Here is a 115,343-nt window from a genome sequence, read left to right on the forward strand (position 1 = left end):
AAAGAATCTAAGGAATCAACTAATATGACATCTCCAACTTGCTTTATACTTTCTAAAGGCATCCATTTTGGCAAGCCTGGTAAAAATCGTGTAAGAGGATTATCTCTAAGTCCCAAAGCAACTACTTCTCTTCTATCAATATCAACAACAACTTCTCCAACAACTCCTAAACGTCTCCCAGTATCAGTAGTTATGACCTGTGTTCCCATTAATTCGGACCTTAACCATAACCGTTCGCTGGGGACAGAACTAGAGAGATTCTTATTTGCGGGTGTGTTAGACAAACTCATAAATACCTTTTTAACATTCTGACGTATAAATCTAAAAAAGTATGATTATGCAGCATGTGGTAACCCAACAACTTGAGTATTAGCACCTCTTGCTTGCGCAACACCAATTGTGCGTTCAGACGCACTTATCATAGGTCTTCTATGACTTACAACTATAAATTGAGCGTTTGATGACTGATTAGTTATTAATTTTGACAACCTTTCTACATTGATACCATCTAAAAAACTATCAACTTCATCTAGTGCATAAAAAGGTGATGGTTTATATTTTTGCAAAGCAAACAAAAAGCTCAGAGCAGTTAATGATTTTTCACCACCGGACATAGAGGCTAATCTTCTAACATTCTTTCCCTTAGGATGTGCGACCAGTGTTAATCCTCCCTCCAAAGGTGAATTGGGATCCTCAAGCTGAAGAAAACCATCTCCATCAGATAAATTTGCAAAAATTTCTCTAAAATGTTTATCAACCTCCACAAATGCTTGCATAAAAGCCTCTTGGCGCATAGTAGATACAGTTTCTATTCTCAATAATAATTCAGCTCTTTCATTGGTTAGGATTTCTAATTTTTCTCGTAGACCATTTAATCTTTGAATTAATTCTTCTAATTCATCAAGAGCTAACATATTTACAGGTTCTAAACTTTGAAGTTTTTCACTCAGAATTGAGATTTCTGTTTGCAAACATTCAAGACTCTTCCCTTGATATTCGCCAAACTCCGGAAAAGGGTTAGGTAGATCTTTTTTATAATTTTCTAATTTTATTTTCTCGCTCCTCATCTCTTCCATCAGAGAATGCATATCTCTTTCGAGGTATTCAATTTTTAATAGATAGTTATTATATTCTTGCCTTTTATTTGAAATTGAAGCGTTTAATTCATCTCTTTTCCTTCTTAATACTCCTAAATCCTTTTCTAGAGAATTTTTTTGATTATCGAGAACTAAAAGCTCCTTTTTGAATTTATCTCTTTTATCTATCCAAGTACTATGAGAATTTGCAAGTTCTTTAATAGATTCTTGCAAGTTTTTTTCTTGTAATAATATAATTTTTAACGAATTATTGATACGTTCTTTATTTAAAGCAAATTGATTCTTTTTATCCAGTAATGTATCTCTCTCCTTAGAGAGCAATTCAAGTTTTTTATCAAGATTATTAAAATCGTTATTAAAAGTTATTAATGATGATTTTTTATTTTTTTCATAATTAGCCTTTTGAATTTCTTGCAATTGATCATACTTATTTTGATAAGGCTTCAATTCATTGTTTAAATGATCTAACTCGTTAACTAATAAATTATTTGCAGTTTCAAGTTTATTTAATCTCAAGTTACAATCATCAATTCTTTGTATAACAGCCTTAAGAGAATCTTGATTTACTTCTACTTCTTTGTTTAATGAAGCACAATCCTCGATTATTTGACTGCGGTTAGAATTTAATTCACTAAGTCTATTATTTTTTATGATCAAATCATTATTTGACTCTTTTAAAGCTTCTTTTATAACTAATAATCTTTCTTTTATAGGACTAGAATCATCAATATCATTATTAATTCCAAACCTATAAGCCAGATCTTTATTTAACTTACTGCCCCCTGTAATAGCACCACTTGCTTCTAACAATTCGCCATCTAAGGTAACCACCCTAATTTTTTGTTTAGATAACCTCGCTGAGGCTAAATCTGAAAAAACTAAAGTATCTCCAAAAACATATCGAAAAACATCTGAATAGACTTCATCAAAAGTAATTAGATTGATAGCTTTATCAATAAATCCAATATCTCTATTATTTTCAAATCTTGAAATTGCATAATTGCTCTTTTGACTTTTAATTCTATTTAAAGGTAAAAAAGTTAATCTTCCAGCTTTCTTCTTTTTAAGAATTTCGATTGCTTTAGCAGCAATATGATCATTTTCAACAACAATTTGACCAAGTCTATTTCCAGCAGCAATTTCTAATGCATATCTATTCTTCTCACTGACCTCTCCAAGTTGAGCTACATAACCATGTATTCCATCTAACCCTGCTTCTAAAAGAATTCTAAGAGCATATGAACCTCTAGATTCATTTAAAGCTTCCTTTCTGCTTTCTAATCTAGATAAATCCTTTTCAAGCTTTAATTGCTCGTTGTTTAGCCTTGATTTAGTTTTAATTAATATATCAATTTCATCTTTTAAAGAATGAATTTCTGAACTATTACTTTCTAACCTTTTATTCTTTGTATCAGATGTCTCTTTTTTTGTTTGATTTCCCTCAAAAAGTTTCTGCTTTTCTAACTCTAAGGCGTCGATCTGAGAGAATATTTCATCTTTTTGAATATTATTTTGAATGGATTCTTCTTCAACTTTCCTTTTTTTTATTTCCAAAGGATGAATTTGATTTTTTATACTTTCAAGCTCAGAATTTAATTTAATACTTTGTTTTGAGAATTCTCCAGATTCTCCAGCCGCATCAGAAAGTTTTTTTCTGGATAATTTATGTTTTAAAGTCAGTTCATCAATTTGCAAGTTCAATTGATTTAAAAAATTATCGTCAAAATTTTCTTGTCTCATCTTTTCTGACTCGATATTCCTCTTAGAAGTTGCAATTTCATCTCTCTGCTTTTGTAATTTAATACCCTCTTCTTTATTCAGACTTGATATGCGATCAAGTTCTCTCAAACTAGAGTTTATACTCCCAATATCAGAATTCACTTTTATCAATTTATCCTCTCCTTTCTCCTTAAGCTCATCAACCAGTATTTTCAAAGCATCTTCTAATACTGATATTTCTTTATTAATAGATTCTTTTTGTTTATTAAATAATATTTTATTTTTTTGAATTTCACTTTCTTTTTTTTCTATTGATTCAACATGCTTAACTTGTTTATCAAAAATAAGCACTTTCTCTAATTCCTTTATTTGAAGTAGTTTTGTCTTTAACTCTTTATATAGCTGTGCTTTTTCACATTCTTTTTCAAGCTTATTTTTACTAGACTGCAATTCATTTTCTAAAATTTCACATCTTTCTTGTCTTTCAAATACGTCATTCAATTTCGCATTAGTTTGTTCTATTCTCGTATCAAAAAGTGCAACTCCTGCAAGTTCATCAATAAGATTTCTCCTCTCCTTATTATTCATTGATACTATTCTTGTTACATCACCCTGCATAACAACATTGCTACCCTCAGGATCAACACTAATATCTCTTAATATTCTCTGTATTTGTTGCAAAGTACATGGTTTTCCATCAGAAGTATAAGTAGAGGAATAAGAACCACCTGGCATAAGCCTTAATTTTCTAGAAACTACCCATTCTTTTTGCCCTGTATTAAGAGTAATTGCTTCTTCTTCTAGTTCCAAAGGGGGAAGTTCCTCTCTTGGAGACCAATCTTTAATATTAAATTTTACTGATACAGATGTTTCGGATGACTTACCCTCTTTAACTTTAGAGTTATTTATTAGATCAGGTAATCTTTCTGCCCTCATCCCTCTGCTATTAGCTAGACCTAAACAGAATAAAATTCCATCTAAAATATTACTTTTTCCAGAACCGTTAGGGCCCGTAACCACTGTAAAGCCTTCTTCAAGAGGAATTTTTACACTTCCCCCAAAAGATTTAAAATTTTCAAATTCGACCTGATTGATATGTACCAATCTCAAGTCTCAATAGCTAAATAACAATAACTAATTTGCAAAAATTCTCAATAGAAATATTACGTTTATTTATAAATGCATATTAAAAATTTTTACTCAATCTACAAGAATTTCCCGAAATCTCAAACAAACCATAAAGAAGTTCTCCATCCAAAATGAATTGAAAATGGTCAGAGTCCAACTTATCAGTAACCTTTTTAAATATTCCATGGTCAATTCTTTTTACAAAACCTCTATTGCCAGAAAGTTCATGCTCTATCCTAGATAGCCATACAAGTCTATGATTTGGCTGCTTAAAAATTTCTATATTAGCTTGATTTAATAAAGGTAGTTTTAAGAATTTCCAAGTAAGGCAATCTATTCCATTTTCAACAAGAAAATCATAATGAATATCTGAAGAGTTAGCAGAATAAACTTTATGTTCAAGCAAAACCCATTTATTCATTATCTGGTTGATAAATAAATCTAATCTTTTTCAAAACAAAGTTGTGATAAAGATATATTTTCTAAAAGATGATTCCTGCTATTTAATTACCTGCATCAGGGACAAATCTCAAAGCAATGAATAGCAAACTTCCAGCTCCAGCAATAGCTGCAGCTACTAATCCAAAATCAGTAGGAATTGTGCGAGATGCAAAAATTAATGATGCAAATGTAATATCCATGATAAAATTTAAACTCATTTGATAAATTCAGTAATAGCTTAACAAAACCTTCTTACAGAACAGAGTAGAAAAATAAAATGTAAATAAACTTTTATATGTTTTTATTCTATATAAATCGCACAATTCTTTAGATAAGGGTTCCATATTGAGAAAATAGGGTCTAATCTTAAAATAAATAAGTTTAAATAATGGAGACTTACCATCCTCCCAAAGAAGTAGAAGAAGAAAAGAATAACTCTGAACTTCCTGAACACGAAGTTAACTCGGAAAAATGGTTACTGGAAAAGATTGATAGTCTAATACCTTTAATAAAAGAAAAATGGCCTACCATTGCACAACAAACCCTTGAAGCCACAAAAGGGAGTATTGATGATTTAGTTGAAGTAATAGCTAGCCATAGTGGAACCTCAGCAATTGGGATAAAACGCCAACTATTTGAGATCATTGATTCAATAAGTGCAAACAATTGGGAGATATCAGACAAAATTGAACCTATCGAAAGTCAATTAGAAGAGTTACTAGAAGAACTTAACAATACTCTGAGACCAAAAATAGAAAGTCCAATAAGAAAAAAACCACTATTAGCTATTGCTATTGCAGCTAGTATTGGTTTATTAATAGGTACTCTCCTAAACAATGGCAGAAAATAATATGGAAAAACCAAAAAATAAAAACTTTGCAAATACCGCTTCAAGAATTTCAGCTATCGCGAGTTCAGTGATGGATTTGCATGTAAGAATAGCTCTTCAAGAAGTAGACAGAGAAAAAAGAAGATTAATTAGTGGTGGAATATTTTTAGCAATTGGAAGCACATTACTATTATTGGTACTAATTTGTATCCATATTATTTTTTATCTTTTGCTAACAAAATATAATAACTGGAATATTGAATATAATTTATTGCTCATAATATTTATCGATTTATTTATTGCAGGCTTAAGTTTGAAGCTTGGAGGAAAGTTATCCAAAGGACCTTATCTTCCCCAAACATTAGAAGGTTTAGGCAAGACAACAAAGGCTGTTTTAGGCAAAAAATAAATTACCGTATTAAATATTTTATCCATCTGCAATCTATCCCACCATTGCTAACGGGAATTTTCAAAGAAGATTTCATTTTCAAATATTTTGTTAGTTTTGGATTTCCACTCAGCAGCCAAAATTCCCAACCTGTAAAGTTATTCTTCAGGAAGATGCCAATTTGTTCATATAGACAAATCAGTTCATTTTCATCTCCCAATTTTTTACCGTATGGAGGATTACATATGATTATCCCAGGTGTGCATTTTAATTGGAATTCCAAAAAATCATTATTTATAATTTCAATATAGTTTTCGAGTCGCGCCAATGATATATTTAATTTCGCCTGTTCAAAAACCTTTTTATTAATTTCATAGCCTATTATTTTTGGTAATTTTTCGTAATTTATGATTTTGTTTTTTGCCTTATTTTTTTCTTTAAGATAAATATCTTTCCTAAAGTCCAACCAATTCTCAAAAAGATATACTTGATCGATATTTATTGGAACTTCAAGAAATTGATTTACTGCCTCAATTAAAAAAGTTCCTGAACCGCACATAAAATCAATTAAGGGGACTTTGCCATTCCATTGAGTCATATTTATTAATCCAGAAGCTAAATTTTCTTTTAATGGAGCATTTCCCACAGCAGGTCTATAGCCTCGTTTATGTAAGCTTTCTAGACTACTTTGAAGACTGATAATGGCTTGATTATTATTCAAATGAAGATGAATTATGAAATCAGGCTTATCTAAAGAAATATTTGATCTCTTATTCCAAACTGCCTTCTGCAAATCAGTTATAGAATTTTTTACTTCAAGAGCAGTGAAATGTGTGTGACTTAAAGAAGATGTTCTACCAGTTACCTGAACATTAAAAGTTTTTTCATAGTGCAACCAATCTAACCAATCAAATGAATCTCTTACTCCCTCATATAAAGATTGTTTGTCATAACAATTAAAACTTGCAATTTCTCTATAAAAACGGAACGCTATCCTGGAATAAAAATGCACTCTGTAAAAAGTATCAAAATCACATTCAAAATTAATAAATCTTTTATGAGTATTAATATTAAACCCACCTAAATTTGAAATTTCCTCAGCTAAATATTTCTCAAGTCCCTCTGGAGCTGATGCAACTACATTCATATACGATAAAAACTTAATAAAAAAACTATTCAATACTCATTTTGCCTGTCAGAATATAAATGTCCAATTGGACTAGGTGATCTCAACCGATGTTTCGGACAGCGGTTCGATTCCGCTCAACTCCACTTTTTGGGGTTGTAATGGTTTCGACGGGGCATAAGGAAGGTGACTGAAGCCGGCTCGGCTAGAGCAAAAACACAAATGCTAACAAAATCGTTAGTTTCTCCCGTCAAACAGCACCAGTTGCTGCTTGATCTTTAAGGAGATGGGGTCATATCAGCCTTATCAACCAAATGATGCGAGGAGTCTGGAAGGACTCCACTTTTTGAAATTTCCAATAAGTAGTAGTAAATAGTTTATTAGTGTGTAAATATTGTTGCAATCACTTGTATTAAAAAGATTTTTTTTAACTTTATAAGTATAAATACTGAGAAGATTAGGTTTAAATTAATTTATCTTATTAAAAACTCGAATCTTGTAAAATGGAAACTAATAAAAAACTAAATGACTTGTTAATTAATCTCAAACCGAAAGTTATAAGATTCACTGGTGAAAAATTTCCTACTGAACTATGGGATAGTAGTTGTAAAATCAAAAAAAATAAAAAAATTAATAACTAAGAATTTCATTAAATACTTGAAAAAGGATTTTTAGGCATTTTTTTTAAACAATTTCTTGAAACTTCCTGAAGCATATTAAATTCATTTTTATTTAAATTCCACTTAAAGACATTTGATACATCGATTACTTGAGATTTTTTTCGCATTCCAACAAGTGGAATAGTTCCTTGATAGCAGCACCAATTAATTGCTACTTGAGCTTGGGAAACTGATCTTTGATTCGCAATTTTTTTGAGACAACTCCGTAATTCATATGTTGGTTTTTTATAGTTTTCAAATAAAGCACTACGAATAAAACTGTTTTCTTTTTTTTCCTCTCCATTTGGATCAATACAAAGAATTCCAAAGGATAAAGGACTATATGCGAAGAAATCAATATTATTTTCTACACAAATTTTTCTTACCTGATATTGTTTTTTTAAATCGGGAGCAAGCAAAGAAAACTGTATCTGAACGCTTTGTAGCCTCTGATCTCTTTTTGCCAAGAAATTAATTAATTTTTTTAATCTTTGAGGTCCTATATTTGATAAGCCGATTTGGAAATCAAAGCCCTGATCTTTTAAATCGCAAAGGTTTTTCAAAAGCCCTAATTCCTGCCAAGGATTATATCTTGCAGTTGACCAATGTAATTGCACTATATCTAATTTTTTATTAAGCCTTTCCAAACTTTTCAAAAAAGGTTTGTTTAAACCTCTTTCGCCAATTCTCCAGGGATAAGGGGCGAGTTTAGTTGCCACTTGAATTCTTTTTTTCTTTGCAGAAGGAGTATCTAATAAAAATTTACCTAACAATGATTCACTTCTACCCTGCAGATTCCCAGTACCGTAAGAGTCGGCAGTATCAATTAGGTCAAATCCTCTTCGTAATGCTTCATTATATGTCTCACGTAAATCATTATCATTTGAAGATTTATAATTCCAAAAAAACTTGTTCCCCCAAGACCAAGTACCTAGTCCAATTCTTTTCTTCACTAGCCTATTTAAATAAAGCACTTTATAAGGTTATCTAAAAATATTAACCTCTCTAAAAATATTTCAAAAAATAAGTTTTAAAGCATTAATAAATCAATTTCTCTTGACATTCAGAAATTCTTCTCCAAAGTAAGAGAAATAAAAATAAAAAATTGTTTATTACCGTTTGCGGACAAAAAGGAGGAGTGGCGAAAACCTGCACAAGTATTCACCTTGCTAGTGTTTGGCATTCTGAAGGTAAAAAAGTTTGCATAGTAGATGCCGACAAGAATAGATCTGCATTAGCTTACGCATCAAGAGGCAATCTTCCATTTCCGGTTTTTCCTGTCAGCTCAGCTGCTAAAGCATCAAGATCGTCAGAATTCGTAATAACTGATGGACAAGCTAGCAGTGATCAAGAAGAACTTAAACACTTAGCGTATGGTTCAGATTTAGTTATCCTACCTACCACTGCAAAAGCAAGATCCGTAGAATTAACTGTTGAACTAGCTAAACTATTAAGCGACTTAAAAGTTAATCATGCAGTCGTCATAGTAAAAGTTGATTTTAGACAGCAAAAAGCAGCGCTACAAGCGAAAACAGCTCTAGAAAATTTTGGTTTATATGTATTTGATACATTTATACCCTTACTTTCAGCTTTCGATAAAGCAGAGGCCTTGGGGAGTGCTGTATTAGATGCCGTAGACGATTTAGGTAGATCAGATCCTCGTCGAATGACGGGCTGGTCTGCTTATTGTTCTATTGCATCACAAATTCCATGCCTGATTTCGAAGCCCTCATCCGACACCAACAAGATCAACAACCAAAAACCAATAAGCGCTTAAAAGTAGTAGATAAAACAGATTTTGATAACGCAAAAAGCGAAGATCTTACAACAACTAAATCTGGGTTATTAGTTAATTTTATTGGAGGTTTTATAGGTTCTATAATTGGAACTTTAACAATACTATTTCTTTATATAAATGAATATCTACCAATAGATTTACTAAAACTTAAGTAGTATATTCACTATTTATTTCAACATACTTTTTAGAAAGATCGCACCCCCAAGCTGTGCCTTGGGATTCGCCAGAATTTAGATTAATCATAATTTTTACAATATCACCCACTAAATATCTACCTTTCATTCTGGTCATAATATAGTCTTTGACTTTTCCTGGATCATAATTATTTAACTTGCCTTTTTCCAAAATTTGAGCATTACCTATAAACAAATCAACGTCATTTAGATTAAAATTAACTCCAGAATTACCTGCAGCAGAAATGATTCGTCCCCAATTCGGATCACAACCATGAATCGCAGTTTTTACCAAGGCAGAATTACAAATAGATTTTGCGAGCATAATTGCATCATCAGTATTTTTTGCTCCTTGAACCAAAACTTCTAATAAACAATTTGCTCCCTCTCCATCCCTTGCAATATTTTTTGCCAAGTTTTGACATACAATATCAATCCCTTTTTGAATAATTGGGAAAAACCTTTTTTCAATTTTCTCGCCTGCATTTATTCCAACAAAAGAATCATTTGTACTTGTCTCTCCATCAACTGATATTGCATTAAAAGATTTTTTAACTGCAATTGCAATCATTTTATCCCATTCTTCTTTTTCAATCCCCGCATCGCAGGTTAGAAAAGCAAGCATTGTAGCCATGTTAGGGTAAATCATTCCTGAACCTTTTGCAAATCCTGCTATTTTTATTTTTCTACCTTGAATAATCGTCTCTATTAAGACTTTTTTCAGAGTCAAATCGGTAGTTAAAATTGCTTCTGCTGCATTTTGAAAATTATTAGCCTTTAAATCATTAACTAAATTCGGTAAATTTTTTACTAAATCATTTATTTGTATTGGAACCCCAATTACACCAGTTGAGCACATTAAAACTTCTTCTTCTTTTATTCCTAAAAGTTCCGCAATCTTTCCTGTAGCAATTTGAAAATGTTGAATTCCAAGATTTCCTGTACATGCATTTGCTTGACCAGAATTAATTAGTATTGCTCGTGCAAAACCTGAAGTTGTTTTAATCCTTTCCTCACAAATATCAACACAAGAAGCGCGAACTATTGATTGAGTAAACATCCCACTAAAAATACTTCCTTCTGGAGCAAGTATTAGTGCTAAATCTTTTTTATTAGAAGCTTTTAATCCAGCAGATATCCCAGCAAAAAGAAAACCCTTGGGTGTTACCTTACTGTCATCAACTAACGTCCAATTGGAATCTAACTGGCTCAAACTTTTTGGTATTTTAATTTATATTAACTACTCTTTAGTACTAAAGAAACAGGTAACTAGATTATTATTAATTATATGGATATTCTTCAAAAATTGAAAAACAACCAAAGAAGAATTGGTTTAACAGGAGGTATTGCCAGTGGGAAGACAACCATAACTAATTACATTAGAAAACATAAACACATTCCAATATTAGATGCAGATAATTTATCAAGAGAATTAATCAAACCAAACACATATGGATATAAGAAAATTTTAAATTATTTTGGAAATAAAATTATTGATAGTAAGAACAATTCAGAAAGGGCAATAAACAGAAAACTTTTAAGGAACATTATTTTTAAACATTCAGAAAGTAAAGAATGGATTGAAAAACTACTTCATCCATTAATTAAAGAAAAAATGATAGAAGAATGCAGTAAATACCAAAATAATCAAACTATAGTATTGGTTATTCCATTATTATTTGAAGCAAAATTTGAAGATATTTGCACCGAAATATGGTTAGTCAAATGTTCTAAAGAACTACAAAAAAAAAGACTTATCGCAAGAGATAAAATTAGCGAAAAAGAAGCATCTGAATCCATAAACCTTCAATTAAGTTTTGAAGAAAAAAGAAAATCTTCAGACATTATTTTAGATAACTCAGATAATCAAAATAAATGGATCAAGACCATAAGAGAGCTTCTTTGAAGCTTTAACTATTCAATTTTTCTGCAAGCAGTTTATTTGCAAGTTTAGGATCAGCTTTACCTTTTGTTCTTTTCATTAGTTGACCAACAAAAAAACCAAGCAATTTAGTTTTACCATTTCTAAATGCTTGAACCTCTTTCGGATGTTCAGTTATGAGTTCATCAATTATTGGTAAAATACTTGAAGAATCTGATATCATCGATAACCCTTTTTCTTTAACTAATTTTTCAGGAGAAATATTTTTTTGAATTAATTCAGGTAAAATATCCTTTGCAATTTTTCCACTGATAGTATTATTTGAAATCATACTAATCATTTCAGCGAGATTTGCAGGACTAAGTTTTAAGTCACTAAAACTAAGTTTATTTGCTTTTAAATAACCCACAATATCACTTGTTACCCAATTTGAAGCTAGTTTGGCGTCAGCACCATTAGCTACTGTATCTTCAAAAAATTTTGCCATATTAATTTCATCAGAAATTACCCTTGCATCATATGCAGATAACCCAAACTCAATAACGTATTTATTTCTTTTCTTTGAAGGTAATTCTGGAAGTTCTTTTAACCATATTTCTTTTTGGGCTTTTGTTATTTCAATTGGTCCTAAGTCAGGATCAGGAAAATATCTATAGTCACTACTACCTTCTTTCATCCTCATACTTTTTGTTAATTGCTTAGCTTCATCCCATAACCTTGTTTCTTGGAATATTTTTCCTCCATTTTCATAAACTTCTATTTGTCTTGCTATTTCATAATCACAAGCCTTTTGAATTGCAGAAAATGAATTCATATTCTTTATTTCCACTTTGGTGCCAAAAGGAGCGTTAGATCCTTTTCTGACTGAAATATTGACATCACAGCGCAAAGAACCTTCTTGCATATTTCCGTCTGATACTCCTAGATATCTCACTGTTCTTCTAATCTCTGAAGCATATTCAGATGCCTCTTTACCTGATCTAATATCTGGTTTACTTACAATCTCACAAAGTGCTATTCCTGCACGATTGTAATCAACTAAAGAATACTTAGAACCAGCTAATCTATCACTACCTGAATGGACTAATTTTCCGGCGTCTTCTTCCATATGTAGCCTTTCTATGCCAATTTTTTTGATATAAGGTTCTTTGCCCTTTTCAATTATTTCAACCTCTAACCAGCCATTTTCAGCTAGTGGCTCATCAAATTGAGAAATTTGATAATTTTTAGGTAGATCAGGATAAAAATATTGCTTTCTATCGAATTTACAATGTTCTGCAACATTTAAGTTTAATGCTAAAGAAGTTTTTACAGCATACTCCAGAACAGTCTCATTCAAAACTGGAAGAGTTCCTGGTAACCCACAAACTACAGGATCTATATGTGTATTAGGTGCATCACCAAAAGCTGTTGACGCAGATGTGAATATTTTACTTTTCGTATTAAGCTGTACATGAGTTTCCAAACCAATCACAGCTTCCCAAGATTCCAAATTGTTCATTATAAAAAGTCTCTTTATTAATATTATTGGATATAAAGGAAAAGAGGACCAAAACACAAATAAAAATATTAATTATTAAATGACAAAAGAAACAAAAAATTCAATATTAATCATTGGCGGCGGACTTGTAGGTTTATCTATAGCTTATGAATTTTCTAGAAATAACTTCAAAGTTTTAGTTTTAAGCAAAAACAGAAATGAATCAGCTGGATTTGTTGCTGCAGGAATGTTAGCTACTCATGCCGAAGGGCTCGAAGATGAATTACTAAAATTTGGCCAAGAAAGTCAACTTCTAATTCCAAAGTGGATAAAAAGTATTGAACAAGATAGTAATGTTAAATGCGGTTTAAAAAAATGTGGCATAGTAGTTCCTTTTAAAAATAAAAAAGATCTTGAAGATTTTCCCACTTTTGAATATGGAAAATATTTAAATCAAAAAGATCTTCAAAATGAAATTAATGGAATAAATTCTATTTGGAAACATGGTTTACTCTTTGAACAAGATGGTCAAATAGATAACCGAAGAAGACTGATGCGTGCTCTTGAACGAGCATGCTCCTTGCATGGAGTCGAATTTCAAGAAGGATCAGAAGTAAAGGATTTGATATTGGAAAAAAACAAAATTACTGGTGCAACAGTTTTATGTGCCACTGGGGAACTAACAAAAATTAACTGCGAAAAAGCAATTATATGTAGTGGTGCTTGGAGTAAAAATATTTTTAATAAGATTCCAGTCTTTCCTGTAAAGGGACAAATGTTATCAATACAAGGTCCAACAAATTTTCTAAAAAGAGTTATTTTTGGTCCAAAAACTTATCTAGTTCCACGTGATGATGGACTTATTATCGTTGGAGCGACTGTTGAAAAAAATTCAAAATTTAATCAAGGTAATACTCCTTATGGAATAAAACAACTACAAGAAGGGATCTGTTCTTTATTACCAGAGGCCATCAATTGGCCACAAATGGAACATTGGTGGGGATTTAGGCCCTGCACTCCAGATCTTAAACCAATAATTGGAAAATCAAAAATTAAAAACCTCTTTATAGCGACGGGACATTTCAGAAATGGAGTTTTATTTTCTGCAATTACAAGTCATCTTCTTTTGAAAATAGTTCAAAATAGAGGTCTCAAAGAAATAGAAAAAAACTTTTTAGAAAAATTTAGTTTAAATAGATTTGAGAGTTAAATTTTAATTTTCAGATCGCCATTTGGAATCAGAAGTTTCCCACTCACATAATTCCTCTTCGTCAAACCATAGATCAATTTCAAATTTTGCTGTATCTTCTCCATCAGAACCATGAATAATATTTCTACCAATATCAATAGCTAAATCACCTCTAATTGTTCCCGGCTCTGCTTCAAGAGGTTTTGTTGCACCTATTAGTTTTCTAGCACTTAAAATAACTCCTGCGCCTTCCCACACCATTGCTACAACAGGACCACTTGAAATAAAGTCTACTAAATCACCAAAAAAGGGTCTTTCTCTATGTACTCCATAGTGATTTTGAGCAAGATCTTTTGAGGGGATTAATTGCTTTAATCCTACCAATTTAAATCCTTTTTTTTCAAATCTGCCAATAATCTCAGCAACATATCCTCTTTGAACTCCATCTGGTTTAATTGCAATAAAGGTTCTCTCTTTGGTCATTTAGTTAATAATCACTCTATTGTATATTCAACTTTTGGGTGGTAACTTGGCAAGTAATCAGTAAAATAAAAGATATTGTTTTGAGTTATTTTAAAAACATTTATTAATCACTAAGAAATAAATTGACCAATTTTGAGCCAAAAAAATTTAAGAATACTTGGACTATTGAAGATAGTATTTCGACTTACAACATTGATAAATGGGGGGATAAATATTTTTCTATAAATTCCAAAGGAAATATATCAGTAACTAAAGATATAAAATCTGAAAATAAAATTGATCTTTTCAAGCTTGTCAAAGAACTTAAGAGTAGAGAAATAAATCCTCCATTAATCATAAGATTTAACGATATCTTGAAAGATCGAATAAACGCACTACATGATGCTTTTTTAAAAGCAATAAGAACCTACAAATATGAGAATATTTATCAAGGAGTATTTCCTGTCAAATGTAATCAACAAAAAAATGTTTTAGAAAAAATAATAGAGTTTGGTAGTCAATGGAATTTTGGTTTAGAAGTAGGAAGTAAATCAGAACTATTAATCGGCCTCGCACTTCTTGAAAACCAAAATTCGTTATTAATATGCAACGGATATAAAGATAAAAAATATATTGAGATTGCTACTTTGGCCAGAAAACTCGGCAAAAATCCAATAATAGTTATTGAACAACGAGATGAGGTAAAAAGAATTATTCAAACAGTTCAAGAACTTAAAGCGACTCCATTGATAGGAATTAGAGCAAAGTTATCAAGTAAAAGTAGTGGTAGGTGGGGCAAATCTATTGGAGATAATTCCAAATTTGGATTATCAATCCCAGAAATTATGTCGACAATAAAAGAACTTAAAGAAGCAAATCTTATAAACGAAATGAAATTGCTCCATTTTCATATAGGAAGTCAAATAAGTGATATTGCTGTAATCAAAGACGCCTTACAAGAAGCTAGTCAAATATATGTAGAACTATGTAAACTAGGAGCCCCAATGCAATATATCGACGTAGGAGGAGGATTAGGGATAGATTTCGATGGAACTAAAACCTCCTCCAGCACCTCTACTAATTATTCTCTTCAAAATTATGCTAACGATGTAATTGCAACCATTAAAGATTCATGTGAAATAAATAATATCAAACATCCAACTATAATCTCAGAAAGTGGAAGAGCAATAATTAGTCATTGTTCGGTTTTAATTTTTAATGTCTTAGGAACAAGCAATGTAAGCTCCAAACTAAAAATAAACAACGAAAAGAATAAATCATTAATCATTTCAAATTTACTTGAAACTTTCTGTGAATTAAAAAAACTTAAAAATAAAAAAATAAATTTATCTCAAATAATTGAACTATGGAACGATGCAAAAAAGTTTAAAGAAGATTGCTTAGTCGCTTTTAGATTAGGATTTTTAACTTTGGAAGATAGGGCTTACGCCGAAGAACTAACCTGGGCTTGCGCAAAAGAAATTTCTAATAACCTGAATAATGAAGAAATCAATCACCCTGATTTATCTGAAATTACAGAAACTCTTGCATCAACTTATTATGCAAATTTATCTATCTTTAAATCTATTCCCGATACCTGGGCAATCAATCAGATTTTTCCAATATTACCAATACATAGACACTTAGAAGAGCCTTTCTGCAAAGGCAACTTTGCAGATTTAACTTGTGATTCAGATGGCAAACTAAATAATTTTATTGATGATGGAAAAATTAAATCATTACTAAATTTACATAAGCCAGAACAGGGTAAAGATTATTTAATTGGAATTTTTATGACTGGAGCTTATCAAGAAGCATTGGGAAACTTGCATAATTTATTTGGCAATACAAACGTCGTTCATATAGATATAAATCAAAATAATTCATATAAGGTCAAAAATATTATTAAGGAGGACAGTAAATCTGAAATTTTACAATTATTAGATTACAGTTCGACTTCTTTGGTTGAATCTATAAGAATTAATACTGAATCAGCAATTGATCAAGAAAAATTAACTATAGAAGAAGCAAGGAAATTAATTGATCAAATCGAAATTAGCCTCAGAAAAAGTAGTTATTTATCAGAATAATTTTCTAGTCTTTTTTGCAAATGATTTTTAGCATAATCTAAAGCTTCACTTAACTTATCAATATCTTTAGCACCTGCTTGAGCAAAGTTAGGTTTCCCTCCTCCACCTCCCGAACAAATTCTTGCAATCTCATTAATTAATTTACCTGCATGCAATCCTATTTTTACAGCATCATCACCTAAAGAAACTACGAATAACAACTTTCTATTGTCTGGACATGGAATTCCCCCAAGAATCACTATTGCTTTATTTCCTAAATGAGAAGTTAAATTAAGTGCTGCAGATTGCAAAGAATTTCCATCTAAACCATCAATCTGACTTACTAGAATTGAAAAAGAATTTATTTTTTTTGCAGATGATTTTAAAGAAGAGTATTTAAAAAATGCAATTTCATCTTTCATTTTTTGTATCTCTTTATTCTTATTAATAAGCTCTGCTTGGAGCTTATTAACCCTTTCAAAAAGTTGATTAGGATTTGCTTTTAACAAATCACTTAGTTGATTGACTAAAGCATTTCGATCACTAAAAAAGTCGAGTGCTGATTGGCCAGATAATGCTTCAATTCTTCTTACACCGGCTGAGATTCCTTCCTCACTAATTATTTTAAAAGAACCCAATTCTGATGTAGTTTTAACATGTGTGCCACCACAAAGTTCCATTGAAACTCCTGGCACATTCACAACTCGTACTTCATCATCATATTTTTCTCCAAACATAGCCACTGCACCCTTTTCAAGAGCCTCACTCTTAGACATATTTTTTATCTCTAGGATATGATTTTCCAGAATCCAAGAGTTAACTAGACGCTCAATCTTAGAAATTTGATCTTTAGAAATAGGCTTAGAAGAATTAAAATCAAATCTTAATTTATTAAAAGCTACTAATGAACCTTTTTGTCCAACACTTCCATCAACAATTGATTTGAGAGCAGATTGCAATAAATGTGTCGCTGTATGATTTGCAGCAGCCCTAACTCTATTAGAGGATTTAACATTAGTCTTAACTTTTTGTCCAAGAGTTAATGTTCCTTTTTTGATCGTTCCATGATGTAAGAAAACATTTTTCTTTCGAATAACATTACCAACTACAACCTCTACATCTTTTGAAAATATCGTTCCAATATCACCAACTTGACCACCAGATTCCCCATAAAAAGTTGTCTGATCAAGAACAATTAAAACTTTCTGGCCTTCACTTGCTTGCTTAACTAATTTTGAATCCAAGAATATACCCTTTATTTCAGCTTCCGAAAGAAGCAACTCATAACCATTAAAAACAGTTTTTTTAAAAAGATCTATTTCTCGCTCTAATGATCCCTCTAATGTCAAATCAATATTAGTTGAAGCAGCTTTAGCTCTCTCTTTTTGAGCATGCATTTCTTCTTCAAAACCCTTTATATCAACACTGATATTATTTTCTTCAGCAATTTCTACAGTAAGTTCTAAAGGAAATCCATATGTATCATAAAGTTCAAAAGCTTTAAAGCCAGAAATTAATTTATTCCCTGAAGAAATTAACTCATCGAGTAATTTCTCTCCCCGTTCAAGAGTTTCCCTAAACCGTAATTCTTCAACTTTTATCTCATTCAAAATTAAATCATTATTATTATTTAAATCAGGATAATTATTTTGCATTAAATTGATCCCGACAGTAGCAATCTGCTGTAAAAATTCATTTGTTATGCCTAATAATCTCCCATGTCTGACCATTCTTCTAATAAGCCTTCTTAATATATAACCCCTGCCAAGATTACTTGCTGCTACTCCATCAGAAATTAAATGAATAACAGCTCTTGTATGATCTCCAATAATTTTTAAAGAAATTTTGTTTTTATCATTTGAAGAATGATAATCAATATTTGCAATCTCACAAGTTTTTTGAATGATAGGAAAAATTAAATCTGTCTCATAATTATTTTTCTTTTTTTGCAATATTTGGGCCATCCTTTCAAGACCCATTCCTGTATCAATATTTTTAAATTTTAAATCTGTCAATTTCCCATTAGGATCGCGATTATATTGCATAAAAACAAGATTATAGAATTCAATAAAACGATCCCCATCTTCTAAATCAATATTCTGCAAACCTTTTTCAGGATGAAAATCATAATAAAGTTCTGAACAAGGTCCACATGGACCTGTCTTTCCAGAAGACCAAAAATTATCTTTCTCACCTAGTTTCACTATCCTATCTGGATGAATACCAATTTCATCTCTCCAAATATTTGCAGACTCTCCGTCTTCGTGAAAGACACTCACAATTATATTTTCAGCAGAAATTTGATAAATATTAGTAACTAATTCCCAAGCCCACTGAATAGCCTCTCTTTTAAAATAATCTCCAAAAGAGAAATTACCAAGCATTTCGAAAAAAGTATGGTGTCTAGCTGTAACTCCAACGTTTTCTATATCGTTTGTTCTTATGCACTTTTGGCTAGATGTAGCCCTTTTTGATGGTCTTTCTTTTAAACCTAAAAAAACTGGCTTAAAAGGTAACATTCCAGCAATTGTGAGCATAACCGTAGGATCATCTGGAATTAAGGACGCACTTGGTATAATTTTATGTAATTTTTCACTATAAAATTTTAAAAAAGCATTTCTTATCTCATCTCCAGTAACTATTTTTTTAATTAGTTGAGATGTCATTTATTCAGAATAAAAAGAAGAAGAATATAAGAAAAGCGTAATTTCGGTTATTTCGCAAAAATAATCACGCAGATTTATATTCTATATGACTAGAGTTATTCTATAACGCGATTTGTCCTATGCTAGCCTCTGCCCAGACAAGTGATTCTAAATTGGCACAAATAAATAACAAGTTGACAGTTCAATCTCAAAACTTCACTGATGATTCATGTGCAATAAGGTCTTTGGATTGGGATCGCAGTAGATTTGATATTGAATTTGGATTAAGAAATGGAACTACTTACAATAGTTTTATTATTAAAGGGGAAAAAATAGCAATTATTGATACAAGTCATGCAAAGTTCGAAAAATTATGGTTTGAAGAATTACTGAAAAAGGTCAATCCACAAGAAGTAGATTATCTAATTACAAGCCATACAGAACCTGATCATTCTGGTTTAATAGGAAATCTCCTTGAATTAAATCAAAATATCACAGTAGTAGGATCAAAATTAGCCCTTAAATTTATTGAAGACCAAATACATATCCCCTTTAAACGCCTAGAGGTTAAGAGTGGAGAATTTTTAAATCTCGGAACTAATCCTAATAGCGGTTTAGAACATAATATTGAATTTATAAGTGCACCAAATTTACATTGGCCAGATACAATTTTTTCATATGACCACAGCACTCATGTTCTCTACACATGCGATGCATTTGGACTCCATTATTGTTCTGATGAATTTTATGACACAGATCAAAAAGAAATATATGATGATTTTCGTTTTTATTACGATTGCCTAATGGGACCAAACGCAAGAAGCGTTCTTCAGGCAATTAAAAGAATAGATAAGCTACCTGAATTAAAGACAATAGCGGTAGGTCACGGGCCTTTGCTTCATAATCAAGTCAATTTTTGGAAAGGAAAATATCTAGAATGGAGTAGCAATAAAAGCAAAGGTAATGATTTTGTGTCAGTCTGCTATATAAGCGACTATGGATATTGTGATCGACTTAGTCAAGCGATATCTCATGGAATAAGTAAAGCAGATGCACAGGTTCAATTAATTGATTTAAGATCTTCTGACCCCCAAGAATTAACAAGTTTAATTTCGGAATCAAAAGCAGTGGTCATACCAACATGGCCAGTAGATTCAGATAATGAATTAAAAGAATCTCTTGGTACTTTATTTGCAGCACTAAAATCAAAACAATTTACAGCTGTCTATGATGCATTTGGTGGAAATGATGAACCGATAGATTCTTTAGCAAATAAGTTAAGAGAGCTTGGTCAAAAAGAAGCTTTCTCTCCTTTAAGAGTTAAAAAGATTCCAGATCCCATCGTTTATCAACAATTCGAAGAAGCTGGAACGGATTTGGGTCAATTGATAAATAAAAAGAAAAATATTGCTTCTATGAAGAGCCTTGACTCAAATTTAGATAAAGCTTTAGGTAGGTTAAGTGGAGGATTATATGTAGTAACAGCGAGCCAAGGAGAGGGTTCGACATTTAGACAAAGTGCAATGGTAGCAAGTTGGGTTAGTCAAGCAAGTTTTTCTCCACCAGGTATTACAGTTGCAGTAGCAAAAGATAGAGCTATTGAATCATATATGCAAGTTGGTAAAGGTTTTGTTGTGAATATCTTGAGAGAAGATAACTATCAAAAAATGTTCAGACATTTTTTAAAAAGATTTGCTCCTGGCGCTGATAGATTTGCAGATGTAGATGTAATTAGCAACATCGCAGAAGGAGGACCAGTTCTCTCGGATTCACTCGCCTTTTTAGATTGTAAAGTTAGTTCTAGATTGGAGACTCCAGACCATTGGATAATTTACGGAATTGTTGAGAATGGTAATGTGTCTGACTTATCATGCAAGACAGCAGTTCATCACAGAAAAGTTGCTAATCACTATTAATAGATAACTCTTTAAAATGTCAGAAATTAATATAAACTTACTTTCAGAAAATCAAAACTTTTCAAAATTCGAAATTGGTGAAAATTTTACTTGTATTAGATTTATTGATCATAATAAAGAAAGATTTGAACTTGAGTTTAATCTCGAAAAAGGAACTTCTTTCAACACTTTTTTAATAAGAAATAATGAAGAACTTTTTATTATTCATCCACCTGAAAAGCAATATTTAAGCTCATTTAATGAGATACTATCTAACTTTTTTAATCAATATAAATTAAAAAAGATTAACGTTATATCTGGACATATCAATCCCCAAATCATAGACACCATAAAAAACGTTAGTAAGAAATTTCAAAACTTAACTATAACTTGCTCAAATCCTGGCTTTAAACTTATTAGTGAACTTTGGAATCAAAGAAATCCTAACTTAAAAGAATTCGTTGAAATTCAATTACCCAAAATAAACATAGTCAAAAAGGAACTGAATTTAGAATTAGGCAATATTTCACTTGAGTTAATCCCTATTCCAACTGCACGTTGGCCTGGAGGCCTAATAATTTATGAACGTAATCAAGAAATACTTCTAAGTGAAAAAATTTTCTCTGCACACATTGCATCTGAATATTGGTCTGAGACAAATCGGGTAAGTACAGATATTGATAGAAAACATTTTTATGATTGTTTGATGGCACCAATGTCTAATCAAGTAGTATCGATAACTGAAAAAATTGCTGATTATGAGATTAGAACTATTGCACCATTGCATGGACCAGCTATCGAATATAGCTTAAAAAGCTTTTTAAATGATTACATTCGATGGGGTGACAATCTCTCAATAAATAATCCTAAAATCGCTCTTATTTATGCAAGTGCTTATGGAAATACAGCATCCATAGGTGATGCTTTGGCCAAAGGGATCAATAGAACTTCTGTTGAAGTGGAAAGTATTAATTGTGAATTTACATCAAATGATGTACTTATAAAATCCATCCAAAATGCAGATGGATATTTAATAGGATCTCCCACACTTGGGGGACATGCCCCAACACCTATAGTAAGCGCACTAGGGACATTACTAGCGGAAGGCAATAGAGACAAACCAGTTGGAATTTTTGGTAGTTTTGGCTGGAGCGGCGAGGCGATAGATTTACTTGAATCAAAATTAAAAGACGGTGGTTTTCAGTTTAGTTTTAATCCCATAAGGATTAAATTCAGTCCAAATAAACCAAAAATCAAAGAGCTAGAAGAAATAGGAACTCATTTTGGAAGAAAAATTATAAAAAAAGCTAATAAAAAACCTAGAAAATCAGATACTGGAATGATTACGAGCAAAACGGATCCAAAGTTACAAGCTCTTGGAAGAGTAATTGGCTCACTTTGTATTCTAACTGCCTCTAAAGGAAAAGATGAGAATAATATCAGAGGAGCTATGCTTGCATCTTGGGTTAGTCAAGCAAGTTTTTCTCCTCCGGGATTAAGTATTGCAGTAGCAAAAGATAGATCAGTGGAGTCTCTACTTCAGATTGGAGATATGTTTGCTTTAAATATTTTAAGTGAAAAAGATTTTAAAGAACCTTTGAAAAGATTCACAAAACCTTTTTCACCAGGTGAAGATAGATTCGAAGGTTTAAATATTGAATTAACACCTAATGAACAGATAATAATTCCTAACTCTTTAGCATGGTTGGATGCTTCTGTAAAAGAAAGAATGGAATGTGGGGATCATTGGGTAATATACGCTGAAGTACAACACGGTAATATACTAAAGTCCGATTGTCTAACAGCCGTTCATCACCGTAAAACTGGTGCTAACTATTAAATTTATTTATCTTATTTATGACTGAATCAAAGGATCTAATAATTATTTCAGCTAGTTGTGGGAAAAATCTAGAACTTTCTGAAAAATTCCTTGAAAAAAGTAATGAACTTAAAATAAACTCTGAGATATTAGATCTTACAACTCTTGATATTCCATTATTTAATCCACGAATACATACTAAAAACAATATACCAGTTGAAATAAAAGAAATTAAAAAAAAGCTTTTCTCAATAGAAAAGTGGGTTATTTGTGCTCCTGAATATAATGGATCAATACCTCCCATTCTCTCAAACTTCATAGCATGGCTTTCTATTTCAGGGGATGATTTCAGAAATTTATTTAATGGTCAACCAATCGCAATAGCAACATTTTCTGGTGGTATTGGATTAGAACTTCTTACTTCATTACGCATTCAATTAGTACATTTAGGAAGTCAAGTATTAGGTAGACAGCTTTTATCCTCATATAGTAAACCCGTCGACACTAAAACTGTTGAAGATATTATTCAAAGACTCGTACAAATGAAAAAATTAAAAACATAAATTTTTTGCAGGTAAAAAATAATTTCATTTTTTAATCCAAACTTTCAAAATCTCTCTAGCCATAGGAAGTGCATGTACTGAGCCCCCTCCGGGAGTGTTTTGTGCAAAAGCAACTACCAACAACTCACTCTTTTCAGTAGGTGTAAAGCAAACAAACCAAGCATGATCTGAACCACCTTCACCGTCTTCAGCAGTTCCAGTTTTACCTGCAACGGGAGGTAAATTTGAAACTCCATAATTGATTGATACGCCCGTGCCAGATTCAACAACTTTCGCGAGACCACTTCTAATCAACTGAATATTTTTTGGATCAATGTCAATTTTTATTCTTCTTTTATCTGAAAGATAGTCACCATCTTTTTTTACCAAATGAGGAGTGACTAAATAACCACCATTTGCAATTGCGGCATATGCTCTAGCTAATTGAATAGGTGTAACTTGAACGACAAATTGACCAATCGACATGCTCGCAATATCTTCTGGAAGCCAAGGTGTTGTACCGGGCTTCCCCCATCCTCTTCCATCCTTAGCCCATTGACTACTAGCGACTAATCCTCCACTTTCTTGTTCTGCAATTTCAATACCAGATAAAGAGTTAAAACCAAGCTTTTCTGAAATCTTATAAATTTCATCAACGCCTACACCATCTCCAATCTGATAAAAGAAAGTATTACTTGAAACTCTTAAAGCATCTTCATAACCTATTACTCCAAAGCCTAAATCGTTATGCTCTCTAAAACATTGACCTCCATAAGTAATACAAGGTTTTGTTTCTAAACGAGTATCAACAGGAAATTTACCACTTTCTAAGCCAGCTAAAGCCGTTACTATTTTCCAAACACTGCCTGGATCATAGGGATTTAATGCTCTATTAAAAAGTGGTTTTTTATCGGAATTAAACAAAGCATTATATTCTCTTTCAGGTTTAAAATCCTTTGAGAAAAAATTCAAATCAAATGTAGGTTTACTTGCCATTGCCCTTATTGCACCATCTCTTGGATCCATCACAATTATCGCTCCTGCATTTTTATCTTTAAGTACTTTTTCCGCAACCAATTGTAATTTCATATCAATAGTTAATTTGATGTCATTACCTTGACTTGGAGGTTTAATACCCAATGACCTTTGAAAATTTCCTGAAGAATTTACTTCAATCATCTCTCCGCCCCATTCACCCCGTATAAAATCTTCATAAGCATATTCAATGCCAGTTCGCCCTATTAAATCATTTAATTTATAACCCTTCTTAGATAAAAATTTATATTCTGAATCAGTAATTGGCTGCGTATAACCAATAACATGAGCGGCAAGTGATTGATATGGATAGTTTCTTATTAATCTTGTAGCTATTTCAAAGCTAGATAAAATATCTTCATTTTCCTTAAATTTTATTAATTTATCAACACCTAAATCATCAATAATATTTACAGAAAGATTCTGATTTTTGATACCGTTAAGGAATTTTTTTTGTATATAATTTTTATCTAGACCTAACAAATTTGAAATAATTAATTTTTGTTTTTCCCAAGAGCTTTTATTTATAGATTGAGGCTTTATTATTAGAGAATATTTAACTCTACTATCTGCTAAAACAAAGCCATTTTTATCGAGAATTCTTCCACGTATGGGTTGAGAAGCGATTAGCCTAATCCTATTCTCATCTGACATTTTCTTAAAAGAGTCATAATTTAATACTTGTAAAAAAATTAACCTTAAAAAAATTAATAAGAAAGAAACAGAAGAAAAAATAAGTAAGACTAAAGGTTGTCTTTTGAGGGAAGAGTTTTTATTAGAACTATTATTTTTCAAGAATGTAAAAATTATCTAAATATTGTCTTTTTCAAAACAGCAATGGTAGATCTTATCTCTTTGAGTCTAGTTATAAGATTTTCATAATCACTTTCTTCAGTATTAAAGTCAAGCTCATCATTTTCAATATCATTTGAAGAAATTTTTTCACTCATAAATTATAGTTATTTTAATGATTTTTTATTTACTATTATTTTAATTAAAAATCTGTTTTTTTCAAACTAATAACTAAAAATACTACTGAAAAAATTAATCTAATTGATCTGTATTTTGTTCAAAATAAGGATTACAACTATTTTGGGATATTCCTAATGACCAGCCAACAAATGATGCAATAAATAACGTAACTATTAATGGGAAAATAGCTTGTTGTGTATTATCAAGACTAAACCATTCTCTCCAACTATTAATAAACCTTTCTCTTTGAAATTTTCTTTTTTCAATTTCTAATAATCTTGCTTTTTTGGCGAAAGCTTTTGTAACCCACTTTTCAAAAGGAACCTTTTTTATGATAGATAATTTCCTTTCAACCTCTAAGAGCTGTCCAGGACTAAGATAAGGATGAAATGTACTAATCAATTCAAGAGTTTTTAAAAACATCTCAACAGTGGCATCTTTTATGAGCTTTTGCTCATGACTTAAATCAGACCACTCTATTTCCGGATAAAAACGGTTCCTATTAGGTCGAATTTGATCCTCGGACATTTGACCAGGTTCACGAAGCCATCTATTTGTATTTTGGTCAAACCTTCGCCAATACAAAAAAGGATTAATAAAAACCTTTTTGCCAGATACTTTTACCACATCTTGTTGAAGATGATTAGTTATCTTTCTTTCGGAATTATTCAATTGTATCAATAACCTAATTCAAGATTATCTTTTATTTAAAATTTTTCCAGGGATAAAAAATTTTATGATTATTAAGTTTTTGATAATTCCCAACGCTTCTTTAGATAATTACAGTATTCACAGTTCAATGAAGGTTTTGGAAAAGAATCTGAACGTAATAGATTTACAGTCTCAATGATCTTGGGTTCGACCCAATTTGTGGAGCACTCTATTCTAATTAAATGTACATCAAAATTTAATTGATTATTAAAGAACTCTTCATTTTTCTTTCCATTAAAATATAAAAGATAAGCTTCTTTTGCGACTTTAAAGCCGTTTTTCCTAAAAAGCCACTGATACATTTCCAATTGTCTCTTGTAAGCTTTTGCATATTCGTATTTATTAAAAGTCTCTCTCCAATTAAAGTTATTTCTTGACGTTGCTTTTACATCAACAATAATAAGATCCCCGTTTTTTTTCTGCCAGACATCATCTATGGCACCCCCAAAATCATAATTATGTTCGATTGACTTGTATCTTATTCCTTGAAAATTACTTCTCCAAATTTCTAAATCATCATGTTTGAAAGGAACAGCATCAATATCATTTTTTATAAATAAAGGATGTGGATCTTGAACTCCTCTATAGTAATCAAATTCATTTTTACATAAATTATCTACAGCTATATTCAGGGTAAATGGCAACGAGGGAGGTTTAATTTTATATTTTTTATCAAGAACACAACATCTTGGACAAGTAAGATATTTTTCGACAGTAGATCGACTTAGTTTAATAATCTGACTCATTAAATTTTAAATCTCATTTAAAAATTTCTTTCGTAGTAGGCTCTGATTTTTAAAAACTTGCATATGGTTTGCTTGAGAGGGTTAAAAAATTGGGAACTAGGGATTTACTTCATTTTAGCTATTAATCTTTGATAATTCTAATCTTTTTTTGCATAGATTTAATCTTTAACTTTATCATTATCTTTTTATCTCAACTCTCTTCTTTCCATTATTTGTGAACTGAAAACAACAATCTGTTTTTTTATTTTGTATCAGATATTGAGTTACTATTAATAAAAGATTAATAATTGTTTGTCAAAATGAAAGGTTTTGGAAATCATTACAAACCTAAAAAGAAAAGCAATAGAAAAAATGATATTTCTCTAGAACATAAAATAAATCAGGCAATTAATTTCCACATAAAAGGAAACATAAAAGAAGCAATAAAATATTATCAACACTTAATCAGTCAAGGATGTATTAATGACAGAGTTTTTTCTAATTATGGAATGATATTGAGAGATCAAGGCAAATTAAAAGATGCTGAACTTTATACTCGCAAAGCAATTGAAATTAGTCCTAACTTCGCAAATGCTCATTCTAATTATGGAATGATATTGAGAGATCAAGGCAAATTAAAAGATGCTGAATTGTCATACCGTAAAGCAATTGAAATTAATCCTAACTTTTCAAAAGCATATTATAATCTTGGAGTCATATTGAAAAATATTGATAATTTAAAAGATGCTGAATTGTCATACCGAAAATCAATTGAAATTAATCCTAACTATGCAAATGCTCATTACAATCTTGGAAATATATTAAAAGATATTGGGAACTTAAAAGATGCTGAATTGTCATACCGCAAAGCAATTGAAATTAATCCTAATATGCCAGAAGCACATTCAAATCTGGGTAATATTTTCAGAGATATTGGGAACTTAAAAGATGCTGAATTGTCATACCGCAAAGCAATTGAAATTAATCCTAATTTCGCATATGCCTATTTCAATCTATTCCACCACTATGAACAAATAAATAATTTAGATAAATTAAAAGAGTCATTAGAAGAATTCAAAAAAATAGATGGTATTAAAAATGAACAAATCCTCTTTCGCGCTAGATTAAAGTTTAGAAACAAGGAGCATGACACTGCTAAAGAGTTAATAGATAAAATCTCTTCTGAATGGATAGAGAAAATTAATAATAGTCAAAAAGCAATATTTTGGAATTTTAAAGCATTCATAAACGATAAAGTCGGAAATTATGATCATGCTTACGCATGTTTTGAAAAAAGTCAAAAAGTCCAATCATTCAAGAGTTTAAGTAAAGATTTATACCTTAACTATATAAGTACTTATAAAGAAAACATCAAAAATAAAAAAATAATTTTTTATAAATTTAATGATGAAATTGAAGATTCTAATCTTGCTTTCCTAATAGGATTTCCAAGATCTGGCACTACTCTGTTAGATACCATACTTAGAAGTCATAGAGATATTGAAGTTATAGAAGAAAAACCTCTAATTTCTAGTATTGAATGTTTAATTAGAGAAAAATTTAATATAGAGCTCAATAATCTATGCAATATTTCTGAGGAAAATCTAATTTTACTTAGAAAAAAGTACTTTGAATTACTTAGACAATACAAGACCAAAAATGCAAATTTATTTATAGATAAATTGCCGTTAAATACAGTTTCTCTTCCTCTAATAAATCTTATTTTTCCTAAAGCCAAAATAATTTTTACGCATAGACATCCCTATGACACAGTTCTTTCCTGCTTCCAACAATCTTTCAAGCCAAATTTAGCAATGGCTAACTTAGTAAGTCTTCAATCAGGATCGAGAATGTATGATCAAGTGATGAATGCGTGGGATATATATAAGACAAATCTTCATCTAGATTTTATAACATCTAAGTACGAGGATCTTATTGAGAGCTTTGATTCGCATACTCTAAAAATATTAGACTTTTTAGGCAATGAATGGGATGAAAATGTAAAAAAATATAGAGAAACAGCAATAGAAAGAGGCAAAATAAATACACCTTCTTCTTCTCAAGTGGTTCAGCCTCTATATAAATCATCGATAAAAAAATGGAAGAACTATGAAAGATACTTTGAAAATTGTCACCAATATTTAGAGAAATGGGTTTCTTATTTTGATTATGAATAAAATCTCAATTAAAGTATTGAAATAAAAGCTTGAACGTTAAAGGGATAAAAAAATTTTCTAAAAAAGTTTTCTTGTATTATTTTGTACACAAAATTATTTATTAAATGAACTAAATTTTAAAAGACAAGAATACAGGCTATTGCATTTGATATAATAATCTGAAATATTTCCATCTAGTGAATCGCTTATTTGTCGCTAACGAAAAAAACAATATCGAAATAAAATATTGTTGGGAAGAAGTTAATTTAGGCCATCAAAAAATATTTTCAATTTGCATAAAATTTTTTAATAAATTTTAAAAATGAATATAAAAAAAAGTAAAAACAAAATTTTTAGGAAAGTTTTTTTTAATACGAAATATTTAGAAATAGAAGGTGGTGAATTACTTGAAGGAAAAGTTAAAATAAGTGGCGCAAAAAACTCTGCTTTAGTTTTAATGGCAGCTTCAATTCTATCTGAGGGTCAAATTAATCTTTTTAATGTTCCTGAAATTGCAGATGTTCTAATTATGTCTAAAATTTTAACTGCAATGGGTATTAATGTTAAATCACATGCTAATCAATTAAACATAAATACTAAAGAAATTAGCCCACCAAAACAGGATTTATTTTTGAATTTATTTCATGCTCTTAGAGGTAGTTTCTTTTGCATAGGACCGATCCTTGCTAGATTTGGAGAAGCTAACATACCTTTACCAGGAGGATGCTTAATAGGATCTAGACCAATAGATGAACATATTAATTCACTCAAAAAATTAGGAGTTACCTTTAAATTCAACAAAAGACACCTAAGTGCTAAAGTAATTACCCCTAATAAGAGATTGGTTGGATCATCGATCAATTTTGAGTGCAAAAGTGTAGGTGCCACAGAGACATTATTAATGGCGGCATCCTTAGCAGAGGGAATAACTACATTAAACAACGCAGCACAGGAACCAGAAATTATAGATTTAGCAAACATGTTAAATCTAATGGGTGCAAAAATAAAAGGTGCAGGATCAGAATGCATAACAATTGAAGGAGTTGAATCCTTGAAAGGATGTGATTACACCGTCATTCCTGACAGAATTGAAGCAGGGACTTTTTTAATTGCCGCTGCAGTAACAAGATCTACTTTAAGTCTTTTCCCATGCGACACATATCATTTAAAAGCCATAATTGAAAAACTAGAACTTTGTGGATGTAGTTTTAATTATTCAAAACAAGTTTTAACAATAATTCCAGATAAAATTTTAAATTCTGTTGATATTACCACTAATCCATTCCCAGGATTTCCAACTGATCTACAAGCTCCTTTTATGGCTTTAATGGCGACAGCAAATGGAACTTCAAAAATCAAAGAAACAGTATTTGAAAATAGGATGCATCATGTTAAGGAACTAAATCTTATGGGAGCTAATATTACTGTCAAAGATAATATTGCAACTATTGTTGGGGTCAAAAAGTTACAAGGGAGAGTAGTTATGGGATATGATTTAAGAGGTACAGCAGCATTGGCCCTTGCAGGTCTATCTGCAAATGGCATAACAATAGTGCGAGGACTAAATCATTTAGAAAGAGGATATGAAGAATTTTCTAAAAAATTTCAAGAAATTGGAGCAAACATAGTTAAAAGAAAAGTAAACCTTATGATTAAAATGAATAATTTCTCTATACATAACAGTCTTGAAATTCACTTGAAGAATTACAAATCAGCACTGCAATATTCATTTTTGATTGGATTATTTATTGGTTCTGTACCTTTTATTTTTAAATCTATCGAAAGCTTCAGGATTCAAAAATTGATTCAAAAAGAAAGAAAAATACAAATTCAAAACAAAGAAAAAATATGCAAAGGAGACAATAGTAATTATAAAAAGTTTATGAGTCTTGGATTTCCAAAAACAGCTATTGATAAATTTAATATTTGCATGAAAGAACAATGAAAATCAATAACAAATTTATTTACATTTTTATGATCTTCTTTTTGGTTAGCGGATGCAAAGCACCAGAAAAACAAGTTAAAGAAAGCGAAAATAGCATTGAAATTATTATTTCGTGTGACGAAGATAGTAATCTCTCACAATACATCAATGATGGGTGGAAAATTAAACAAGAATATTCAGAAGAGAAGATTTGTTCATGGAAAACAATCGCTGCTTCAAAAGATTGCGATTTAGAAAAAGATAAAGGATGTAAAATAATCCGGCCCGACAAAATAGGGGAAGAAAAAATTTATTTATTAGAAAAATAACAAATAATTTTGTCTCAAACTAATTATTCTATTATTAAATCTTTATAACTAAAAGTTAATCTAATTATTATTTAATTTCTAATTGAACTTGTTCCTAAATCAACTGTGTCGACAATTTTTCTAAGTTTTCTAAAATCATCAAGTATTTCTCCACAACCATTGACTACGCATAATAAAGGTTCGTCTGCTATGTGCGTAAAAATGCCGGTCTCTTGAGTAATTAAATCATTAATTCCTCTTATTAAAGCTCCTCCTCCTGCCAGCATAATACCTCTTTCAACGATATCTGCAGCCAATTCAGGGGGGGTTCTCTCTAAAGTTCTTTTAATAGCTTCAACAATTTTGTTAAGTGGATCTGCCATTGCTTCTCTAACTTCTTCAGCAGTTAAAGTTATAGATCTTGGCAACCCAGAGGATAAATGCAAACCACGAACTTCAAAAGTTGTATTATCAAAATTATTATCAGGGAAAGCAGAGCCTATTTTAATTTTGATCTTTTCTGAAGTTCTCTCACCCACAGCCATACTATGCTTCTTTTTAAGGTAGCTGGTAATTGATTCATTTATTTCATCACCCGCTATTCGGAGAGACTCACTGACAACAGTTCCACCAAGACTTAATACTGCAACTTCTGTAGTACCTCCACCAATATCAACAATCATTGTTCCAACCGGTTCAGTTACAGGTAAGGAAGCACCAATTGCGGCAGCTACAGGTTCATCAATTAGATAAACCTCTCTAGCCCCAGCTAATCCAGCCTCTCTGACTGCTCGTCGTTCAACGCTGGTAATTCCACTTGGAATGCCAATAACTATTCTTGGAGCTAAAATCCCTTTACCTTCATTGCACTTTTGAATAAATGTTTGTATCATTTTTTCTGCAGCATCAAAATCAGCAATAACTCCATCCCTCAAAGGTCTAACTGCTTTTATGTTGCCGGGAGTTCTTCCTAACATTAGTTTTGCTTCTTCACCAACTGCCAAGGGAACTCCTTCTTCTAGATCCATCGCAACCACTGAAGGCTCTTCAAGAATCACTCCCTTACCAGAGACATGAATGAGTGTATTAGCAGTCCCTAAATCTATACCTATATCTTTAGAAAATTGAAACTTATTCCAAAACTTTTTTAAAAAATTCACTTACTAAAAAAAAACTTCAACTAATAGTATCATAACCGTACACACATGCGATATAACTTTAATTTTCAAGATAAAGAGATTAAAAATTATATTCTTTATAGAAAGAATACTTTTATTCTAAAAAAAGCAAAATAAAATCGATTAAATCCTTTCTTTATACATTTCTCTTGAGAGAGCGGAACGGTGCTATGTAAAACTAAAAGAAAACCACAGAAGATTTTTTCGCCCAAAAAGACTGCTATAACTTAACCACTATTTTGCATATATCTCACTGAAAACCGATTAATTTAAGCTATGACTGAGTCCCTATAATCTATTTATTCCCACTCAATAGAACTACTTGACTTTGAACATTGTAACCTTTTGGTACCATTGACTTCTTCAAAAGGGTAATTCTCGTGACAAACTCGTGACAAACCGAAAAATTCCATTCTTTATATTTTTCTTTGTAATTATTATGAACTAATTGTAGAGAAACAATTTAGTCAGAAACTATACAAGTTCCCATTGTAGGCATACTTTCTTTACTCCCTTCAGTAATTGATAAATATCTTTCATACAGAGTCCCTTTTTGCTTATCTAATATGGTAATAAAAACATCAGGATAATCATAAGTTTCTGCTAAAACAATAAATTTACTTGTTTCTTTTAATATTGAAAATTTGAATTTTCCATTTTTAGAAGTCTGCACAAAATAATTTCCAATTCTTTGATATTTTCCTAATTCAACCTCTCCTGGTCTACCCAAAGCAGAAAGTTCTGAAGAGCAAATATACTCTTCACTCTTTACATTTCCAGTAAAAAAAATAATTGAAGCAAATGATAATAATGCTCCAATAAAAGCAGTTCGTCTTTTCATATCAAAAATACTTTTAATTAATATACCAACTGTAGAGAAAATGAACTTTTTGCTATTTCTCTTAAGAGATGAGCAATTAGGTCTATGACAAATCCGTGACAAACCGCAAGAATCAGGATATAAGTAAACTTTTACGCTATAACTTATTCCTACTCAATAGTTCCAAGTGTTTTTGATGTTTCAAAAGCATTGGTATGAATGACTTAAGTGATAGCACCATTATCACGTCAACCCCACGTAAAACCGATTACTTCCATTATGTATACTTTGCGTTATGAGTATATGAACTAATTTTAAAGAATACTTTTTATTTTCAACATTGATTTTCATACCACTTTTGTGAATCTTGATCTCCAAATTTAGATGCTTGTCTCCAATCTAAACAAGCATCTTTTAAATCCCCTATTTTCTCTTTAGCAATTCCACGATTCCTATAAGCAAGTCCATCCTTACTATCTAATTTTATTGCCTTATTACAATCAGAAATTGCTCCATAATTATCTCCCAAATTAGTTTTTGCTCCACATAAATTAGTGAATGCTGTTTGCTTGTCAACGTAAATAGAATTATCTAAAGTATTTATTGCTATTCCTTTTTCACAATCTTCAACTGCTCCTTGATTAATCTGAAGGTTTAATTTTGCCCCGCATCTTGCAATATAAGCATTAGCGAAATCTGAATCTATTTCTATTGCCTTATTAAAATTAGAAACAGCACCATAAAAATCACCGTTATTAAAATCTTTCCTTCCGAGTTTATAGTAACTTCTTGCAGTGTCTGCATTTACTTTTTGAGAACTAAGAATAGTTATTCCTGAAGTGGATAAAAATATTCCTGTCTTAATTAATAATGGTTGCCCTAATGGAATTAAAGATAATATTGCACCAATAAAAGCGGTTCGTTTTTTCATATCAAAATTTACTTTTAATCAATATACCAACTGTAGAGAAAACAGACTTTATAAGATTTCTCTTTAGAATCGATCAATTAGGTCAAAGTAAAACCCACGTAAAACTGCACTAGAGTTTATCGCTCAAGGGCAAAACTATGACTTAACCATTATTTTGCATATATCTAACGTAAAGCCGATAATTTTAAGTTATAACTGGGTTCTTAAAATCCGTTTATTCCCACTCAATAGAACCATCGTAAAAGACCCCTCAACTTCTATTGGTATGATTGACATGTGTAAAATCATAAGTTTCGCAACAAACCAGCAACAAAGTTAAACCAATAATTCTTTATACTTTTGAACGATATTTATTTAAGTATGTAGAAAGTCAATAATAAAAAATCTACTTTTGAAAGCATGTTCCGTAATGAAGAGAAAAAGAATACCCACGATTATCTTGCATATGATTTGCGGTAGAAATTTTCATTGAATTTAAATCTAGTGTCATAGTTGTTGAAGCAAGACCACCATTTAATGTTTCCATTTCCTCTTTCCTAAAAGCAACTATCTTATTATTTTTATCATTCATAATATTAAAATAATAAATTAGATCATAATTTTTCCCTTCAAAAAAAAGGGTCTCTCTTTTAACTACTATCTTATTTATTTGATTAACTTCCAAATCCCAATTCATATTTTTAATATTTTCCCAAACCTCTCCTTCCCATCTTTGAATATGTGTTTTAACATCACAGTTTAATTTAATAGTTTGAGCATTTAATTTTTCAGAAAACATAAAAAGAAAAAGTGGATTTATTAAAAAACTTATCGGTATTAAAAATTTACAAAAATATTTTCTGAATTGAATAGACAAAACCTTAAGAACAAAAATTACTCTTAAAAGAAATTTAATAATAATTGATTTCTACATGAAGAGAAAAAAATATTTTGCAATAAACTTGCAACAAATATAAGTATTAATATCTTAGTTATATTCAAATTTTATCTTTAAAGATTTAGTAAAACAAACTCCCAACAAACCGCAAGAATGGCGATATGACTACACTTTAACCCTATGGTTTATTCCCACTCAATAATACCTCCAAAAAGGTGAATAAAAAGGACAGTTATATCAAGGGGTTTGAGCTAATTATAACACAAATTTTTCTACGGGAAACCCTCGGGAAACCTATAGTTTGAGGCGCAATATTTGTCATATTGACAGGATAATTAAAATTAATATAAAAAATCATTTTGAAAAAACTATTTCTTCTATTATTAATATTTGGTTTTAATACCCCTGCTAATACAGAACAATATAAAAGGCACAAATATACCTGCCCAGAATCGCAAGGTGAATGTACTGAAGGCGAAAGAGCAGCAATTAAATTAGTTAATAACAACTATTGGAAAATGCTTACAAAAAGGATTGAACGTAATACTCATTACAAATATCCTTGGTATTGGATTTATAAAAGGGGAGAATGCAAATATGCAGTCGGAGCAAAAGAGGATATGTCTACTCATACAGTCACTATGGAATGGATAGATGTTGATATTTGCGAGAAGACCACTAAGTTAATAGATCTTAGTCGTCGTAGGTAATGAAACTCTTACTCCTTTTGCCACTTTTATTAGGTTTTATTCCTTCAGTTAAAGCAGATTCATTTTGCACTCTCATAAGTGAATCAGAACCAAATGTCTCGCTTAAAATGCATAAACCATATGGAGGTTGGGGTGTTGGAACTTTAAGTTATAAAAATGACCCAGAATATCTCTTAAAAATTGGAATCTCAAATGGTTATGGAGGTCAATATTATCACTTGAAAAATTATTTACCCAATTCAATATCTTATGATCCGAAACTTAAATATCACTACCTAAAACATGAAAAACTAGAAACAATAGGTTATGGACCCTTCGTTAATTTTGTTGGAAACCAGTTAGCAAGATCAACCCCGGAAGCACATAGAAAATCAGGAAAACTTAAAGCATTTATGCCAAATTTAGCGTCTCTTTATTACTATTCTCTCTCAGGTAATACAAAAAAAGGAGAATATGGGAGATTTAATCTTTCAACAAAGATGGAATCAATCTTGAATGCATCGGAAGGATTTTTTATTGACTCTGGTGGATGTAGAAAATATTTTGCTTATGGATGGGATTAGTGAATAAATTTAGTTTATTGTCCTTGTTTTTTTTAACTTTCTTATCTCCAATAAAATCCGAAATGCAGGAAAATAAAGAATATTCGAAGTATTCTTTTTATTCACAATGTTTAGACAAATCAGAACTAAAAATGAATAACGGATTAGTTATTGGATGTTCTTTGCAAGCACAAGAAAAACTTGATGCTCTCATCAAAATAAGAATCAATTCAAAAGGAAAATGTTATGGGATATATGCATCTCATGCTTGCACATTAAAAAAAAGTCAAGAGGCATTTGAGAAATATGTTAATGCTACATGTAAAGAAAATAGATATGGTGGGCATTACGAATATTGCGAAATGATGCTCAAAAAAGATAGGTTAAAATGGTTAGATAAGACCTTAGGCACTTAATAAAGCATATTTTGAAAGATTTTGGCAACCTTTAATGAATTTTTGCTTCCTTAGATCCATTGGAAATAGGTTTATAAAATTTCCACGGGAAAGCCAGGGAAACCATGTTTTTGAATCTATAACTGGGTTTATACCCTACGCTTCACTCCCACTCAATAGTTCCAGGAGGCTTGCTTGTAATATCATAAACAACTCTATTCACTGAATTTACTTCATTAACGATTCTATTTGAAATTCTCTCTAAAATTTGAAAAGGTATTTTTGACCAGTCTGCAGTCATCCCATCTTCACTAGATACGCAACGTAAAACTATTGGCCAAGCATATGTTCTTTTATCCCCCATAACTCCTACAGTTTTTACGGGTAATAATACTGCAAAAGCCTGCCATATATCATCATAAAGACCTGACTTCTTAATTTCATCTCTAACTATCCAATCTGCATCTCTCAAACATTCAAGTTTTTCGTTGGTAACCTCTCCCAGAATTCTTATAGCCAACCCTGGTCCTGGGAAAGGATGTCTTTTTATGATTTGATCAGGCAAACCCAAAGCAGTACCTAATTTTCTGACTTCATCCTTAAAAAGCGTTCTCAATGGCTCGACTAATTTAAATTGTAAATCTTTGGGTAATCCGCCCACATTATGATGACTCTTTATTTTTACAGCTATTCTCTCACCTGTATTTGGATCAATATTAGTACCAGCACTTTCGATAACATCGGGATATAGAGTACCTTGTGCAAGGTACTGAAAAGGGCCTAGTCTATTACTTTCTTCTTCAAATACTCTAATAAATTCTTCACCAATAATTTTCCTTTTTTGTTCTGGATCAGTAATCCCCTTTAATTTTGCAATAAACCTTTCCCTTGCATTGATATATTCAACCTTAATATGAAATTTCTTATCAAAAAAATCCATTAAAAATTCAGGTTCACCTTTTCTCATAAAACCTTGATCTATAAACATACAAGTCAGATTATTTCCAATCGCTTTATTGAGAAGAAAAGCAAGAGTTGAAGAGTCAACTCCTCCTGACAATGCGAGTAAAACTTTCTTATTGCAAACTTGCTCTCTTATGGTCGGAATAGTTTCCTCTAAAAAAGTCTCAGTTGTCCAATCCGCTGAACAACTAGATATTTTGTAAACGAAATTTTTAATTACTGCCATTCCATACTCTGAATGAATGACTTCAGGATGAAATTGAACACCATATAATTTCCTTCTATCATTTGCAATTGCCGCATGAATTGTGTTCTCAGTATGCGCAATTTTATTAAATCCATCAGGCAAAGAATTTATTGAATCGCCATGACTCATCCACATTATGGATTTATCCATTACATCAGAGAGAAGGTCGCATTCTAAATCTATATTTAATGGTGCTCTGCCGTACTCAGCTTTTTTATTTGCAGAAATTACAGTTCCTCCAAGTTCTTTGACCATTAATTGCATTCCATAGCATATACCAAAAATAGGAATGCCTAAATCAAAAATTTTTTCATCACACTTGGGAGCATTTTGTTCATAAACAGAATTCGGTCCCCCACTTAAAATGATCCCTTGTGGATTAATATTATTAATATCTTGGATTGAAATACGATTACTAACAACAAGAGAATAAACATTAATTTCTCTAATTCTTCTAGCAATCAACTCAGAATATTGAGATCCGAAATCTAAAATTAATATTGAGGGATCTCTTTCTTTTTTTAAAGATTTTTGACTCATGTATAAAAGTTAGCTCAATTTATTTGCAAAAGCATAATCAATAAAAAATTAATCGTATCGAAATTTTGAAATATAGTCCTTACCATTAACTCCGGACCACCTTATTTTTCTTTTTCTATCAAAAATAATTGCGGCAATTTTCATATCGGTTTTTGTATATCTCTTAACATATTCCAAAGAACGACTTTCAATGGTATTTGATAAATTTTTAAATAATCTATCAGCTACTGATTTATTAAAACCTTCGAGAAATAGTAAAGCATCCTCAAGTGTATTTGATTTAGATAGATTGACTATTACTTCAAATGGAATTTTTTCTTTCACTGCTAAATAAACAAGAATCTCTATCCTCCCATCAGCCAAATGATTATGAGTATGAAAAATTCCTCCTGCTAATTTAATTAATTTTCCATGATAACCAAAAAGGATAACAGTTCTGAAATTTTTTACTGCAGCATCAACTAGTAATGGTCCTATCCAGTTACCAACTTTTATAATTGGCAATTTAACATTAGACATTTTGGCCAAATTAAAACCATTTTCCCCGATAACAAAAACAACTTGTCCATTAAAATCATTTTTAATTAAATTTGCTAGCTCATTTTTAGCTTTTTCTAATTGATCAGGTGAAGCACTTGAATAAGTTTCAGCAGATGTACCAATAATTGATAATCCATCAACGATACCAAATGACTTATTACTAGTTCTTTCAGCCAAGAACTCTCCATTTGGAAAAATGATTTCTAAATTCAAATTAAAACCTGCTGGAATTGTATCCATTAAATTTTCATTTAAAACCTCTTTTGCAAAATCAGAAATACATATTTCTGACGTCTTCTCATTAACACCGACACCAGATCCAGCAATAATATTTATTTTATTTGTATTAACAAAGCTTTTTAATGAAGTTTTTTCTAAAGAAACTATTGTCCAAATTTCTAAATTTTGAGTAATATCAAGATCTAATCCAGAGTTAGCAAAAGAAATTCCTAATACATGAGACTTTTCTTTAAGAAAGCCAACAGAATGTACCTCTATTTTTATTTGTTTTTTTTCATTAGGAATTTTAATTAGTTCATAATTCTCAAATGAAAATCCTACCAATTTTTTTAAAGCAGCTTTAGAAGCGCCAGCAACCCACAAAGGTAAAGAAAATCCTTTTTTCAAATCAAGTAATTGAAAAATATTTAATGACAACTAATCTAAGAATGACCTATTTAATAAAAAGTGGCCATACAACAAAAATTATCATTGATGATTCCAGGACCCACACCAGTTCCAGAAAAAGTTTTACAAGCATTAAGTAAGCATCCCATTGGCCATCGAAGTAAAGAGTTTCAAGAGCTTGTAGAAAGCACTACAAGAAATTTACAATGGCTCCATCAAACTAAAAATGACGTATTAACAATTACTGGTAGTGGAACTGCCGCAATGGAAGCAGGAATAATAAATACGTTAAGTAAAGGAGATAAGGTAATTTGTGGAGAAAATGGAAAATTTGGTGAAAGATGGGTAAAAGTTGCTACTGAATATGGATTAGATGTAATAAAGATTACTTCTGAATGGGGTAATCCCCTTAACCCTGAGGAATTCAAAAAAGTATTAAGAGAAGATATCCAAAAGGAAATAAAGGCTGTTATTTTAACTCATTCTGAAACTTCAACAGGTGTAATTAATGATCTAAAAACTATTAGCTCATATATTCATGAACACAAAGAAGCATTATCTATCGTTGACTGCGTAACAAGTCTCGGGGCCTGTAATGTTCCAATAGATGAATGGAAATTAGATATCGTTGCTTCAGGATCACAAAAGGGATATATGATTCCTCCAGGCCTTAGTTTTGTAGCAGTAAGCCAAAAAGCATGGAACGCTGCAGAAAAAGCAAACTTACCAAAATTCTATTTAAATTTAAAATCCTACAAAAAAAGTCTTTTAAATAACAGTAATCCATTCACTCCCGCAGTAAATTTAGTTTTTGCTTTAGATGAAGCTCTAAAAATGATGAAAGAAGAAGGTTTAGACAATATTTTTCTTAGACACAGTAAACATAAACTAGCAATAAGCAAGGCTGTAAAAGCTTTAAATCTAAAATTATTTGCTGATGAAAAATATTTAAGTCCTTCAATTACTGCTATAGAAACTGGAGAACTGGATGCTGAAGTATTTAGAAAAATAATAAAAAACAAATACGATATTTTACTTGCTGGCGGTCAAGATCACCTGAAAGGGAAAATATTTAGAGTTGGGCACTTAGGATATGTAAACGATAGAGATATAATTACTGTCATTTCTGCGATTAGTAATACACTTCTTGAATTAGGTAAAATAACAGCTGAGGAAGTTGGTGCAGCATTAGTAACTGTATCTAAACATCTTGAATCAAATTAAGTTAAGTACCTGGCTCTTCTACATTTCCTCCTAATTCAACAATCTTTTTTCTAAGAATGATTGATCTTTTTTCATCTCCTTTAGTTTGAGCAATTGCGAGAGCAAATTCTAATTTTTCAAGCTGGTGACCACCCTCAAAAAAAGATAGTTTTTTCTTTATGCGGCTTTTATTAGCTGTGTATGAAATTTGTGAAGACATAAAATTCATGCTTTAAGTATTATTATGCCAATAAAAGGGGACATTACGAGAGGAAAACAAAATATAGTTAGACCATAAACCCAAGAAAAATAAATTTCTTCTAATATTATGTCCAAACATCCCTAAAATTTATGCCAAACATAAATCTAATTTATTACCTAATTGCTGGTGGAATTTTTGGCGCTTTAGCTCTAAAAACGGGCATCCCTGCCGCTCCTCTTGCGGGGGCTTTAATTGGCGCGAGTATAGTCAGTATTAGTGGCAAAGTTGATGTAGCAAATTGGCCAGTTGGCACTAGAACAATATTGGAAATCGGAATTGGGACCGTTATTGGTACATCATTAACTAAAGATTCTTTATTAGATCTTCAAAGCTTATGGAAACCTGCAATATTAATAACTTTTACTTTAGTTACTACGGGATTAGCAATTGGATTATGGACAAGTCGATTACTAAATATAGATGTTATAACAACAATTCTAGGAGCTGCACCAGGAGGTATTAGTGGAATGAGTCTTGCTGGATCAGAATATGGAGTGGGAGCTGCAGTCGCAACTCTTCACGCAGTAAGATTAATTACTGTGCTTTTAATTATTCCTTTAGTCGTGAAATGCTTAAATCTATTTGGAATAATTAAATCTTAAATTTCTATAGACATATTTCCAATAAAAGATATTTTTAAATAGATGAAATAAATCTAATGCAAAGATTTAAACAACAAAAAATAATATTATTAACTTTGGGAATATTTACTCCTCTAGCTTTTACGACATCAAAAGTAAATGCAAGCTCATTCGGTGCAGAAATTTTTTGTACCATGCGAGAGGGTGGAAATGATCATGAAAGCAGTTGGGAAGCAGCATATTCATATATAAAAAAACAAAAAGGAGGAATTTTTAAAGTCTCACCTAAGCAAGCCGCATCTCAAATTACTGAGACAGTTATAAGAGAAAGTGAAAAATTTAGATATTGCATTGAATACTTAGATAATCTTCATCCAAATAGAAAATTAATAAGAGATTTAGAAAAAGAAAAAGAAAGAAAAGAGAAAGAATTACAAGATAGAGAAACCAAAAGAAAAAAATTAGAAAAAGAATTAGAAGAAACTAATGAGGAATTTTCTGAAGAAACTATTGATAGATATAGTTACTAGAAAAGAACTTTAAACAAGAAATCAAATTTTTAAATAAAATATTAAATAAATTATATTTTGTATCTTTCAACACCAAAATATATTTTTATACACAATTTTCGAAATAATTATGAAAAATTAATATTGACTTTTGATATTTTCAAGCCATTATTTATTTAATTAAAAAGTCTGAATGCATATTAATGATGCTGTGTTTTTAGAGGATTTATGTCCGAAATTCAGATTAAGACAATGGCGAAAGTCAATTCATAGATTTACAGGAAAAAGTTGTATATATTGCGGTAAACCGTCTGAATCCATTGACCATGTCTTACCACAGAGTCAGGGTGGCTTAAGTACAACAGAAAATTGTGTACCTGCATGTCTTGCATGTAATGGAGATAAATCAGATGAGAATGCTTTGTATTGGTATAGAAGGCAAAAATTTTACGATCCTAGAAGAGCAATGGCAATCAGAGCTTGGCTAGATGGAGATTTAAGACTAGCAATAAGGCTATTACAATGGGCGAATCCTAATTTTAAAGTTAATAAAAACAATAGCGAAAAAGATGAACCAAAATTTAAAGTAGCCTAATTACCAAACATTACACATTTTTATAGAGTTATAACTCTGACATATATTCTCTAAATCTTTTGGAGATTCAGTGAATATTAAAATTGCAGACAATGAAATGAGAACAACAAATAATTTTTGATAGAATTTATAACCTACAGAAGTTAATTCTTTTTCTCCAAGAAAAGAATAACTTTTACTAATGCAAAAAGTTTTTGATTTCAAATCAGACTTAACAACTAAACTCATCATTAATAATACATATGTACTATATTAATACCTTATGAATAATCTCGCAAGTTTCTCAAATAAAAAAATTAAATTTTTAATCTTCGGATGTGGTTATACTGGTAGCTTCTTTGCAAAAACCATCAGAAAACTTGGTTATACCGCATTAACAAGTACAAGATCTGAGAAGATAGATCCATCTAGTTTTATTTTTGATAGTGAAAAAAATATAATCCCAAACGAAAACATTTTTGATGGTGTGACACATATTCTAAGTTGCATACCTCCTGATAAAAATGGGGAAGATCCAGTATTAAAATGTCTAAAAAGTAAGCTAGAAAGTTTATCACTTAAATGGATTGGATATTTATCGACCACAGGAGTGTATGGAAATACTAGGGGTGATTGGGTATCTGAGATAGACCAACCTAATCCTTCTCAAAAAAGAAGTCAAAAAAGATTAAATTGCGAACAAGAATGGATTAAATCGGCTTTACCCGTGCAAATTTTTAGGTTGCCTGGTATTTATGGACCAGGAAGATCCACTTTTGAAGCGATCAAAAATAAAAAAATTCGAGTTATCGTCAAAAAAGATCAAGTATTTTCGAGAATTCATGTTGCTGATATTACAAATGCAATCATCTATCTTTTAAAGAATAAAGATTCTTTAAATTTTCACCAAATCATCAATATTGCAGACGATGAACCCTGTTCTCAAATAGAAGTAACTCAATATTGCTATGATTTACTTGATTTAAAAATGCCAGAACCGAAATTTTTTGAGGATACAAAAAACGAGTTATCTCAAATAGCTCAATCTTTTTGGATGGAGAATAGAAGAGTTTCTAACAAATTATTATGCAAAACACTTGGATACAAACTAATTTATAAAAACTACAAATTAGGTCTAAAAGATTGTTTATTGAATATTTAAAAAACAATAAATTAAAAATCTGATTATGACCTTTCAAAATTCAAACAATAGATTAAAAGTTGTAATAACTCTAGGCGATGAATCTGGTGTAGGACCAGAAATCATTTTAAAAGCGTTATTTTCTAAAGAAATACCTGATAATGTTGACTATATATTAGTTGGTTCAAAAAGAAATCTACAAAATACATACGTAAACCTTAGATCATTAGGTTTAAAAAACATTGCAAATCCAAATAATTTACAAATTTACGATCTCGAAATCTCTTCATCTAATGATGTGTCTAAATCAAGTTATGGAAATTCAAGTTTCAAATACCTAACGAAAGCAATTGAAATTGTACAACAATATCCCAATTCAGCGCTAGTAACTGCCCCAATTTGCAAGAAATCATGGTCATTAGCAGGTCATAATTTCTCTGGCCAGACGGAGGTACTAGCAAAATTATGCGGAATAAAAAAAGTTGGAATGCTATTCACAGCTAAATCACCAATTACAGGTTGGAGATTTAATACTTTACTTGCCACAACTCACATAGCTCTTCGCGATGTGCCAAAGGTATTAACTGTAGAATTAATTCATTCTAAATTAGATCTTTTGAGAGATTATTGTGGTACTTATATTGAACAACCCACTTTAAAGGTCGCTGGTTTAAATCCTCATGCTGGCGAAGAAGGTATTTTAGGTAATGAAGAAAAAGATTGGCTAAATGATGCATTGATTACTTGGAATGAAAAAAATAGAAATATTAAATTACTAGGTCCCGTATCACCTGATAGTTGTTGGAATTCTTCTGCAAAAGCTTGGAGACAAAAAGATGTTGAAACTCATAATGGCATTCTTGCTATGTATCATGATCAAGGTTTAATACCAATGAAAGTTATTGCTCTTAATTACTCAGTCAATACTACAATAGGTTTACCTTTTATAAGAACATCTCCAGATCATGGAACAGCGTTTGATATTGCTGGCAAAGGTAAATCTCAATGTCAAAGTATGATTGAGGCAATAAAAACTGCAGTTGAATTTACCAAAAATTCAAGACTGTTTAACTCGCATTAGTACTTGACCAAATTCAACCGGCGTTCCATTTTCAACAAGAATTTCTACTATCTCAGCATTAAATTCAGATTCAATTTCGTTCATCAATTTCATTGCTTCCAAAATACAGATAGTTTGACCAACCTTAATAATATTTCCAATTTCTACGAATGGCTCCTCTCCGGGCGCTGCTGCCCTATAAAAAGTCCCAACCATAGGAGATGTAATTTCAATAAGATCTGAGCGCCCAGGAGGGGGTATCTGAGCAGAATCCGGCTCATTAGCAATTGGAGTGTTAGTAATTGGAGCATTATCACTTATAGATTTTTGATTCGCATTTGTTTGCTTATCAAATAAATTATTGGAAACTAAATTATGAGTGGATTGACTCTGATCAAACAAGTTTCGCTTTATTTCAAGTTTAAAGTCTTCTCCTTCTAGGGAGAATTCTTGAATATCGCTTTTTGAGATTTTCTCTATTAAACGATTTAAGTCTTCATGATCTAATTTCATGGCCATTAATTTTCACGTCCAAGATAACTATCGTTACGAGTATCAACCTTAATCATTTCTCCAACAGAGATGAATAAAGGAACCATAACTTGAGCACCTGTCTCTAGAATAGCTGGTTTAGTGCCCCCACTAGCAGTATCGCCTTTAACACCAGGATCAGTTTCTGTAACTTTTAAGGTAATTGATATAGGAAGTTCAACTTCTAAAACCTTGCCATTGTGAAAAATAACATTAACCTCCATCCCCTCTTTCAAGTACTTTGAGCCTTTACCAATTTGTTCAGCAGAAAGTCTTGTTTCTTCAAAACTTGTCATATCCATAAAAACATAATCTCCTGACTCCACATAAGTGTGTTGCAGGTTAGACTTCTCTAGGATAGCCTGCTGTACCGATTCTCCGGCTCGAAAAGTTTTTTCAACAACGTTGCCGCTTTGAACTGATTTTAATTTTGTTCGCACGAAAGCAGAACCCTTACCAGGCTTGACATGTAGAAACTCTACAACACGCCAAACTTGTCCATCCAATTCAATGGTGGTACCTGTGCGAAAATCGTTACTGGAAATCATTCCTGTATTACATCCCCAAGGATCATAAACCTGCAAGAGTGCTATGCAAAAATTCTTATCAAATCAGAACAAACTTTTCTTAATTCTATCAATCACTATTTTTCAGGTTTTTCTCTTTCAACCAGTTGAAGTTCTAGCTGATTTGCCTACTGGAAATGCCGTAAAAGACCCGAATGCAATCCTTCGAAACGCACTCCCCATAAAGCAATTTGAGTTACAAGAAATACAACATAAATTGGAAGACACAAGTGACCTTGTAAGGGGAGGAAGATGGCCCGCCCTAACAAAAACTGTTACAAAATGTCAATCTTTACTAAAAAAATACCAAAATCAAATTATTCAAGAATTACCAAACGATAAAAAGAAAATTGCTGAAAAAACGTTTTTAGAGCTCAAAGAAAATTTTGATACACTCCAAGATCTTTCTAAATCAAAAGATAAGTACTTATTTGTTTCGACTAGAAAAGAGGCTTTAGATAAAATAGGTGGTTTAGAAGAATTTTTTCTTCCAAAGGAATTTCCTTACGATATTCCGGACGAATTTGATAATTTACCAAGATTATTAGGTAGAGCAAAAGTAAATATAAAGACCTCCAAAGGAGACATGAAAGCTTTAATAGATGGATTTAACGCTCCACTTACAGCAGGAGCATTTGTAGATTTATCTTCAAAAAATTTCTATAAAGATTTACCTATTAATAGAGCAGAAGAATTTTTTGTTTTACAAACAGGTGATCCAATTGGCGAAGCAATTGGTTATGTCGATCCCGAAACGAATGAAGAACGTCATGTTCCTCTTGAAATAAGAATTCCTGATGAAAAGGATACTTTTTATAATCAAACTTTTGAAGACTTGGGTTTTTACACTGAGACACCAACATTACCTTTCGCTACACTTGGAACTCTTGGATGGTCCCACTCAAATACAGCAGTTGATGATGGTTCATCTCAATTTTTCTTCTTTTTATATGAAGCAGAACTCAATCCAGCAGGTCGTAATTTAATTGATGGAAGAAATGCTGCATTTGGATATGTTGTAGAAGGTTTTGATGTATTAGAAGAACTAACCAAAGACGACACAATTATCTCAATTGATGTTTTAGAAGGAATTGAAAACCTAAAATTAAATGCGTAAAGAATTATTAGAAGATATTGGAGAAAAAGAATTAATAAATAGGCTTGGAAAATTTATGCCTAAAAATCAAGCTTCTGATGATTGCGCTTTAATCAAAACTAAAAATGAAAAATTACTTGTTAATACTGATTCTTTGGTAGAAAATGTTCATTTCAATGACATCACTATTTGCCCTCAAGATCTTGGTTGGAAAGCGGTTGTCAGTAATATCTCTGACTTATTATCCAGTGGTAGCAAAAAAACCATAGGAATTATGATAAGTCTTACTTTACCCGCTAAAACTGAGTGGGTTTGGGTCGAAGAATTATATAAAGGAATAAAAAAAGCTTTAAAAGTATATGGTGGAATAATACTTGGAGGTGATTGCTCAAAAGGAAATCAAAAGATTATATCAATTACAGCACTTGGCATTCAGGGAGAACTTAAATTACGAAGAAATGCATGTAGCCCAGGTGAAATCATCCTAACCACAGGTGTTCATGGTCTTAGCAAACTAGGCTTTTTAATGCAAAATAAAAATAACTTCGATAATGATGTTGTTCTCAATAAAAGGTTAATCAAACAGTCCATTGAACATTTCTGTCGCCCTAAAGTTTACCCACATTTCCTAACAAATCTCCTTAAAACTCGCTCAAATAAAAAAATAACGAGAATAGGTTGTACTGATAGCAGTGATGGACTATTTCAAGCAATTCAAGATTTAACAATTGCAAGCAACTGTAAAGCAATAATGAACTATGAAAAAATACCAAAGGATAAAGATTGGCCAAAAGGAGATGAATGGGATGAGTATTATTTTTTTGGAGGTGAAGACTACGAATTAGTTTTTTCATTGCCTAAAAAATGGGCAAAGAAATTATCCAACCTCGACAGAAATATTACCGAAATTGGGTTTTTTGTCGAAGGAAAACCTTCAATAGAATTTAGTAATAATACAAAAAATAAATTATTGAACAATACACCTTTCAAACACTTTTAATTACTCCCAATTTTCAGCAACAATCTCTGCTAAATCTACCACTCTCTGACTATACCCCCACTCGTTGTCGTACCATGCAAGTACCTTAACAAGGTTGTCTCCGATACACATAGTAAGATCACTATCTACGATTGATGATTCATTAGTCCCAGCATAATCGCTGGACACTAATGGTTCATCACCGTACTTAATAATTCCCTTCATTGAACCTAAGGAAGCTTCTTTGAGAGCATTATTAACTTCCTCGCTTGTGACATTTTTAGAAGACTCAAAAACAAAATCCACCGCTGAAACGTTAGGTGTAGGAACTCTCATTGCAATACCTGTAAGTTTACCTTTCATTCCTGGATAGACGAGTGCTACAGCTTTAGCAGCACCTGTAGAAGTGGGAACTATATTTGTGGCAGCTGCTCTAGCCCTTCTTAAATCTCTATGACTATTATCTAGAATTCTCTGATCACCAGTATAACTATGAATTGTAGTCATCAATCCTTTGTTGATTCCAAAAGTTTGATCTAAAACTTTAACTACAGGGGCTAAGCAGTTTGTAGTACAACTAGCATTACTCAAGATATCATAATCTTTGTGGTTGTATGTATCAGCATTAACTCCAACTACATAAGTACCAACCCCAGCACCTTTACCTGGTGCCGTTAAGATAACTTTTTTTGCTCCTACCTCTAAGTGCTTGCTTGCCCCAACATCTGTATTAAAAACTCCAGTTGATTCAATAACTAAGTCTACCCCCCAATCCTTCCAGGGAAGATTCATTGGATTTCTGTCAGAGAAACACTTTATCGTTTTGTTATTAATTACAAAAGTATCATCAGTATATTTAATATCAACACCATCCAGCTGACCAAGAACTGAATCGTATTTTAATAAATGAGCATTAGTCTTTGGATCTGAGGTTACATTAATACCAACTACTTCGATATTGGTGTAAGCACCTCTACTAAGCCAACAACGCATAAAGTTTCGACCAATTCTGCCAAACCCGTTAATTGCAACACGCAAAGTCATAACTAATAATTTCTAAATGATTAACCTAAGTTGCTGATCATACTGAATTTTGTGCAATAAAGTAAGGTTTTTTTAATTTATTAAGCAAATAAGTCTAGTTTTGTATTAATTCCCAAAGAAAAAATACCAAAATTTTACTTTAAAGTTATTTTAATTTAAGTAAAAGATAAACATTGAATAAAAAGCTAATACCTAAAAATCATTTTCATTTTATTGGAGTGGGAGGTATTGGAATGTCAGCAATTGCAATGGGTTTACTAAAAAAAGGTTATTCAATTTCGGGATCTGATTTAGTTAAAAACAATGAAACTAAAAAGCTAGAAAAACTTGGTGCAATCATCTTTAATTCTCAAATTAGACAAAATATTGAATTTGTAACTTCAAAATTTAACAACAAATTGATTAATTTTGTTGTAAGCACAGCTATCAAGCCAGACAATGATGAATTGAGATACTGTAGAGAAAAAAATTTACCAGTAAAACATCGCTCAGAGATTCTTGCACTGTTAATGCAGTCTTATACTTCATTAGCGGTAGCAGGTAGCCATGGCAAAACATCAACAAGTACATTTCTTTCCACGCTGCTTGAATTATGTACGCATAATTCTTCTTCTATAACTGGGGGGATAATTCCTATTTACAATTCTAATTGTCATTTGGAAAATACAAAATTCTTAGTTGCTGAAGTTGATGAGTCTGATGGAACAATAAATAAATACAAATCTGATATTGGAATAATCAACAACATTGATTTTGATCATTGCGATCATTTCTCTGATTTAGAGGAAGTTTTATCCACTTTTAAAGAATTTGCTTCTAATTCTAATAAATTATTAATTAATTATGATTGTGCTATCACGCGGAAAAATTTTTATTCTGAATACAAATGGTCAAACACTACACCAATCAACGTTGCTTATGCCTTAATCCCAACTGAAGTAAATAAAAATCAAACAATTGGAAAATATTATGAAAATGAAAATTTCATAGGTAGTATAAATATTCCAATTCCAGGATTACACAATTTATCTAATGTCACTGCTGCAATAGCAGCTTCAAGGATGATAGGTGTAGATTTTTTAAAAATTAAAAAAAATATAAAATACCTTAAACTTCCAAAAAAAAGATTTGAATTCAGAGGTCAAATAGATGAAAGACTTTTATTTGATGATTATGCACATCACCCTAATGAAATAAAAGAGACGATTAAATTAGCAAGATTATTTGTTAGGCAAACAAATAAAAATGAATTTCATAAAAGTAGATTAATAGCTATATTTCAACCTCATAGATACTCTCGAGTAAAGCAATTTAGCAAAGAATTCGCTGAAGAATTATCAAAAGCAGATGTTATTTTTGTGACTAGTATTTATGGAGCAGGAGAAGAAAACGTAGAAAAAATTACTTCAAAAATTATTACTGATCTGGTTTATAAAAAAAACAAAAATGTAAGTTATATAAATAATTATCATGAAATTATAAAGCATTTTCAAGAATTAACTAAAAAAGGGGATTTAATTTTGAATATGGGAGCTGGTGATTGTCATAATTTCTGGTCAATTTTAAATGAAAAAAAAATTAAAAAGCTTAACTAATTTATGAATAAAATGATTTTTTCTGAGAACTGTAATCTAAGTAGTTATACAACTATCAGAGTGGGCGGAGTGGCTGAATATTTTGCTGAGCCAAAAAATTTAGACGAATTTTTAAATCTAATAAAGTGGGCTAATTTAAACAAACAAAGATGCCAAATAATCGGTGCAGGTTCAAATCTTTTAATCAATAATATTTTTATAAAAGGTTTAGTTATATGTACAAAAAAAATGAAGTCATTAAGAATAGACCCTTATTCAGGGATTGTTGAAGCTGAAACAGGTGTAATGCTTCCAAAATTATCTAATTCTCTCGCCAAAAATGGATTACAAGGAGGTGAATGGGCTGTCGGAATTCCAGGAACATTAGGGGGAGCAATTTATATGAATGCTGGAATCGGTAATATATCACTAGCAAAAAATCTCATATCGGTAAAAGTCATAAACAATAAAACTAAAGAAAAACTTGAAATTCAAAAAAAAGATATCAAGTTTGAATATAGATTTAGCTCTTTTCAAAAAAATGATTTAACAATTATTAGTGCAAAACTATTGTTTGAGCCTAATGGCAATATCGAACAATTAATTCAAACAACCAAAAATAACCTTAAATTAAAAACAGAAACACAGCCATATCATGAACCAAGTTTTGGCAGTGTTTTTAAAAATCCTGAAAATAATTATGCAGCAAAATTGATTGATGATTTGGGCTTAAAGGGATATAAAATTGGCGGTGCAGAAATTTCTACTATGCATTCAAACTTCATAATTAATAATTCCTCAGCAAGTCCAAAAGATATTTATAAACTAATAACTGTAATTCAACAAAAAGTACTACAAAAAAAAGGGATTTATCTACAACCTGAAGTAAGAATGATTGGTTTTGACTATCCTAATTAAAGAAACTTTTTTACAAAATGGCGGGTTTTGGACTTCCTAACTTTGGACAACTTACAGAAGCTTTTAAAAAAGCTAAACAAATTCAGCAAGATGCTCAAAAATTACAAGATGAACTTGAAAATATGGAGATTGAGGGAAAAAGTGATGATGAAATGATAAAAGTCTGGATAAGCGGCAACCAAATTCCTTTAAAGGTAGAAGTGCAAGGCAATATCATAAATTCAGATAAAGCAAAAATAGAGCAGAACATTTTACAAGCTATGCAAAAAGCCCATGAATTATCAACCTCAACTATGAAAGAAAGGATGAATGATTTGACTGGCGGATTAAATCTTAATCTTCCTGGTTTTGATAATAGTGATTCTTAGAAGACTCGATCATCTCTTTATAAAAAAGATATCTTTCGAAGGATTTATTTAAATTACAGCCTTCGTCATTGATGTGTAAGCAGTTACGAAATTTACACTTAATTCCTTCATCGATTACTTGTTTATATATTTCTGAATAAAGATTTGGTAACAAGCTAATATCAACCTCAAGAGGTTGCATATTAAAACCAGGGGTGTCCACGATATAACTTTGATTTGATAAGGAAAATAACTCTACATTTCGAGTAGTGTTTTTACCTCTCTTTATTTTGTTGGAAACTGGTGCAGTACTATTTTGAAGACCTGGAATAATCATATTCAGCAAAGTAGTTTTACCAACACCAGAAGGACCCATAAAAATTGAACACTTATTTTGCTTTAACTCAGCTAATAAATTTTTAAAGCAATCAGATTTCTGGAAATTTAGAGTTATTGCTTGATAACCCCATGTCCGAAATTTATCAAGTAAAAATTTTCTTCTCTTAGCTGAAATTAAATCACACTTTGTCAAAACTAAAGAAACTTCAACTCCCATCGATTCTGCTGATATCAAAAATCTATTAACTTGAGACAAATTTAACTCTGGCTCTTCAACGGAAAAAGTAATGTATATGTTAGAAATGTTTGCAACGGATGGTCTAGATAATAAATTTTTTCTTTTTTTTAAACTTCTTATTACTGCGCGTTTGCTATTTAAATCAATATTTTCAATTACTACTTCGTCTCCAACAAAAATCAATTGATCTTTAAAATTTATGGACTTTCTTACCTTACATAAAAATTTCTCACTATTTTCAAAATTTTCTTGATTTATTAAGTCAACTAAATAAAAGTCACTAAATTTTTTCGTAACTAAACCTAAGTTTTCACAATTATTTTTCATTCAATATTTTTATTTTTATAAATTGTTCATTTCCTTTGATTTGTTTAAACAAACATCCCATCTCTCTTAAATTGGTTAATACCATTTCTTCTGGTTCACCTTTATCTAGTTCAACTATAAGTTGTTCATTTTTGGATAACTTCTCTAAAGCCAATTTAATTTTGACTACATTTAAAGGACATGGAACAGATTTAAGATCCAAACGCTTTAAAGTGGTCATTAGGATTCTTTACCAAATAATTTACTAAAAAGTCCAGTACTAGAATTGATATTTTTATCCGAGTATTGAGAAGCTAAACCCTCTAAAAGCTTTCGTTCTTCGTCATTTATACGAGTTGGTAATTTTACTTTTACGAGAACTTCATGATTTCCTCTCGCTACTGGATTACCAAGTCTAGGTACACCCTTATTCTCAAGTGAAAGAGTAGTATTCGGTTGAGTACCACTTGGAATTTTTAAATTAACATTTCCATCAACTGTAGTAATTTCAACAGTGTCACCTAAAATAGCCTGTAAATAACTCACAGCTATTTCTGAGTAAATAGTTATTCCATCTCTTTTAAGTTTTGAATCATCCTTAACCTTAATAAAAACATAAAGATCTCCAGGTGGACCCCCTTTTAAACCAACATTTCCCTCTCCGGAAACTCTTAATTTAGTACCAGTATCAACTCCAGCAGGGATATTAATTCTTAGTTTTTTTCTGACTTGCTTTACTCCGTTACCGCCACAACTTAAACATGGATCCGCAATTATCTGACCAGCTCCATTACATGAAGGGCATTCTGCTACTTGTGTGAAATTACCAAAAGGTGTTCTAGTAGCTCTTCTAACTTGTCCACTACCTCCACATGTTGAGCAAGTTTTTGGACCGGTTCCTGGTTTGGCACCTGTCCCCTTACAGACTTCACATGTCTCAAGGTGAGGAATTTTAATTTCTCTTTGTTGTCCAAATATTGCATCTTTAAAATCAACATTAAGGTCATACCTTAAATCATCTCCTTGTTGAGGGCCTCTTCTTTGAGTTCTTCCTCCCTGTGGATTTTGTCCACCAAAGCCATTAAAAAAGGTTTCAAATAAATCTGCAAATCCCCCCATATCACCCATATCAGGCATTCCAGCCGCACCTCCTAAGCCTGCCTCTCCAAACTGATCATATCTAGCTCTCTTTTCAGGATCAGCTAATGCTTCATAAGCCCTACCAATTTCTTTAAATTTGTCTTCAGCACCTGGTTCTTTATTTACATCAGGATGATATTGCCTTGCTAATTTTCTATAAGCCCTTTTTAAGGTATCCGCATCAGCATCTCTTGAAACTCCTAGTATCTGGTAAAAATCAGCCATCAGATAATACTCAAGTAAAAATTTGGAATTTATACATCTTCAGAAGTATTCTCCTCTGAATGAATATCCTCTTCAACTGTATCCTTTTCTTCTTCCTGTTGTGAATTTTGTTTACCAGGTCCCATAGAAACTTTAACCAAAGCATGTCTCAAAACCTTACCTTCCAGGTGATATCCTCGTTGCAGTTCTTCTACAATAAAATCTTCATTAAACTCTTCACTGGGCTCTCTTAAGACAGCTTCATGTAAATTAGGATCAAATTGCTGACCAACAACTCTCATTGGTGCAACTCCTTGTTGTTTTAAAACCTCTACTAATTGTTTATATAATCCTTGATAACTTCTATGAAGAGCTTGAGCTTCTTCACTTTCTGGTTTAAGTTGTTGTCTTGCTCTTTCAAAATTATCAACAATAGGAAGTATGGCCGTTAGAGTTTTAGATACAAGTTGAATTTTTAAATCATCCTGATCTCTAGACTGCCTTTTTCTAAAATTATCAAAATCAGCTGAAATTCTTACATATTGATTTTTTAATGTTTCATGCTCCTTTTCTAACTGTTCTAACCTTGCATCATTATTAGAAATAGTATTTTTTAATTCTTCAGTATTTATTTCTTCTGTTTTTTGAGGAGATGATTCATCATTTTTATTTACTAGATCTTCTGTTGATGATGCATCTTCAGAACAATTTTCCTGTTCAGAAATATCATTATCTTTATTATCAATATTGTCTGATTGATTTTCAATCATTTTTTTAGAAATTTAATAAGACTATTTTCCATTAAAATGATGCACAAAACAAGTTGCGGAAGCCCGCACAAAAATTTAAGAAGGAACAAACCTTAATGCTAAACCGTTATTACAGTATCTTTTACCTGTAGGAGCTGGGCCATCATTAAAAACATGGCCTTGATGACCCCCACATCTAGAACAATGATATTCAGTTCTTGGAACAATTAACTTGAAGTCAACCTTTGTTTCAATCGAACCTTGAATCGAGTCCCAAAAGCTTGGCCAACCTGTGCCACTATCGTACTTTTTATCTGAAAGGAAAAGCGGTAAATCACAACCAGCACAGTGAAAAATCCCACTTCTTTTCTCGTTATTTAATTGACTGCTGAAAGCTCTTTCAGTTCCTTCCTCCCTCAAAATATAATAGGATTCTGGGCTAAGCCTAGTTTTCCATTCATTATTAGATAAATTCCACTCCTCTTTTGAAGCAAGTGAAGAGGCTAATACTTTCATTGGCTTAAAAATTTTTTTTAAAATTGACATAGTAGGAATTAAAATAAAAGTTCTTCTAGATAGCAATTGATTCATATACTTAAATCACATAAAAAATAATGAATTTCATTAAAACCAATTCTATTAAAAATATTCATAAATTAAGTATTGCTCCAATGATGGATTGTACTGATAAACACTTCAGAATGATAATGAGAAAAATAAGTAGTGAAGCTCTCCTATATACAGAAATGATTGTGGCCCAAAGTTTAGTTTATACCAATAAAAAAGAAAAACTTTTGGATTTTAATTATGAAGAACACCCTATATCAATTCAATTTGGTGGAGATAATCCTGAAATGCTTAAAGAAGCTGCACGAATGGCTGAAGATTGGGGTTATGACGAAATAAATTTTAATGTTGGTTGTCCAAGTCCAAGAGTCTGTTCTGGGAATTTTGGCGCTTCACTAATGAAAGATCCCCCAAAAGTAGCAAAATGCATAGAATCATTAAAAAACAGCTGTAACTTACCGATTACAATTAAACACAGAATAGGTGTAGACGATGATGATAGTTTCAAAAATTTGAATAATTTTGTGAGGGAAATAGCAAATGCTGGTGCAGACAGATTTACAGTTCATGCTAGAAAAGCCATTTTAAAAGGTCTAAATCCAAAACAAAACAGAACTATACCTCCCCTTAAGTATGATGTAGTAAAAGAATTAAAAAAATCAAATCCAGAATTATTGATAGAAATCAATGGAGGTTTCACAAATATCGATGAATCACTAAACGCCTTAATTGATTTTGATGGTGTAATGGTTGGAAGATCAGTATATAAACACCCCTTGAGGTGGTCCGAAATTGATCAAAAGGTTTACGGTATCAATAAAAAACCAATTTCTGCTTCAAATATTATTTTCTCCTTAGTTCCATACTTAGAAGATCATTTAAGTAATGGAGGAAAATCATGGGATATTTGTAAACATCTTATAAATCTTGTAGAAGGTATTCCAACAGCAAAAATTTGGAGGAATCAAATTTCAAAAAAATCTATAACAAAAGAATTGGATATCAAATACCTTATTGAATTAACTTCCAAACTTGAAGAAATGGGTTACTAATTATCTTCGTTTGAAGAATTCCCTTCAGTAGAAACTCCTCTTTTTCTTCTAATTCGACCACTTTCATATTCTGAGTTTTCAGAAGTATTTCCATAACTTCTATCTTCCCAACCTTCTGCACCAGAAGATTTATTAGTATAAGAAGTATTAGGTTCAGAATTACCGCCACCGCCGTAACCGCCACCGCCATTGTTACCGCCACCGCCGTAACCGCCACCGCCATAACCGCCATTGTTACCGCCACCGCCGTAACCGCCACCGCCATAACCGCCATTGTTACCGCCACCGCCGTAACCGCCACCGCCATAACCGCCATTGTTACCGCCACCGCCGTAACCACCTCTACCTCCTCTGCGAGATCCTCCAGATCCTCTTGGTTCTGCTTTATTAATTCTTAGTGGTCTTCCCATAAGTTCTGTGCCTTGTAAGGCATCAATAGCTTTTGACTCAATAGTTTCATCAGACATCTCAACAAATGCGAAACCTCTCTTTCTGCCAGTATCTCTTTCAAGGGGGAGAGAGCAATTTAAAACTTCCCCAAAAGGAGCAAACAACTGTAAAACATCTTCGCGCTCTGCACGGAAAGGCAAATTGCCAACAAAAATACTCACTTTAAACTCAACAAATAAAAATTACCTAATTAAAAAAACTATCCTAGGGTAGTTTTAAAACATTACTTCTTTATTCTACTTCAAAGGTTACCCTTGTTGTAGAAAAAAACTTGAGATTCAAAGTATCAATTTTTTCTGCCAACTAATTACTTGCTTTTCTACTTGAGTAAAACTTGTTCCACCTTCACTAGTTCTTGACTGAACGACATTAAAAGGTTCAAGATCCACGAAAAGATCCTCATCAAAATCAGGATGAAATTTTTTAAATTCATCAATCTTAAGATTTTTAAATAACATTTTTCTCTCCAAGCAATATTTAACAATTTCTCCAACAACTTGATAAGCCGTTCTGAAGGGAACCTGCTTGGCTACTAAGTAATCTGCCAAATCTGTAGCATTAGAAAAATCATTTTCTACCGACGCAGTTAAGTTTTTAATATTAAATTCTATTCCCTCATTAATCAAAATAGTCATTGCTTTTATGCAAGAAGATAAAGTCTCTGCAGTATCAAATATTGGCTCTTTATCCTCTTGAAAATCTTTATTGTAGGCAAGTGGTACCCCTTTGACCATAGTTAACAATGCTTGAAGGTGTCCATATACTCTTCCTGTTTTACCTCTTATCAATTCGGGAACATCTGGATTTTTTTTCTGCGGCATTAAGCTACTGCCAGTTGCGCATTTGTCTGTTAATTTTGCAAAAGAAAATTCATCAGTTACCCATAAAATTATTTCCTCTGAAATCTTACTCAAATGGGACATTGCTAAAGCCGATGCAGAAACAAACTCTATAGAAAAATCTCTATCACTTACGGCATCAATACTATTTTTATAAATCTTCTCAAAACCCAATTCCGAAGCCGTAAAGTTCCTGTCAATTTTTATTTTTGTACCAGCTAACGCTGCAGCTCCTAAGGGGGAAGTATTGACTCTTGATCTTACTTCTTTAAACCTATCGCGATCTCTCTGAAACATTTCTAAATAAGCCAACAAATGATGAGCCAAAGACAGCGGTTGTGCTCTTTGCATATGAGTGTATCCAGGAATCAAAGTATAAATATTAGATTTTGCAAGATTTAAAAAAGACTTTTGCATTTCAGTTATTAAAATATCAAGATTATCAATCTCCTTTCTTAGCCACAATCTTATATCTGTACCAACTTGATCATTTCTGCTTCTACCTGTATGTAATTTTTTTCCAGTTTCACCTATTAAACTAATTAGTTTTTCCTCGATACAATAATGAATATCTTCAGAAGGGAGACTTGGCAAAAATTTACCCTCCAAAAACTCAACTTTTATTGATTCAAGACCATTAATAATCTTTAGACTTTCAGTATTAGATAAAACTTGCGTTTTGCCAAGCATTTTTGCATGGGCTATGGAACAATCTAAATCTTCTAATATAAGTTTTTTGTCAAAACCAATTGAAGCATTAAATTCTTCAATAAAAGGGTTAAGTGTATTATCAAATCTTTTACTCCAAACTTTTGCCATATGAATTAGTAACTTTTTATATCTCTAATAAAGCATTTTTTTTTATAGGTGACAAAAATACTTATTTCAATTGAAATACAACCATAGATGCATCATCTTCAAGATGTCTATTTTGTCCTGTAAAATCATCCAATTTTTTAAATAGTTTATTCAAAATTTCTTGGGAAGTATAAGATTGCTTACATAATTTTGTAAGGGTTTTTATTAACCTTTCCTCTTCAAATCTTTCACCTAAAGAATTAGAAGTATCTATCACTCCATCAGTGTAATAAAGCAATAGATCATTTTCTTTAAGTTTGATTTCACCACAACAATATTCGGCTTCTTTCTGCAATCCAAGAACAAAACCTTCTGCATCCAATTTTATAATTTCCTGATTTGAGTTTTTCCACAGCAAAGGCGGATTATGTGCTGCATTGGCAAATCTCAATTTTCTAGTTCTAGGGTCATAATCAGAATAAAATAATGTCACAAATCTATGTGATTGGTCTAAATCGTTTATGGCTAGTTGATTCAGATCATGCAAAATTCGATCTGGAGGTAACCCAGTCAGAACCTCGGCGCGTAACATTCCTCTTAACATAGTCATTAGAAGACCCGCTGGAATCCCTTTACCCATAACATCACCTATTACTAAAGCCCATCTAGCTTTCTCTTTTCTTTTTTCAGAGATATTTGTCTTTAAACACATAAAATCATAGTAATCTCCGCCTAACTGAAGTGCTGGTCTACAATGTGCCGCAACATCAACACCGTAAATAATTGGACAATATTCTGGAAGTAATTGAGATTGTATTTCGGCTCCAGTAGAAATTTCTCTATCTACATTTTCATGCTTTTTCTTTGTTTTAATTAAACAATAATTTTCTAATCCAACAGCAAGACAATTTTGAATAAAAGTAAAGTTACTATCATCAGTAATAGATTTCCCTGATGAGTTATTACTAAAAATATAAATAAATCCTCTACATTTTCCTCTAGATATAATTTTTTCTGTTTCGATTTTATAATCTCTAAAATTATTTTTTAAATTATTTTCAAAAATTTGAATTTCCTTTATTTTAAAATTTTTGGAAAAATTAAATTGATTAAAAAAACAATTAATTTCTTCTTGTATTTTTATAAATTCAGTACTGGCAGAAATTTTTATATTTTCATGCCATATATCACCCTCGGAATTTAAGGGGATAATTAATATTATTTTTTCATTAAAAACATGTTTCAATATTAGGCAAACATAATCCAATAATTTATTTATGTTGGAAAAAGATTTTAAATAATATGCTAGCGAGGATGCAATTTCAGAAAATTTATTAATTTTTTTTGGAGATAGCGAAGATTCTTTATCTAAAAATTGTTGGATAAATTTGTTTGAAAAAATTTTTTCTTTATGATTATTTTTCACAACAAATTAAATAGATAAATATGTTTTAACATTAAATTTAAATATTTAAAAAAATTTAATTAAATATTTATTTATCTGCAAGCATAGCCTCCACAAATTCATAACTATTAAAAGGTCTCAAGTCTTTAATTCCCTCTCCGGCTCCAATAAATCTTATAGGTAAATTAACTTCTTCAGATACAGCTAAAGAAACACCACCTCTTGAAGTACCATCTAATTTTGTAATAATTGCTCCACTTAAATTTGCTGATTTAGCAAAACTTTTAGCTTGTTTTAAGCCATTTTGACCTTGACTCGCATCTAATACAAGTAATGATTCAACAATAGCATCTGGAACCTTCTTATCAATTATTTTTTTTATTTTTGTTAGTTCATCCATCAAATTATTTTTTGTTTGCAGTCTACCTGCTGTATCAACTAACAATAAATCAACGTTTCTTGTTTTTGCAGAATTAATTGCATCAAAGACTACGGCAGCCGGATCAGCATTTTTTGATTGATTAGATATAACATCAACATTACTTCTCTCACCCCATATTTTTAGTTGCTCTACTGCAGCAGCTCTAAAAGTATCTGCGGCAGCTATCAAAGTTTTATAGTTACTTCTTGATGACAAATATGCTAATTTTCCTAATGTAGTAGTTTTACCAACTCCATTAACTCCTACCAATAACCACACATTTAACTTACCTTTTTGAGGAACTAAAAGATCAGTACCTGAATTTTTTATTGGTTTATCAATAATTAATTTTAATTCTTTCTTTAAAAATTTTATTCCTGCTTCCCCACCTACAACTTCTTCGTTTAATTTTTTTCTAAGAGAACCAATAACTTTATCAGTTGAATCAATACCAACATCTGCTCTTATTAATAAGGTCTCCAAATCATCAAGAGATTCAGCAGTAAGAGGATCATCTCCCAATTTATCCAACAATTCAGTGACAAATCCTTTTCGTGTTTCTTCTAAACCTTTCCTTAATTTAGTTAACCAATCAATTTCATCTATGGTAATTTGATTTACTTTTTTTCCTTGAGCCGCTAATACCATTGCTGACCAAGTGAAATTATCATCAAATTCTCCCAATTGAGCTTGATTAATGGTTTCAGGTGATCTAGTAATTTTTTCTGTACTAGAACTATCAATTGATTCTTGCTTCTGTAATTCTTGTTTTTTTTCTTCTTGCTTCTGTAATTCTTGTTTTTTTTCTTCTTGCTTCTGTAATTCTTGTTTTTTTTCTTCTTGCTTCTGTAATTCTTGTTTTTTTTCTTCTTGCTTCTGTAATTCTTGTTTTTTTTCTTCTTGTCGTTTTTTTAAAAGTGCATAGGCTTGCTCGGCCCACTCTTTAGAATTATTTGAATCAGCATTAGTCATTGATATTTTTAATACGTATTTATTAATTTTAAAATATTATTTATTTATATCAAATAATCATTGCGATTTAACTGTTTGTAATCTCCTTAGAACTCCATTAATAAATTTTCTTCCTTGCATATCACTATATTTATTAGCTAAATTTACAGCCTCGTCACAAGCAACAGAAACAGGTGTACTGAGAAAATTAATATCCACGTATGCTAAACGCAGAATATCTCGATCAATTCTTGGTAATCTTTTTAATCTCCACCCATCCATTGCTTTATCAATATCAGAATCAATGATTGTGAGATTATTGATAATATTAATTATTCTTTGATTCACATCCTCTCTAATATCAATTCGTCCACTAGAAACTATTAATTTTGGAAAATCTAATGTTACTGAAAGCGTATTCATAACAGTTTCAATTTTTTTTAAAGACTTTTTTAACTCATCTCTAACATTTGAAAAAGAGGAATCGATTCCTTCATGCAATTCACTTTCTAATATTTTTTGCGATGCGTTTTCTAACTCTGATTCACAATTATCTAATTCATCTCTGCAATGATGTATTAAGGAATCTAAAGCAGATTCAAAAATTTCATCTATTTGAAATTTATTTAATTTAAAATCGCCTTTATCTTTTATTAGACCTAGAGAAATTAAAGATAATTCTCTAGACAAAGATTTATTATTATGCATCAATTAAGAAGAAGTATTAGTGGACGCACGTAATTGAGAAAATAATTTTGAAAATGTAGGATTAGTAGTATTATTTTTCTCATCTGGATTAACTATTCCTGCAGAAATTATTGTTCTAAAAGCATCTTCAACAGAAATATCCAAATCCCTTACGGAAGACTCTGGAACTAATGTATACCAGCCTGTAGTTGGATTAGGTGCAGTAGGAATAAAAATACTTAGCAATTTTTCTTCCAAATCTGGTTGCAAAGAGGGGCCTACATCACCAGTGACAAAACCAACGCTATATAGTCCCTCTCGAGGATATTCAACTAAAACAACTCTTCTAAATCGATTAGATTTATTACTTAAGAATGTTTCAAGCAATTGTTTAAGAGTTTTATAAACTGCCCCTGCAACTGGAATTTTTGATAATGTGCCTTCACCAAATTCTAACAACCATCTTCCTACAAAATTTCTAGCCATTAATCCTATAAGCAAGATAGCTAATAAGGGGACAGTTAGACCCAAAGTAAGATTAATTAAATCTTGTAATAATGGATTTAAAGTAATGAAAGGATTTAACTGCTTAGGAACAGAAGTAACTAACGTTAAAACAAATTTACTAACTAATGATGACAACCAGATAGTTGTTGCTAAAGGTATTACAACCAATAATCCAGCTATAAGGTCATTTTTTAGATCCTGTTGAAGCCTAGATCCTAGGTTCGAATCTTGATTTTGATTAGATTCAACCAAAATAACGTTTTTATCTAAACTAATTTTACTAACAATTTAACTGTTTTTACTTAGTTAGGATATATTTTTCTTTAATAATTTAAATTATTTATTAGTTTCTCTCGAAAAAATAAACTTTCAACAAAATAATATACATAATAAGGAAATGATCAATACTCTTAAAAACAAAAAAGAAATAAGTAAAAAATTAAAAGAAAAAGCAATTAATGAAGGTTTTACAATATCTAGAATTGCATCTATACCAGGAAGTTCGCGATTAAAATTAAGAACTAATGCATTAGACAGATGGTTATCAAATAACTACCATGGTGAAATGAAATGGATGGAAACAGAAAAAAGGAAAGATGTTGGCTTACTGCTTGATGGAGCAAAGAGTGTTCTATGTGTTGGATTTACATATATTAATTCACAAAACAATAACAAAGACACAACATTCAAAGTAGGCAAGTTTGGTCAAGGCGAAGATTACCATAAAGTAATTTCCAAAAAATTAAAAAATATTGGTAAATGGATTAGTATTGCAATTCCTAATTGCAAATGGAAAATATGTGTTGATACATCTCCGCTACTTGAAAAAGCATGGGCTGAAGAATCAGGTCTTGGGTGGATAGGTAAAAATAGCAATTTAATAAGCAAAAAATATGGCTCTTGGCTTTCTTTAGGTTTTATGATCCTTACAGAAGATTTAATACCAGATAAACCTCATCAATCACTTTGCGGAAAATGTGATAAGTGTATCGAACATTGTCCGACAAAAGCAATAGTAGAACCATTCGTAATACAATCAAACCTATGCATTGCGTATCACACTATAGAGAATAGAGAAAAAGCTTTTCCAAAGAAAATAGAAAAAAATTTAAATGGATGGGTTGCAGGATGTGATATCTGTCAAGATGTTTGCCCTTGGAATAAATCAGTGCCCTATAACAATACTTTTGAAACTGCTCCAAAAGAATGGATTAAAAATCTTACAAGAGATTCTGTAAATTGGGATGATAAAACGTGGAAAGAAAATCTTAAAGGAACCACACTAAAAAGAATCAAACCATGGATGTGGAGAAGAAATATAAAAGCAAATTTAGGAAATCAATAAAACTATGTATTTCAATAATTTTTTAAAAAAGATAATATGCATTTCTCTAATCGGTTTTTACTTTTTTAAGGTAAATCAAGTGCAATCAGTAGTCCCGTATTATTACTTACCAACAATAAAAAATTTAGAAAAGGATAGCTTGTCTATTGGTACAAATGCATATCAACTTTTATATCTTGGACAAATTGAACAGAGTCTTGGTTTGGCAAGATTAGCAGTGCAAATTAATAAAAAAGATGAAAAACTATGGTTAATTTTATCTGAAGCAGAAGTGGCTAATAAACTATATAAGAACGCATTATTATCTCTAAATAAAGCGCAAGAACTAAATTCAAAAAATAGCGAAATATACTTTGCAATAAGTAATATTTATCTCAAAATTACACATTTACAAAAAGCTAAAACTGCTTTAGAAAAGGGATTAAAACTTGAACCAAATAACCAAAATGCTATTTTTCAATTAGGAAATATCTTATTGATGGAAAAAAATTACTCAGAAGCGATCAAGGTATTTGATAAAGCCATAAAAATTAAACCTGATTTCTGGCAAGCAATGAATAATAAAGCCTTAGCTTATTTTGAGAAAAACAATATTAATTTATCCATAAAATTTTTTGAACAAGCAATCTCAATTGAAGAAAATGCTGAACCATTACTAGGACTTGCTTCTTGTTTAAAAACTGAAGATATTACAAAGGCACTTGAACTAGCAAAAAAAGCTTTATCTAAAAATCATAATTACGTTAACTATGATTATAGAAAAGAACAATTATGGGGAGAAAAATTACAAAAAGCTACAGAAATCCTACTTGAAAATGATCAGCTTCAAGTAGATAAAATGTTGGCAAAATCTAAAATAAATGCTTCTTCTTAATTTTCAATACTGGTAAATATTTGTTTACCTATTAGTCTTAATTTAGTTAATCAATACATGTCTAATTTTACGCTCTGATGGATAAGAAAAATTTTACTTCTATCTCTCTCCATAAAGAAATGAAACGTTCTTATCTGGAGTATGCAATGAGTGTAATAGTTGGTCGTGCCCTTCCTGATGCAAGAGACGGCCTTAAACCTGTCCAGAGAAGAATACTATTCGCGATGTACGAATTAGGCTTGACACCTGATAAACCCTTTAGGAAGTGTGCAAGAGTTGTCGGTGATGTACTTGGAAAATACCATCCTCATGGAGATCAAGCAGTATATGATGCATTAGTTAGGTTAGTGCAAGATTTTTCGACCAAATATCCTACTCTTGACGGCCATGGCAATTTTGGATCTGTAGATAATGATCCACCGGCAGCAATGAGATATACGGAAACCAGATTGGCACCGATAGCTCACACAGGATTCCTTGAAGAAATAGGATCAGACACTGTTAGTTTCTCAAATAACTTTGATGGTTCTCAAAAAGAGCCAGATGTTCTTCCCGCCCAACTTCCATTCTTATTATTGAACGGATCGTCAGGAATTGCAGTAGGAATGGCAACAAATATACCACCACACAATTTGGGGGAAGTAGTTGATGGTTTAATTGCGCTCACAAAAAATAAAGAGATAAGTAATAAAAAACTTTCTAATATTATTAAAGGACCTGATTTTCCTACCGGTGGAGAATTATTATATAGTCGAGCTATTGAAGAACTTTATGAAACAGGAAAGGGTTCAATAACAATAAGAGGAGTTATTAATACAGAAGAAATAAACTTAGGTAAAGGTAAACATAAAAAGAATGCCTTAATTATTACTGAACTGCCATATCAAATTAGCAAAGCAGGATGGATTGAAAAACTAGCAGAACTTGTTAATACTAATAAAATCAATGGAATTTCTGATATTCGAGATGAAAGCGATAGAGAAGGAATGAGAATTGTAATAGAGTTAAAAAAAGATTCGAATGCTGAACTCGTTATCTCTAATTTATATAAAAAAACAACTCTTCAAACAAATTTTGGCGCGATATTTTTGACCTTAATTGAAGGGAAGCCAGTCCAACTAAGCCTAAAAGAATATTTAAACTATTTTCTTAAATTTAGAGAAGAAACGATTAGAAAAAGGACTAATTATATTCTAAAAAATACTATTGAAAGACTTGAGATTTTGGAGGGATTATCTAAAGCAACAAAAGATATAAAAAAAGTTATTGAAATTATTGAAAATTCAGAAAACACTTCAGAAGCTAAATCAAAGTTAATTGATTATTTTTTCTTAAGTGAAAAACAAGCAAACTCAGTTTTAGATATGCCTCTAAAAAAATTAACAACTCTGGAAAAAAATCAAATAGATAATGATATTAAAAAATTAAAGGATGAAAGGAATTATTTTCAAAAATTACTAGACGAGAGAGAATTGTTACTCAAATTACTAATAGAAGAATTATTAATATTAAAGAAAAAATATAATGTTAAAAGAAAAACAAAACTTCTTAAGAATATAGATCAAAATGAAGAATTAGAAACAATTAATAATCAAATATTAAAAGACTTTATCACTAAAAAAACAAAATTATACATTGATAATAGACTTTATTTAAGAAAGATGATTTTGAGTAACTATAAGAAATCTTTTGAAGATGTAAATAAAATTATAGATAATAAAAATATTCAAAAATTTGTTTGTAATATAGATAAAAATTTAAAAATAATTGGAATAACTTCTACTGGAAAAGTTTTTCATATTGATTGGGAATCTAATATTAACAATGACTTTAAATTAGATAACAAAGCCTTTGGAAATATTAATCCAAATCAAATAATTAACTTTCATTTAATTAAAAAAGGAATTAAAAACTATATTTGTATTTTAAATTCAGACGGAAGATTTAAAAAAGTTTTATTTGATGAAGATATGAGTAAAAGTAATAGATCTTTTGCAATAACAAAATTAAAAAATAATTTAAAAACAATTGATTCATTTATATATGATGATGAGAAAAAAAATTTAGTAATTTTAACCTCAATTGGTAGAATTTTTAATTTTAATTTATCTAATAAATTTATAAATCCAACTACAAAACAATCTCAAGGATTAATGCTTGTTAAACTTTTGCCATCAGAAAAGATTGTATCTTGTTGTACATATCAAAATGGAGAAAATATTTATTTAGTCTCTAGGCTAGGAGGAATTTTTTGTATAAATAGTGATGAAATTTATTTTGCAAGTGAATATAGTTTGGGTTATTTAAATGAAAGAACACATCTTAAAAACGACTACTTTCTAAAAATCATGCCGAGCAAGCATTACCTTGATATTGAAACAAATAAAGATAGATCTGTTAGGTTGGAATTGGATAAATTAAATTTCAAGTCTAATAAAACAAGTTTTTTAATTGACTATTTAAAGTTAGACAAAGGCGAATATCTTGAGAATTGTTTTCGACTAGAAAGCTTACTTGACTAAGATTTATATTCGTTTTCAACCCAATTTAAGTACTCTTGATTTACTGTTCCTGTTATATAAGAACCAGTAAAGCAACTCATCTCCAAATCTTCAATACTAGAATTACTTATTATAGATTTCCGTAAATTTTCAACACTTTGATAAACAAGGTTATCAATATTAAGTTGACTAGCAATTTCGGTTATTGTCCTATCATGAGCTATTAATTCATCTCTATTGGGCATATTAATTCCATAAACATGGGGAAAACGTACAGGAGGAGCGGCGGATGTAAAAAAGACTTTATTCGCTCCTGCGTCTTTAGCCATCTGAACAATTTCTTTTGAAGTTGTACCTCTGACTATCGAGTCATCAACAATTAATACATTTTTATTTTTAAATTCTGCACTCATAGCATTTAATTTTTGTCTTACAGATTTCTTACGTTGCTGCTGACCAGGCATTATAAACGTTCTACCAACATATCTATTTTTAAAAAATCCTTCTCTATATTCTATACCTAACTGTCGTGCAACTTGCATAGCCGCAGGTCGAGAAGAATCAGGAATAGGCATTACAACATCAACATCTCCAGCATTTATTGTATGCTTTATAGTTTCAGACAAATAATCACCCATTTTTAAACGAGCTTTATAAACAGAAACTCCATTCATAATTGAATCTGGCCTAGCTAAGTAAACATATTCAAAAGCACAAGGACATAAAATTGGATTATCTGAACATTGCTTAGAAAAAAACTCGCCATTGAAGTTTATAAAAATAGCTTCTCCAGGATCTACATCTCTTACTACTTGATAATCATTATTCTCAAGAACTAAAGATTCACTAGCAACCATCCACTCTTCTTTATTTGACATAGATGATAGTCTTTTGCCAATTACTAAAGGTCTTATACCAAATGGATCCCTGAAGGCTAATAAACCATGTCCTGAAATAAGTGCGATTGAAGCATATGATCCCTGAATTCTTTTATGTAAAGATTTAACAGCATCAAAAATAATATCAGGCTCTAATTCCTGATTATGAATTTGTTCCTGCAATTCTGTCGCGAACACATTTAATAGCATCTCAGTATCACTTGAAGAATTTGTATGCCTTTTATCGATATTAAATAATTGTTTTTCTAAATCTCTAGTATTAGTCAGGTTGCCATTATGTACCAAAACAATTCCATAAGGAGCATTAACGTAAAAAGGCTGAGCTTCCTCTACACTTTCTGCTGATCCTTTTGTTGCATACCTAACATGGCCCAGTCCAATTTTTCCGATTAAGTTCCTCATATCTCTAGTTCTATAAGCAGAATTAACTTGACCTTTAGCCTTATGTATATGGAAAATAGTATCTTCCATTGTTGCTATACCTGTGGAGTCCTGACCTCTGTGCTGTAGGAGCAAAAGACTATCGTAAATTTGTTGATTTACGTCATCAGAAGAAACGATTCCAACTATTCCACACATAACTTAATTACTAAAGGATTTTAATAATTGAAAAATATTTTTCATTTTTTAAAGAAACTTGAAATACCATTATTAAATTTTTCGGCTAATTCCTCAACCCCAATATTGCATATATTTTTATTTTGAATTTTTATATTAAGTGTTTCACCAGAAACATACCCTATTTTTTTAACAAATACGCTTGATTGAGAATTTACTTGATTTCTTTTTAGATAATTAAGCCATTCTTTTTCTTTCATTTTATCTATTGAAAAGATAATTCTTGAACCGCCTTCTGCGAACAACAATTTATCATTTCTATTAAAATCCTCGTCTAATTCTACAGTTACGCCTTTTGATGACATGATAGAACACTCCGCTAAAGCTATTGCTAAACCCCCATCACTAATATCATGCGAAGAAACTACAAAACTTTTAAAAATCGCCTCTCTTAAAAAACTCTGGCAAAACTTTTCATCACACAAATCTATTTTGGGAGGCCGACCTGTGATTTCTCCATGAATATATTCCAAATAAGAACTGGCTGAAATTGTTGTCTCTGATTTGTAAGAACCAATTAACCAGATTTGGTCATTAATATTTTTCCATTCACTACTTATTGCTTTTTCAACATTATCAATTTTTCCAACCATTCCAATGACTGGAGTAGGACTAATAGGAGTAACTTCATTATCTTTATTTTTTGATTCATTATATAAAGAAACATTTCCTCCAGTTACAGGAGTTTCTAAAGCTTTACAAGCTTCAGTAATCGCATTACATGAAGAATAAAGTTGCCAATATCCTATTTCATTTTCAGGAGAAGAAAAATTCAAGTTATTTGTAATTGCTACTGGTTGGGCCCCAACACAACTAACGTTTCTTGAAGATTCAGCAACTGCAGCAATAGCTCCTCTGAAAGGATCAAGAGAAACCCATCTGCTGTTACAGTCAACTGAAGCTGCAACCCCAGAAAATACTTTATTTTTGTTTTTTTCATTTTGTTCTCTTAGTCTTATTACAGCTGCATCTGCTTTTCCAGGTTTAAAAACTGTATTTGACTGCACTTGAGAATCATATTGTTCATAAATCCATCGTTTAGATGCTATTGATGGATTAGCAAGAAGTTTTAAGATAATTTCTGAATAAGAAAAACTTTTATTATCCTTTAATGAAAATATTCTTTGCTCTTTAATTTCTGGTAAATTATTTTCTTTCCATTCCCATTTCTTTAATAAATACTCAGGCGGGGTGCTAATAACATTATGAAAATTAACAGGAGTATCATCTGATAAAGCAGAAGTAGGAATTTGAGCAACAATTTTACTTTTATGCGAGATAATTACCTCATTAGTTTCAATCACTTCACCAATTACTTTGGCATATAATCCCCATTTATTAAATTTTTCAATAAGGTTATCTACTTTTTCTTCTTTTACGACAAATAACATTCTCTCCTGTGATTCCGATAATAAATATTGATATGAAGACATGTTATCTTCCCTGGAGGGAACCAAATCTAAATCAATAGAAATACCTAAGTCACCATTTGAAGCCATTTCTGCACTACTGCAAGTTAAACCTGCTGCACCCATATCTTGAGCTGCAATGACATCTCCTGTCTTAAAAGCATCTAGACAAGCTTCAATAAGACTTTTCTCAAGAAATGGATCACCCACTTGAACAGCAGGTCTATCATCTAATGAAGAAGTAGTTAATTCTGAACTTGCGAAACTAGCGCCGCCAACTCCATCTCTACCAGTAGTATTTCCAACATATAGTACTGGTGATCCAACATGTTTAGCTCCAGAACAAACAATTTCCTCAGTCTCTAGAAGCCCTAAAGCCATAACATTAACTAGAGGATTTCCAGAATAACTATCATCAAACTCAATTTCACCTCCAACAGTTGGCACGCCTACACAATTACCATAATGCGCGATACCTGATACGACTCCTCGAAGCAAATCAACATTTGATGATTTATTAAGATTTCCAAATCTTAACGAATTCAAGACAGCAATTGGACGAGCTCCCATTGTAAAAATATCTCTTAATATTCCTCCTACACCTGTTGCCGCCCCTTGAAAAGGTTCAATTGCTGAAGGATGATTATGACTTTCTATTTTAAAAACTAGTTTTTGATTATTCCCAACATCGATAACTCCTGCATTTTCTCCTGGACCAACTAAAACATTTTTTCCTTGAGTAGGAAACTTAGATAGTAAAGGTTTTGAATTTCTATAGCAACAGTGTTCAGACCACATAACTCCAAACATTCCTAGTTCAGTTCTATTGGGTTTTCTCTTTAATCTCTTACAAATTTCTTCGTAATCGTTAATTGTTAAATTTTCAATCTTGAGTGCTTTATTAAGATCATAAAGATCATTATTGTCTAGATTTATCATTCTTTAGATCCAAGGGTCATCATCTTTTTTGTCACCTAGAGATCTTGATGATTTGTCACTATTATAAAAACTTTTTTGTTTAAAATCTAAGTTTTGGTTTAAATCTTCATTTTCTTCAAGCCATTCTTCTAATCTATTTGAAGCTAAATTTTTCATATCATCAAATTTATTAATTATTTTTTTTCCTTTTTGAAAGAATTCATTTTTAATACTTGATTTTATCAAAGATAAATCATTTAAAGAATTATTTTCACAAAATACTAAACCTGGTTGCTGATCGGTAATATTTTCAATATTTAGTTGCCATCTACTAGAGCCAGGTATTTTAGGATTTGATCGAGAAACTAAATAATATTTAATTTTACCCGTTTTCAATTCAAATAAAAAATCTGCAATAACTCCTATTTTTGAGCCATTGATATTTATTAAATTTGCTTCAATTAAAGTCGGAAATCTATTTAATGTTGCTAAATCAGAAATAGCAGGATCACCTTTCACATAAATTTCGTTATCAATTATTTGACTAATTTGATTTAATCTCCAAACATTTCGTTTTAAATCAAAATTTGAAGGCCGAGAGTACCATCCTAAAATACGATGAACTGGAGGATGCATCCAAGCATTTTCACCATTTCCGTAATTAAGGATATTGTTACCCTTAACGAAATAATTAAGTAATTCACTCAATAAAATTTCTTTAGGTAGTTTCAACTTAGGAACGAACCTGAACAGGCATGACTAAATAAGTAAAAGAATTCAGATTATCTTCTGGAACAAGTACAGCAGGAGTAGTTGCTAGATTACACTTCAAAAGAACGCTTTCAGAATTAATAACTTTTAAACCCTCTAAAAGATATCTGACATTAAATGCAATTTCAAAATCTTCTCCAGAATAATCAACAGGTATTGACTCATTTGCATTTCCAATATCTTGTGCATCTGCACTTATTGAAGCTAGTTCTGTATTATCCAATTTAATTTTTACAACACTACTTTGCTGATCAGCTAAAACAGCAGTTCTCTCTAAAGCATCAATTAATTTTTTTGTATTAAAATTAAAAGTTTTAGAAAAAGTATCTGGAATTAATTGTGAATAATTCGGATAAGTACCCTCTAGTGTTCTTGTTGTAATAATTTGATTTGAAGAAATAAATACTACTTGACCCTTATCGTAAAAAAGCTTTATTGAACTTTCTGAGCTTTTTAAAGTTACTAGTTTTTCAATTTCCCTTAATGATCTAGTAGGAATAGTTACTGATAAATCATCTTCGTGTGAATTTAAGTTGTCTTTACTTTGAATATTTTCTTCTTTTCCAATTAATGAAACAGCTAATCTATGACCATCTGTAGAAGCAGATTCTAAATAATTTTGTTTAAAGGTAAAATTGACTCCAGTAAGCAACTGCTTTGAATCATCGCTACTACTTGCAAAAATTGTAGATTTCAAAGCTTTTAAAAAAGAACTAGGGTCAATATTTAATGAAGTACCACTTTCAACAAATGGTAAATTGGGATAATCGTCTGAAGGTATGCCTTTAAGATTAAAAGAACCTCTATCACTTTTTATTAGAATATTATCTGAATTCTCATCTACATCTAAAGATACAGGTGTTTCGTTTGGTAACTTATTAACTATTTCAGATAAAAGTTTTGAAGGTATTGTAATAGCACCACTATTTTTTACAGTCCCATCAAAAGAAGTTTGAATTCCTAAATTAAGGTCAAAACCTGTCAAACTAATTTTATTTGTTCCTTGATCTGCTGTTAAAAGTATATTTGCAAGAATTGGATGAGTTGGTCTAGATGCAACTGCTTTACTTACTAACTGAATAGCATTATTTAACTCATTTTGATTACAAATAATCTCCATTGTATTTTGGATTTCCTTTACACACTAAATATACTTTTTTAGTTAATTAAATTCAATAAAGTAATTTTTTTCTTTCTTTCTAATATAAAAAATTAATATTAAAAAAAATTTAGTAGTAGTAGTTGCTGTTAAATCTGTGGAAATTTTTAAATTTAAATTTGTATCACTTGCTTTTTGAAGATTTAAAAATGTGAAAAAAATTTTTTATTTGTTGAATAATTTTTAAAGTTTACAAAAAATTTTTCTTTATTTAACAAATAGAATTACTTTTAAAGTTTTTTTCAACAGGAAAGATTAGTTTTTAATTTATTTCCACAGACACTAAATATTTTGGTTTTTAATATCCTAAGATTTTTGTTATATCTTTTAACGAAGGTTCAATATTTTTTCTAAAAATAGCATCGTTGTTTTTAATAGCGCAATCAGGGTCTTTTAATCCATTTCCTGTAAGTACACAAACAATTGTTGACTCTTTTTGAATTCTATTTTTATTTTTAATTAGTCCAGCAACTGATGCAGCACTTGCTGGTTCACAAAAAACCCCCTCTTTCGCCAAAACTTTATAAGCATTAATGATCTCTTCATCTGTTACTGACTGAAAATCTCCGTTACTTTCTTTTTTTACCTCTTTCGCTTTTTCTCTATTTACAGGATTCCCAATTCTTATAGCAGTTGCTATTGTTTCTGGATTCTTAACTATTATATTTTTTACTAACGGGGCAGACCCTTCAGATTGAAAACCCATCATCAATGGTAATTTTAAATTTCTTTTTATTTTTGAATATTCTTTAAATCCTAACCAATATGCAGTTATGTTTCCTGCATTACCCATTGGAATACAAAGCCAGTCAGGCATAAAACCCAAGTCATCTACAATTTCAAAAGCGGCTGTTTTTTGGCCTTGAATACGATAAGGATTTACAGAATTAACAAGTTCTATTGGATGTTCAGAAGATAAATCCCTTACAATTTCTAGAGCTTTATCAAAGTTACCATTAATAGATATTATCTCAGCTCCATACATTAAAGCTTGCGCAAGCTTTCCTTGAGCAACGAACCCTTCAGGGATTAAAACATATGGTTTTAATCTTCCTCTTGAGGCATATGCAGCAGCAGCAGCAGAAGTATTTCCAGTACTTGCACAAATAACTGCTTCTCGACCATCTTCTTTTGCTTTGCTAATCGCCATTGTCATACCACGATCTTTAAAAGATCCTGTAGGATTTAAACCATCATATTTTAAAAAGACCTTTGTTCCATTACCTATTAATTTGCTAATTGATTCGCTGAGAATTAGAGGAGTGTTTCCTTCATTTAGGGAAATAATTGGCGTTTTATTTGTAACTGGAAGATATTGTTTGTAAGCTTCGATTAAACCTGGCCATCTTTTTTTTCTGTAATTTATATGTAGTTTATTTTTAATCTTATTTAAAAAACCCATAGCTGTTTAGTTTGTTTTAATTTTATCTAAAGGTGAATTTGAAAAAAAATCTAGCAATTCCGATATTGATTCTACTTTATTCATAACTTTGCTTAAAGCGTTGACATTTAAAATAACAGTTTTGGTTGGATAACCTTCAAAAAAATTTATTAGATTAATTTTCCCATCTCCTATCTTAATACCTTGAATTACACTTGATCTTAGGGCTAACATGCCTGTTTTTTTATCAACTGCTTTCGTAGGATGAATTATTGAAGAAAGTCTTGTTAAAAAAACATCTCCTATTTCAGAATATACTAATTTGCTTGCAATAGTAATAGGGACCTCAAAATCTTTGTTTAATACTGATCTAATTTCTTGGTCAGAGGAACCTGTTGTTTTTAAAATTCTTTTTAATTTTTTAGTTGAGTAACCCTCTTCAGCAAATGTTTTTAATGAATCAACTTTTACCGTTCTAGAAAAAATGTTATATATGATTTTAATCTCTTCGGCAGCTTTGACTTTTGAAATATTAAAAATTAATTGACTACTTAAAAAAATAAAAAATACTTTAAGTATCGAAAATTTTCTTAACTTCATTCTAGATATTCGCACCAGCTGCAATTTTTACGATTCTCACCACTCCTTTTTCTGTAACTTTTTTTGCAATTTTTATGCCCATTTCCTTTGTATAAGGTTCGTTTATGAGTCGAGGAACTCTTTTTAGAAAAATATTAATCGAATAACCTGGTATTTTTTCTAAAATTGCCAAAAAGTTTCTTAAGGGTTCAATATACATTATAAGATCATTCAAATTGTTATTTTCATTTGTCACATTTAATTTGATCGAGTTTGGGAGGTACTTATTCAAATTTTTTAGTATTTTTAAACTTAATGAATCAATTTGATTTGTTAAGCTTTCAATTATTTCATTCCTAAGAAAACCACCTTTTTGGGAAAAAAGAAGATTAATTACTTCATCTAAAAGCTTTTCCAAGTCGAGGTTTGTCTGTTTTGCAGCGTTAGAAAGTAGGTCTTCCAAACGGTCCCATTTGAATTTTTTATCATCAAAAAGCATTTCTTTCAAGCTTTCTCTTAGTTGTGGATCAGAATCTTCCATCAATCGCCTGGCAAAATATGGATAAGCTGCGCCTAATATTTTAAAGTTTGGGTCTACACTTAGTGCAATTCCCTCTAGTGTCAGTAGTGATCTAATTATGAGAGCATAATATGGAGGCAATCTAAATGGAAATTTATACATTACTCCTGACATGTCATCTGTGACACTTTTGAAATCCATTTTTGAAACTCCTTGTTCAACAGCATTAATAAAAACTTCTTGAAACGCTGGAACAATAGGTTCAAGGTTAACCTCTTCGGATAAGAATCCTAGTTTTACAAAATCTTGAGACAACTTATCGAAATTTTTATTTACTAAATGTACTACTGCTTGTATTAAACCTGATCTAGAGTCTCTTGACACTTCACTCATCATTCCAAAATCTAAATAACATAACCTGCCATCTTTTAAGGCTAATAAATTACCTGGATGTGGATCAGCATGAAAAAAACCATGCTCTAAAAGTTGTTCTAAACTGCACTGCACTCCTATATCAATCATTTTATCTGGGTCAATGCCTAATTTTTTTACATCTTCTAAATTTGTCAATTTTGTCCCTTCGATCCATTCCATTGTTAAAACTCTTCTAGATGTTATTTTTTTGTAAATCTTTGGTACAGCGATCATTTGATTATGTTTATGCATATTTCTAAACTTTTCTGCATTTTCAGCTTCGTTTAAATAATCCATTTCTTCAAAGACTCTTTTGCCTAATTCATCAATTAATGCCACCAAATCGCTCCTTATTAATCCAATATTATTTTTTAACCAATAAGCAATATTTCTTACTATGTACAGATCTAAAGTTATTTGTTCTCTTAAGCCTGGTCTTTGGACTTTAACTGCAACAACCTCTCCATTTTTTAATTTAGCTTTGTGCACTTGTCCTAAAGAAGCAGCCGAAATTGGCTCTTTGTCAATTTCTAAATAAATTTCATCTACTTTGGAACCTAAATCTTCTTCTATTAATTCCATAGCCTTATCTCCATCAAATCCTGGCAATTGATCTTGTAATTCAGATAATTCCTCCAGAAGAATTCCTGGAATAATATCTGGTCTTGTAGATAAAGCTTGACCTGCTTTAACAAATGCAGGTCCAAGTTCTACTAATAATTTTGTCAATTCTTTAGCTCTATATCTTGCTTGTTTTTTATTCTTTAATCTTCCTGTTAATTTATCCCATCCAATAGAAAAAATATATGCAAAAATTGGAATAAGTGTTTGCCAGAGTCTTTTCAGCAGTCTATTTGGATTTTTTTTATAAATCTTAGAAATTGCTTCTGGATCATAATCAAGTAGTCCAGATATTTCTATAAAATCGGTAAAATCTTCATTCATAACTTTATATATTAAAAACCTTTATTTTTTTAAAAAAGAAGTTAATTTCTTTATATGGAAGATTTATCATGTTAATACAATTAAAGATAGAAAATATTGCCTTAATTGAAATTATAGAAATTAATTTCGAAAAAGGTTTGAATATCATCACTGGTGATTCAGGTTCTGGTAAATCACTAATCTTAGATTCATTAAACGTTTTGTTTGGTGGAACTAATATACCTCTTAAACATTTAATACGTCCAGGAAAAGATAATTGTGTTATTGAGGCAAAATTTTCTTCTTCTTTGCAAATTAATTCATGGTTAATAAGTAATGGATTTGAAGGAGTTTTCTCAGAATTAAAGATTAAAAGGAAATCTTATAAAAAAAATAATAAAATCTTATCCAAATATACTCTTAACAATTTATCGATTAATAAACAATCTCTAGAAGAACTAGGGCGCTTGTTGATAGATTTTGCTGGACAATCAGATACTTTTATTTTCAATTCTCAAGACAAGAGAAGATTAATTATTGATGATTTATGTTCGCAAGAATTGAGAGATACTAATCTTAAGATTCTAAATACATGGGCGGAATGTGAAAATCTAAAAGGATTATTGAATGAAAAAAGAGAAGCTTCTAGGAAACAAGAAGAAAATAATTTAGCAATTGCAGAAATGTTAAATATTTTAGAGCAAGCTAATTTAAACGCTAAAAATGAAATTTTAGAATTAGAGTCAATACAAAATAAACTCGTCAATAATCTCGAAATTAGTAATTCAATTCAATCTTCTTTAGACAACTTAAATAATTTTAGTCATGATCAACCATCAATAGCCTTTTTGATAAATCAATCGATTAAAAGTTTAAATAAAACTGCGGATTTTGATCTAAAGATTCAAACTTTTAGGGAAAAGTTATTAAGTATTCAATCTGATGTTGAAAATTTAATTTTTGATTTAAACTCATATATCCAAGATGTAGAGAATCATGAATCTAATCTTCCAGAAATACAAAAAAGATTATTTTTTTTAAAAAATCTTGAAAGAACTTTTTCCTTAGATCTACCTCAATTAATTGAAAAGCGAGATCAATTTAGGACATTTTTGAATAAAAATGATCATGATATTGAGATTCTTAAGGTAGAAGATCAAATTAAAAAATTACAAAGTAGTTTAGATTCTTTCTTTGATATTCAGTCCTCTGAAAGAAAAATAATTGCTAATCAGCTTCAAAATTCAGTAATGTCTATTTTGCGAAATTTAGGATTAGAGAATGCTAATTTTTCTATTCAATTTTCTGAATGTAATCCTTCTTGTTATGGAATTGATAATATAAATTTCTTATTTTCTGCCAATCCTGATCAGGATCTTGCGCCTTTATCAACAGTTATTTCTGGTGGAGAAATGTCGAGATTCTTATTAGCAATTAAATCTAGTATTTCTAAAAAACCAAACACTTTCTTTTTAGATGAAATAGATAATGGTTTGAGCGGTAAATCTCTGTTTGCCTTGGTGGAGCTTATAAAGGAAATAGCAAAAAATCAACAGGTTTTATGTATTACACATCAACCTTTCCTTGCTGCCGGAGGATCTGCACATTTTAAAGTGCAAAAAAATGTAATCGAGGGAATAACTTATACTTCAATATCAAAATTAAATTCAAAAATACAAAGAAAACAAGAATTAATAGAACTTATTGGAGGTCGTTCTGGCGAGGCAAATGATTACGCTTCTAGACTTCTTGATAGGGAAGCTGCATAAAATAAAAAAAATTCCACTATAATAACCTTTTTAAATCATAAACTAGATTTAAACATGGTTAATAAAATTGATAATAGTTTTGAAGAAGATAATGCAATTAATATCCGAGGAGCTCGTCAGCATAATTTAAAAAATATTGATCTTTCTTTACCAAGAAATAAATTTATAGTTTTTACAGGCGTTAGTGGAAGCGGCAAGAGTTCTTTAGCATTCGATACAATTTTTGCTGAAGGTCAAAGAAGATATGTTGAAAGTCTTTCGGCATATGCAAGGCAATTTTTGGGTCAAGTAGATAAGCCAGATGTTGACAACATTGAGGGTTTATCACCTGCTATTTCAATAGATCAAAAATCAACAAGTCATAATCCTCGATCAACAGTTGGTACAGTAACAGAGATACAAGACTATTTAAGGTTATTGTTTGGTCGGGCTGGTGAGCCACATTGCCATCATTGTGGTATTCCAATAGCACCTCAAACTATTGATGAAATGGTTGATCAAATTCTTTTACTACCTGAAGGTACAAGATATCAATTGTTGGCTCCTGTTGTCAGAGGTAAAAAAGGAACTCATGTAAAATTAATCAGTGGATTAGCTGCGGAGGGTTTCGCGAGAGTAAGAATTAATGGCGAGGTTAGAGAACTTGCCGATAGTATTGAATTAGATAAAAATCAAATTCATAATATTGAGGTTGTTGTTGATCGATTAATTGCAAGAGATGGAATACAAGAAAGGTTGAATGATTCTTTACAAACTTGTCTCAAAAGAGGTGATGGTCTAGCAATAGTAGAAGTTGTTCCAAAAAAGGGAGAAAAATTACCTTCTACTCTAGAGAGAGAAAAACTATACTCAGAAAATTATGCATGTCCTGAACATGGTTCTATTGTTGAGGAACTTTCTCCAAGATTATTTTCCTTTAATAGCCCATATGGTGCATGTCCAGATTGTCATGGGATTGGTTTTTTAAAAAAATTTACTGCCGATAGAGTCATACCAGATAAAACATTACCTGTTTATGCTGCTATAGCGCCTTGGAGCGAAAAAGATAATACTTATTATTTTTCTTTACTGTACTCTGTAGGGCAAGCTTATGGTTTTGAATTAAAAACTCCCTGGAAAGATTTAACTGATTTGCAAAAAAAAGTTTTACTTCTCGGTTCAGATAAACCAATACTAATTCAAGCTGATAGCCGTTTTAAAACTTCTAGTGGTTTTGAAAGACCTTTTGAGGGAATTTTGCCAATATTAGAAAGACAATTGAATGAAGCTAATGGAGAATCAGTTAAGCAAAAATTAGAAAAGTATTTAGAGTTAGTTCCTTGTAAGACGTGCAATGGAAAAAGATTAAGACCTGAGGCTCTTGCAGTTAAAATTGGGCCATATAACATAACTGACTTAACTTCTATAAGCGTTTCTGAAACCTTAACTCATGTAGAGCGCATTATGGGTATAAGCAAGACTAAGAAGGAAAATATATCGTTGTCAGAAAAACAAAAGCAGATAGGTGAATTAGTTTTAAAAGAGATTCGTTTACGTTTGAAATTTTTAATTAATGTTGGTTTAGATTATCTAACTTTAGATAGACCCGCCATGACTTTATCTGGCGGAGAGGCTCAGCGTATTAGGTTAGCTACTCAAATAGGTGCAGGCCTGACTGGTGTTTTATATGTATTAGATGAACCAAGTATTGGTTTACATCAGAGAGATAATGACAGATTATTAGAAACTTTAAAAAGTTTAAGAGACTTGGGAAATACTCTAGTTGTTGTTGAACATGATGAAGATACTATGAAATCCGCAGATTATTTAGTAGATATTGGTCCAGGGGCGGGTGTTTATGGTGGTGAAATTATTGCTAAAGGATCATATCAAGATGTCTTGCAATCTGAGAAGTCATTAACTGGGGCTTATCTCAGTGGCAGGAGGTCTATTCCTACCCCTAAAGAACGCAGATCATCTGTTAAAAAGAGTTTAATTTTAAATAATTGTTCAAAAAATAATTTAAAGGATATATCTGTAGAGTTTCCTTTAGGAAGACTAATTTCTGTAACTGGTGTTAGTGGTAGTGGGAAAAGTACCTTGATAAATGAGTTGCTTCACCCTGCATTGTGTCATTCTTTAGGTTTAAAAGTTCCTTTTCCCCAAGGTGTAAAGGAGTTAAAGGGTATAAAGGCAATTGATAAAGTTATCGTTATTGATCAATCTCCAATAGGACGAACACCAAGATCAAATCCTGCTACCTACACAGGTGCTTTTGATCCTATAAGGCAGATATTTACTGCCACAGTGGAAGCCAAAGCAAGAGGTTATCAGGCTGGTCAGTTTAGCTTTAATGTGAAAGGTGGAAGATGTGAAGCGTGTAAAGGTCAGGGAGTTAATGTTATCGAAATGAATTTTTTACCTGATGTATATGTTCAATGTGAAGTTTGCAAAGGAGCTCGCTTTAATAGGGAAACTCTTCAAGTTAAATATAAAGGTTTTAATATATCTGACGTTTTAGAAATGACTGTTGAACAAGCGGCAGAAACTTTTTCTGCTATACCTGCAGCTGCTGATAGATTATCTACATTAGTAGATGTGGGCTTAGGATATGTCAAATTAGGTCAACCTGCTCCTACATTATCTGGCGGAGAGGCCCAAAGAGTTAAGTTAGCTACAGAATTATCGAAAAGGGCGACTGGCAAAACTTTATATTTGATTGATGAACCAACTACAGGTCTAAGTTTTTATGACGTCCATAAATTAATGGATGTAATACAACGTTTGGTAGATAAAGGTAATTCTGTAATTGTTATCGAACATAACTTAGATGTAATTAGATGCTCTGATTGGATTATTGACCTAGGGCCTGATGGAGGAGATAAAGGTGGCGAGATTATTGTCGAAGGTATTCCTGAAGACGTAGCTAAACATCCCGCTAGTCATACCGCTAAATATCTTAAAAAAGTTCTTTAATAAAAATTTTTTTGTTGTATTTCTTTGTAATTTTAATTATCCTCTAAAAATAAGAGTTCTCTTTAAATGAGTACTATATCAGTCTGTACCTGCTTTTTAAAAAACTTTTGGATTAAAAACATTTAAAATCATAATCCTTTCTTAATATTTCCTTAGAAAATTCAGCTTATTTGTATTAAAGGCGTTGATCTGAGGATTTGCTGAATGAGGTTTAAATTTTTACATTTACATTTACATGGTCTTATACGCTCTAAAAATCTTGAATTAGGTAAAGATGCAGATACAGGAGGGCAAACACAATACGTTTTAGAGTTAGTTAAAAGTTTGGCTAATACTTCAGATGTTGATCAAGTAGATTTAGTTACTCGCTTAATCAACGACCCTAAAGTAGACGATGAATATTCACAAGAAGAGGAGTTTGTAGAGCCTGGAGTGAAAATTTTAAGATTTAAATTTGGACCTAATAAATATATAAGAAAGGAATTGCTTTGGCCGTATTTAGATTTTTTATCTGAAAGTCTTATCTCTTACTATAAAAAAAATGAAAAGCCTAATTTTATTCATGCACATTATGCAGATGCTGGATATGTCGGAGTTAAACTGAGTAAATCTTTAAAAGTACCACTTATTTTTACGGGGCATTCTTTAGGAAGAGAAAAAAAGAGGAAATTGCTTGATACTGGCCTAAAAACTAATCAAATAGAAAAGCTTTATTTCATAAGTCAAAGAATTGAGGCAGAAGAAAAAGCGTTAAAGTCCGCAGATATTGTTGTTACCAGCACTAAACAAGAGTCAATTTATCAATATTCCCAATATTCTTCTTTTTCACCACATAAAGCTAAAGTAATTCCTCCTGGAGTAGATCATAAAAAGTTTCATCATATTCACTCAACAACAGAGACAGCTGAAATAGACAATATGATGAAACCTTTCCTAATGGATTCTTCAAAACCTCCATTATTGGCAATTTCTAGAGCCGTAAGAAGAAAAAATATTCCTTCTTTAATCGAGGCATACGGAAAATCTGAAAAATTAAAACGAAAAACTAATTTAATTTTGATTTTGGGTTGTCGAGATAATACTTCAAAACTTGACCTTCAACAAAAAGATGTCTTCCATAATATTTTTGAAATGATTGATAAATATAATTTATACGGAAAGGTAGCCTATCCAAAAAAACATCTTCCAAGTCAGATTCCTTCTATTTATCGGTGGGCTGCCAGCAGAGGTGGTGTATTTGTAAATCCAGCTTTAACAGAGCCTTTTGGTTTAACTCTTCTTGAGGCTTCTTCATGTGGATTGCCAATAATATCAACAAATGATGGAGGACCAAAAGAAATTCGCTCGAAATGTGAAAATGGACTTTTAGTAGACGTTACTGACATTAATAAGTTGAAAGTTATTCTTGAACAGGGAATTTCAAATAATGATCAGTGGAAATTATGGAGTAGAAATGGAATTGAGGGTGTCAATAGACATTTTAGTTGGAACACTCACGTAAGCAGTTATTTATCAATACTTAAAGAAAAGTTCTCAAACTCAAATAGTTATTCTTCGTCAGATATTAAACAGAGTTGCTTAAAAGGAAGTTCTTCACTAATAAAACCCCATTGATCAAATACTTTAGGGTCATGGTGCAGAATAAGCTGGTTGTTATGTTTTTTCTTAAGCTTGAAGCCTTTTTGAGATAGTTTTTTCATTAAGTTAGCGGTTTCTTCAAATCTTGATGCCATTGCATCTAGACTTGAGCAATCACTTGTTAGTCCATTATCTTTCCATGTAAAAAAACTCATGGCAAATTTTTAAAGATTGATTTTTAAAACTATACCTAAAATTATAAGTAAAATGTTGATTTTCCAAAAATTTTCAACTATCTTTTCTTCTTTTACTCCCTTAAGTTCAAAATGGTGATGTAGTGGTGTCATCAAAAATATACGTTTACCTTTGAGAAATAATTTTTTTGTAATTTTAAAAAATCCCACTTGAATCATTACTGATAAAGATTCAATAATAAAGATTCCTGAGAAAATAGATAAGCTAAAAATGCTATTAGTTATTAACGCTATAGAAGCTAGAATTGCGCCAATACTTAATGATCCGGTGTCACCCATAAATATTTTTGCAGGGTAACTATTGTATTTGAGAAATCCTAAGCATATGCCAGACATTGAATAGCATAAGATACTAAAAACAATAAGTTCCTGTTGCTCTTTCAATAAAATTTCTGTCCCTAATCCAAAAAAGATAATCCCACTGCATCCAGCCGCTAAACCATCTAGTCCATCAGTCAAATTCACTGAATTACTTATTCCAACAAGCACTAGAAAAGAAATGGGCAATATGAAAATATTCATATTTATTCCCCATGAGTCTGATATTAAAATTAGTGGATTTATTAAATTCTTTTCATAGGCTAAAAATATAAAAATTATTGAAATAATGCTTTGTAAGATAAATTTTTCTTTTGTTTTTAACCCCGTGTTCTCTTTGTTTTTAAAGCTTAAAAAATCATCCCAAAAACCTATCATAAAGTAACCTAAAGTAGCTAGAAATAGGAGGAATAAATTAAGGGAATTTAAATTTATAGTTAATATTAATAGAAAAATTAAAAAAGGAACTATCATTAAGATTCCTCCCATTGTAGGGGTGTCACGCTTTTTAAAGTGATTAGAAGGGCCTTCAGTCCTAATATTTTGAAGTAAATTTAGTTTTTTGATTATTTTTAAACCATTCTTTGTTGTATATAAAGAAATAAAAAAAAATAAAGTATAAACTCCAAAAAAAATAAAATTTTTGAAAAAATAGGATGTTACTATTAAAGCAAAAGTATTTATTATTAATAACGATTTATAGTTAAATTCTTTAATCTTCCCAATCATCTTCTGAAGGGTCTTCTTCAGTTTTGTAGTCTTCTTTTTCTCCCATAAGTGCGGAAAGTTCTTCCTCTTCTATTGTACTAATTTCTTGAGAATCTCCTGCATTTTCAGCAATAAGCCTTCCTGTATTTTCAAGCCAAGATAATAGATCTGGTTCGTCTCTTAATGGCAAAACTGGAGCCGGATCATCTCTGTGGTAACAAGTTAATGCGGGATTAACTTCAGAAATATCGTCTAATCTAATTTTTAGTTTATTTGAATCCATTAAAGTAAGTGTCCTACATATAAGATAATACATAATGATGCACTCGAAAAACTTTGTTTTATAAAGGAAATTTAGAATTCTTATTTATTTGGTCAATTTCATTATTTTTGTCTGGATTATTTAAGATTATTGGATATTTAAATCCCAATATTTTGTTAATTAATAACTTTCTTATATTATTTCTAGTTTTTGGTCCAGCTCTTTTAGTTACAATAATATTAGTTTTTAATAAGCTTTCAAATTCTTAATTACGTCAAAAATTTAAATTTATGGAGCAAATTTAAATGCAGCAGGTAAAAAAAGTTGTACTAGCATATTCTGGGGGCGTTGATACGAGCGTTTGTATTCCATATCTAAAGAATGAGTATGGCATCTCAGAAGTAGTAACTTTTGTTGCAGATCTTGGACAAGGCGAGAATTTGGATCTTATTAGGCAAAAAGCTTTAGATTCGGGTGCATCTCAATCAATCGTTGGTAATTTAGTTAATAGTTTTGTTGAAAGATTCGCTTTCCCAGCTATTAGAGCAAATGCATTATATTTAGATAAATATCCTTTATCTACAGCTCTTGCTAGGCCTTTAATTGCTGAAAATTTAGTAGATATTGCCCGACAGATTAATGCTGATGCAGTAGCTCATGGTTGTACTGGTAAAGGCAATGATCAAGTTCGATTTGATTTGGCAATTAATGCTTTAGGGCCTGATTTGAAAATAATTACTCCTGCAAGGGAGTGGAATATGAGTAGGGAAGAGGCCATAGTTTATGGAGAAAAATTTGGTATTCCTGCACCAGTATCTAAAAAATCACCATATTCAATAGATGTCAACTTGCTTGGTAGAAGCATTGAGGCGGGGATTTTAGAAGATCCAATGCAAGAAGTGCCTGAAGATATATTTGCTATGACATCATCAATTGATAATTCACCTGATTCCCCTCAAGATATCGAGATTCGCTTTAAAAATGGTTTTCCAGTTGGAATTAATGATGAATTTTTAACTCCAGTAGAGATTATTCAAAAAGCAAACGATCTTGCAGGTGCTCATGGTTTTGGAAGAATAGATATGATTGAAGATCGAGTAGTAGGTATTAAAAGTAGAGAGATTTACGAAACACCAGGTCTTTTACTTTTAATCAAAGCTCACAAAGAATTAGAGAGTATTACATTAAATCCAGATGTCGTTGATTTTAAAGGAATAGTAGAAAAGAAATGGGGTCAATTAGTCTATCAAGGTTTTTGGTTTGGACCCCTTAAGGATAGTTTAGACGCCTTTATTTCATCGACTCAAACTTCAGTTAATGGAAAAGTGAAGATTAGACTTTATAAAGGGAACGCAATAGTAATTGGTAGAATGTCGGAAAATAATTCACTTTACAGGGAAGATTTGGCAACTTATAGCAAAGACGATGTTTTTAATCATTCTCTAGCTGAAGGTTTTATCTATATGTGGGGTATGTCTAATAAAATTTGGGCTGAGTTAAATTCAAAAACGAAAAATTAATATTTAAGATTCTGCATTCTCTTTGGTTTCAGTCTCATCTTTTACCGAAGTTGAAGTATTTGCGCTTACTACTGTTTCTTTTTCCTTAGATTCAATTTTCGATTCTGGATTCTCTTTATTATCTGCTTGAGCTGAATTCTTTGTAGAAGATCTTGGAGTTGGCAAAGGACCTTCTTGTTTTACGGTCATATATCTAATGACATCTTCACTAAGTCTCATAGCTTTTTCGATTTTGAAAATATGTTGTCCATCACCTTGATGACTGAGTTGGACGTAAATACCTTCTCTATGTTTTGATATTTGATAGGCTAATCTTCTTTTCCCCCTCATTTGACTGTCGAGAATTGTTCCGCCGAATTCTTCTAAAAGCTTATTGTACTTATCAATGTGGTTAGTTACTTCATCTTCCGCAATATCAGGGCGGAGGATGTACATGGTTTCGTAATAAGATTGCTGTTCGTTCATTGTTTCAGACAAGGTCTTTGGCTCATAAATTGATGTGATGAGCGTCTGTTCATATTTAACGATACATCATGATGTGCAATTCCTTGAAAATTACAATCAAATATACTTTTTAAGTGCGTCATTCATAATATGAAAAGGTACTTCTAAGCCATTTGTCCAAAATGATAATGATTTCATTCCTTGAGCAACGAGCATTTGCAAACCATCGATAGTCATGCATCCTTTGTTGGCACTAAATTTCAATAGATGAGTTGGAGCTGGGTTGTAAATTAAATCATAAACAATTGTTTTTGAGTTAAGAGATCTCCAAAAAGACTCCCCATACGGCATTACATTTATTTCATGATTAGCTGTTTTCATGCCTACTGGTGTTGTATTGACAAGTAAATCTGCTTCTTCAATCAATTTTTGAGCTTGATTATCATTATTTAACAAACCCTGAATTTTAATTTGATTTTCAAAATTTTTTATTAATTCATTTAGTGATGATTTGTTCCTTGATACTACTGAAATTCCAGAAAGTTTTAAATTTATTAATCCTTGAATAACAGATCGTGCTGCACCACCTGAGCCAAGGACAATCGCTTGTTTTTTGTTTAAGTTTAAATTCTTTAATGGATAAATAAATCCTTCTACATCTGTATTTGTTCCGCTCCATTCTTTTTCAGAGTTCAATTTAAGAGTATTAATTGCTTTCAGCTTGCTTGCAATAGGTGAAATTTCACTACAGAGGTTAAATACTTTTTCTTTATGAGGAATTGTAATATTTAAACCTTTGCAGTTAATTTTTTTTAAAGAATTCAGAACCAATTCTAGATCTTCATCTTTGCAAGGTATAGCAATATAAATTAAATCTAAGCCTAAATGTTGAAGGGCAGCATTTTGCATAATTGGTGACAGGGAATGCCTTACTGGATTGCCGATTAATGCAATAAAAGATGTCTTACTTGAAATCATGTTTAGAATTTTTTCTTAAAAAATAACAATCTGTTCGGGAACCACACCCCGTCTTTGAGTAACAATAATGACGCTGATGACCGATTATGGAGAATATCAAATATGAGAATTTACCCATGGGTAAGGTTGTAGGAATCGATTTAGGAACAACTAACAGTTGTGTCGCAGTAATGGAAGGTGGTAAACCTACTGTAATAGCAAATGCTGAAGGTTTCAGAACTACTCCATCAGTTGTTGCATATACAAAAAACCAAGATCAGCTTGTTGGACAAATCGCAAAAAGACAAGCTGTCATGAACCCTGAAAACACTTTTTATTCCGCAAAGCGTTTTGTTGGTAGAAGAGTTGATGAGGTAAATGAAGAATCTAAGGAAGTCAGTTATTCAGTAGAAAAATCTGGTTCTAGTGTCAAATTAAAGTGTCCTATTTTGGACAAGCAGTTTTCACCTGAAGAGGTAAGTTCTCAAGTTTTAAGAAAGTTAGCAGATGATGCAGGTAAATACCTCGGTGAAAAAGTTACACAGGCTGTAATTACTGTTCCAGCTTATTTTAATGACTCTCAAAGACAGGCTACAAAAGATGCAGGAAAGATTGCAGGTTTAGAAGTTCTAAGAATTGTTAATGAGCCAACGGCTGCAGCCCTTGCATATGGTTTGGATAAAGAAAATGAAAAAATTCTTGTTTTTGATTTAGGAGGAGGAACTTTTGACGTTTCAGTTATTGAAGCTGGTGATGGAGTAACTGAAGTTCTATCTACATCTGGAGATACACATTTAGGTGGTGATGATTTTGATAGATGTATCGTAGATCATTTAGCAAGTACTTTTAAATCAAACGAAGGAATTGATCTTAGACAAGATAAGCAGGCTTTACAACGACTTACTGAAGCGGCAGAAAAAGCAAAAATTGAGCTTTCAAATGCCACTCAAAGCGAAATAAATTTACCGTTTATCACGGCTACCCCTGAAGGTCCAAAACATTTAGATTTGAACCTAACTAGAGCAAAATTTGAGGAATTAGCAGCTTCTTTAATAGATAGGTGTAAAACACCAGTTGAGAGAGCTATTAGTGATGCAAAAATCTCTACTAGTGAAATTGATGAAGTTGTTATGGTCGGAGGTTCATCCAGGATACCTGCTGTTTTAGACTTAGTAAAAAAAATAATAGGTAAGGAACCAAATCAAACTGTTAATCCTGATGAAGTAGTTGCTGTTGGAGCAGCTATTCAAGGTGGTGTTTTAGCAGGTGAAGTTAAAGATATATTATTGCTTGATGTCACTCCACTTTCTTTAGGGGTAGAAACTTTAGGTGGGGTTATGACAAAAATGATAAATAGAAATACTACAGTTCCTACAAAGAAATCAGAGACATATTCAACTGCTGTAGACGGTCAAACCAACGTTGAAATACATGTATTACAGGGTGAAAGAGAAATGGCATCTGATAACAAAAGCTTAGGAACTTTTAGATTAGATGGTATACCATCAGCACCAAGAGGTGTCCCCCAAATTGAAGTGACATTTGATATAGATGCTAACGGTATCCTTAGTGTTACAGCTAAAGATAAAGGAAGTGGTAAAGAGCAAAGCATTTCTATTACTGGTGCTTCTACTTTGTCTGATAATGAGGTAGAAAAAATGGTTAAAGATGCAGAATCAAATGCATCGGCAGATAAAGAAAAAAGAGAAAAAATTGATTTAAAGAACCAATCTGAGACACTTGTTTATCAGACAGAAAAGCAACTTGGTGAATTGGGAGATAAAATTGATGCTGCAGCAAAATCTAAAGTTGAAGAAAAAAGTAATGCTCTAAAAGAAGCAACCTCAAAAGAGGACTATGAATCAATGAAAAAACTTCTTGAAGAACTTCAACAAGAACTATATGCCGTTGGCTCATCCGTTTATCAGCAACCAGGTAACCAGCCTCCAACACCTGGTTCCGCAAGCGGCCCTGATCAGACTGATTCAAGTGATAAAGGTGGTGATGATGTAATTGATGCAGACTTTACTGAATCAAAAGATTAGGAAAAGTAATTTTTAATTTCATTAGCAACCCATTTAGAACAAGCTGGCGCAAGTAAAATCCCATTTTTATAGAAACCTGTACAAATAATTAGCCCCTTTCCTAAATTTTTCATTATTGGTGAAGGCTCACCTTCAGGTCTAGACCTTACTCCAAACCATGTTTTTGTGACTTGACCATTGATAAGCCAAGTTGGCTTTTTATCTAGACAATTTGTAAGTTTCTCAAAAATATTTTTTTCTGGCTTTGTATTATATTCGTCCGTTGAACCAATAATAAGTTTGTTTTTTGATATCGGAATAATATTTTTGCCATTTATATTGAATTGTTTTGGAAGTGTTAATAAATCAACTTCTGAATCATTTATGGCAAATTCCATAGCTTGACCTAGAACAGGTTTTAATTTTATGTTGTGGGAGAGGTTATTTATTAAATCAACAGCTTTTATAGAATTACACAAAATAACTATGTCAGATTTGATGTCTTTATTGGTTTTTGTTGTTGAAATCCATTGATTGTTTGATTTTCTGATTCTTATTATTTCTTCATTTACAAAATTTATTTTTTTATTTTTTAGATATTTGCCTAAAGTTTTTAGTAGAGATACAGCATTTATTCTTCCATCGTTGAAAGATATCATTCCTTTTAAATTTTTTGTTTGAAATATTTTATTTATATTTTGGATAATTATTGAGTCACTTTCTAAAATTCGTAAATTCGGATCATTATTTTCATAAATAAATTTTTCTAATTTTTTAAACTTTTCTTCATTTGTAGTTAGTTGTATTAATGGTTTTGCGATGTTTAATTCATAATTAAATTTTTGCAGAAATTTAATCCATTTTGGCCATAATTCAATGCTTTGTTCCCTGAGATCCCAGCTTCTACCCTTCCTTTTTTGGTACATATTACCCATTAGTAGGCCTAAAGCCGCATTGCTACTATTTTCTTGTTCAGCAGGATCTATTATTGTTATCTGGAAGCCTAATTCTGACAATTCTAAGGCATTAAATTTTCCTATAATCCCGGATCCAATAATAACTATGTGTGCCTTTTGAAAATTCTTTTTTAAGCTTTTCATTGATATATTAGATATACTTGTTTACTTGAATAAATACTTAAAGATTTTTGGAACATCCTTCAATTATATTCAAAATTGTTTGTCCCGATCGTCCTGGGCTTGTAAGTATACTTACAAGTTGGATTTCTAATTATGGAGGCAACATAAAACATTCTGATCATCATACAGATCAAGATGCGGGTTTGTTTCTTAGTCGCATTGAATGGAATAGTAAAAATGCATTTTTTAATAGAGAGGAAATTTATAACGAATTTGAAAAAATTGCAGCTGAAGTAAATGGAAAATTTAATGTAAATTATTCTGATGAGATTCCAAATGTTGCTATTTTTGTTAGCAAACAAAATCATTGCTTGCTTGATTTACTTTGGCGAGTGAGAAATGGTGAACTAAAAATGAAAGTGCCTTTAATAATTTCAAATCATTCTGATCTTGAAAATATTGCAAACGACTTTAATGCAAAATTTGTTCATATTGATACTTCTACTATTGATAAATCTGATGCTGAAGATCAATTTTTAAATTTACTAAAAGAATATGAAATTGATCTTGTTGTATTAGCCAAATATATGCAAATTTTGAGTGATTCTTTTTTAAAACAGTTTTCTTCAATAATAAATATTCATCATTCTTTTTTACCTGCATTTAAAGGTGCGCAACCATATCATCGAGCATGGAAGAGGGGCGTCAAATTAATTGGTGCTACTGCCCATTATGTTACTGAAGATCTTGATGAAGGTCCGATAATAGAGCAATGTACAGTTACTGTGAGTCATAGGGACGAAGTTGATGATTTGATTAGAAAAGGAAGAGATATTGAGAGAATCGCACTTGCAAGAGCAGTTAGATTACATCTAAATCATCAAGTATTTGTTTACAATAGCAAAACTGCTGTTTTTGATTAGAAATAATTTTTTAGTCTTCTAATTCTATTTGTATTTGCCTTTCATAAATTGATTCTTCATTAAAAGCTCTTGCTATTAAGAAACTAGCAATGCAGCTTATTAATACAGGTTTCATTATTAATAAATTTTTTGTTAAGGCAAAAGCTAAAAACATTGCTGTTATGGGAGTTCGTGAACATCCTGCTACAAAGGCCCCCATGCCGGCAAAAATATATGTACTTGGTGCGTGTCCTGTGGCAATTTCTACCCAGCTCCCCATTATTAGTCCGATTGATCCTCCTAAAGTAAGCATTGGGTAGAACAATCCTCCAGGAGCTCCAGATGCTGCAGCTAAACCCGTCGTGATAAACAATACTAAAACTGCTAACAAAGCAATCCCAATGCTTGTATTTTGCTCAGCTATTACTTTCTGTAATTCATCTAGATTATGAAAGGTACTTGGTAAAAAAGAATAGATACTTCCTAAAATGAGTCCACAGATACTCATTTTTAAAACAAATTTATTTTTATACCACTTTTTCCCAAGATTTTGCATTAATAAAACATATCTGCTGTACATTTCTGCACAGATCCCAATAATTATTCCTAGTAACACTAGGTAAATAAAATCTATAGGTAAGAAAAAAACAGATGGGTCATATTCTTTTTGTATTAAAAATCCTATGTTAAAATCAAATCCTCCTGCTTTAGGATCCAAACCCAAGGCTTGAATAATGTCAGCAGATGAATCTGCGATGAAAGTTGTAATTACCACTAATAGCAAAATTACTGGTCTAGCAGAATTTAATAGCTCTTCTATTGCATAAATAAATCCTCCTAATGGAGCGCTAAAAACTGCAGCTATTCCTGCGCCACCTCCTGCTGCTACTATTACTCTTCTGAACGCTGTAGGAGCTTTGAGCCATTTGGCCATTTGCCAAGCAACAGAACCTCCCATTTGAACTGATGGACCTTCTGGACCCAACGGGAATCCACTACCAATAGCAATAATTCCTGATACGAGCTTTACTAATCCTACTTTTATATTCATTGGCACTTTTTTATGCCTTAAAAAACCCATGATTTGACTCACACCTGAACCTTTTGCAGCAGGTGCAAAATTTTTGATCAAATATCCTGCAATGGCTCCTCCTACAGCTCCAAAGATTGGTAACACTGCAATAGATGGTAATTGGTCTAGTAGTGCTAATCTCCAATTGTTAATAAAGTAGATTCCAGTTTTAAAAAATATACTTGTAATTGAAGCTCCTAAGCCTGTCAGTAAGAGCGACAATGCAACAACAAGAGATTTTTGTCTTAATAATTTTTTGATGCTACTAGGAGAATTATTACTTGTTCCTTGAGTACTTTCTTTTATAAGGTTTGGCATAATCCATGATTACTTTGATAAGCTGAAATCGTGCATTTCATCAAATTGAAGATAACGATAAAGTTTATCTGAATATGGATTAATTTTATTTTTAGTAATATCCTGATATTCTTCTACTTCAGGTATTTTTCCAAGCAGAGCGCAAACTGCTGCTAATTCAGCGCTCCCTAAAAATACTTGCGCATTTTTTCCAAGTCTATTGTCAAAATTTCTAGTACTAGTAGAAAATACTACAGATCCTTCATCTACTCTGGCTTGATTTCCCATACATAAAGAACAGCCTGGTAACTCTAATCTTGCACCACAATTTTCAAATATTTTATAATATCCTTCAGACTTCAGAGTATCTTCATCCATTTTTGTAGGTGGACAAATCCATAATTTAGCTTTTAAATTTCGTTCACCTTCAAGAACTTTTGCGGCTGCTCTGTAATGACCAATATTTGTCATACAAGAACCTATAAAAACCTCATCTATATTTGTATTTGCAACATCTTTGATCTCCTTGACGTTATCTGGATCATTAGGGCAGGCAACTATAGGTTGTGTTACTTTTGCTAAATCAATGTCTATGATTTCTTCATATTGAGCGTTTTTATCTGGCTGAATTAATGCGGGTTTCTTTAACCAATTTTTCATATCATTTATTCTTCTTGAAATCGATTTTGAGTCTTCATAATTGCCCTCAATCATTTTTTCTAGCAGGCAAATATTGCTCCTTAAGTATTCTTCAACAGTTTCTTGGGATAAAAGGATTGTACTACCAGCGCACGAGCGTTCTGCAGTAGCATCAGTTAGTTCAAAAGCTTGTTCTAGTTTTAGGTTTGGTAATCCCTCAATCTCCATAATTTTCCCGTTAAATATATTTTTCTTATTTGCTTTCTCAACAGTTAAAAGTCCTTTTTTTATTGCGAAGAGAGGGATTGCATTTACTAAATCTCTAAGAGTAATTCCTGGTAATAATTCTCCTTTAAATTTAACCAGAACAGATTCCGGCATATTTAATGGCATTGATCCGATTGCAGCAGCAAAAGCAACAATGCCCGAGCCTCCAGGAAATGAAATGCCAAGAGGAAATCTTGTATGACTATCGCCACCTGTGCCTACAGTATCAGGGAGAAGCATTCTGTTAAGCCAGCTATGAATTATGCCGTCTCCAGGCTTAAGAGCTACTCCACCTCTTTGAGATATAAAATCAGGTAATTCTTTATGTGTAACTAGATCAACTGGTTTAGGATATGCAGCTGTATGACAAAAACTTTGCATCACTAAATCTGCAGTGAATCCTAAACAAGCTAGTTCTTTTAGTTCATCTCTAGTCATTGGTCCAGTAGTATCTTGACTTCCAACAGTGGTCATAATAGGCTCACAGGTCATTCCTGGCCTAACCCCATCCAGACCGCATGCTTTGCCTACTATTTTTTGAGCTTGAGTAAAGCCAGAATTACTCTTTGTAGGATTTTGTGGTCGGATAAATATTTCACTTGGTTGATAATCTAACTTGTGTCTGATTTTGTCCGTAAGAGATCTTCCAATCATTAGATTTATTCTTCCGCCAGCTTGAATTTCATCAGTAAGAGTTGATGGATACAAGTCGAATTTGCTTATTAATTCTTCAGTATTCGAATCTTTTTCAATTTTTTTTATAATCCCTTCGTAAGGATAAATTTTAATAACATCTCCTGTTTTCATAAGAGATACGTCAGCTTCTATAGGTAAAGCTCCCGAATCTTGGGCAGTATTAAAAAAAATAGGTGCTATTTTGCTACCAATTATTATTCCGCCTGTTTTTTTGTTTGGAACAAATGGGATATCTTCGCCTATATGCCAAATGAGTGAATTAATAGCAGATTTTCTAGAACTACCTGTTCCAACAACATCACCAACGTAAGCTATTGGTAAATTTTGTTTTTTTAAATTATCGAGAATCTTTAGTCCATCTTGTTTTTTAAATTCCAGCATAGCCAATGCATGCATGGGTATATCAGGGCGAGTTGTTGCATGGACAGCTGGAGATAAGTCATCTGTATTTGTCTCCCCTTCAACTTTAAATACTAAACAAGTAATTTCTTTTTCTAGAACTTTTTTATTTTTGAACCATTCCGCATTTGCCCAACTATTTACAACCTCTTTTGCATAAATATTATCTTGAGATAATTCATATATTTCATTAGCAGAGTCATAAACAAGAATAATATTTTTTAAAACTTCTGCAGCTTTTTTACTGAGTAAACTATTTTTCCCTCTCAGTATTTCAACGAGAGAATTTACATTATATCCACCTATCATTGTTCCTAGTATTTCGATTGCTTTTTGGGGATTGATTGATTTGCAATATTTTTCAGAATTAACAAGTGCAGTTAGCCAACTTGCTTTCACGTAAGCAGCTTCATCAACCCCTGGTGGTACTCTATTGATAAGTAAATCAAGTAAATAAGATGTATCGTCATGACTATCTTGTTCCAATAATTGTGTAACACAATTTGTTTGATCAGCATTTAAAGGTAAAGGAGGTATACCTTTGGCAGATCTTTCAGCAACGTGATCTGCATAATCTTTTAGCAATGTTTCCAAATTCTTCATTAGTAAGGTTTAATGCCTAATCTATTGTTATTTTTAATATTGAAAAGGAGAGTATTCATAAATGCTTTTTTAAATATTCAAACTTCTTAACTTATCAATGACGACATCACCAAATAATCCAGCTTTAGAAAAGACATCAGATTTACATGTTGTTGAAACTCGTCCATTAGTACCTCCAAGCAGATTACATAATGATATACCTTTAGATCATGCCTCTGCTAATACAGTATCTAAAACAAGAAGATCGATACAAAATATTTTGCATCATAATGGTCAGAAGCTTTTAGTCATTGTTGGTCCATGTTCAATTCATGATATTGAGGCGGCAAAGGAATATTCAAATTATATTCAAAACTTTCGAGAAATTTATAAAGATAAATTAGAAATAATCATGAGAGTATATTTTGAAAAACCAAGAACAACTATTGGCTGGAAGGGATTGATAAATGATCCTCATTTAGACGATTCTTATGACATTAATACTGGTTTAAGAAGGGCAAGAAGTTTGCTTTCTTACTTAGCAACTCGTGGAATACCCTCTGCCACAGAATTACTAGATCCAATTGTTCCTCAATATATTGCCGATTTAATAAGTTGGACAGCTATAGGTGCGAGGACTACTGAAAGTCAAACTCATAGGGAAATGGCATCAGGATTATCAATGCCTATAGGTTTCAAAAATGGAACAGATGGTTCTTTTACTACTGCAATTAATGCAATGCAGTCAGCTTCAAAATCCCATCATTTTTTAGGTGTAAATGAAAATGGAATGGCTTCTATCGTTAATACTACAGGTAATCCAGATGGACATATAGTTTTAAGAGGAGGCTCAAAAGGTCCAAATTTCGAAAATCAACATGTACAAAGAATTTCAGCTGAATTAAAGCAATGTAATCTTCCTCATAAAGTGATGATTGATTGTAGTCATGGCAATTCCAATAAAGACTACAGAAAACAGTCCGAAGTACTAAAAAATATAGCTTCACAAATTAGTAACGGAGAAAAAAATATTTTAGGAGTCATGCTTGAAAGTCATTTGAAGGAAGGTAATCAAAAACTTTCAAAAAAAGAGGACCTTGAGTTTGGCAGAAGTATTACAGATGCATGCATAGATATAGAAACAACAAAAGAACTGCTAGCTATTTTGTACAACTCAGTTAATTAGTAATAAAAAAATTAAAAAATAATGCTGATGAGATAGGAACAATGAAGTTGTCTACTCCTAAAATACTAAATTGTTCAAGAACAGTGGCCAAAAAAGCTATTGCAAAATAATTTACATTTACATTTTTTTGTTGGGCGTATCCTAGTGAGCAAACTACTATTAGGCTTGCTAAAAACATTGTCAAAGTGCCTAACAACGATTTTTTTTGTTTAAAAATAATCCAATTTTTTGAATTAAAACTTTTGCCTATTAAGCCAGCTAATCCATCGCCAAAAGTCATTATCAAAAATCCAGCAAATAAAGCATATGGATCTTTATCCCAGAAAAGCCAAATTAGAATAAATAAACTAAGACAATATAAGATTGTTCCATAACTTTTTCTTTTAACATCTTCGATTGTTGGAAATAATTTATAGCTGTAATTGATTACAACCATTAAAGAAACAATTCCTGTGAAAATTAGAGCAGAATTTTGATCAATTTGAAGAAATTGAGCAATTGGTATTAAAGGCCCCATCCCAATATGTATTATTTTTCTGATAATTTCTTTACTATTTTCATTAAATTTTTTAAATATTATTGATACAAAAAAAATTGAAAATAAATATAATAAAACTACTACAAATTTTATCAATTTAATTAAGCTGCTTTATCATAATTTGACATCATCCTGAGTCTTTTCAGTGCTTTTGCTTCTAATTGCCTCACTCTTTCTCTAGAAACACCAATATCTTTACCTATTGCTGCAAGCGTTGATTCTTCAGTTCCATCTAGGCCAAATCTTTTTTTCATAATTTCTTGCTCTCTTTCATTAAGTTGAGCAAGCCAACTGCTTAAATGTTCTGTGAGGATAGATCGGTCCATTCCTTCCATAGGATCTTCACTATTAGGGTCAGGAATAAGTTCCCCAAGAGTGCTTCTATCTTCTTCTCCTCTTGCATGTGCATCAAGAGATGCACATGGAGCACTTTGTGAAATCAAGTCTTCTAAATCTTTTTGTTCAATGCCCATTGCATTTGCCATTTCTAGTCTGCTTGGCTGTCTACCTAGTTTATGAGACAAATCTCTTGAAACTCTTCTCATCTTTGATAGTTTTTCACTTATGTGGATGGGCAGTCTTATCGTTCTCGCACTATTATCTATCGCTCGAGTCATTCCTTGTCTAATCCACCAATAGGCGTAGGTGGAAAATTTATAGCCCATTTTAGGGTCAAACTTGTCAACTGCCCTCTCAAGACCAATTGTTCCTTCTTGTATTAAATCTAATAATTCTAAGCCTTGATTTTGATATTTCTTTGCTACTGATACAACTAGTCTTAGATTAGCCTCCATCATTTTGTCTCTGGCTCTTAAACCTCTTTTCAATTGTTTCCATTCATCCTGTTTATTGCAATTTTTAAAATATCTTTCGATGCATAAAATTAATTTTGCAAAATTATTTTTTGATTGACTATCGATTTTACTAAAGTTTTCTTTGCCGGCATAAATACTTTCTTCCAAATCATCTTTAAAGGATTTTTCGGGATTAGTATTTTGTTCTGTATTTTGAGTAATTACATTTTCTTTAAAATTAAAATCACTTTTAATAGCTAATGCTTCAGAGAGTTCATTGTTTTCAGTTACTGATTTAATAAGGTTTTTTAAGGTTTGAACCTTTTTTGCTAAATCAATTTCATCTTCTCCAGTTAACAATGGAACTCTTCCAATACTAGATAAGTAATGACCAATAGAATCAGTTACGAATCGTGTTGATCTTTTTTGGTTTTGCTTTGAATTTGTTCGGGATTTTACATTTCTCGATTCATTCCCAGTATTAGGTAACTTAAGCACCCCTGGGTTCTTCTTCGAAGAACTCTTGGACGATTTTGTTAAATCTGGTTTTGCTTTGCGAGAATTACCCGCGGTGTTTGGTAATCTAGGCTCATCAACATTAACTGAAGAGCTCTTTGCAGATTCCAGAGGGATCCCCATCACCCTGGCCTCCTTAATAATGGATTTTTTAAAAAACTAGCACTGAAATTGAAATAAAAACTACTTTTACGTTGAAACTTTAAAGACAAAAAAAGATTTTTTTTTCAAAATTTCTTGAGATTAATTGACACGACAAGGATTTGTAAAAATATAAAATTTTCTAAAATATTAAGTATTTTTTTTAAATGTTATAAAAATCAATATTTTATTACTGATTTATGAGGTCAATTTGTGATCGACTAATAGTTGAATTAATTACATATTTTTTGTATGAGCCATACTCATCCATTATCCAAGAAAAATGATCATCCTTAATGTATGTTTGCAATAGTGAGTATATTTGTGATTTCAATTGCGAATTTTCTATTGGGGTAACAGCCTCTATCCTTCTATCAAGATTTCTTTTCATCCAATCTGCACTTCCAATAAATACTTCATGATTTTCATTATTGCAAAACCAAAAAATTCTTGAGTGTTCAAGAAAATGTCCAATAATGCTTATAACTTTAATATTTTCACTTAAATTTTTTCTTTGCGGATATAAACAACAAATACCTCTTATGATGAGATCGATTTTTACTCCTTCTTGGGACGCTAAATAAAGTAATTGAATTATTTCTGGATCTACTAAAGAATTCATTTTTGCGATTATCTTAGCTTTTTTACCCTCTTGAGCATATTTAATTTCTCTCCTTATTAGAAATATAAATCTTTCTCTTAGGCATGAGGGAGATACTAATAATTTTTGGTAAGATTTTTGTTTAGAAAAACCTGATAAGTAATTAAATAATTCAAGTAGATCTGACGAAATATCAGGATCCGTTGAAAGTAATCCTAAATCTGTATAAAACCTTGAAGTATTTGAATTGTAATTACCTGTTCCAATATGAAAATAATTTCTTAGGCTTCCTTTTTCTTTTCTAACGATTAAAGCTATTTTTGTATGTGTTTTAAATCCTATAATTCCATAGACAACATGAATTCCAGCTTGTTCAAGTTGTTTTGCCCATTGAATATTATTATCTTCATCAAATCTTGCTTTGAGTTCAACAAGAGTCATTACTTCTTTTCCATTTTCTGCGGCTCTCATTAGAGCCGTAATAATAGGTGAATCTTTTGATACTCGATATAAAGTAATTTTAATAGCCATAACAAGTGGATCATCAGCTGCACTATTTATAAATTCTTCAACTGAAGTTTTAAACAAGTCATATGGATGATGAAGTAGGATGTCCTCTTTTCTAAGTATCTTGAAAATATTATTAATAGTATTGTTAGAGGGTAAATCTAAATTTTTTAATTGCGGGTGAGTTTTTCCAATTAGTAGATTCTCTTTTAAATCATCTCTATTAATTTTTGTTAGTTGATTTAAATCATCAAGACCCAATAAACTTTTGCAAAAATATATATACTCTTTTTGTATTGAGATACTTTTAATGAGTAATTTTAAAATGTTTTCTGGCATATCGGAATCGACTTCTAATCTAACTACGTCTCCACCTAATCTTCTTTTTTGCAAACTTTGTTCAACGGCTAAGAGGAGATCATCAGCTTCAAGTTCTTTTAATTCTAAATCTGCATCTCTTGTCACTCTAAAAAAAGAATAATTTATACACTCCATTCCGTTAAATAGAGCATTTATATTATTTCCAATTAAATCTTCAACACTTATGAAAACGTGGGAATTTATATCATCACTTTCAATTATTTCATTCGGAATTTGTATAAATCTATTGATATTTTTTGTTGGTATTTTTATTCTGACAAATTGATTTTTAGAATTCTCCCCATCCTTTATTAAAGCTGCTAAGTTTAGGCTTAAATTACTTATAAATGGAAATGGATGTGCAGGATCAACGACTAATGGTGTTAATAAAGGAAATATAGATGAAGTAAAGTAGTTATTACACCAATTTTTTTGATTTTCGCTTAGATCACTATATTTTTTTATCACTACACCTTGTTTTTTGAGTTCATTATGTAATTCATTATTTATATAGTTCTCTTGAAGAGTAGTTAAATTTTTTACTTCTTTATTGATTTTTTTTAATTGCTCTTTTGGGGTAAGTCCATCAATACTTTTTTTGATAATACCTGCTTCGACTTGAGCCTTTAGAGAAGCTACTCTTACCATGAAAAATTCGTCAAGATTGTTGCTAAAAATTGAGCAAAATTTTACCTTGTCTAATGTTTTGTACTCTTTTTCCATACCAGTTAGGAGTACTCTTTTATTGAATTCAATCCAACTTAACTCTCTATTAATATAAATATCAGCCTTGTTTTCCATTAAGAAACTTTCGATTTTTGATTATAAATAAAATTATTATTTTTACCCTCTGCAATAAGGTATATCATGAAAATTAAGATAATGGAACCAGCAATAAATGGTGATTTAGGTCCAAAGCCATCATAAACTCGTCCAGCCATTGCTATACCTAAAACTCCTCCAAGACTTTGCAGACCCTGGAGATTACTTAATATTGATCCTTGTTTATCCACGTCTAATTTCTTTGATATAAGTGCTCTTAAGGTTGGTGTAATTAAACCGGCCCCAATGGCTAAAAATGAAACAGCTGTATAAATATTAACTATTGCCTTTTCTTTGGGAGCAGTTATTAAAAGCGAACACGCTAAAAGAATGAAGCCTGATCCTATAAGTGTTAATTTCATTTCTCCTAATTGCTTTACCAAAGGTCCAATAAGTAGTCCTTGAACAATAATTGCAATAATTCCAACAACTACAAGAGTTCCACTTGATGCTTTGGTTGACCAGCCTAATGACTCTTGAAGGAAAAATATTAGGATATTAGTCAATCCAGTAAAAGCAATAAAGTAAATAAAAAATGCTAAGGATAATTTTCTAATTTTTACTTCTTTGAATACAGTAAATAGTTGTTTGAAAGGGTTTTTAAAAATTGTTTTTAATTTATTTGAGGCATTTTTCGGTTTTGTTTCTGGTAGGTAGAAGAATACTAAAAGAAAGTTTATTATTGGAATGATTGAAGCTATCAAAACTGGAATAATAAAATTATTGTTTGTATTTTTTGCAAATATTACAACGAAAATATTTCCTAAGAAAAAACTTAAACCAAAAGCTACGCCAATTAGTCCAAATGTTTTTGCTCTTTTTTCAGGACTTGAAATGTCTGCAAGAATTGTTGTAGCTGTGGCTGCTGTGCCACCACTTAAACCGTCAATCAGTCTTGCTAAAAATAATAAAAATAAAGGGATAGCAGCTATAGAATTTGACCAATTAAAAAGAACAGTAAAGGATAATATTGAAATTCCTATTATTGAGCCAGTAATACAAAAAAGAGTAACAGGTCTTCTGCCGAATCTATCACTCATAATTCCTATAAAAGGAGAAGCTACAAATTGAGATAATTGGTAAGTACAAGATAATAATCCATATGTACTTGCTTTAGAGTCAAAAAGTAAAACAAAAGAAGGTAAAATAGGTAGAAGGATACTTTCACTTAATCGATCATTTAGAAGAGTGATAAAAGCACTAAGGAGTGTAAACTTTTTATTTGGTTCCAATAAATCTTCTTTCACAATATTTGCCTTCAATCCTATTAACTTCTACTACCATACTTGTTAATGGAGATTAATGTGCCTGGTATTGTTTATTTAGTTGGAGCAGGTCCTGGTGATCCTGAACTTTTAACTCTAAAAGCTTTACGCCTAATAAAAAATTGTGATGCATTAGTACATGATGCTTTAATCCCTGATGAAATAACAAAAGAGGCAGGAAAAAATACAGAGATTTTCCATGTAGGTAAAAGAGCTGGGAAGTGTTCTGTACCTCAGGCTGAAACTAATGCCCTTATTTTGAAATTGGCAAAAGAAGGTAAAAATGTTGTGAGGCTCAAAGGGGGAGATCCGTTTGTTTTTTCAAGGGGTGGTGAAGAAGTATCTTTTTTAGAAAAAAATGGCGTATCAGTTGAAATAGTTCCTGGTATAACTTCTGGTATAGCTGCTCCTACTTACTTTGGTATTCCACTTACTCATAGAGATGCTGCGAGTTCTGTAACTTTTGTGACTGGGCATGAAAATATAGCTAAAGAAAAAAAGAGCGTAAATTGGAGAAATTTAGCTAAATCTTCAGATAGTTTAGTAATTTTTATGGGTATAAAAAATATTCAATTTATTGTAGAGGAATTAATTTTAGGAGGCTTATGTAAGGATACAAAATGCGCTGTAATCCAGGAAGCTACTTTGAAAAATCAAAAATGTTTTATAGAGAAATTAGATAATCTTCCAAATAAAATTAAAGATAAAGAATTTTTAGCTCCATCTATTATCATTATTGGAAAAATTGTTGAATTTAAGGTTAATAACAATATAACTAAAGTGTCTGATGTCTATTTACCAGATATTAATAAAGTTCAATTATATAATAAATCCCAAAAGTAAATTGGATTGAATTTAGGTTTAAGCTTTAAATCATTGACTTGATTAATTTGTCTGCAAGATAAGCTATTAATTGCAACTATTATGTCATCATTTTGAAATTCTGGAGGAATTAATTCTTCTTTTACAATTTTCAATTTTAAAGCTTTAGAAACCATAATCCCCTCTAAACAGCCGCTCTCTTTTCTAGGAGTTATCCATTGATTATTTCTTTTAATTACCAGATTAAATGTACTGCCACAACAAAGTTCACCTGACGTATTCAATAGGATAGAGTCATTAAATGATTTTTTATTAGCTTCTGTCAAAACTTGTATTGCCTGATTATATGAAAATGTTTTGCATTTACTTATTAGACTAAATTCATTTATTTTTTCTGTTTGACTAATAAAAACGCTTATCGGATTAAAATTCGGTTTGATTTTATAGAACTCAAGCCATAAATTATCTAAATCTTTTGTCTCTAAAGTGCTATCAATTGTTAGTGTTCGACCTTCATTAGTTCCTCGACTATAGTTTATTCTTACTGAAGCAAATTGATCAGTCTTAAGCGATAACTTTTTAATTCCATCATGAATAATTTGTCTCAAAGTTAATTTATTTATTTTGAGATTAATATTTAAAATTTTGCTACTTTTTTCTAACCTTTTAAAGTGTTCATCAAAAAGAACAGGTTTGTTTTCCTTTATCAAAATAGTTTCAAATATACCATCAGCAAATTTTAATCCTCTATTATTAGCAGCAATAAATATTCTATCAATATCTAGCCATTGATCCCTGTACCAGCCTAATGTTTCAATCATTTTAGTGAATCAATTAATGGTAAAAGTTTCCACTTTAGTTCATTAGTTTCCTCTTCAGGGTTTGAGTCAATAACTATTCCGCAACCAGCATATATATTGATTTTTTTGTCTTTAATTAAAAATGATCTTATTAGTATATTGCTGTCAAACTCTCCATTCCAGTCAAGCTTCAAAAATGAGCCACAGTATGGCCCGCGTTCACATTCTTCTAATTCAAAGAGTCTCTGGCATGATCTTAATTTAGGTGCTCCAGTTATAGAGCCCCCAGGCCAACAAGCTTTTAGTAAATCGATCCAGTTCTTGTCTTTTTTTAATTTGCCTCTAATTACTGAAGTTAGATGATGAACTTTTAAGAAACTTTCAAGCTTTAATACTTCTGGCACCAAAATACTTCCTGTCTCGCAAACTTTACTTAAATCATTTCTTATTAGGTCAACAATCATAATATTTTCTGCTCTATCTTTTTCGTTAGTTATTAAATCGATAGCATTAAGTGCATCTTGATTTAAATCATTATCTCTAGATCTAGTTCCTTTGATAGGTCTTGATTCTACATAATTTTTTTTATCTATTTTTATAAATCTTTCTGGCGAGGTAGATAATACCGCCTCTTTATAGTCATCCTTATTATTTATTATTATTCCTCCAAAGGGAGCTCTTAATTTACTTCTTATTTTTAAATAAATATCTAGAGGATTATAGTTTTTGGAAGATTCAATTTCGCATTTAGTTGTTAGGTTTGCTTGAAATAAATCTCCTATGGAAATTAATTTTTTTAATTTTATAATATTTTTTTGAAATTTTTCAGCCATTTCGTCTAAATTAATTTTTGAAAAGTTAAAATTCAAATTTGTTTTAATAATATTTTCTTTCCCAATAGTGTTTATATTGTTGATTATTTTTTTGTAATTCATCAATTCAGATGAGTTTGTGCCTTCGATTATTATTTCTTTTTTTATTAGATTACATTTAATGATTGGATCATATGATGCAATCCATAAAGTTGCCATATCAGATTGTCGCCATGGGTTTTTTGGTTCTATGTATACTCCAGCTTCATAACTTAACCATCCGATCCAAAATCCTTTTTCAATATTTTTTAAACTGTTAAAGGGATTATTAGTTTTGTCTAAGTTATTGATATCTCTTGATTGAATGATTTCTTTAGGTTTAATTCCTATTATTGACCATTCCCCATTTTCTTTACCATCACTGTCTAGCCAAGCTAATCCTTTATCTCCAAATTTCTTTGTTAGATGATACGTAATAAGCGCTGGATCTATCCATGTTTCTAGAATTATTTTTTTTATTTTCATTTTTTGTTATTGTTATTTAGCCATTTTTCATAAGCGGTATTTCTAATTCTGCAACTATCACACTTACCACATGGTTTTGAATTTCCTGAATAACAACTCCATGTTTTATCTAAAGGGACATGATTATCAAAAGCTAATTGAATAATTTCCTCTTTATTTAGATCTAATAGTGGAGTCCAAAGTTTTATTGGGTTATTTTCTCTTCCTCTTTTATTGGCTAAATCTGCTAATTCTTGAAATTTTTTAATATAGTCAGGTCTGCAATCTGGATAACCAGAATAATCTAGTGCATTAACTCCTAATCCTATAAAATCAGCATCTATAGCTTCGGCATAACTTAGTGCAACGGAAATAAATATAGTATTTCTCCCAGGAACATAAGTATTAGGAATTTTATTAGTTTGTACTCCTTCTATTGGAATATTTTTCTGGGTATCAGTTAATGAAGAGCCTCCCCATAAAGATAAGTCAAGTTTAATAACTTTAAATTCTTGGATATCAAAGTGTTTTGCAATGATTGATGCAGAATTTAATTCTTTTTTATGGCGTTGACCGTAGTCAAATGAAAGGCCAAAAATTTTAGCTTCGGATTTTTTTGCGATACCAGTAACTGTAGAAGAATCTAAACCCCCAGATAATAAAACTACTATTGATTTATTTTTAAGAGTCATATGATTTTATTTAATTTTTAAGTATTTGTGAGTTTGAAGGCTCAATTTCCAATCGGGGTTATTTTTTACGAAATCAATAGCAAGAGAAAAACCATTTGCATTGTTCCATGCTGGCTGTAAATAAAAAATTTTATCTTCTTTTTTAAAGCCATCTTTGCTTTTTGAAAGTTGATATTGTTTTAAAGTTTCTTTTTTTATTTGAATAGCAAATTCAATATCTTTTACTTCATTTATGATTATTTTGATTTCATTACAGCTTTTTAAAAAATAATTCTTTGGAGGTAAGTGTCTTTTAGGAGATAAAGTAATCCAGTCATAACTACCTGATATCGGATTAACTCCACTTGTCTCAATATGTATTTTCATTGAGTTTTGTTCTTCTCCCACAGTCATTTTTTTTATTGCATTGCAAAAATTATCCAAGTTATGTTGTAAAGGTTCTCCACCTGTAATAACGCAAAAAGATGCCCCTTTCCCTCTAGCAATTTTTATACGATCAATTATTTTCTCAATTGATATAGAGGGGTATTTTTTCTCGTCCCATGAATTCTTGGTATCGCACCACGAACATCCAACTTTACAACCTGCTAATCTTACAAAAAAAGCACTTTTTCCAGCGTGATAGCCTTCACCTTGTAATGAATGAAATTGTTCGACTATGGGTAAAAAATTTGTCATTTTTTCATTCAAAAAAATAAGGAATATTAATTTGATTGAGTTAACTTTTCTTGAGAGGCCTTTATTAAGCCTTTAAATAAAGGATGTGGTTTTCCAGGTCTTGATAAAAACTCAGGATGATATTGGCATGCTAAGAAGTAAGGATGATTTTCTAATTCAATTAACTCTACTAATCTGCCATCTGGTGATGTGCCACTAATTTTGTATCCAGAATTTAAAAAACTTTGTTTGTAGTAATTATTAAATTCATATCTATGTCGATGTCTCTCATAAATAACATCTTCGTCATATAAGTTTTTCCCAGTTGTATTTTTTGTCAATCTACATGGATAAACTCCAAGTCTCATTGTCCCACCTAAATCAACTACATCTTCCTGTTCTGGTAATAAATGTATAACTGGATTGGGAGTCTTTGGGTCTAGTTCTGAACTAGATGCATCTGGAAGATTAGCTACGTTTCTAGCCCATTCTATAACTGCACATTGCATACCAAGGCATAGACCTAAAAAGGGGATTTTATTTTCTCTTGCGAATTTGATAGCCGAAATTTTTCCATTGACTCCTCTGTTGCCAAAGCCCCCAGGTACGACAATCGCATCAACTTCATTTAAGTAAGTTTCTGCTGAATTTTTTTCTATCATTTCAGCACTTACCCAATGTAAATCTAATGAAGCCTTTTGTTCAATGCATGCATGTTTTAAAGCTTCAACAACGGATAAATATGCATCTCCAAGTTCAATGTATTTACCTACGAGAGCAACTTTTATTGGAGCTCCAGGATTTCTTAGATTATGTATTAGTTGTTCCCAATTTCTCAAATCACATTTTTTATCTTCAAGTTCTAAATATTTCAGGGTTTCTTTGCATAAACCTTCTTTTTTTAAAGAAAGAGGTACAGAATAAATACTGTCTGCGTCTAAAGCTTCAATTACAGAGTTAATACTGACACCGCAAAATCCACTAAGTTTCTTTTTAAGACCTTCATTAATCGCTTTATCACTTCGGCATACAAGTAAATCTGGCTGAATTCCAATTGATCTCAATTCTTTAACTGAATGTTGTGTTGGCTTAGTTTTTATTTCGCCAGAGGTTTTGATGTAGGGAAGTAATGTTACGTGTATGTATGCAACATCATTCCTGTTGACATCATTTTTGAATTCTCTTATTGCTTCTAGAAAAGGTAAAGATTCTATATCACCAACTGTTCCACCAATTTCCGTAATAATAATATCTGCATTGCTGTTGGAAGCTACTCTATGAATTCTTTCTCTTATTTCTCCTGTTATGTGAGGTATTACTTGCACAGTTCCTCCGTTATAACTACCTCTTCTTTCTTTGTTTATAACAGCTTGATAGATAGACCCCGTTGTCACACTGTTTAACCTAGTCATTGCAGTATCAGTAAATCTTTCATAGTGACCTAAATCTAAATCGGTTTCAGCCCCATCTTCGGTTACAAATACTTCTCCATGTTGGAAAGGGCTCATTGTTCCTGGGTCAACATTTAGATATGGATCTAGTTTTAATATTGAAACACTATATCCTCTAGACTTTAATAATCTACCTAAACTTGCAGCTACAATTCCTTTACCAATGCTAGAAACTACTCCTCCGGTGACAAATACAAATTTTGACATTAATTATTTTTAATTAAGCACAGCCTCCTCATACTTTATTTAAACAAAAAACTTTTAGAACATCCATATATATTCTTATTCATCAATTGTTATTTCAATATCTAATTCTTTTAATTGTGATTCAGAGACATTTGAAGGTGCATTTGTGAGAAGACATTTTGATTGTTGATTTTTTGGAAAAGCAATGGTTTCTCTGATTGTATCTGCACCAATTATAAGCATGGTAATACGATCCAACCCAAACGCTATTCCACCATGAGGAGGAGCACCCATTTCTAAGGCTTCTATTAAAAATCCAAATTTTTCATCAATCTCTTTATCAGTAAGTCCTACCGTTTTCAGAACCTCTCTTTGTAAGTTCGCTTCATGAATACGTAAAGAGCCCCCTCCTAACTCCAATCCATTGAGAACTAAGTCATAAGCATTTGCTGTAGAGCTCTCAATTTCTCTTTTTAAGTTTTCAGAATCTTTTGATTTTATATTTTTTGGAGAACAAAAAGGATGATGTAAAGCTTCATATCTATTTTCATCTTCATTTCTCTCAAACATCGGGAAGTCAGTTACCCATAAGAAATTCCATTTACTTTTATCAATAAGATTTAAGTCTTTTGCAATATATTGTCTAACCCTATCTAATGACTGATTGACAATTTGTTTATTTCCAGCTCCTAAGAGGATTAAGTCTCCATCTTTTGCTTCTGTGATTTTTAAAATATCAGCTATATGCTCTTCACTTAAATTATTTTTAATTGCCCCAATAGTTTCAAGCTCATCTCCTTTGACCCTTATAAAGGCCAAACCACCAGCTCCTGCATCTTGAGCTACTTGGAAGATATCACCTCCTGGTTTAATTCTTACGTTGCTAATACTTGAATTACCTCCTTTGACTGTTATGGATTTTATATAACCTCCAGACTTAATTGCCTTGGTGAAAATATTAAACCCAATATCACCTAATACTCCTCCTAAATCTTTTAACAACATTTGATATCTAGTATCTGGTCTATCAGTGCCGTAATTATCCATTGCTTCCTGCCATGTCATTCTTGGAAACGCATTATTAAAATTAATATTTAACACTTCTTTCCATATTTTTTTTATGAGACTTTCATTAAAAGAAATTATTTCTTCTTCACTAATAAAGCTCATCTCAATATCTAATTGAGTAAACTCTGGCTGTCTATCTGCCCTTAAGTCTTCATCACGGAAACATTTTGCGATTTGATAATACTTATCTAGGCCCCCGACCATTAAAAGTTGTTTAAATAGTTGTGGGGATTGAGGTAAAGCAAAAAATTCTCCATTTGAAAGACGTGAAGGAACAAGAAAATCGCGGGCGCCTTCAGGAGTTGACTTTGTAAGCAATGGTGTCTCTACTTCTGTAAATCCAAAATTATCAAGAAATTCTCTAGCAACTTTAATAATCTTATGTCTTGTTTTTAAATTTTCTAGTAATTTTCCCCTTCTTAAATCAAGGTATCTATATTTTAATCTGAGTTCCTCTTTTGTATTTTCATAATCATGTATAGAAACTGGAAAAGGTAAGTTGTTTTTAATTTGGTTGAGAATTTGCAAATCTTTAACCTTAAGCTCTAACTCTCCAGTACTTAAATTTGTATTTATGGAATCTTTGGGCCTTTCATTAATAATTCCGCTAACCATTATTACTGTTTCATTTCTTAGAGTTTCTGCCTGTTTAAATAGATCTGCACCATCATCGGGGTTAATTGTTATTTGAAGGAATCCACTATGGTCTCTTAAATCAATAAAAATTACACCACCATGATCTCTTCTTCTATCTACCCATCCGCATAAATTCACTAATTTACCGATATCTGTATTATTCAGTTCTTTGCAAATTTTGTTTCTCATCTAAGTATGATTTATTTACCAATAACTTATAATAATTCTTTAAGGGTAAATTTAGTTAATAATTTTTTATATAGAACGTTCTTTTTGTTATTACCCCTTTGAATTTTTTTCCTCTAATTAATATTTGAACTTCATTATTTATGAAGGCATGCGAAGTATTGATGTATGCAAAAGCTATAGCTTGTTGTTTAGTTGGAGACCAACTGCCGCTTGTGATAGTGCCAATATTTTCTTCACCTTTAAGAACAGCGCAACCTTTTCTTCCTATTGCTTTACCTTCTATAGAGAGACCAACTAACTTTTTTTGAACACCTAATTTTGACTGCTCTTCAAGAAATCTTCTTCCAAAGAATTCGTGATTATTTTCTAGATGTACTAGCCAGCCTAACCCTGCTTCATATGGAGAAGTTTCTTCATTTATGTCTTGACCATAAAGATGCATGCCTGCTTCAAGTCTAAGAGTATCTCTAGCTCCTAAACCACAAGGTGCGACATTTTTGGAAATTGAGAAATCCCATAAATTAATTGCTGCTTTTTTAGATAAAAGTATTTCCAGACCATTTTCCCCCGTATATCCTGTCTTTGAAAAAAAAATTTTTTCTTTAGGCGAAATATGTTCAAAAATTTTATATTCGCAACCAAAGTTAGGGATATGTGAGATCGAAGATTCAATCCATTCTTCAAATAAATCGAATGAGTTTTTTCCTTGTAGTGCTAAAAGTACTTTGTCTTTTTTAAAGTTTGTTATCGATATTTCAGACATATTTAAATTATTTTTTATCCACTGAAAATCTTTTTCATATCTACTTGCATTTACTATTAACAATAATTCTGATATGTCATTTTCTTGTATACCAAGATCATAAATTATTAAGTCATCTATTATTCCTCCTTTATCATTGAGCATTACTGTATAAAGCCCCTGACCTTCAGAAAAGGAGTATAAATTAGTAGGAAAAAGTTTTTGACTATAATCCTTTGGATTGATTCCCTTGATAGAAATCACACCCATGTGAGAAATATCAAATAATCCTGCTGAAGATCTAACTGATTCATGCTCTTTAATTAATCCTGAAAATGATATGGGCATTTCCCAACCAGCAAAATCCACTAATTTTGCATTAGATTCAACATATTTTGAATAAAGAGGACTTTTTAGGAAATCCATGAAATATTTAGTTTGTATTTAGTATTTTTACACTTTAGTTTAGAAATTTTTTATTGCATATTTTCTAATGACAAAATTAAGCTTCTAAGTACTTTGGCCGCAACTATACTACTTACTCCGCTTTTATCAATTTCTGGAGATAATTCCACAATATCTGAAGCCACAATTCTAAGGTCTTTAAAAGTTTTCAGTATTTCTTCAAAATCATTCCAAAAAAATCCTCCCGGTTCTGGAGTGCCCGTCCCTGCTAATAAGCTGGGATCAAACCAATCTAAATCTATTGTTAAATAGATTGGAGACTTAGCGTAAGGTAGAAGAGCTTGTTTTAAATCATGTGCATTTCCGCCTGGAGAAAAGTTAACTAATTGGTTGTTGTTATGCATAATTTCAAACTCGTCTTTAGTTCCACTCCTAATTCCTACTTGCAAAATTCTCTTTTCAGGTAGCACTTCTAAGCATCTTTTCATAGTACAAGCATGACTATGTTCATTACCTATATATGATTCTCTTAAATCTGCATGAGCATCAAGTTGAACCAATATCAAATCTGGATATTTTTTTACTAATGCTTCAATAGCACCTCTTGTAATAGAGTGTTCGCCTCCAAGCATAATAGGACTAAGGCGTTTACTAATTAAAAAATTTGTTGCTGATTTAACAGACTCTATAACGGACTTTGAATCATTTTTATCAATTATTATTGATCCAAAATCAACATACATAATATCTTCTAAGTCTTTTTTTATATTTGGACAATATGTTTCTAAACAAGAACTGACTTGTCTTATTGCGTCTGGACCAAATCTTGCTCCTGGTTTAAACGAACATGTCCCGTCATAATTAACTCCAAATATACCAATTGAGCAGTTCTCAGGACTTCTCTTTGCTCCCATATAAATTGCATTTTCGTTATTAAATAAATTTTTTGTCATCTTATGAATCTAGTTCTTTTACAAATTTATTGGGCATCATTTTGAATGCTGCATTTTGAAAATTTAAATTCCAAATTTCACATCCTTTTTCTATTTTTAGTACTTCATCACAATTTTGCTTTGATAAATTTAGATATTCTGAAGAAGCAAATGTCCAACTCCAAATCCCGCTTGGATATATGGGCACAAAGGAATACATAGTTTCAGAAACTTTAAATATATTTTTTAGGGTTTTCAAAATATTTATGTGAATATTTTTGAAGGATTCAGGAGATTCGCTTTGCGTTGCTAATATCCCCCTTGGTGTAAGTATTCTTTTACATTCTTTATAAAAAGAATCTGAAAATAATAAATTTGAAACTTCTGAGGGATCTGAACAATCTACAAATATAACGTCGTAGAAATTATCTCTTGTTTTTTTTACCCATTTAACACCATCATCAATATGTATTTCTAATCTTTTGTCATTCCATGCTTCGCCTCCAATTTCTTTTAGAAATTTTTTAGATATTTTGATTACCTCCTCATCAATTTCTACTAGATCAATTTTTGATATTTGAGAATATTTAACGCATTCTCTGAGAGTTCCGCCGTCACCACCGCCAATAATTAGTACATTAGATTTTCCGTAAATACTACTTAATGCAGGATGTACAAGACACTCATGATAATATTTCTCGTCTTTTAATGATGTCATCCAGCAACCATCTAACATTAAAGCTTTACCATAATATTCATTTTCAATGACAATAATTTCTTGATATTTTGAGGTTTTTTTGATTAGAATTTTCCCATTTAGGCCGAATCTTGAGCCTTTATGATATTCATCTATCCATGTTGTAATATTTGTCATTTGCTTTTAGGAATTTTTCCCGCCAGTTTTTGTTTAGCTATTTGCCAAAGCCGTTGAAAGTCTTTAGGAGTTTGTTTTTTAATATTATCTCCTGCATGCTCTTCAACAATTGAAAATCTTTCTAAAAATTTTATATTAGTTTTTTGAAGAGCTGATTCAGGATTTATTTTTAAAAAGTTTGAGAGATTCAGAAGGGTAAAGTAAATATCCCCAAATTCATTTTTTATTTCTAAATCATTCTTGCTTTTAATTGCCTCTTTTAATTCATTTATTTCTTCTTCTAACTTTTTAAAAATCTCATCAGTACTTTCCCACTTGAAACCATGTTCTTTAACAACATTTGTGATTTTATCTGTTCCAACTGTTGGCGGTAAATTTTTAATTTTCAAATTTAAATTTCTACTAATTGAAGATTTCATATGAGGTGCTTCTTTTTCTAAATTTTTTATATTTACCCAAATCTCTTGTGATTTTTTTAATGATACTTTTTCCTTTTTGTTAAAAATATATGGATGTCTATTAATAATTTTCTTGTTTAGATTTTTTATAACATCCTTTAGTTCAAATTTTTTTTCTTCGTAACCGATTTCAGCATGAAGCATTACTTGTAATAAAAGATCTCCTAACTCTTCACATATGTGATTTGTATTTTTTTCATATATCGCATCTACAAATTCATTGCTTTCTTCATACAAAAATGGGATCAACGACATATGAGACTGTATTTTCTGCCATGGGCAACCCCAAGTTTTATCTTTTAAAGCTTTGATATTAGATATCAAAATTTTAAAACTATGTATAGTTTCTAAATCGGAATTATTTTCCAATTTATATCTATTGTTTGAGCACATAGGATATATTTAATTAATTAAATTTTGCCTCAATCATGAAATATTTAAATACTTAGTATAAATTTTTCAACTTCATCTATTAGAATGAATTATTATAAGGGCGATTAGCTCAGCGGTAGAGCGCCTGCCTTACAAGCAGGATGTCCCTGGTTCGAACCCTGGATCGCCCATTTGTTTTTTTTTCTAATGACTGAGATTGTTAATCTTTCAATCAGTCAAAGCGCTGCTTCAGAACTATCTAGGCAAGCTTCTTTTGGAGGTTCTCCAGGAGAAATGTCGATTGATTTGGTAGAGGATAAAAATTGTTCTGAAGGCTGGATGCATATTAGATTCAGGCCGGGTTCATCTAATGGTTCTCCTATTTCAAGAACAGAAGGGGTAACTTTATATGCTGATGTAAAAAAGTTTAATTTACTAAAAGATTTAAAATTAGATTATTACGGTGATTTGAGTGGTGGTGGATTTCTTATCTCAACACCAAAAAATGCAAAACGTTGTTCCTGTGGTTCTGGCTTTAAACTTTTGTAAATTTGATGTCCCTTTTTTTGCAAACTAATATTATTTTCATCAATTGGCTGCTATCAAGATAAAATAAACAAAAAGTTTACTGAAATAAAATTTGGACATGACAGAGATGAATGATCAATTATCTTTAGAGAATTATTCACCTTTTGAAGTAGAGAAAAAGTGGCAAGAAAAATGGGAAAGTTTAAAAGCGTTTAGTCCTAACCCTGAGGATGATGGTGATCCCTTTTGTATTGTTATTCCGCCACCAAATGTAACCGGATCTTTGCATATGGGGCATGCCTTTAATACGTCTTTAATAGATGTTGTAGTACGTTTCCAAAGACTTTTAGGTAAGAATGTTTTGTGTTTGCCGGGTACTGATCATGCTTCAATAGCTGTTCAAACTATTCTCGAGAAACAATTAAAAAGTGAAGGCAAAACGAGTGAGGATATTGGAAGAGATGAATTTCTTAAAAGAGCATGGAACTGGAAAGAACAAAGTGGTGGCAAAATTGTAACTCAATTAAAAAGGATTGGATATTCAGTAGATTGGAGCAGAGAAAGATTTACTTTAGATCAGAAATTAAATGAGGCAGTTGTTGAGGCCTTTAATATTCTCTATAAAAAGAATTTAATTTACAGAGGCGAATATTTGGTTAATTGGTGCCCTGAATCTCAATCTGCGGTAAGTGATCTTGAAGTTGAAATGCAAGAAGTAAATGGTCATTTATGGCATTTTAAATACCCTTTACTTTCTGAAAGTGGTGAACAGTTAGATAAGTACTTAGAAGTTGCAACAACAAGACCAGAAACTCTTTTGGGTGATACTGCTGTGGCAGTTAATCCTGATGATGATAGATATAAAGAATTT

The 115,343-nt window shown here is 31.3% G+C and carries 106 protein-coding genes, 1 tRNA gene, 1 other RNA gene and 1 pseudogene (2 of these 109 cut by a window edge); 43 read left to right on the forward strand and 66 right to left on the reverse strand.

What is annotated here, in order from left to right; all coding sequences use genetic code 11:
* The 4 genes from JJ847_02040 to JJ847_02055 form a co-directional block, all read right to left on the reverse strand.
* Window positions 1-290 carry the 5' portion of a PRC-barrel domain-containing protein gene (locus tag JJ847_02040; protein ID MBO6959666.1) on the reverse strand. The gene continues 754 nt to the left of window position 1, outside the view, so 290 of the gene's 1,044 nt are visible here — the first part of the coding sequence; the start codon lies at window positions 288-290; its stop codon lies beyond the left edge, outside the window.
* 45 nt (window positions 291-335) lie between these two features.
* A complete protein-coding gene (gene smc / locus JJ847_02045; GenBank protein MBO6959667.1) occupies window positions 336-3,926 on the reverse strand; it encodes a chromosome segregation protein SMC in 3,591 nt (1,196 codons plus the stop codon).
* A gap of 76 nt (window positions 3,927-4,002) precedes the next feature.
* The gene (locus JJ847_02050) at window positions 4,003-4,365 is read right to left on the reverse strand and encodes a hypothetical protein (GenBank protein ID MBO6959668.1); all 363 of its coding nucleotides are present in this window, start codon (window positions 4,363-4,365) and stop codon (window positions 4,003-4,005) included.
* A gap of 82 nt (window positions 4,366-4,447) precedes the next feature.
* Window positions 4,448-4,585 (reverse strand): hypothetical protein, encoded by a 138-nt coding sequence (locus JJ847_02055; protein ID MBO6959669.1) that lies wholly within the window; start codon window positions 4,583-4,585, stop codon window positions 4,448-4,450.
* A gap of 188 nt (window positions 4,586-4,773) precedes the next feature.
* On the opposite strand from JJ847_02055, the gene JJ847_02060 reads away from it, so the two are divergent.
* Together JJ847_02060 and JJ847_02065 are read left to right on the forward strand one after the other, a co-directional pair.
* Window positions 4,774-5,235, forward strand: a complete 462-nt coding sequence (locus JJ847_02060) for a hypothetical protein (GenBank protein MBO6959670.1) — start codon at window positions 4,774-4,776, stop codon at window positions 5,233-5,235.
* Between the two features lies 1 nt (window position 5,236).
* Window positions 5,237-5,623 (forward strand): phage holin family protein, encoded by a 387-nt coding sequence (locus JJ847_02065; protein ID MBO6959671.1) that lies wholly within the window; start codon window positions 5,237-5,239, stop codon window positions 5,621-5,623.
* Between the two features lies 1 nt (window position 5,624).
* Here JJ847_02065 and JJ847_02070 read toward each other — a convergent pair whose 3' ends face one another.
* Window positions 5,625-6,749 (reverse strand): class I SAM-dependent RNA methyltransferase, encoded by a 1,125-nt coding sequence (locus tag JJ847_02070; protein MBO6959672.1) that lies wholly within the window; start codon window positions 6,747-6,749, stop codon window positions 5,625-5,627.
* A 45-nt stretch (window positions 6,750-6,794) separates the two neighbouring features.
* On the opposite strand from JJ847_02070, the gene ssrA reads away from it, so the two are divergent.
* Together ssrA and JJ847_02080 are read left to right on the forward strand one after the other, a co-directional pair.
* Window positions 6,795-7,068, forward strand: a transfer-messenger RNA (tmRNA) gene (gene ssrA / locus JJ847_02075).
* 163 nt (window positions 7,069-7,231) lie between these two features.
* Window positions 7,232-7,369, forward strand: a complete 138-nt coding sequence (locus JJ847_02080) for a hypothetical protein (protein MBO6959673.1) — start codon at window positions 7,232-7,234, stop codon at window positions 7,367-7,369.
* An 8-nt stretch (window positions 7,370-7,377) separates the two neighbouring features.
* Here the strand turns inward: JJ847_02080 and JJ847_02085 are convergent, their stop codons facing one another.
* Entirely contained in the window at window positions 7,378-8,340 is a 963-nt protein-coding gene (locus JJ847_02085) for an aldo/keto reductase (GenBank protein MBO6959674.1), read from the reverse strand.
* Between the two features lie 152 nt (window positions 8,341-8,492).
* On the opposite strand from JJ847_02085, the gene JJ847_02090 reads away from it, so the two are divergent.
* Complete coding sequence (locus JJ847_02090) at window positions 8,493-9,164, forward strand: AAA family ATPase (protein MBO6959675.1); 672 nt, start codon at window positions 8,493-8,495, stop codon at window positions 9,162-9,164.
* Window positions 9,165-9,332: 168 nt separating this feature from the next.
* Here the strand turns inward: JJ847_02090 and argJ are convergent, their stop codons facing one another.
* A complete protein-coding gene (gene argJ, locus JJ847_02095; GenBank protein ID MBO6959676.1) occupies window positions 9,333-10,571 on the reverse strand; it encodes a bifunctional glutamate N-acetyltransferase/amino-acid acetyltransferase ArgJ in 1,239 nt (412 codons plus the stop codon).
* A gap of 75 nt (window positions 10,572-10,646) precedes the next feature.
* On the opposite strand from argJ, the gene JJ847_02100 reads away from it, so the two are divergent.
* A complete protein-coding gene (locus JJ847_02100) occupies window positions 10,647-11,264 on the forward strand; it encodes a dephospho-CoA kinase (protein ID MBO6959677.1) in 618 nt (205 codons plus the stop codon).
* A 4-nt stretch (window positions 11,265-11,268) separates the two neighbouring features.
* Here JJ847_02100 and gatB read toward each other — a convergent pair whose 3' ends face one another.
* On the reverse strand, window positions 11,269-12,741 hold the full coding sequence (gatB, locus tag JJ847_02105; GenBank protein ID MBO6959678.1) for an Asp-tRNA(Asn)/Glu-tRNA(Gln) amidotransferase subunit GatB: 1,473 nt from the start codon (window positions 12,739-12,741) through the stop codon (window positions 11,269-11,271).
* A gap of 79 nt (window positions 12,742-12,820) precedes the next feature.
* On the opposite strand from gatB, the gene JJ847_02110 reads away from it, so the two are divergent.
* On the forward strand, window positions 12,821-13,930 hold the full coding sequence (locus tag JJ847_02110) for an FAD-dependent oxidoreductase (GenBank protein ID MBO6959679.1): 1,110 nt from the start codon (window positions 12,821-12,823) through the stop codon (window positions 13,928-13,930).
* 3 nt (window positions 13,931-13,933) lie between these two features.
* Here the strand turns inward: JJ847_02110 and ndk are convergent, their stop codons facing one another.
* Window positions 13,934-14,392 carry a nucleoside-diphosphate kinase gene (gene ndk / locus JJ847_02115; protein ID MBO6959680.1) on the reverse strand — a complete coding sequence of 153 codons (459 nt, stop codon included), beginning with the start codon at window positions 14,390-14,392 and terminating at the stop codon, window positions 13,934-13,936.
* A gap of 122 nt (window positions 14,393-14,514) precedes the next feature.
* Between ndk and speA the strand changes: the two genes are divergently transcribed.
* Window positions 14,515-16,461, forward strand: a complete 1,947-nt coding sequence (speA, locus tag JJ847_02120) for a biosynthetic arginine decarboxylase (protein ID MBO6959681.1) — start codon at window positions 14,515-14,517, stop codon at window positions 16,459-16,461.
* Here speA and alaS read toward each other — a convergent pair.
* Window positions 16,446-19,106 carry an alanine--tRNA ligase gene (gene alaS, locus JJ847_02125; protein ID MBO6959682.1) on the reverse strand — a complete coding sequence of 887 codons (2,661 nt, stop codon included), beginning with the start codon at window positions 19,104-19,106 and terminating at the stop codon, window positions 16,446-16,448. The two genes, speA and alaS, sit on opposite strands and share 16 nt — an antisense overlap.
* A gap of 119 nt (window positions 19,107-19,225) precedes the next feature.
* On the opposite strand from alaS, the gene JJ847_02130 reads away from it, so the two are divergent.
* Genes JJ847_02130 through JJ847_02140 form a run of 3 tightly spaced genes read left to right on the forward strand, consistent with a single transcriptional unit; the run spans window position 19,226 to window position 23,362 of the window.
* Window positions 19,226-21,001: a diflavin flavoprotein gene (locus JJ847_02130; GenBank protein ID MBO6959683.1), complete on the forward strand. Its 1,776-nt coding sequence runs from the start codon at window positions 19,226-19,228 to the stop codon at window positions 20,999-21,001.
* Between the two features lie 16 nt (window positions 21,002-21,017).
* Window positions 21,018-22,820 (forward strand): diflavin flavoprotein, encoded by a 1,803-nt coding sequence (locus JJ847_02135; GenBank protein MBO6959684.1) that lies wholly within the window; start codon window positions 21,018-21,020, stop codon window positions 22,818-22,820.
* Between the two features lie 17 nt (window positions 22,821-22,837).
* Complete coding sequence (locus tag JJ847_02140; GenBank protein ID MBO6959685.1) at window positions 22,838-23,362, forward strand: NAD(P)H-dependent oxidoreductase; 525 nt, start codon at window positions 22,838-22,840, stop codon at window positions 23,360-23,362.
* Window positions 23,363-23,386: 24 nt separating this feature from the next.
* On the opposite strand, the gene mrdA is transcribed toward JJ847_02140, so the two are convergent.
* From mrdA to JJ847_02160, 4 genes are all read right to left on the reverse strand, one after another.
* Window positions 23,387-25,171 carry a penicillin-binding protein 2 gene (mrdA, locus tag JJ847_02145; protein ID MBO6959686.1) on the reverse strand — a complete coding sequence of 595 codons (1,785 nt, stop codon included), beginning with the start codon at window positions 25,169-25,171 and terminating at the stop codon, window positions 23,387-23,389.
* Between the two features lie 11 nt (window positions 25,172-25,182).
* Window positions 25,183-25,326, reverse strand: coding sequence for a hypothetical protein (locus JJ847_02150; GenBank protein ID MBO6959687.1), 144 nt, complete (start codon window positions 25,324-25,326; stop codon window positions 25,183-25,185).
* Between the two features lie 94 nt (window positions 25,327-25,420).
* Window positions 25,421-26,029, reverse strand: coding sequence for a hypothetical protein (locus JJ847_02155; GenBank protein ID MBO6959688.1), 609 nt, complete (start codon window positions 26,027-26,029; stop codon window positions 25,421-25,423).
* Between the two features lie 62 nt (window positions 26,030-26,091).
* Window positions 26,092-26,805 carry a PD-(D/E)XK nuclease family protein gene (locus tag JJ847_02160; GenBank protein MBO6959689.1) on the reverse strand — a complete coding sequence of 238 codons (714 nt, stop codon included), beginning with the start codon at window positions 26,803-26,805 and terminating at the stop codon, window positions 26,092-26,094.
* Between the two features lie 299 nt (window positions 26,806-27,104).
* On the opposite strand from JJ847_02160, the gene JJ847_02165 reads away from it, so the two are divergent.
* From JJ847_02165 to JJ847_02175, 3 genes are all read left to right on the forward strand, one after another.
* The gene (locus JJ847_02165; GenBank protein ID MBO6959690.1) at window positions 27,105-28,961 is read left to right on the forward strand and encodes a tetratricopeptide repeat protein; all 1,857 of its coding nucleotides are present in this window, start codon (window positions 27,105-27,107) and stop codon (window positions 28,959-28,961) included.
* 301 nt (window positions 28,962-29,262) lie between these two features.
* Window positions 29,263-30,885 carry a UDP-N-acetylglucosamine 1-carboxyvinyltransferase gene (gene murA, locus JJ847_02170; protein MBO6959691.1) on the forward strand — a complete coding sequence of 541 codons (1,623 nt, stop codon included), beginning with the start codon at window positions 29,263-29,265 and terminating at the stop codon, window positions 30,883-30,885.
* Entirely contained in the window at window positions 30,867-31,193 is a 327-nt protein-coding gene (locus tag JJ847_02175) for an alpha-2-macroglobulin (protein MBO6959692.1), read from the forward strand. The genes murA and JJ847_02175 overlap by 19 nt, the downstream gene beginning before the upstream one ends.
* A gap of 71 nt (window positions 31,194-31,264) precedes the next feature.
* On the opposite strand, the gene JJ847_02180 is transcribed toward JJ847_02175, so the two are convergent.
* From JJ847_02180 to JJ847_02195, 4 genes are all read right to left on the reverse strand, one after another.
* Window positions 31,265-32,332 (reverse strand): rod shape-determining protein, encoded by a 1,068-nt coding sequence (locus tag JJ847_02180; GenBank protein MBO6959693.1) that lies wholly within the window; start codon window positions 32,330-32,332, stop codon window positions 31,265-31,267.
* A gap of 481 nt (window positions 32,333-32,813) precedes the next feature.
* Window positions 32,814-33,293, reverse strand: coding sequence for a hypothetical protein (locus JJ847_02185; GenBank protein ID MBO6959694.1), 480 nt, complete (start codon window positions 33,291-33,293; stop codon window positions 32,814-32,816).
* Window positions 33,294-33,504: 211 nt separating this feature from the next.
* Complete coding sequence (locus JJ847_02190) at window positions 33,505-34,101, reverse strand: hypothetical protein (GenBank protein MBO6959695.1); 597 nt, start codon at window positions 34,099-34,101, stop codon at window positions 33,505-33,507.
* A 385-nt stretch (window positions 34,102-34,486) separates the two neighbouring features.
* Window positions 34,487-34,879, reverse strand: coding sequence for a hypothetical protein (locus tag JJ847_02195; GenBank protein MBO6959696.1), 393 nt, complete (start codon window positions 34,877-34,879; stop codon window positions 34,487-34,489).
* A 458-nt stretch (window positions 34,880-35,337) separates the two neighbouring features.
* Between JJ847_02195 and JJ847_02200 the strand changes: the two genes are divergently transcribed.
* From JJ847_02200 to JJ847_02210, 3 genes are all read left to right on the forward strand, one after another.
* Window positions 35,338-35,688, forward strand: coding sequence for a hypothetical protein (locus JJ847_02200; GenBank protein ID MBO6959697.1), 351 nt, complete (start codon window positions 35,338-35,340; stop codon window positions 35,686-35,688).
* A complete protein-coding gene (locus tag JJ847_02205) occupies window positions 35,688-36,251 on the forward strand; it encodes a hypothetical protein (protein ID MBO6959698.1) in 564 nt (187 codons plus the stop codon). Before JJ847_02200 ends, JJ847_02205 begins: the two co-directional genes overlap by 1 nt.
* 62 nt (window positions 36,252-36,313) lie before the next feature.
* Window positions 36,314-36,646 carry a DUF1311 domain-containing protein gene (locus tag JJ847_02210; protein MBO6959699.1) on the forward strand — a complete coding sequence of 111 codons (333 nt, stop codon included), beginning with the start codon at window positions 36,314-36,316 and terminating at the stop codon, window positions 36,644-36,646.
* Window positions 36,647-36,788: 142 nt separating this feature from the next.
* Here JJ847_02210 and guaA read toward each other — a convergent pair whose 3' ends face one another.
* Both guaA and JJ847_02220 read right to left on the reverse strand, forming a co-directional pair.
* Window positions 36,789-38,375, reverse strand: coding sequence for a glutamine-hydrolyzing GMP synthase (gene guaA / locus JJ847_02215; GenBank protein ID MBO6959700.1), 1,587 nt, complete (start codon window positions 38,373-38,375; stop codon window positions 36,789-36,791).
* Between the two features lie 48 nt (window positions 38,376-38,423).
* On the reverse strand, window positions 38,424-39,542 hold the full coding sequence (locus JJ847_02220; GenBank protein ID MBO6959701.1) for a cobalt-precorrin-5B (C(1))-methyltransferase: 1,119 nt from the start codon (window positions 39,540-39,542) through the stop codon (window positions 38,424-38,426).
* Between the two features lie 87 nt (window positions 39,543-39,629).
* On the opposite strand from JJ847_02220, the gene JJ847_02225 reads away from it, so the two are divergent.
* Entirely contained in the window at window positions 39,630-40,766 is a 1,137-nt protein-coding gene (locus tag JJ847_02225; protein ID MBO6959702.1) for an alanine--glyoxylate aminotransferase family protein, read from the forward strand.
* Window position 40,767: 1 nt separating this feature from the next.
* Here JJ847_02225 and JJ847_02230 read toward each other — a convergent pair whose 3' ends face one another.
* The gene (locus JJ847_02230) at window positions 40,768-40,965 is read right to left on the reverse strand and encodes a hypothetical protein (GenBank protein MBO6959703.1); all 198 of its coding nucleotides are present in this window, start codon (window positions 40,963-40,965) and stop codon (window positions 40,768-40,770) included.
* 131 nt (window positions 40,966-41,096) lie between these two features.
* On the opposite strand from JJ847_02230, the gene JJ847_02235 reads away from it, so the two are divergent.
* The 3 genes from JJ847_02235 (at window position 41,097) to JJ847_02245 (ending at window position 42,692) form a co-directional block, all read left to right on the forward strand.
* Window positions 41,097-41,609, forward strand: coding sequence for an AbrB family transcriptional regulator (locus tag JJ847_02235; protein MBO6959704.1), 513 nt, complete (start codon window positions 41,097-41,099; stop codon window positions 41,607-41,609).
* Between the two features lie 56 nt (window positions 41,610-41,665).
* A complete protein-coding gene (locus tag JJ847_02240) occupies window positions 41,666-42,118 on the forward strand; it encodes a secretion system protein (GenBank protein MBO6959705.1) in 453 nt (150 codons plus the stop codon).
* A 172-nt stretch (window positions 42,119-42,290) separates the two neighbouring features.
* A complete protein-coding gene (locus JJ847_02245; GenBank protein ID MBO6959706.1) occupies window positions 42,291-42,692 on the forward strand; it encodes an HNH endonuclease in 402 nt (133 codons plus the stop codon).
* Here JJ847_02245 and JJ847_02250 read toward each other — a convergent pair whose 3' ends face one another.
* Complete coding sequence (locus JJ847_02250; protein MBO6959707.1) at window positions 42,693-42,923, reverse strand: transcription factor TFIID; 231 nt, start codon at window positions 42,921-42,923, stop codon at window positions 42,693-42,695. It abuts the gene before it with no gap.
* Between the two features lie 31 nt (window positions 42,924-42,954).
* Here JJ847_02250 and JJ847_02255 point away from each other — a divergent pair, with 31 nt between their 5' ends.
* On the forward strand, window positions 42,955-43,833 hold the full coding sequence (locus tag JJ847_02255; GenBank protein ID MBO6959708.1) for a sugar nucleotide-binding protein: 879 nt from the start codon (window positions 42,955-42,957) through the stop codon (window positions 43,831-43,833).
* Between the two features lie 25 nt (window positions 43,834-43,858).
* On the forward strand, window positions 43,859-44,893 hold the full coding sequence (gene pdxA, locus JJ847_02260; GenBank protein ID MBO6959709.1) for a 4-hydroxythreonine-4-phosphate dehydrogenase PdxA: 1,035 nt from the start codon (window positions 43,859-43,861) through the stop codon (window positions 44,891-44,893).
* Here pdxA and accB read toward each other — a convergent pair.
* Window positions 44,870-45,391 carry an acetyl-CoA carboxylase biotin carboxyl carrier protein gene (gene accB, locus JJ847_02265; protein MBO6959710.1) on the reverse strand — a complete coding sequence of 174 codons (522 nt, stop codon included), beginning with the start codon at window positions 45,389-45,391 and terminating at the stop codon, window positions 44,870-44,872. The genes pdxA and accB overlap by 24 nt on opposite strands.
* Window positions 45,391-45,951: an elongation factor P gene (gene efp / locus JJ847_02270; GenBank protein MBO6959711.1), complete on the reverse strand. Its 561-nt coding sequence runs from the start codon at window positions 45,949-45,951 to the stop codon at window positions 45,391-45,393. Before efp ends, accB begins: the two co-directional genes overlap by 1 nt.
* 43 nt (window positions 45,952-45,994) lie before the next feature.
* Here efp and JJ847_02275 point away from each other — a divergent pair, with 43 nt between their 5' ends.
* A complete protein-coding gene (locus JJ847_02275; GenBank protein MBO6959712.1) occupies window positions 45,995-47,086 on the forward strand; it encodes a peptidylprolyl isomerase in 1,092 nt (363 codons plus the stop codon).
* Complete coding sequence (thiL, locus tag JJ847_02280) at window positions 47,079-48,065, forward strand: thiamine-phosphate kinase (GenBank protein MBO6959713.1); 987 nt, start codon at window positions 47,079-47,081, stop codon at window positions 48,063-48,065. The genes JJ847_02275 and thiL overlap by 8 nt, the downstream gene beginning before the upstream one ends.
* Here thiL and gap read toward each other — a convergent pair whose 3' ends face one another.
* A complete protein-coding gene (gap, locus tag JJ847_02285; protein ID MBO6959714.1) occupies window positions 48,066-49,088 on the reverse strand; it encodes a type I glyceraldehyde-3-phosphate dehydrogenase in 1,023 nt (340 codons plus the stop codon).
* Window positions 49,089-49,261: 173 nt separating this feature from the next.
* On the opposite strand from gap, the gene murC reads away from it, so the two are divergent.
* From murC to JJ847_02300, 3 genes are read left to right on the forward strand one after another with little or no spacing between them, the layout of a single operon-like run.
* Window positions 49,262-50,683 (forward strand): UDP-N-acetylmuramate--L-alanine ligase, encoded by a 1,422-nt coding sequence (gene murC, locus JJ847_02290; protein MBO6959715.1) that lies wholly within the window; start codon window positions 49,262-49,264, stop codon window positions 50,681-50,683.
* A gap of 3 nt (window positions 50,684-50,686) precedes the next feature.
* On the forward strand, window positions 50,687-51,580 hold the full coding sequence (murB, locus tag JJ847_02295; protein ID MBO6959716.1) for a UDP-N-acetylmuramate dehydrogenase: 894 nt from the start codon (window positions 50,687-50,689) through the stop codon (window positions 51,578-51,580).
* 17 nt (window positions 51,581-51,597) lie between these two features.
* Window positions 51,598-51,948, forward strand: a complete 351-nt coding sequence (locus JJ847_02300) for a YbaB/EbfC family nucleoid-associated protein (GenBank protein ID MBO6959717.1) — start codon at window positions 51,598-51,600, stop codon at window positions 51,946-51,948.
* Here the strand turns inward: JJ847_02300 and rsgA are convergent.
* The 5 genes from rsgA to msrB form a co-directional block, all read right to left on the reverse strand.
* Entirely contained in the window at window positions 51,914-52,831 is a 918-nt protein-coding gene (gene rsgA, locus JJ847_02305; GenBank protein ID MBO6959718.1) for a ribosome small subunit-dependent GTPase A, read from the reverse strand. The two genes, JJ847_02300 and rsgA, sit on opposite strands and share 35 nt — an antisense overlap.
* The gene (locus JJ847_02310; GenBank protein ID MBO6959719.1) at window positions 52,821-53,051 is read right to left on the reverse strand and encodes a sulfurtransferase TusA family protein; all 231 of its coding nucleotides are present in this window, start codon (window positions 53,049-53,051) and stop codon (window positions 52,821-52,823) included. The genes rsgA and JJ847_02310 overlap by 11 nt, the downstream gene beginning before the upstream one ends.
* On the reverse strand, window positions 53,051-54,175 hold the full coding sequence (gene dnaJ / locus JJ847_02315) for a molecular chaperone DnaJ (protein MBO6959720.1): 1,125 nt from the start codon (window positions 54,173-54,175) through the stop codon (window positions 53,051-53,053). Before dnaJ ends, JJ847_02310 begins: the two co-directional genes overlap by 1 nt.
* Window positions 54,176-54,204: 29 nt before the next feature.
* Window positions 54,205-54,924 (reverse strand): nucleotide exchange factor GrpE, encoded by a 720-nt coding sequence (gene grpE, locus JJ847_02320; protein ID MBO6959721.1) that lies wholly within the window; start codon window positions 54,922-54,924, stop codon window positions 54,205-54,207.
* 75 nt (window positions 54,925-54,999) lie between these two features.
* Window positions 55,000-55,494: a peptide-methionine (R)-S-oxide reductase MsrB gene (gene msrB / locus JJ847_02325; protein ID MBO6959722.1), complete on the reverse strand. Its 495-nt coding sequence runs from the start codon at window positions 55,492-55,494 to the stop codon at window positions 55,000-55,002.
* A gap of 23 nt (window positions 55,495-55,517) precedes the next feature.
* Between msrB and dusA the strand changes: the two genes are divergently transcribed.
* Window positions 55,518-56,522, forward strand: a complete 1,005-nt coding sequence (gene dusA / locus JJ847_02330) for a tRNA dihydrouridine(20/20a) synthase DusA (protein ID MBO6959723.1) — start codon at window positions 55,518-55,520, stop codon at window positions 56,520-56,522.
* Here dusA and JJ847_02335 read toward each other — a convergent pair.
* The 6 genes from JJ847_02335 to JJ847_02360 all read right to left on the reverse strand — a co-directional run bounded on the left by JJ847_02335 (window position 56,519) and on the right by JJ847_02360 (window position 62,832).
* On the reverse strand, window positions 56,519-57,133 hold the full coding sequence (locus JJ847_02335) for an RNA-binding protein (GenBank protein MBO6959724.1): 615 nt from the start codon (window positions 57,131-57,133) through the stop codon (window positions 56,519-56,521). The genes dusA and JJ847_02335 overlap by 4 nt on opposite strands.
* A 117-nt stretch (window positions 57,134-57,250) precedes the next feature.
* The gene (argH, locus tag JJ847_02340) at window positions 57,251-58,630 is read right to left on the reverse strand and encodes an argininosuccinate lyase (GenBank protein MBO6959725.1); all 1,380 of its coding nucleotides are present in this window, start codon (window positions 58,628-58,630) and stop codon (window positions 57,251-57,253) included.
* A 61-nt stretch (window positions 58,631-58,691) separates the two neighbouring features.
* Entirely contained in the window at window positions 58,692-60,035 is a 1,344-nt protein-coding gene (locus JJ847_02345) for a serine/threonine-protein phosphatase (protein ID MBO6959726.1), read from the reverse strand.
* Window positions 60,036-60,102: 67 nt separating this feature from the next.
* Window positions 60,103-61,407 carry a signal recognition particle-docking protein FtsY gene (ftsY, locus tag JJ847_02350; protein ID MBO6959727.1) on the reverse strand — a complete coding sequence of 435 codons (1,305 nt, stop codon included), beginning with the start codon at window positions 61,405-61,407 and terminating at the stop codon, window positions 60,103-60,105.
* A 57-nt stretch (window positions 61,408-61,464) separates the two neighbouring features.
* Window positions 61,465-62,094 carry a transcription antitermination protein NusB gene (gene nusB, locus JJ847_02355; protein MBO6959728.1) on the reverse strand — a complete coding sequence of 210 codons (630 nt, stop codon included), beginning with the start codon at window positions 62,092-62,094 and terminating at the stop codon, window positions 61,465-61,467.
* 3 nt (window positions 62,095-62,097) lie between these two features.
* Window positions 62,098-62,832, reverse strand: a complete 735-nt coding sequence (locus JJ847_02360) for a DUF502 domain-containing protein (protein MBO6959729.1) — start codon at window positions 62,830-62,832, stop codon at window positions 62,098-62,100.
* Between the two features lie 145 nt (window positions 62,833-62,977).
* Here JJ847_02360 and queG point away from each other — a divergent pair, with 145 nt between their 5' ends.
* From queG to JJ847_02375, 3 genes are all read left to right on the forward strand, one after another.
* Window positions 62,978-63,925, forward strand: a complete 948-nt coding sequence (gene queG / locus JJ847_02365) for a tRNA epoxyqueuosine(34) reductase QueG (protein MBO6959730.1) — start codon at window positions 62,978-62,980, stop codon at window positions 63,923-63,925.
* Window positions 63,926-63,929: 4 nt separating this feature from the next.
* Window positions 63,930-64,799: a tetratricopeptide repeat protein gene (locus tag JJ847_02370; protein ID MBO6959731.1), complete on the forward strand. Its 870-nt coding sequence runs from the start codon at window positions 63,930-63,932 to the stop codon at window positions 64,797-64,799.
* A 77-nt stretch (window positions 64,800-64,876) separates the two neighbouring features.
* Entirely contained in the window at window positions 64,877-67,321 is a 2,445-nt protein-coding gene (locus JJ847_02375; protein ID MBO6959732.1) for a DNA topoisomerase 4 subunit A, read from the forward strand.
* Here the strand turns inward: JJ847_02375 and purF are convergent.
* The 7 genes from purF to JJ847_02410 all read right to left on the reverse strand — a co-directional run bounded on the left by purF (window position 67,318) and on the right by JJ847_02410 (window position 76,913).
* Entirely contained in the window at window positions 67,318-68,778 is a 1,461-nt protein-coding gene (gene purF, locus JJ847_02380) for an amidophosphoribosyltransferase (GenBank protein MBO6959733.1), read from the reverse strand. The genes JJ847_02375 and purF overlap by 4 nt on opposite strands.
* Before the next feature lie 41 nt (window positions 68,779-68,819).
* Complete coding sequence (gene purL / locus JJ847_02385) at window positions 68,820-71,165, reverse strand: phosphoribosylformylglycinamidine synthase subunit PurL (protein ID MBO6959734.1); 2,346 nt, start codon at window positions 71,163-71,165, stop codon at window positions 68,820-68,822.
* 3 nt (window positions 71,166-71,168) lie between these two features.
* On the reverse strand, window positions 71,169-71,876 hold the full coding sequence (locus tag JJ847_02390) for a PRC-barrel domain-containing protein (GenBank protein ID MBO6959735.1): 708 nt from the start codon (window positions 71,874-71,876) through the stop codon (window positions 71,169-71,171).
* A gap of 1 nt (window position 71,877) precedes the next feature.
* Entirely contained in the window at window positions 71,878-73,035 is a 1,158-nt protein-coding gene (locus JJ847_02395) for a DNA polymerase III subunit beta (protein MBO6959736.1), read from the reverse strand.
* Between the two features lie 337 nt (window positions 73,036-73,372).
* Window positions 73,373-74,476, reverse strand: a complete 1,104-nt coding sequence (locus JJ847_02400; GenBank protein ID MBO6959737.1) for a threonine synthase — start codon at window positions 74,474-74,476, stop codon at window positions 73,373-73,375.
* A 6-nt stretch (window positions 74,477-74,482) separates the two neighbouring features.
* Entirely contained in the window at window positions 74,483-75,055 is a 573-nt protein-coding gene (locus JJ847_02405; protein MBO6959738.1) for an alpha/beta hydrolase, read from the reverse strand.
* A gap of 1 nt (window position 75,056) precedes the next feature.
* Window positions 75,057-76,913 (reverse strand): AarF/ABC1/UbiB kinase family protein, encoded by a 1,857-nt coding sequence (locus JJ847_02410; protein MBO6959739.1) that lies wholly within the window; start codon window positions 76,911-76,913, stop codon window positions 75,057-75,059.
* Between the two features lie 68 nt (window positions 76,914-76,981).
* Here JJ847_02410 and JJ847_02415 point away from each other — a divergent pair, with 68 nt between their 5' ends.
* The 3 genes from JJ847_02415 to JJ847_02425 all read left to right on the forward strand — a co-directional run bounded on the left by JJ847_02415 (window position 76,982) and on the right by JJ847_02425 (window position 83,230).
* Entirely contained in the window at window positions 76,982-78,661 is a 1,680-nt protein-coding gene (locus JJ847_02415) for an AAA family ATPase (protein ID MBO6959740.1), read from the forward strand.
* Window positions 78,662-78,715: 54 nt separating this feature from the next.
* Window positions 78,716-81,616: an excinuclease ABC subunit UvrA gene (gene uvrA / locus JJ847_02420; GenBank protein MBO6959741.1), complete on the forward strand. Its 2,901-nt coding sequence runs from the start codon at window positions 78,716-78,718 to the stop codon at window positions 81,614-81,616.
* 204 nt (window positions 81,617-81,820) lie between these two features.
* Complete coding sequence (locus tag JJ847_02425) at window positions 81,821-83,230, forward strand: glycosyltransferase (protein MBO6959742.1); 1,410 nt, start codon at window positions 81,821-81,823, stop codon at window positions 83,228-83,230.
* Here the strand turns inward: JJ847_02425 and JJ847_02430 are convergent.
* From JJ847_02430 to JJ847_02440, 3 genes are read right to left on the reverse strand one after another with little or no spacing between them, the layout of a single operon-like run.
* Window positions 83,164-83,409 carry a hypothetical protein gene (locus JJ847_02430; GenBank protein MBO6959743.1) on the reverse strand — a complete coding sequence of 82 codons (246 nt, stop codon included), beginning with the start codon at window positions 83,407-83,409 and terminating at the stop codon, window positions 83,164-83,166. The genes JJ847_02425 and JJ847_02430 overlap by 67 nt on opposite strands.
* A gap of 9 nt (window positions 83,410-83,418) precedes the next feature.
* Window positions 83,419-84,495, reverse strand: a complete 1,077-nt coding sequence (locus JJ847_02435) for a phospho-N-acetylmuramoyl-pentapeptide-transferase (GenBank protein MBO6959744.1) — start codon at window positions 84,493-84,495, stop codon at window positions 83,419-83,421.
* Window positions 84,479-84,757 carry a DUF3134 domain-containing protein gene (locus tag JJ847_02440; GenBank protein MBO6959745.1) on the reverse strand — a complete coding sequence of 93 codons (279 nt, stop codon included), beginning with the start codon at window positions 84,755-84,757 and terminating at the stop codon, window positions 84,479-84,481. The genes JJ847_02435 and JJ847_02440 overlap by 17 nt, the downstream gene beginning before the upstream one ends.
* Window positions 84,758-85,041: 284 nt before the next feature.
* Between JJ847_02440 and JJ847_02445 the strand changes: the two genes are divergently transcribed.
* Window positions 85,042-86,256 carry an argininosuccinate synthase gene (locus JJ847_02445; protein ID MBO6959746.1) on the forward strand — a complete coding sequence of 405 codons (1,215 nt, stop codon included), beginning with the start codon at window positions 85,042-85,044 and terminating at the stop codon, window positions 86,254-86,256.
* 3 nt (window positions 86,257-86,259) lie between these two features.
* Here JJ847_02445 and JJ847_02450 read toward each other — a convergent pair whose 3' ends face one another.
* The gene (locus JJ847_02450; GenBank protein ID MBO6959747.1) at window positions 86,260-86,721 is read right to left on the reverse strand and encodes a 30S ribosomal protein S6; all 462 of its coding nucleotides are present in this window, start codon (window positions 86,719-86,721) and stop codon (window positions 86,260-86,262) included.
* A gap of 96 nt (window positions 86,722-86,817) precedes the next feature.
* Complete coding sequence (locus JJ847_02455; protein MBO6959748.1) at window positions 86,818-87,678, reverse strand: shikimate dehydrogenase; 861 nt, start codon at window positions 87,676-87,678, stop codon at window positions 86,818-86,820.
* A gap of 116 nt (window positions 87,679-87,794) precedes the next feature.
* Here JJ847_02455 and dnaK point away from each other — a divergent pair, with 116 nt between their 5' ends.
* Complete coding sequence (dnaK, locus tag JJ847_02460) at window positions 87,795-89,702, forward strand: molecular chaperone DnaK (protein ID MBO6959749.1); 1,908 nt, start codon at window positions 87,795-87,797, stop codon at window positions 89,700-89,702.
* Here the strand turns inward: dnaK and JJ847_02465 are convergent.
* Complete coding sequence (locus JJ847_02465; GenBank protein ID MBO6959750.1) at window positions 89,699-90,781, reverse strand: FAD-binding oxidoreductase; 1,083 nt, start codon at window positions 90,779-90,781, stop codon at window positions 89,699-89,701. The genes dnaK and JJ847_02465 overlap by 4 nt on opposite strands.
* Before the next feature lie 47 nt (window positions 90,782-90,828).
* Here JJ847_02465 and purU point away from each other — a divergent pair, with 47 nt between their 5' ends.
* A complete protein-coding gene (purU, locus tag JJ847_02470; protein ID MBO6959751.1) occupies window positions 90,829-91,683 on the forward strand; it encodes a formyltetrahydrofolate deformylase in 855 nt (284 codons plus the stop codon).
* Window positions 91,684-91,693: 10 nt separating this feature from the next.
* On the opposite strand, the gene JJ847_02475 is transcribed toward purU, so the two are convergent.
* Window positions 91,694-93,052, reverse strand: a complete 1,359-nt coding sequence (locus JJ847_02475) for a ClC family H(+)/Cl(-) exchange transporter (protein MBO6959752.1) — start codon at window positions 93,050-93,052, stop codon at window positions 91,694-91,696.
* Window positions 93,053-93,061: 9 nt separating this feature from the next.
* Window positions 93,062-95,635: a bifunctional aconitate hydratase 2/2-methylisocitrate dehydratase gene (acnB, locus tag JJ847_02480; GenBank protein ID MBO6959753.1), complete on the reverse strand. Its 2,574-nt coding sequence runs from the start codon at window positions 95,633-95,635 to the stop codon at window positions 93,062-93,064.
* A gap of 97 nt (window positions 95,636-95,732) precedes the next feature.
* Between acnB and JJ847_02485 the strand changes: the two genes are divergently transcribed.
* Window positions 95,733-96,800, forward strand: a complete 1,068-nt coding sequence (locus tag JJ847_02485) for a 3-deoxy-7-phosphoheptulonate synthase (protein MBO6959754.1) — start codon at window positions 95,733-95,735, stop codon at window positions 96,798-96,800.
* Here JJ847_02485 and JJ847_02490 read toward each other — a convergent pair.
* The 5 genes and pseudogenes from JJ847_02490 to JJ847_02510 all read right to left on the reverse strand — a co-directional run bounded on the left by JJ847_02490 (window position 96,793) and on the right by JJ847_02510 (window position 102,326).
* A complete protein-coding gene (locus JJ847_02490) occupies window positions 96,793-97,434 on the reverse strand; it encodes a dolichol kinase (protein ID MBO6959755.1) in 642 nt (213 codons plus the stop codon). The two genes, JJ847_02485 and JJ847_02490, sit on opposite strands and share 8 nt — an antisense overlap.
* A gap of 5 nt (window positions 97,435-97,439) precedes the next feature.
* Window positions 97,440-98,300 (reverse strand): sigma-70 family RNA polymerase sigma factor, encoded by an 861-nt coding sequence (locus tag JJ847_02495; GenBank protein ID MBO6959756.1) that lies wholly within the window; start codon window positions 98,298-98,300, stop codon window positions 97,440-97,442.
* Window positions 98,301-98,426: 126 nt separating this feature from the next.
* A pseudogene (locus JJ847_02500) lies at window positions 98,427-98,771 on the reverse strand (hypothetical protein).
* Between the two features lie 208 nt (window positions 98,772-98,979).
* Window positions 98,980-101,058, reverse strand: coding sequence for a polyphosphate kinase 1 (ppk1, locus tag JJ847_02505; GenBank protein MBO6959757.1), 2,079 nt, complete (start codon window positions 101,056-101,058; stop codon window positions 98,980-98,982).
* Window positions 101,058-102,326, reverse strand: coding sequence for an MFS transporter (locus JJ847_02510; GenBank protein ID MBO6959758.1), 1,269 nt, complete (start codon window positions 102,324-102,326; stop codon window positions 101,058-101,060). Before JJ847_02510 ends, ppk1 begins: the two co-directional genes overlap by 1 nt.
* A gap of 57 nt (window positions 102,327-102,383) precedes the next feature.
* Between JJ847_02510 and cobA the strand changes: the two genes are divergently transcribed.
* Window positions 102,384-103,187: a uroporphyrinogen-III C-methyltransferase gene (cobA, locus tag JJ847_02515; GenBank protein MBO6959759.1), complete on the forward strand. Its 804-nt coding sequence runs from the start codon at window positions 102,384-102,386 to the stop codon at window positions 103,185-103,187.
* On the opposite strand, the gene JJ847_02520 is transcribed toward cobA, so the two are convergent.
* The 10 genes from JJ847_02520 to mazG form a co-directional block, all read right to left on the reverse strand.
* Window positions 103,160-103,987, reverse strand: a complete 828-nt coding sequence (locus JJ847_02520; GenBank protein MBO6959760.1) for an aminotransferase class IV — start codon at window positions 103,985-103,987, stop codon at window positions 103,160-103,162. The two genes, cobA and JJ847_02520, sit on opposite strands and share 28 nt — an antisense overlap.
* Window positions 103,984-105,303: an anthranilate synthase component I family protein gene (locus tag JJ847_02525; GenBank protein ID MBO6959761.1), complete on the reverse strand. Its 1,320-nt coding sequence runs from the start codon at window positions 105,301-105,303 to the stop codon at window positions 103,984-103,986. The genes JJ847_02520 and JJ847_02525 overlap by 4 nt, the downstream gene beginning before the upstream one ends.
* Window positions 105,300-105,974: a 7-cyano-7-deazaguanine synthase QueC gene (gene queC / locus JJ847_02530; protein MBO6959762.1), complete on the reverse strand. Its 675-nt coding sequence runs from the start codon at window positions 105,972-105,974 to the stop codon at window positions 105,300-105,302. The genes JJ847_02525 and queC overlap by 4 nt, the downstream gene beginning before the upstream one ends.
* A 6-nt stretch (window positions 105,975-105,980) precedes the next feature.
* Window positions 105,981-106,652: a 7-carboxy-7-deazaguanine synthase QueE gene (locus JJ847_02535; protein ID MBO6959763.1), complete on the reverse strand. Its 672-nt coding sequence runs from the start codon at window positions 106,650-106,652 to the stop codon at window positions 105,981-105,983.
* Between the two features lie 26 nt (window positions 106,653-106,678).
* Window positions 106,679-108,289, reverse strand: a complete 1,611-nt coding sequence (locus JJ847_02540; GenBank protein MBO6959764.1) for a CTP synthase — start codon at window positions 108,287-108,289, stop codon at window positions 106,679-106,681.
* A gap of 75 nt (window positions 108,290-108,364) precedes the next feature.
* Window positions 108,365-110,161, reverse strand: a complete 1,797-nt coding sequence (gene aspS / locus JJ847_02545; GenBank protein ID MBO6959765.1) for an aspartate--tRNA ligase — start codon at window positions 110,159-110,161, stop codon at window positions 108,365-108,367.
* Between the two features lie 55 nt (window positions 110,162-110,216).
* The gene (gcvT, locus tag JJ847_02550; protein MBO6959766.1) at window positions 110,217-111,329 is read right to left on the reverse strand and encodes a glycine cleavage system aminomethyltransferase GcvT; all 1,113 of its coding nucleotides are present in this window, start codon (window positions 111,327-111,329) and stop codon (window positions 110,217-110,219) included.
* 50 nt (window positions 111,330-111,379) lie between these two features.
* Window positions 111,380-112,261 (reverse strand): agmatinase, encoded by an 882-nt coding sequence (speB, locus tag JJ847_02555; GenBank protein MBO6959767.1) that lies wholly within the window; start codon window positions 112,259-112,261, stop codon window positions 111,380-111,382.
* Window position 112,262: 1 nt separating this feature from the next.
* A complete protein-coding gene (gene speE / locus JJ847_02560) occupies window positions 112,263-113,114 on the reverse strand; it encodes a polyamine aminopropyltransferase (GenBank protein MBO6959768.1) in 852 nt (283 codons plus the stop codon).
* A complete protein-coding gene (gene mazG / locus JJ847_02565; GenBank protein ID MBO6959769.1) occupies window positions 113,111-113,965 on the reverse strand; it encodes a nucleoside triphosphate pyrophosphohydrolase in 855 nt (284 codons plus the stop codon). Before mazG ends, speE begins: the two co-directional genes overlap by 4 nt.
* A gap of 98 nt (window positions 113,966-114,063) precedes the next feature.
* Between mazG and JJ847_02570 the strand changes: the two genes are divergently transcribed.
* The 3 genes from JJ847_02570 to JJ847_02580 all read left to right on the forward strand — a co-directional run.
* A tRNA-Val gene (locus JJ847_02570) sits at window positions 114,064-114,135 on the forward strand.
* Between the two features lie 16 nt (window positions 114,136-114,151).
* Window positions 114,152-114,493: an AIR synthase gene (locus tag JJ847_02575; protein MBO6959770.1), complete on the forward strand. Its 342-nt coding sequence runs from the start codon at window positions 114,152-114,154 to the stop codon at window positions 114,491-114,493.
* A 97-nt stretch (window positions 114,494-114,590) separates the two neighbouring features.
* On the forward strand, window positions 114,591-115,343 hold the beginning of the coding sequence (locus JJ847_02580; protein MBO6959771.1) for a valine--tRNA ligase. Its footprint extends 2,004 nt past the window's final position; the window shows 753 of its 2,757 coding nt (coding positions 1-753); it begins with the start codon at window positions 114,591-114,593; its stop codon lies off the right edge, out of view.

Origin of the sequence: Prochlorococcus marinus CUG1438 (genome assembly GCA_017644325.1) — a bacterium.
Classification (GTDB): domain Bacteria; phylum Cyanobacteriota; class Cyanobacteriia; order PCC-6307; family Cyanobiaceae; genus Prochlorococcus_A; species Prochlorococcus_A marinus_AA.

Coding starts and splice junctions, on each gene's coding strand:
- JJ847_02050 (MBO6959668.1), bottom strand. CDS start 4,365: ATGAATAAATGGGTTTTGCTTGAACATAAAGTTTATTCTGCTAACTCT.
- JJ847_02055 (MBO6959669.1), bottom strand. CDS start 4,585: ATGGATATTACATTTGCATCATTAATTTTTGCATCTCGCACAATTCCT.
- JJ847_02060 (MBO6959670.1), top strand. CDS start 4,774: ATGGAGACTTACCATCCTCCCAAAGAAGTAGAAGAAGAAAAGAATAAC.
- JJ847_02065 (MBO6959671.1), top strand. CDS start 5,237: ATGGAAAAACCAAAAAATAAAAACTTTGCAAATACCGCTTCAAGAATT.
- JJ847_02070 (MBO6959672.1), bottom strand. CDS start 6,749: ATGAATGTAGTTGCATCAGCTCCAGAGGGACTTGAGAAATATTTAGCT.
- JJ847_02080 (MBO6959673.1), top strand. CDS start 7,232: ATGGAAACTAATAAAAAACTAAATGACTTGTTAATTAATCTCAAACCG.
- JJ847_02100 (MBO6959677.1), top strand. CDS start 10,647: ATGGATATTCTTCAAAAATTGAAAAACAACCAAAGAAGAATTGGTTTA.
- gatB (MBO6959678.1), bottom strand. CDS start 12,741: ATGAACAATTTGGAATCTTGGGAAGCTGTGATTGGTTTGGAAACTCAT.
- JJ847_02110 (MBO6959679.1), top strand. CDS start 12,821: ATGACAAAAGAAACAAAAAATTCAATATTAATCATTGGCGGCGGACTT.
- ndk (MBO6959680.1), bottom strand. CDS start 14,392: ATGACCAAAGAGAGAACCTTTATTGCAATTAAACCAGATGGAGTTCAA.
- alaS (MBO6959682.1), bottom strand. CDS start 19,106: ATGACATCTCAACTAATTAAAAAAATAGTTACTGGAGATGAGATAAGA.
- JJ847_02130 (MBO6959683.1), top strand. CDS start 19,226: ATGCTAGCCTCTGCCCAGACAAGTGATTCTAAATTGGCACAAATAAAT.
- JJ847_02135 (MBO6959684.1), top strand. CDS start 21,018: ATGTCAGAAATTAATATAAACTTACTTTCAGAAAATCAAAACTTTTCA.
- JJ847_02140 (MBO6959685.1), top strand. CDS start 22,838: ATGACTGAATCAAAGGATCTAATAATTATTTCAGCTAGTTGTGGGAAA.
- JJ847_02150 (MBO6959687.1), bottom strand. CDS start 25,326: ATGAGTGAAAAAATTTCTTCAAATGATATTGAAAATGATGAGCTTGAC.
- JJ847_02160 (MBO6959689.1), bottom strand. CDS start 26,805: ATGAGTCAGATTATTAAACTAAGTCGATCTACTGTCGAAAAATATCTT.
- JJ847_02165 (MBO6959690.1), top strand. CDS start 27,105: ATGAAAGGTTTTGGAAATCATTACAAACCTAAAAAGAAAAGCAATAGA.
- murA (MBO6959691.1), top strand. CDS start 29,263: ATGAATATAAAAAAAAGTAAAAACAAAATTTTTAGGAAAGTTTTTTTT.
- JJ847_02190 (MBO6959695.1), bottom strand. CDS start 34,101: ATGAAAAAACGAACCGCTTTTATTGGTGCAATATTATCTTTAATTCCA.
- JJ847_02195 (MBO6959696.1), bottom strand. CDS start 34,879: ATGTTTTCTGAAAAATTAAATGCTCAAACTATTAAATTAAACTGTGAT.
- JJ847_02205 (MBO6959698.1), top strand. CDS start 35,688: ATGAAACTCTTACTCCTTTTGCCACTTTTATTAGGTTTTATTCCTTCA.
- JJ847_02210 (MBO6959699.1), top strand. CDS start 36,314: ATGCAGGAAAATAAAGAATATTCGAAGTATTCTTTTTATTCACAATGT.
- guaA (MBO6959700.1), bottom strand. CDS start 38,375: ATGAGTCAAAAATCTTTAAAAAAAGAAAGAGATCCCTCAATATTAATT.
- JJ847_02225 (MBO6959702.1), top strand. CDS start 39,630: ATGATTCCAGGACCCACACCAGTTCCAGAAAAAGTTTTACAAGCATTA.
- JJ847_02230 (MBO6959703.1), bottom strand. CDS start 40,965: ATGTCTTCACAAATTTCATACACAGCTAATAAAAGCCGCATAAAGAAA.
- JJ847_02235 (MBO6959704.1), top strand. CDS start 41,097: ATGCCAAACATAAATCTAATTTATTACCTAATTGCTGGTGGAATTTTT.
- JJ847_02240 (MBO6959705.1), top strand. CDS start 41,666: ATGCAAAGATTTAAACAACAAAAAATAATATTATTAACTTTGGGAATA.
- JJ847_02245 (MBO6959706.1), top strand. CDS start 42,291: ATGCATATTAATGATGCTGTGTTTTTAGAGGATTTATGTCCGAAATTC.
- JJ847_02250 (MBO6959707.1), bottom strand. CDS start 42,923: ATGATGAGTTTAGTTGTTAAGTCTGATTTGAAATCAAAAACTTTTTGC.
- JJ847_02255 (MBO6959708.1), top strand. CDS start 42,955: ATGAATAATCTCGCAAGTTTCTCAAATAAAAAAATTAAATTTTTAATC.
- pdxA (MBO6959709.1), top strand. CDS start 43,859: ATGACCTTTCAAAATTCAAACAATAGATTAAAAGTTGTAATAACTCTA.
- accB (MBO6959710.1), bottom strand. CDS start 45,391: ATGGCCATGAAATTAGATCATGAAGACTTAAATCGTTTAATAGAGAAA.
- efp (MBO6959711.1), bottom strand. CDS start 45,951: ATGATTTCCAGTAACGATTTTCGCACAGGTACCACCATTGAATTGGAT.
- JJ847_02275 (MBO6959712.1), top strand. CDS start 45,995: ATGCAAAAATTCTTATCAAATCAGAACAAACTTTTCTTAATTCTATCA.
- thiL (MBO6959713.1), top strand. CDS start 47,079: ATGCGTAAAGAATTATTAGAAGATATTGGAGAAAAAGAATTAATAAAT.
- gap (MBO6959714.1), bottom strand. CDS start 49,088: ATGACTTTGCGTGTTGCAATTAACGGGTTTGGCAGAATTGGTCGAAAC.
- murB (MBO6959716.1), top strand. CDS start 50,687: ATGAATAAAATGATTTTTTCTGAGAACTGTAATCTAAGTAGTTATACA.
- JJ847_02300 (MBO6959717.1), top strand. CDS start 51,598: ATGGCGGGTTTTGGACTTCCTAACTTTGGACAACTTACAGAAGCTTTT.
- rsgA (MBO6959718.1), bottom strand. CDS start 52,831: ATGAAAAATAATTGTGAAAACTTAGGTTTAGTTACGAAAAAATTTAGT.
- JJ847_02310 (MBO6959719.1), bottom strand. CDS start 53,051: ATGACCACTTTAAAGCGTTTGGATCTTAAATCTGTTCCATGTCCTTTA.
- dnaJ (MBO6959720.1), bottom strand. CDS start 54,175: ATGGCTGATTTTTACCAGATACTAGGAGTTTCAAGAGATGCTGATGCG.
- grpE (MBO6959721.1), bottom strand. CDS start 54,924: ATGATTGAAAATCAATCAGACAATATTGATAATAAAGATAATGATATT.
- msrB (MBO6959722.1), bottom strand. CDS start 55,494: ATGAATCAATTGCTATCTAGAAGAACTTTTATTTTAATTCCTACTATG.
- dusA (MBO6959723.1), top strand. CDS start 55,518: ATGAATTTCATTAAAACCAATTCTATTAAAAATATTCATAAATTAAGT.
- argH (MBO6959725.1), bottom strand. CDS start 58,630: ATGGCAAAAGTTTGGAGTAAAAGATTTGATAATACACTTAACCCTTTT.
- ftsY (MBO6959727.1), bottom strand. CDS start 61,407: ATGACTAATGCTGATTCAAATAATTCTAAAGAGTGGGCCGAGCAAGCC.
- nusB (MBO6959728.1), bottom strand. CDS start 62,094: ATGCATAATAATAAATCTTTGTCTAGAGAATTATCTTTAATTTCTCTA.
- queG (MBO6959730.1), top strand. CDS start 62,978: ATGATCAATACTCTTAAAAACAAAAAAGAAATAAGTAAAAAATTAAAA.
- JJ847_02370 (MBO6959731.1), top strand. CDS start 63,930: ATGTATTTCAATAATTTTTTAAAAAAGATAATATGCATTTCTCTAATC.
- JJ847_02375 (MBO6959732.1), top strand. CDS start 64,877: ATGGATAAGAAAAATTTTACTTCTATCTCTCTCCATAAAGAAATGAAA.
- purF (MBO6959733.1), bottom strand. CDS start 68,778: ATGTGTGGAATAGTTGGAATCGTTTCTTCTGATGACGTAAATCAACAA.
- purL (MBO6959734.1), bottom strand. CDS start 71,165: ATGATAAATCTAGACAATAATGATCTTTATGATCTTAATAAAGCACTC.
- JJ847_02395 (MBO6959736.1), bottom strand. CDS start 73,035: ATGGAGATTATTTGTAATCAAAATGAGTTAAATAATGCTATTCAGTTA.
- JJ847_02400 (MBO6959737.1), bottom strand. CDS start 74,476: ATGGGTTTTTTAAATAAGATTAAAAATAAACTACATATAAATTACAGA.
- JJ847_02405 (MBO6959738.1), bottom strand. CDS start 75,055: ATGAAGTTAAGAAAATTTTCGATACTTAAAGTATTTTTTATTTTTTTA.
- JJ847_02410 (MBO6959739.1), bottom strand. CDS start 76,913: ATGAATGAAGATTTTACCGATTTTATAGAAATATCTGGACTACTTGAT.
- JJ847_02415 (MBO6959740.1), top strand. CDS start 76,982: ATGTTAATACAATTAAAGATAGAAAATATTGCCTTAATTGAAATTATA.
- uvrA (MBO6959741.1), top strand. CDS start 78,716: ATGGTTAATAAAATTGATAATAGTTTTGAAGAAGATAATGCAATTAAT.
- JJ847_02425 (MBO6959742.1), top strand. CDS start 81,821: ATGAGGTTTAAATTTTTACATTTACATTTACATGGTCTTATACGCTCT.
- JJ847_02430 (MBO6959743.1), bottom strand. CDS start 83,409: ATGAGTTTTTTTACATGGAAAGATAATGGACTAACAAGTGATTGCTCA.
- JJ847_02435 (MBO6959744.1), bottom strand. CDS start 84,495: ATGATTGGGAAGATTAAAGAATTTAACTATAAATCGTTATTAATAATA.
- JJ847_02440 (MBO6959745.1), bottom strand. CDS start 84,757: ATGGATTCAAATAAACTAAAAATTAGATTAGACGATATTTCTGAAGTT.
- JJ847_02445 (MBO6959746.1), top strand. CDS start 85,042: ATGCAGCAGGTAAAAAAAGTTGTACTAGCATATTCTGGGGGCGTTGAT.
- JJ847_02450 (MBO6959747.1), bottom strand. CDS start 86,721: ATGAACGAACAGCAATCTTATTACGAAACCATGTACATCCTCCGCCCT.
- JJ847_02455 (MBO6959748.1), bottom strand. CDS start 87,678: ATGATTTCAAGTAAGACATCTTTTATTGCATTAATCGGCAATCCAGTA.
- dnaK (MBO6959749.1), top strand. CDS start 87,795: ATGGGTAAGGTTGTAGGAATCGATTTAGGAACAACTAACAGTTGTGTC.
- JJ847_02465 (MBO6959750.1), bottom strand. CDS start 90,781: ATGAAAAGCTTAAAAAAGAATTTTCAAAAGGCACACATAGTTATTATT.
- JJ847_02475 (MBO6959752.1), bottom strand. CDS start 93,052: ATGCCAAACCTTATAAAAGAAAGTACTCAAGGAACAAGTAATAATTCT.
- acnB (MBO6959753.1), bottom strand. CDS start 95,635: ATGAAGAATTTGGAAACATTGCTAAAAGATTATGCAGATCACGTTGCT.
- JJ847_02485 (MBO6959754.1), top strand. CDS start 95,733: ATGACGACATCACCAAATAATCCAGCTTTAGAAAAGACATCAGATTTA.
- ppk1 (MBO6959757.1), bottom strand. CDS start 101,058: ATGGAAAACAAGGCTGATATTTATATTAATAGAGAGTTAAGTTGGATT.
- JJ847_02520 (MBO6959760.1), bottom strand. CDS start 103,987: ATGATTGAAACATTAGGCTGGTACAGGGATCAATGGCTAGATATTGAT.
- JJ847_02525 (MBO6959761.1), bottom strand. CDS start 105,303: ATGAAAATAAAAAAAATAATTCTAGAAACATGGATAGATCCAGCGCTT.
- queC (MBO6959762.1), bottom strand. CDS start 105,974: ATGACTCTTAAAAATAAATCAATAGTAGTTTTATTATCTGGGGGTTTA.
- JJ847_02535 (MBO6959763.1), bottom strand. CDS start 106,652: ATGACAAATTTTTTACCCATAGTCGAACAATTTCATTCATTACAAGGT.
- JJ847_02540 (MBO6959764.1), bottom strand. CDS start 108,289: ATGTCAAAATTTGTATTTGTCACCGGAGGAGTAGTTTCTAGCATTGGT.
- aspS (MBO6959765.1), bottom strand. CDS start 110,161: ATGAGAAACAAAATTTGCAAAGAACTGAATAATACAGATATCGGTAAA.
- gcvT (MBO6959766.1), bottom strand. CDS start 111,329: ATGGATTTCCTAAAAAGTCCTCTTTATTCAAAATATGTTGAATCTAAT.
- speB (MBO6959767.1), bottom strand. CDS start 112,261: ATGACAAAAAATTTATTTAATAACGAAAATGCAATTTATATGGGAGCA.
- speE (MBO6959768.1), bottom strand. CDS start 113,114: ATGACAAATATTACAACATGGATAGATGAATATCATAAAGGCTCAAGA.
- mazG (MBO6959769.1), bottom strand. CDS start 113,965: ATGTGCTCAAACAATAGATATAAATTGGAAAATAATTCCGATTTAGAA.
- JJ847_02575 (MBO6959770.1), top strand. CDS start 114,152: ATGACTGAGATTGTTAATCTTTCAATCAGTCAAAGCGCTGCTTCAGAA.